The 112830-nt window shown below is 60.7% G+C and carries 105 protein-coding genes, 1 other RNA gene and 1 pseudogene (2 of these 107 running past the window's edge); 42 read left to right on the top strand and 65 right to left on the bottom strand.

Annotation, left to right across the window (positions count from 1 at the left end):
- Both N1078_RS01075 and N1078_RS01070 read right to left on the bottom strand, forming a co-directional pair.
- Positions 1–440, bottom strand: partial view of a response regulator gene (locus N1078_RS01075; RefSeq protein ID WP_274086357.1) — the beginning only. Its footprint begins 562 nt before the window's first position; only the first 440 of its 1002 coding nucleotides appear in the window; it begins with the start codon at positions 438–440; its stop codon lies beyond the left edge, outside the window.
- A gap of 87 nt (positions 441–527) precedes the next feature.
- Positions 528–1772 (bottom strand): TIGR03862 family flavoprotein, encoded by a 1245-nt coding sequence (locus N1078_RS01070; protein ID WP_274086356.1) that lies wholly within the window; start codon positions 1770–1772, stop codon positions 528–530.
- Positions 1773–1886: 114 nt separating this feature from the next.
- Here N1078_RS01070 and N1078_RS01065 point away from each other — a divergent pair, with 114 nt between their 5' ends.
- Positions 1887–3020, top strand: coding sequence for an aminotransferase class V-fold PLP-dependent enzyme (locus N1078_RS01065; RefSeq protein WP_274086355.1), 1134 nt, complete (start codon positions 1887–1889; stop codon positions 3018–3020).
- Between the two features lie 13 nt (positions 3021–3033).
- Here N1078_RS01065 and N1078_RS01060 read toward each other — a convergent pair whose 3' ends face one another.
- The 3 genes from N1078_RS01060 to N1078_RS01050 form a co-directional block, all read right to left on the bottom strand.
- Complete coding sequence (locus N1078_RS01060) at positions 3034–3876, bottom strand: DMT family transporter (RefSeq protein WP_274086354.1); 843 nt, start codon at positions 3874–3876, stop codon at positions 3034–3036.
- A gap of 112 nt (positions 3877–3988) precedes the next feature.
- Entirely contained in the window at positions 3989–4909 is a 921-nt protein-coding gene (locus tag N1078_RS01055) for a histone deacetylase family protein (protein ID WP_274086353.1), read from the bottom strand.
- Positions 4910–4959: 50 nt separating this feature from the next.
- Positions 4960–7503 (bottom strand): EAL domain-containing protein, encoded by a 2544-nt coding sequence (locus N1078_RS01050; protein ID WP_274086352.1) that lies wholly within the window; start codon positions 7501–7503, stop codon positions 4960–4962.
- 260 nt (positions 7504–7763) lie between these two features.
- On the opposite strand from N1078_RS01050, the gene tesB reads away from it, so the two are divergent.
- Together tesB and N1078_RS01040 are read left to right on the top strand one after the other, a co-directional pair.
- Positions 7764–8633, top strand: coding sequence for an acyl-CoA thioesterase II (tesB, locus tag N1078_RS01045; protein ID WP_274086351.1), 870 nt, complete (start codon positions 7764–7766; stop codon positions 8631–8633).
- Positions 8630–9217 carry an HAD family hydrolase gene (locus N1078_RS01040; RefSeq protein ID WP_274086350.1) on the top strand — a complete coding sequence of 196 codons (588 nt, stop codon included), beginning with the start codon at positions 8630–8632 and terminating at the stop codon, positions 9215–9217. Before tesB ends, N1078_RS01040 begins: the two co-directional genes overlap by 4 nt.
- Before the next feature lie 44 nt (positions 9218–9261).
- Here the strand turns inward: N1078_RS01040 and N1078_RS01035 are convergent, their stop codons facing one another.
- The 3 genes from N1078_RS01035 to N1078_RS01025 form a co-directional block, all read right to left on the bottom strand.
- On the bottom strand, positions 9262–11178 hold the full coding sequence (locus tag N1078_RS01035; RefSeq protein WP_274086349.1) for a methyl-accepting chemotaxis protein: 1917 nt from the start codon (positions 11176–11178) through the stop codon (positions 9262–9264).
- A 158-nt stretch (positions 11179–11336) separates the two neighbouring features.
- Complete coding sequence (cueR, locus tag N1078_RS01030) at positions 11337–11741, bottom strand: Cu(I)-responsive transcriptional regulator (RefSeq protein ID WP_274086348.1); 405 nt, start codon at positions 11739–11741, stop codon at positions 11337–11339.
- Between the two features lie 76 nt (positions 11742–11817).
- Positions 11818–14211: a heavy metal translocating P-type ATPase gene (locus N1078_RS01025; protein WP_274086347.1), complete on the bottom strand. Its 2394-nt coding sequence runs from the start codon at positions 14209–14211 to the stop codon at positions 11818–11820.
- 205 nt (positions 14212–14416) lie between these two features.
- Here N1078_RS01025 and N1078_RS01020 point away from each other — a divergent pair, with 205 nt between their 5' ends.
- A complete protein-coding gene (locus N1078_RS01020) occupies positions 14417–14629 on the top strand; it encodes a heavy-metal-associated domain-containing protein (RefSeq protein ID WP_274086346.1) in 213 nt (70 codons plus the stop codon).
- Positions 14630–14643: 14 nt separating this feature from the next.
- On the opposite strand, the gene N1078_RS01015 is transcribed toward N1078_RS01020, so the two are convergent.
- Positions 14644–15270 (bottom strand): TetR family transcriptional regulator, encoded by a 627-nt coding sequence (locus N1078_RS01015; protein WP_274086345.1) that lies wholly within the window; start codon positions 15268–15270, stop codon positions 14644–14646.
- A gap of 137 nt (positions 15271–15407) precedes the next feature.
- Here N1078_RS01015 and N1078_RS01010 point away from each other — a divergent pair, with 137 nt between their 5' ends.
- The 3 genes from N1078_RS01010 to N1078_RS01000 all read left to right on the top strand — a co-directional run bounded on the left by N1078_RS01010 (position 15408) and on the right by N1078_RS01000 (position 21009).
- Positions 15408–16547, top strand: a complete 1140-nt coding sequence (locus N1078_RS01010) for an efflux RND transporter periplasmic adaptor subunit (protein ID WP_274086344.1) — start codon at positions 15408–15410, stop codon at positions 16545–16547.
- 13 nt (positions 16548–16560) lie between these two features.
- Positions 16561–19689: an efflux RND transporter permease subunit gene (locus N1078_RS01005; RefSeq protein ID WP_274086343.1), complete on the top strand. Its 3129-nt coding sequence runs from the start codon at positions 16561–16563 to the stop codon at positions 19687–19689.
- Between the two features lie 129 nt (positions 19690–19818).
- Entirely contained in the window at positions 19819–21009 is a 1191-nt protein-coding gene (locus N1078_RS01000; RefSeq protein ID WP_274086342.1) for a multidrug effflux MFS transporter, read from the top strand.
- On the opposite strand, the gene N1078_RS00995 is transcribed toward N1078_RS01000, so the two are convergent.
- The 6 genes from N1078_RS00995 to N1078_RS00970 form a co-directional block, all read right to left on the bottom strand.
- A complete protein-coding gene (locus N1078_RS00995; protein WP_274086341.1) occupies positions 21006–21185 on the bottom strand; it encodes a hypothetical protein in 180 nt (59 codons plus the stop codon). The two genes, N1078_RS01000 and N1078_RS00995, sit on opposite strands and share 4 nt — an antisense overlap.
- A gap of 100 nt (positions 21186–21285) precedes the next feature.
- Positions 21286–23127 (bottom strand): PAS domain S-box protein, encoded by a 1842-nt coding sequence (locus tag N1078_RS00990; protein ID WP_274086340.1) that lies wholly within the window; start codon positions 23125–23127, stop codon positions 21286–21288.
- A 181-nt stretch (positions 23128–23308) separates the two neighbouring features.
- The gene (locus N1078_RS00985) at positions 23309–24796 is read right to left on the bottom strand and encodes a TAXI family TRAP transporter solute-binding subunit (protein ID WP_274086339.1); all 1488 of its coding nucleotides are present in this window, start codon (positions 24794–24796) and stop codon (positions 23309–23311) included.
- Between the two features lie 2 nt (positions 24797–24798).
- Positions 24799–25995, bottom strand: coding sequence for a sodium/glutamate symporter (gene gltS, locus N1078_RS00980; protein ID WP_274086338.1), 1197 nt, complete (start codon positions 25993–25995; stop codon positions 24799–24801).
- 188 nt (positions 25996–26183) lie between these two features.
- Positions 26184–27200 carry a zinc-binding alcohol dehydrogenase family protein gene (locus N1078_RS00975; protein WP_274086337.1) on the bottom strand — a complete coding sequence of 339 codons (1017 nt, stop codon included), beginning with the start codon at positions 27198–27200 and terminating at the stop codon, positions 26184–26186.
- Between the two features lie 10 nt (positions 27201–27210).
- Entirely contained in the window at positions 27211–27504 is a 294-nt protein-coding gene (locus tag N1078_RS00970) for a putative quinol monooxygenase (protein WP_274086336.1), read from the bottom strand.
- Positions 27505–27607: 103 nt separating this feature from the next.
- Between N1078_RS00970 and N1078_RS00965 the strand changes: the two genes are divergently transcribed.
- The 8 genes from N1078_RS00965 (at position 27608) to N1078_RS00930 (ending at position 34705) form a co-directional block, all read left to right on the top strand.
- The gene (locus N1078_RS00965) at positions 27608–28525 is read left to right on the top strand and encodes a LysR family transcriptional regulator (RefSeq protein ID WP_274086335.1); all 918 of its coding nucleotides are present in this window, start codon (positions 27608–27610) and stop codon (positions 28523–28525) included.
- Positions 28526–28607: 82 nt separating this feature from the next.
- Positions 28608–28994, top strand: coding sequence for a DUF2946 domain-containing protein (locus N1078_RS00960; RefSeq protein ID WP_274086334.1), 387 nt, complete (start codon positions 28608–28610; stop codon positions 28992–28994).
- Positions 28995–29081: 87 nt separating this feature from the next.
- Complete coding sequence (locus N1078_RS00955) at positions 29082–30455, top strand: PepSY-associated TM helix domain-containing protein (RefSeq protein ID WP_274086333.1); 1374 nt, start codon at positions 29082–29084, stop codon at positions 30453–30455.
- A 93-nt stretch (positions 30456–30548) separates the two neighbouring features.
- A complete protein-coding gene (locus N1078_RS00950; RefSeq protein WP_274086332.1) occupies positions 30549–31031 on the top strand; it encodes a copper chaperone PCu(A)C in 483 nt (160 codons plus the stop codon).
- A gap of 107 nt (positions 31032–31138) precedes the next feature.
- A complete protein-coding gene (locus tag N1078_RS00945) occupies positions 31139–31510 on the top strand; it encodes a DUF2946 domain-containing protein (RefSeq protein WP_274086331.1) in 372 nt (123 codons plus the stop codon).
- A gap of 82 nt (positions 31511–31592) precedes the next feature.
- A complete protein-coding gene (locus tag N1078_RS00940) occupies positions 31593–33704 on the top strand; it encodes a TonB-dependent copper receptor (RefSeq protein WP_274086330.1) in 2112 nt (703 codons plus the stop codon).
- A gap of 198 nt (positions 33705–33902) precedes the next feature.
- The gene (locus N1078_RS00935) at positions 33903–34169 is read left to right on the top strand and encodes a PepSY domain-containing protein (RefSeq protein ID WP_274086329.1); all 267 of its coding nucleotides are present in this window, start codon (positions 33903–33905) and stop codon (positions 34167–34169) included.
- A complete protein-coding gene (locus tag N1078_RS00930; protein ID WP_274086328.1) occupies positions 34169–34705 on the top strand; it encodes a cytochrome b/b6 domain-containing protein in 537 nt (178 codons plus the stop codon). The genes N1078_RS00935 and N1078_RS00930 overlap by 1 nt, the downstream gene beginning before the upstream one ends.
- Positions 34706–34782: 77 nt before the next feature.
- Here N1078_RS00930 and N1078_RS00925 read toward each other — a convergent pair whose 3' ends face one another.
- From N1078_RS00925 to N1078_RS00915, 3 genes are all read right to left on the bottom strand, one after another.
- Positions 34783–35730: an adenosine deaminase gene (locus N1078_RS00925; RefSeq protein ID WP_274086327.1), complete on the bottom strand. Its 948-nt coding sequence runs from the start codon at positions 35728–35730 to the stop codon at positions 34783–34785.
- A gap of 210 nt (positions 35731–35940) precedes the next feature.
- Complete coding sequence (locus N1078_RS00920; RefSeq protein ID WP_274086326.1) at positions 35941–36906, bottom strand: 2-oxoglutarate and iron-dependent oxygenase domain-containing protein; 966 nt, start codon at positions 36904–36906, stop codon at positions 35941–35943.
- A 206-nt stretch (positions 36907–37112) separates the two neighbouring features.
- Positions 37113–38195 carry a BMP family ABC transporter substrate-binding protein gene (locus tag N1078_RS00915; RefSeq protein WP_274086325.1) on the bottom strand — a complete coding sequence of 361 codons (1083 nt, stop codon included), beginning with the start codon at positions 38193–38195 and terminating at the stop codon, positions 37113–37115.
- 258 nt (positions 38196–38453) lie between these two features.
- Here N1078_RS00915 and N1078_RS00910 point away from each other — a divergent pair, with 258 nt between their 5' ends.
- On the top strand, positions 38454–38903 hold the full coding sequence (locus N1078_RS00910) for an REP-associated tyrosine transposase (RefSeq protein ID WP_274086324.1): 450 nt from the start codon (positions 38454–38456) through the stop codon (positions 38901–38903).
- 108 nt (positions 38904–39011) lie between these two features.
- Here the strand turns inward: N1078_RS00910 and N1078_RS00905 are convergent, their stop codons facing one another.
- The 7 genes from N1078_RS00905 to N1078_RS00875 form a co-directional block, all read right to left on the bottom strand.
- Positions 39012–39938, bottom strand: a complete 927-nt coding sequence (locus N1078_RS00905) for an ABC transporter permease (protein ID WP_274086323.1) — start codon at positions 39936–39938, stop codon at positions 39012–39014.
- 125 nt (positions 39939–40063) lie between these two features.
- The gene (locus N1078_RS00900) at positions 40064–41161 is read right to left on the bottom strand and encodes an ABC transporter permease (RefSeq protein ID WP_274086322.1); all 1098 of its coding nucleotides are present in this window, start codon (positions 41159–41161) and stop codon (positions 40064–40066) included.
- An 11-nt stretch (positions 41162–41172) separates the two neighbouring features.
- Positions 41173–42747, bottom strand: coding sequence for an ABC transporter ATP-binding protein (locus N1078_RS00895; protein ID WP_411912083.1), 1575 nt, complete (start codon positions 42745–42747; stop codon positions 41173–41175).
- A 288-nt stretch (positions 42748–43035) separates the two neighbouring features.
- Entirely contained in the window at positions 43036–43494 is a 459-nt protein-coding gene (locus N1078_RS00890; protein ID WP_274086321.1) for an REP-associated tyrosine transposase, read from the bottom strand.
- A gap of 178 nt (positions 43495–43672) precedes the next feature.
- Positions 43673–44257: an IMPACT family protein gene (locus N1078_RS00885; protein ID WP_274086320.1), complete on the bottom strand. Its 585-nt coding sequence runs from the start codon at positions 44255–44257 to the stop codon at positions 43673–43675.
- The gene (locus N1078_RS00880; RefSeq protein WP_274086319.1) at positions 44257–44928 is read right to left on the bottom strand and encodes a TetR/AcrR family transcriptional regulator; all 672 of its coding nucleotides are present in this window, start codon (positions 44926–44928) and stop codon (positions 44257–44259) included. The genes N1078_RS00885 and N1078_RS00880 overlap by 1 nt, the downstream gene beginning before the upstream one ends.
- 144 nt (positions 44929–45072) lie before the next feature.
- The gene (locus tag N1078_RS00875) at positions 45073–45990 is read right to left on the bottom strand and encodes a LysR family transcriptional regulator (protein WP_274086318.1); all 918 of its coding nucleotides are present in this window, start codon (positions 45988–45990) and stop codon (positions 45073–45075) included.
- Between the two features lie 146 nt (positions 45991–46136).
- Between N1078_RS00875 and N1078_RS00870 the strand changes: the two genes are divergently transcribed.
- From N1078_RS00870 to N1078_RS00860, 3 genes are all read left to right on the top strand, one after another.
- Positions 46137–47483 carry an aspartate aminotransferase family protein gene (locus N1078_RS00870; RefSeq protein ID WP_274086317.1) on the top strand — a complete coding sequence of 449 codons (1347 nt, stop codon included), beginning with the start codon at positions 46137–46139 and terminating at the stop codon, positions 47481–47483.
- A 144-nt stretch (positions 47484–47627) separates the two neighbouring features.
- Positions 47628–49124: a CoA-acylating methylmalonate-semialdehyde dehydrogenase gene (locus tag N1078_RS00865; protein WP_274086316.1), complete on the top strand. Its 1497-nt coding sequence runs from the start codon at positions 47628–47630 to the stop codon at positions 49122–49124.
- Positions 49125–49370: 246 nt separating this feature from the next.
- Entirely contained in the window at positions 49371–50153 is a 783-nt protein-coding gene (locus N1078_RS00860) for a gamma-glutamyl-gamma-aminobutyrate hydrolase family protein (RefSeq protein ID WP_274086315.1), read from the top strand.
- A gap of 235 nt (positions 50154–50388) precedes the next feature.
- On the opposite strand, the gene N1078_RS00855 is transcribed toward N1078_RS00860, so the two are convergent.
- From N1078_RS00855 to N1078_RS00830, 6 genes are all read right to left on the bottom strand, one after another.
- Entirely contained in the window at positions 50389–51222 is an 834-nt protein-coding gene (locus N1078_RS00855; protein WP_274086314.1) for a hypothetical protein, read from the bottom strand.
- Positions 51219–52064, bottom strand: a complete 846-nt coding sequence (locus tag N1078_RS00850; protein WP_274086313.1) for an NYN domain-containing protein — start codon at positions 52062–52064, stop codon at positions 51219–51221. Before N1078_RS00850 ends, N1078_RS00855 begins: the two co-directional genes overlap by 4 nt.
- A 942-nt stretch (positions 52065–53006) precedes the next feature.
- On the bottom strand, positions 53007–53582 hold the full coding sequence (locus N1078_RS00845) for an HD domain-containing protein (protein ID WP_274086312.1): 576 nt from the start codon (positions 53580–53582) through the stop codon (positions 53007–53009).
- Between the two features lie 180 nt (positions 53583–53762).
- Positions 53763–54119, bottom strand: a complete 357-nt coding sequence (locus N1078_RS00840; protein WP_274086311.1) for a hypothetical protein — start codon at positions 54117–54119, stop codon at positions 53763–53765.
- A gap of 149 nt (positions 54120–54268) precedes the next feature.
- Positions 54269–54850: a DUF1415 domain-containing protein gene (locus N1078_RS00835; RefSeq protein WP_274086310.1), complete on the bottom strand. Its 582-nt coding sequence runs from the start codon at positions 54848–54850 to the stop codon at positions 54269–54271.
- Between the two features lie 81 nt (positions 54851–54931).
- A complete protein-coding gene (locus N1078_RS00830; RefSeq protein WP_274086309.1) occupies positions 54932–55657 on the bottom strand; it encodes an endonuclease in 726 nt (241 codons plus the stop codon).
- A gap of 296 nt (positions 55658–55953) precedes the next feature.
- Here N1078_RS00830 and N1078_RS00825 point away from each other — a divergent pair, with 296 nt between their 5' ends.
- Positions 55954–56697, top strand: a complete 744-nt coding sequence (locus N1078_RS00825) for a hypothetical protein (RefSeq protein ID WP_274086308.1) — start codon at positions 55954–55956, stop codon at positions 56695–56697.
- A 32-nt stretch (positions 56698–56729) separates the two neighbouring features.
- Here N1078_RS00825 and N1078_RS00820 read toward each other — a convergent pair whose 3' ends face one another.
- A complete protein-coding gene (locus tag N1078_RS00820) occupies positions 56730–56921 on the bottom strand; it encodes a hypothetical protein (RefSeq protein WP_274086307.1) in 192 nt (63 codons plus the stop codon).
- Between the two features lie 30 nt (positions 56922–56951).
- Positions 56952–57668: a substrate-binding periplasmic protein gene (locus N1078_RS00815; RefSeq protein WP_274086306.1), complete on the bottom strand. Its 717-nt coding sequence runs from the start codon at positions 57666–57668 to the stop codon at positions 56952–56954.
- A gap of 55 nt (positions 57669–57723) precedes the next feature.
- Between N1078_RS00815 and N1078_RS00810 the strand changes: the two are divergent.
- Positions 57724–58864 (top strand): annotated as a pseudogene (locus N1078_RS00810) (IS3 family transposase).
- Positions 58865–59075: 211 nt separating this feature from the next.
- On the opposite strand, the gene N1078_RS00805 reads toward N1078_RS00810, so the two are convergent.
- The 4 genes from N1078_RS00805 to N1078_RS00790 all read right to left on the bottom strand — a co-directional run bounded on the left by N1078_RS00805 (position 59076) and on the right by N1078_RS00790 (position 61462).
- Positions 59076–59417: a zinc ribbon domain-containing protein YjdM gene (locus N1078_RS00805; RefSeq protein ID WP_274086305.1), complete on the bottom strand. Its 342-nt coding sequence runs from the start codon at positions 59415–59417 to the stop codon at positions 59076–59078.
- A 66-nt stretch (positions 59418–59483) separates the two neighbouring features.
- Positions 59484–59978: an LEA type 2 family protein gene (locus N1078_RS00800; protein WP_274086304.1), complete on the bottom strand. Its 495-nt coding sequence runs from the start codon at positions 59976–59978 to the stop codon at positions 59484–59486.
- Between the two features lie 149 nt (positions 59979–60127).
- Positions 60128–60904, bottom strand: coding sequence for an outer membrane protein OmpK (locus N1078_RS00795; RefSeq protein ID WP_274086303.1), 777 nt, complete (start codon positions 60902–60904; stop codon positions 60128–60130).
- Positions 60905–61180: 276 nt separating this feature from the next.
- Complete coding sequence (locus N1078_RS00790; protein ID WP_274086302.1) at positions 61181–61462, bottom strand: hypothetical protein; 282 nt, start codon at positions 61460–61462, stop codon at positions 61181–61183.
- A gap of 489 nt (positions 61463–61951) precedes the next feature.
- On the opposite strand from N1078_RS00790, the gene putA reads away from it, so the two are divergent.
- Positions 61952–65893 (top strand): trifunctional transcriptional regulator/proline dehydrogenase/L-glutamate gamma-semialdehyde dehydrogenase, encoded by a 3942-nt coding sequence (gene putA, locus N1078_RS00785; protein ID WP_274086301.1) that lies wholly within the window; start codon positions 61952–61954, stop codon positions 65891–65893.
- 503 nt (positions 65894–66396) lie between these two features.
- Here the strand turns inward: putA and N1078_RS00780 are convergent.
- From N1078_RS00780 to N1078_RS00760, 5 genes are all read right to left on the bottom strand, one after another.
- Positions 66397–66990 carry an eCIS core domain-containing protein gene (locus tag N1078_RS00780; protein ID WP_274086504.1) on the bottom strand — a complete coding sequence of 198 codons (594 nt, stop codon included), beginning with the start codon at positions 66988–66990 and terminating at the stop codon, positions 66397–66399.
- A gap of 159 nt (positions 66991–67149) precedes the next feature.
- Entirely contained in the window at positions 67150–67917 is a 768-nt protein-coding gene (gene phnE / locus N1078_RS00775) for a phosphonate ABC transporter, permease protein PhnE (RefSeq protein ID WP_274086300.1), read from the bottom strand.
- A complete protein-coding gene (locus tag N1078_RS00770) occupies positions 67914–68741 on the bottom strand; it encodes a PhnE/PtxC family ABC transporter permease (RefSeq protein WP_274086299.1) in 828 nt (275 codons plus the stop codon). Before N1078_RS00770 ends, phnE begins: the two co-directional genes overlap by 4 nt.
- Positions 68735–69532 carry a phosphonate ABC transporter ATP-binding protein gene (locus N1078_RS00765; protein WP_274086298.1) on the bottom strand — a complete coding sequence of 266 codons (798 nt, stop codon included), beginning with the start codon at positions 69530–69532 and terminating at the stop codon, positions 68735–68737. Before N1078_RS00765 ends, N1078_RS00770 begins: the two co-directional genes overlap by 7 nt.
- Complete coding sequence (locus tag N1078_RS00760) at positions 69529–70380, bottom strand: putative selenate ABC transporter substrate-binding protein (RefSeq protein ID WP_274086297.1); 852 nt, start codon at positions 70378–70380, stop codon at positions 69529–69531. The genes N1078_RS00765 and N1078_RS00760 overlap by 4 nt, the downstream gene beginning before the upstream one ends.
- 225 nt (positions 70381–70605) lie before the next feature.
- Between N1078_RS00760 and selD the strand changes: the two genes are divergently transcribed.
- From selD to N1078_RS00710, 10 genes are all read left to right on the top strand, one after another.
- A complete protein-coding gene (gene selD / locus N1078_RS00755; protein ID WP_274086296.1) occupies positions 70606–71640 on the top strand; it encodes a selenide, water dikinase SelD in 1035 nt (344 codons plus the stop codon).
- On the top strand, positions 71640–72740 hold the full coding sequence (mnmH, locus tag N1078_RS00750; RefSeq protein WP_274086295.1) for a tRNA 2-selenouridine(34) synthase MnmH: 1101 nt from the start codon (positions 71640–71642) through the stop codon (positions 72738–72740). The genes selD and mnmH overlap by 1 nt, the downstream gene beginning before the upstream one ends.
- A gap of 249 nt (positions 72741–72989) precedes the next feature.
- A complete protein-coding gene (locus N1078_RS00745; RefSeq protein ID WP_274086294.1) occupies positions 72990–73583 on the top strand; it encodes a TetR/AcrR family transcriptional regulator in 594 nt (197 codons plus the stop codon).
- Positions 73584–73694: 111 nt separating this feature from the next.
- Entirely contained in the window at positions 73695–74729 is a 1035-nt protein-coding gene (locus N1078_RS00740; protein ID WP_274086293.1) for an NADP-dependent oxidoreductase, read from the top strand.
- A gap of 389 nt (positions 74730–75118) precedes the next feature.
- Positions 75119–75580: a (2Fe-2S)-binding protein gene (locus N1078_RS00735; protein WP_274086292.1), complete on the top strand. Its 462-nt coding sequence runs from the start codon at positions 75119–75121 to the stop codon at positions 75578–75580.
- Between the two features lies 1 nt (position 75581).
- A complete protein-coding gene (locus N1078_RS00730) occupies positions 75582–77774 on the top strand; it encodes a xanthine dehydrogenase family protein molybdopterin-binding subunit (protein WP_274086291.1) in 2193 nt (730 codons plus the stop codon).
- A 10-nt stretch (positions 77775–77784) separates the two neighbouring features.
- Complete coding sequence (locus tag N1078_RS00725; RefSeq protein ID WP_274086290.1) at positions 77785–79005, top strand: cytochrome c; 1221 nt, start codon at positions 77785–77787, stop codon at positions 79003–79005.
- A 13-nt stretch (positions 79006–79018) separates the two neighbouring features.
- On the top strand, positions 79019–80218 hold the full coding sequence (locus tag N1078_RS00720) for an XdhC family protein (RefSeq protein WP_274086289.1): 1200 nt from the start codon (positions 79019–79021) through the stop codon (positions 80216–80218).
- Positions 80219–80245: 27 nt separating this feature from the next.
- A complete protein-coding gene (locus N1078_RS00715) occupies positions 80246–80584 on the top strand; it encodes a putative quinol monooxygenase (RefSeq protein WP_274086288.1) in 339 nt (112 codons plus the stop codon).
- Entirely contained in the window at positions 80581–81549 is a 969-nt protein-coding gene (locus N1078_RS00710) for a GTP 3',8-cyclase MoaA (protein WP_274086287.1), read from the top strand. Before N1078_RS00715 ends, N1078_RS00710 begins: the two co-directional genes overlap by 4 nt.
- Here N1078_RS00710 and N1078_RS00705 read toward each other — a convergent pair.
- The 5 genes from N1078_RS00705 to N1078_RS00685 all read right to left on the bottom strand — a co-directional run bounded on the left by N1078_RS00705 (position 81527) and on the right by N1078_RS00685 (position 84680).
- Positions 81527–82126, bottom strand: coding sequence for a nucleotidyltransferase family protein (locus tag N1078_RS00705; RefSeq protein WP_274086286.1), 600 nt, complete (start codon positions 82124–82126; stop codon positions 81527–81529). The genes N1078_RS00710 and N1078_RS00705 overlap by 23 nt on opposite strands.
- Before the next feature lie 241 nt (positions 82127–82367).
- The gene (locus N1078_RS00700) at positions 82368–83492 is read right to left on the bottom strand and encodes an alkene reductase (protein WP_274086285.1); all 1125 of its coding nucleotides are present in this window, start codon (positions 83490–83492) and stop codon (positions 82368–82370) included.
- 90 nt (positions 83493–83582) lie between these two features.
- Positions 83583–84260: a type 1 glutamine amidotransferase domain-containing protein gene (locus N1078_RS00695; protein ID WP_274086284.1), complete on the bottom strand. Its 678-nt coding sequence runs from the start codon at positions 84258–84260 to the stop codon at positions 83583–83585.
- 82 nt (positions 84261–84342) lie between these two features.
- Complete coding sequence (locus N1078_RS00690) at positions 84343–84519, bottom strand: hypothetical protein (RefSeq protein WP_274086283.1); 177 nt, start codon at positions 84517–84519, stop codon at positions 84343–84345.
- Positions 84513–84680, bottom strand: coding sequence for a hypothetical protein (locus N1078_RS00685; protein ID WP_274086282.1), 168 nt, complete (start codon positions 84678–84680; stop codon positions 84513–84515). The genes N1078_RS00690 and N1078_RS00685 overlap by 7 nt, the downstream gene beginning before the upstream one ends.
- 749 nt (positions 84681–85429) lie before the next feature.
- Between N1078_RS00685 and N1078_RS00680 the strand changes: the two genes are divergently transcribed.
- The 4 genes from N1078_RS00680 to N1078_RS00665 all read left to right on the top strand — a co-directional run bounded on the left by N1078_RS00680 (position 85430) and on the right by N1078_RS00665 (position 87659).
- On the top strand, positions 85430–86755 hold the full coding sequence (locus N1078_RS00680; protein ID WP_274086281.1) for a type II toxin-antitoxin system HipA family toxin: 1326 nt from the start codon (positions 85430–85432) through the stop codon (positions 86753–86755).
- Positions 86755–87021 (top strand): helix-turn-helix domain-containing protein, encoded by a 267-nt coding sequence (locus N1078_RS00675; RefSeq protein ID WP_274086280.1) that lies wholly within the window; start codon positions 86755–86757, stop codon positions 87019–87021. Before N1078_RS00680 ends, N1078_RS00675 begins: the two co-directional genes overlap by 1 nt.
- Before the next feature lie 152 nt (positions 87022–87173).
- Positions 87174–87389 carry an AlpA family transcriptional regulator gene (locus N1078_RS00670; protein ID WP_274086279.1) on the top strand — a complete coding sequence of 72 codons (216 nt, stop codon included), beginning with the start codon at positions 87174–87176 and terminating at the stop codon, positions 87387–87389.
- Positions 87390–87503: 114 nt separating this feature from the next.
- Positions 87504–87659: a hypothetical protein gene (locus tag N1078_RS00665; RefSeq protein ID WP_274086278.1), complete on the top strand. Its 156-nt coding sequence runs from the start codon at positions 87504–87506 to the stop codon at positions 87657–87659.
- Between the two features lie 228 nt (positions 87660–87887).
- Here the strand turns inward: N1078_RS00665 and ssrA are convergent.
- Positions 87888–88278: a transfer-messenger RNA gene (ssrA, locus tag N1078_RS00660) on the bottom strand.
- Between the two features lie 146 nt (positions 88279–88424).
- On the opposite strand from ssrA, the gene N1078_RS00655 reads away from it, so the two are divergent.
- Positions 88425–90971, top strand: coding sequence for a sensor histidine kinase (locus N1078_RS00655; RefSeq protein ID WP_274086277.1), 2547 nt, complete (start codon positions 88425–88427; stop codon positions 90969–90971).
- 47 nt (positions 90972–91018) lie between these two features.
- Here the strand turns inward: N1078_RS00655 and N1078_RS00650 are convergent, their stop codons facing one another.
- The 4 genes from N1078_RS00650 to N1078_RS00635 all read right to left on the bottom strand — a co-directional run bounded on the left by N1078_RS00650 (position 91019) and on the right by N1078_RS00635 (position 97246).
- A complete protein-coding gene (locus tag N1078_RS00650; protein WP_274086276.1) occupies positions 91019–91264 on the bottom strand; it encodes a hypothetical protein in 246 nt (81 codons plus the stop codon).
- 80 nt (positions 91265–91344) lie between these two features.
- Positions 91345–94152 carry an FAD-binding and (Fe-S)-binding domain-containing protein gene (locus N1078_RS00645; RefSeq protein WP_274086275.1) on the bottom strand — a complete coding sequence of 936 codons (2808 nt, stop codon included), beginning with the start codon at positions 94150–94152 and terminating at the stop codon, positions 91345–91347.
- A 183-nt stretch (positions 94153–94335) separates the two neighbouring features.
- Positions 94336–95481, bottom strand: a complete 1146-nt coding sequence (gene lldD, locus N1078_RS00640; RefSeq protein WP_274086274.1) for an FMN-dependent L-lactate dehydrogenase LldD — start codon at positions 95479–95481, stop codon at positions 94336–94338.
- A 70-nt stretch (positions 95482–95551) separates the two neighbouring features.
- Positions 95552–97246 (bottom strand): L-lactate permease, encoded by a 1695-nt coding sequence (locus N1078_RS00635; RefSeq protein WP_274086273.1) that lies wholly within the window; start codon positions 97244–97246, stop codon positions 95552–95554.
- A 307-nt stretch (positions 97247–97553) separates the two neighbouring features.
- On the opposite strand from N1078_RS00635, the gene N1078_RS00630 reads away from it, so the two are divergent.
- Positions 97554–98330 carry an FCD domain-containing protein gene (locus tag N1078_RS00630; RefSeq protein ID WP_274086272.1) on the top strand — a complete coding sequence of 259 codons (777 nt, stop codon included), beginning with the start codon at positions 97554–97556 and terminating at the stop codon, positions 98328–98330.
- Here the strand turns inward: N1078_RS00630 and N1078_RS00625 are convergent.
- From N1078_RS00625 to N1078_RS00595, 7 genes are all read right to left on the bottom strand, one after another.
- Entirely contained in the window at positions 98327–99790 is a 1464-nt protein-coding gene (locus N1078_RS00625) for an ATP-binding protein (RefSeq protein WP_274086271.1), read from the bottom strand. The genes N1078_RS00630 and N1078_RS00625 overlap by 4 nt on opposite strands.
- Positions 99790–100449: a response regulator gene (locus N1078_RS00620; RefSeq protein ID WP_274086270.1), complete on the bottom strand. Its 660-nt coding sequence runs from the start codon at positions 100447–100449 to the stop codon at positions 99790–99792. The genes N1078_RS00625 and N1078_RS00620 overlap by 1 nt, the downstream gene beginning before the upstream one ends.
- A 139-nt stretch (positions 100450–100588) precedes the next feature.
- Positions 100589–101239 carry a TRAP transporter TatT component family protein gene (locus N1078_RS00615; protein WP_274086269.1) on the bottom strand — a complete coding sequence of 217 codons (651 nt, stop codon included), beginning with the start codon at positions 101237–101239 and terminating at the stop codon, positions 100589–100591.
- A gap of 9 nt (positions 101240–101248) precedes the next feature.
- A complete protein-coding gene (locus N1078_RS00610) occupies positions 101249–102040 on the bottom strand; it encodes an SDR family oxidoreductase (RefSeq protein WP_274086268.1) in 792 nt (263 codons plus the stop codon).
- Between the two features lie 8 nt (positions 102041–102048).
- The gene (locus N1078_RS00605; protein WP_274086267.1) at positions 102049–102702 is read right to left on the bottom strand and encodes a TenA family transcriptional regulator; all 654 of its coding nucleotides are present in this window, start codon (positions 102700–102702) and stop codon (positions 102049–102051) included.
- Positions 102702–104186 (bottom strand): AMP-binding protein, encoded by a 1485-nt coding sequence (locus N1078_RS00600; protein WP_274086266.1) that lies wholly within the window; start codon positions 104184–104186, stop codon positions 102702–102704. Before N1078_RS00600 ends, N1078_RS00605 begins: the two co-directional genes overlap by 1 nt.
- Positions 104170–104859 (bottom strand): thermostable hemolysin, encoded by a 690-nt coding sequence (locus tag N1078_RS00595; protein WP_274086265.1) that lies wholly within the window; start codon positions 104857–104859, stop codon positions 104170–104172. The genes N1078_RS00600 and N1078_RS00595 overlap by 17 nt, the downstream gene beginning before the upstream one ends.
- 209 nt (positions 104860–105068) lie before the next feature.
- On the opposite strand from N1078_RS00595, the gene N1078_RS00590 reads away from it, so the two are divergent.
- The 3 genes from N1078_RS00590 (at position 105069) to N1078_RS00580 (ending at position 106574) form a co-directional block, all read left to right on the top strand.
- Positions 105069–105482 (top strand): hypothetical protein, encoded by a 414-nt coding sequence (locus tag N1078_RS00590; protein ID WP_274086264.1) that lies wholly within the window; start codon positions 105069–105071, stop codon positions 105480–105482.
- A 151-nt stretch (positions 105483–105633) separates the two neighbouring features.
- A complete protein-coding gene (locus tag N1078_RS00585; RefSeq protein ID WP_274086263.1) occupies positions 105634–106215 on the top strand; it encodes a DJ-1/PfpI family protein in 582 nt (193 codons plus the stop codon).
- Between the two features lie 56 nt (positions 106216–106271).
- The gene (locus N1078_RS00580) at positions 106272–106574 is read left to right on the top strand and encodes a ribbon-helix-helix domain-containing protein (protein ID WP_274086262.1); all 303 of its coding nucleotides are present in this window, start codon (positions 106272–106274) and stop codon (positions 106572–106574) included.
- A gap of 5 nt (positions 106575–106579) precedes the next feature.
- Here the strand turns inward: N1078_RS00580 and N1078_RS00575 are convergent, their stop codons facing one another.
- Positions 106580–107596, bottom strand: a complete 1017-nt coding sequence (locus N1078_RS00575; protein WP_274086261.1) for a DUF4917 family protein — start codon at positions 107594–107596, stop codon at positions 106580–106582.
- Positions 107597–107821: 225 nt separating this feature from the next.
- On the opposite strand from N1078_RS00575, the gene N1078_RS00570 reads away from it, so the two are divergent.
- Complete coding sequence (locus N1078_RS00570) at positions 107822–108163, top strand: FKBP-type peptidyl-prolyl cis-trans isomerase (RefSeq protein WP_274086260.1); 342 nt, start codon at positions 107822–107824, stop codon at positions 108161–108163.
- Between the two features lie 122 nt (positions 108164–108285).
- Here N1078_RS00570 and N1078_RS00565 read toward each other — a convergent pair whose 3' ends face one another.
- The 5 genes from N1078_RS00565 to N1078_RS00545 all read right to left on the bottom strand — a co-directional run.
- A complete protein-coding gene (locus N1078_RS00565; RefSeq protein ID WP_274086259.1) occupies positions 108286–109338 on the bottom strand; it encodes a GGDEF domain-containing protein in 1053 nt (350 codons plus the stop codon).
- A 270-nt stretch (positions 109339–109608) separates the two neighbouring features.
- Complete coding sequence (locus N1078_RS00560; RefSeq protein ID WP_274086258.1) at positions 109609–110262, bottom strand: TIGR04211 family SH3 domain-containing protein; 654 nt, start codon at positions 110260–110262, stop codon at positions 109609–109611.
- 356 nt (positions 110263–110618) lie between these two features.
- Positions 110619–111014 (bottom strand): diacylglycerol kinase, encoded by a 396-nt coding sequence (locus N1078_RS00555; RefSeq protein WP_274086257.1) that lies wholly within the window; start codon positions 111012–111014, stop codon positions 110619–110621.
- Positions 111015–111161: 147 nt separating this feature from the next.
- Positions 111162–112454, bottom strand: coding sequence for a sensor histidine kinase (locus tag N1078_RS00550; protein WP_274086256.1), 1293 nt, complete (start codon positions 112452–112454; stop codon positions 111162–111164).
- Positions 112444–112830, bottom strand: partial view of a response regulator transcription factor gene (locus N1078_RS00545; RefSeq protein ID WP_274086255.1) — the 3' portion only. The gene runs 297 nt beyond the window's last position; 387 of the gene's 684 nt are visible here — the last part of the coding sequence; the start codon falls outside the window, past its right edge; the stop codon is at positions 112444–112446. Before N1078_RS00545 ends, N1078_RS00550 begins: the two co-directional genes overlap by 11 nt.

Genomic DNA, 112830 nt, shown 5'->3' with positions numbered 1-112830 from the left:
CGCAGGGCGTCGCGGAAATTGACCTTCAGCTCATCAAGCGCTGCCGCCTGGGCGATGGCGCTAGGCGTCGCCTTGGGGTCGAACAGGCCGAGTTCGAGCAAGGTGGCACGCAGTATTTCGGGTTCGGCAGGCTTCTTGATAAAGGCCAGGGCGCCGAGCGCTTTAACGCGGCGCAGCGCTTCTTCCTGCACGTCGCCGGAAACCACCAGCACCTTGCAGGCCAGGCCCTCGGCGCGAATGGCCGCGAGGGTTTCGTAGCCGTCCATGACCGGCATGGTCAGGTCCAGCAGCATGACCTGAGCCAAGCCCTGGCGCACTGCGGCAAGGGCTTCCTGGCCGTTTGTCGCTTGGCTGATGGTCACCGGCCATTCGGGCGGTAGGGCGCGGATCAATTGCTTGCGCGCCATGTTCGAGTCGTCGCAGACCACTAGTGGAATCACGTCTGGAGAGTCCCTGTGCGCGTGGAAGAACACCGCTCTTGGGCGGCTGTGTGCAAGCATAGCCGCTGGCGATTGCCTGCGGCGTTGTTATTCGACAGCGGGTTGTAGCCAGTTGAGCATGCCTAGCGCGGCGCGGCGACCGCTGGCAAAGCAGGCGGTGAGTAGATAACCGCCGGTTGGCGCTTCCCAGTCGAGCATTTCGCCGGCGCAGAAGGTCCCCGGCAGTTGCTTGAGCATCAGGTTTGGGTCGAGCTGTTCGAAGGGTACACCGCCGGCGCTGCTGATCGCCTCATCCAGCGGGCGTGGACAGATCAGGGTGATGGGCAGGGCTTTGATCGCCTGGGCCAGTTGCAGTGGATCATTGAAGCATTCGGCGCTCGCCAGTTCGCGCAGTAAGGCCGCCTTAACGCCGTCGATGCCGGCCTGGCGATGCAGGTGTTTGGCCATCGAATGTGCGCCGCGCGGTTTGCTCAAGGCGCTTTGCAGCTTGTTCAGTGGCGTCTGTGGCAGCAAGTCGAGGTGGACGATGGCGCTGCCATGTTGGTTGATGGTTTCGCGAATATCAGCCGACAGGGCATACACCAGGCTACCTTCGATGCCGCCGGCGGTGAGCACGAACTCGCCCAGGCGCGGTGCTGCGCCGGCTAAGCACAGGCTGACATTCTTTAGTGGCGCGCCGGCGAATTTATTGCGCAGAAACGGGCTCCAGGCGCTGACATCGAAGCCGCAGTTACTCGCTTGCAAGGGCGCGATCTGCACGCTGCGCGCTTGCAGCAGTGGCACCCAGGCACCGTCTGAGCCCAAGCGCGCCCAGCTGCCGCCACCCAGGGCCAGCAGGGTGGCGTCGGCGCTCACCGTCAGCTCACCGGCCGGTGAGCTGATGCGTAAGGCGCCCTGTGCATCCCAGCCCAACCAGCGATGGCGAGTGTGGATCTGCACGCCCAACTCACGCAGGCGCTTGAGCCAGGCGCGCAGCAGCGGCGCGGCCTTCATATCAGTGGGGAACACCCGGCCCGAGGTGCCGACAAAGGTGTCGATGCCCAGGCCGTTAATCCAGGTGCGCAGGGTGTCGGCGTCGAAGTCCTGCAGCAGGTCAGCCACTTCAGCCTGACGTTGGCCGTAGCGGCTGATAAACGCCGGCTTGGCTTCGGCGTGGGTGATGTTCATGCCGCCGACCCCGGCCAGCAGGAACTTGCGACCCACCGAGGGCATGGCGTCATACAGCGTTACCTGCACACCGCCTTGCGCCAGCACTTCGGCCGCCATCAGCCCGGCAGGGCCGCCGCCAATAATGGTGACAGTGCAGGCGTTGTTGAGGGGCGTCTGGGTCATGGCGGTGCGGTCTGGCGAGGGTGGCCGGCATTCTAACCGAGGCGGCTGTGACCTTGTCATTTTGCCGCGCTTCGGGCACGGTCGTGGGTATGCCTTTTCTGACTGGAGCGCCTTATGTCTGACCTTTATCCCAGCATCGACCCCGACGGCCTGATCGAGTATTCGGTGGTCTACACCGACCGCTCCCTCAACCATATGTCGCAGTCGTTCCAAGGGGTGATGAAGGAGATCTCCAGCACCCTTAAGCAGGTCTATAACGCCCACGCTATGGCCATCGTACCGGGTAGCGGTACCTACGGCATGGAAGCAGTGGCGCGCCAGTTGGCCACTGGGCAGAAGTGCCTGGTGATCCGTAATGGCTGGTTCAGCTACCGCTGGACGCAGATTTTCGAGATGGGCCAGATACCCTCTGAGTCGATTGTGCTTAAGGCCCGTCCGGTTACTGAGGGCCAGCAGGCCGCATTCAGCCCGCCGCCGCTGACCGATGTGTTGGCGATCATCGCGGCGGAAAAGCCGCAGGTGGTGTTTGCCCCGCACGTGGAAACCTCTTCCGGAATGATTCTGCCAGACGGCTACTTGCGCGCCGTGGCGGATGCCGTGCATGCCGTGGGCGGCCTGTTTGTGCTCGACTGCATCGCCTCCGGCACCCTCTGGGTGGACATGCAGGCCTGCGGCATCGATGTGCTGATCAGCGCCCCGCAAAAAGGCTGGAGCGCTTCGCCGTGCTGCGCCCTAGTGATGCTCAGCGAGGCGGCTCAAGCCCGTGTTGAAGCGACGCAAAGCACCAGCTTTGCCTGCGACCTGAAGAAGTGGCTGCAGATCATGCAGGCCTACGAGCAGGGTGGTCACGCCTACCACGCGACCATGCCCAGCGATGCCCTGGCGCGCTTTCGTGATGCCATGCGCGAGGCCGAGGCCATTGGCTTTAGCACCGTGCGTAACCTGCAGCAGGAGCTGGGCGATCAGGTACGCGCTATGCTGACCCGCAAGGGCTTTAAGAGTGTTGCCGCGCCTGGCTTCGAAGCGCCAGGGGTGGTGGTGTGTTACACCGACGATGGGCAGATCAAGAACGGCAGCAAATTTGCGGCTCAGGGCCTACAGATTGCCGCTGGCGTACCGCTGCAGTGCGACGAGCCAGCGGATTTTCAGACCTTCCGTCTTGGCCTGTTCGGGCTGGACAAGCTGGGCAATATCGAACGCAGTGTGGCGACCCTGGAGCAGGCGCTGGATAAGGTGCTGGCCGGCTAGCGCCGCTGCGTGTTTAAACGCGCCGGTGCTTGGCGCTAAGCACCAAGGCAATGCCGCCGAGCACCGCCGTGGCACTGAGCAGCAGGCGCAGGCTCAGTGCTTCATCCAGTAGCAGGCTACCGGCTAGCGCAGCGATGATCGGTACGCTGAGTTGCACGCAGGCGGCCTGGAAGGCTTGTAGGCCACGCAGGGCGCTGTACCAGATGGCGTAGCCGACGCCTGAGGTCAACGCGCCGGACAGCAGTGCATAAAACACCCCGGCGCTATCCCAGCGGGCCTGGCCAATCAGTAGGGCGCTGAGCAGCAGCGTCAGGGGTACCGTTCGCATAAAGTTACCGGCGGTCGCCGCCAGCGGATCATTCACGCCGCGGCCTAATAGCGAGTAAATCCCCCAGGCCACGCCCGCTACGAGCATCAGCAGCGCGGCGGCTGTTGGCGGTTTGCTGGCACCCGGCAACAGCAGAATGAGCAACCCGGCGAACGCCACAAGCAGGCCAATGCTGCCCTTTAAATTCAACCGTTCGCCGCGATACAGGCCCCAGGCGAGCATGCTCAGTTGCACGGCGCCGAACAGAATTAGGGCGCCCGCACCGGCATCCAGGTTGATATAGGCAAAGGAGAACGCCGCGGCGTAAACAAACAATGCCGCCGCCGCAGGCCAGTTGCCGACGCTCGGCGTGTTGGCGCTACGCAGGCGCAGCAGTAGCCACAATGTCAGCGCGCCCGCGAGCAGGCGCAGGCTGGTGAAGCTGGCGGCGTCGATTTCAGTCTCGCGCAGCGCCAGCCGGCACAGCAGCGAGTTGCCGGCAAAAGCCAGCATGGCCAGGGCGGTCAGCAGTAAGGTTCGCATGCTCATGGTGTGTACACGGGCTCGGGGCTGATTATCTAACCACAGCTGCGCCGCTGCTGCTGATCGCGGATATGGTCGCTCGGTTGCTGTGTGCCGTTTCTGACGTGGGCGGGTGTGGCTAACCCAGCCCGCGTGCCTGCCAGACCTTGCTGGCGCTGTGATGCAGAAGGCCGTGGCGTTTGGCCAGGGCCATACGATCTTTGTCGTAGCCACCACCGATTACCCCTACCACCGGTATGTCACGGCCCAGGCAGTGATTGAGCACGGCTTCGTCGCGGGCAGCGATGCCGGCATCGGTGAGGTTGAGGTAGCCGAGGGCGTCGTGCTGGTGCACATCGACGCCGGCGTCGTAGAGCACGATGTCCGGCTGGTACAGCGGCAGCAGGTAGTTGAGGGTGTCATTGACCACCTTGAGGTAGTCGTCATCGCCCATGCCGTTGGGCAGGGGAATGTCCCAGTCGCTGGCGGCCTTGCGCGCGGGGTAATTCTTTTCGCAGTGCAGCGACACGGTGATCGCCTCCGGGGTGTTTTCCAGCAGGCGCGCGGTGCCGTCGCCCTGGTGCACGTCGCAGTCGAAAATCAGCACACGTTGGGCTTTGCCGCTTTGCAGCAGGTACTGACTGATTACCGCGAGGTCATTGAAGATGCAGAAGCCGGCCGGGTGATCGTAGTGCGCGTGGTGAGTGCCGCCGGCCAGGTGGCAGGCCAGGCCGTGCTGCAGGGCCTGCTCGGCGGCCAGCAGCGAACCGCCCACGGCGCGAATGGTGCGCTGCGCCAGGGCGGCGCTCCAGGGCAAGCCGAGGCGGCGCTGTTCTTCATACGCCATATCGCCGCCGGCAAAACGCTGGATATAAGCCGGGCAGTGAGCCAGGGCCAGAACCTCGGGAGCGCAGAGTTCCGGGCGCAGCAGTTCGGCATCCGTGCACAGGCCGCTGGCTACCAGGTGGTCGCGCAGCAGGCGAAATTTTTCCATGGGGAAACGGTGCCCGGCCGGGAAGGGCGGGCTGTAGTCATCGTGGTAGATCAATGGCAGTGGCATGCAACAACTCGCGCAGGCACCGCCTGGGTGCCGGCGGTTGTGGCGTGGGACTAGTTCTTTACGGCGACGCTCAGCCAGGCTTCCAGGTCGGCGGCGGACAGGGGGCGTGAGAACAGGTAACCCTGAGCCACGTGGTAACCCTGGTCCGAGAGAATACGTTGTTGGCCGGTGGATTCGATACCCTCGGCGACAACGGTCAGTTGCAGGCTTTCGCCCAGGCGGATCACCGCCTCACTGAGGGCGCGGTTGGTGGCGTCGTTTTCCAGGTCATGGACGAAGCTGCGATCCAGCTTAAACTCCTGGATGGGCAGGCGGCGCAGGTAGCTGAGGCTGGAGTAACCGGTGCCGAAGTCGTCCATGGACAGCCGAACCCCCTGAGCATGCACGTCGTCGAGGGTCTTCATGGTGAGGGGGTTGGTGTCCATCATCACGCTTTCGGTGATTTCCAGGGTCAGATCGGTGGGCTGCAGGTTGTGCTGCTGTAGGGTGTTGGCAATCATCCCGGGCAAGTCGAGGTTGTGAAAGTTGGTCGGCGAAAGATTCACCGAAATAGCCGGAATTTTCAGGCCCTGACGCCGCCAGGCCGCGAGCTGCCGACAGGCTTCGCGCACGGCCCAGAGCCCAAGTTGGTTGATCAGCCCGCACTCTTCGGCCAGCGGGATGAAACGCGCTGGAGATATATCGCCGAATTGCGGGTGGTGCCAGCGCGCCAGGGCTTCGACGCCGTAGAGCAGGCCATCTTTCATGCGCACTTGCGGTTGGTAGTGCAGGTGCAGTTGTTGTGTTTCCAGTGCTTCGCGCAGGGCCGTTTCGAGGGTCAGGCGCTCCTGAGCGAGCTGGTTGAGCTCATGGCTGAAGAAGTTGAAGCGCCCACGGCCCTGGCTCTTGGCCTGATACATGGCCATGTCGGCGCGGTGAATCAGGGTGCCCATGTCGTGGCCGTCGCTGGGGAACAGGCTGATGCCGATACTGGCGGATGGGCAGATGGTGCTGCCGGCCAGTTGGCAAGGCTCGCTGAGGGTCTGGCGTAATTGTTCGACCACGTCGGCGACATGCGCGCTGTCGCAGTTCGGCAGCACCAGGACGAACTCATCGCCGGACAGGCGTCCAACAATATCCGAGCTGCGACGGTTGGCACTGAGGCGTTGCGCCACCACGCGCAGCAGTTCGTCACCGGCGGGGTGGCCGAGGGAATCGTTGACCTGCTTGAAGCGGTCGAGGTCGATAAACAACACGCTCAGCTGCGCTTGGCTACGCTCGGCCTCGGCCAGTGCCTGGTCGGCCCTGGCGTGCAGCAGGCTGCGGTTGGGCAGGTTGGTCAGGCTGTCGTAAAACGCCAGCTGACGGATCTTGCTGCGGCTTTCCTCGCGCTGCAAGGCCAGCGAGCACAGGTGCACGATGACGTCGATCAGGCGCCGGTGGAAGGCGCTCGGGCCGCGTGGCTCGCGGTAATAAAAGGCGAAGGTGCCGAGCACTCGGCCGGCGTTGTCCTTGATCGGTGTCGACCAGCAACTGCGCAGGCCGATGGGCAGTGCTAAGACTTTGAAGTCGGCCCACAGCGGGTCGTTGGCAATGTCGGTGACCAGCACACTCTCGCCCAGGTACGCGGCGGTGCCACAGGAACCGACGCCAGGGCCGATGGCCACGCCTTCCAGCGCTTTGCTAAAGGCCTTGGGCAGGCTTGGGGCCGCCAGCGGGTGAAGCAGACCATTGGGGCTGACGGCGAGAATCGAGGTGGTGATTTCCGGGGCAATCCGCTCGACTTCGCGGCAGGCCTTTTCCATCAGGCTTTCCAGCGGGTCTTCGCGCACGATCGCCTCAAGCATGCGGTTGTGCAGCACCTCATGCATTTTGGTGTGCGTGATGTCGGTGAACATGGCGACGGTGTTGCTGAGTGTGCCCTGGGCATCAAAGATCGGGTTGATCGTTACGTGGCACCAGGTGCGCTGGCCATCGGCGCAGTAGAACAGGGTTTCGCTATTGTGCGGCTGCCCGCTCGCGAGCTGGGCACGGATGCTCGTGATGTCATCGGGCGGCATATAGGGCGCGAGCAGGGTCGCCGGCTTCTTGTTGATGGCCTGTTCGGCCGAGTAACCGAACAGGTAGGTGAAACCGCTGTTGGTGTAGATGATTTCGCCGCCAGCGTCGGTGATCAGGATGGCGTTGTCGGTGCGATCGACCACCAATGACAGCAGCTTTAGCTGCTCATTTTGCTGGTGTTGTGCGGTTATATCCTTGACGAAGGCGGTATAGAGCACCTCGTCATTGGTCTCGATCTTGGAGATGGACATCGACGCCCAGCGCTGCGTGCCATCGGCGCGTTCTATATGCAAGGTGCGTGAGCTGCCGACAATCTTATTGATGCCGGTGCGGCGGTTAGCCTCGACATAACCATCATGGTGCGCACGCATATCCTGCGGCACCAGCAGCTTGACGTTCTGGCCGATCACGTCGCGGCGATCCAGCCCCCAGAGTTGCTCAGCGGCGCGGTTGAACAGCAGCACATTATTGCTGCTGTCGATGACCACCACGCTGTCGGCCGCCTGTTCTAAGGTTTGGATGAAGATGTCCGAGAGGTTGCGCGCAGAAGGCATGCTGATTCGCCATTACAAAAGAGTGGGGTCGAGTCAGGGCGGTCTGGGACTGTCCTCTCGGTATGCGAAGTACGCAAAAAAATCGGCAAGGTATCGTGGCTGAACGCCACCATCAAGGGGTAGTCGGCCTAAATGCAGGTTGTCGTGATCTGGATCAACGGGGCGGGCGGCTGCCCCGGTGCGGCGCTGGCGTCCTGCAATCGGGTACCATGTTTCGCCGTCGCGCGTGGTGATGCCCTGGGTTTAGAGGAGAGCGTTAAATGAGTCTGGTGTTGAATGAGTTGGTCGCCCTGCTGAGCCTGGAAACCATTGAAGAGAATTTATTTCGCGGCGTGAGCCAAGACCTCGGTTTTCGTCAGCTATTCGGTGGCCAGGTACTCGGCCAGTGCATCTCGGCGGCCAGCCAGACGGTCGAAGCCGAGCGCCATGTGCACTCTATGCACGGCTACTTTCTGCGCCCTGGCGATGCCACGTTGCCGGTGGTCTATCAGGTCGAGCGCGTGCGTGATGGCGGCAGTTTCAGTACGCGACGGGTGACGGCGATCCAGAAGGGCAAGCCGATCTTTACCTGCAGCGCCTCCTTTCAGTTCGATGAAGAAGGCTTTCATCACCAGGATTTGATGCCCGATGTGCCGGGGCCCGAAGGGCTTAAGTCGGAAACCGAGCTGGCGCTTCTGATCGCTGATGCCTTGCCCGAGCGTATGCGTGAGCGGGCGGTGAGCGACAAACCAATCGAGATCCGCCCGGTGACGGTGGGCAACCCTTTTGCGCCGAACCCCTGTGAGCCGGTCAAGCACGTGTGGTTCCGCGCCGCCGGTGAGCTGCCCGATGACCCGCAACTGCACAAATACTTGTTGGGGTATGCCAGCGATTTCAATTTGCTGACCACCTCAATGCTGCCGCATGGCGTGTCGGTGTGGCAGAAGTTTATGCAGGTGGCCAGCCTCGACCATTCGCTGTGGTTCCACGGCAACCTGCGCATGGATGACTGGCTGCTCTACAGCATGGACAGCCCGTGGGCCGGCAATGCCCGTGGTTTTGCGCGCGGCAGCATTTTTAATCGCCAGGGCCAGCTGGTTGCCTCGGTGGCGCAGGAAGGCTTGATTCGTCTGCGGGAGGACTGGAAGTGAGCCTCGCGAGCGCCCGTCACTGGGTCTTCGACATGGACGGCACCCTGACGTTGGCCGTGCATGATTTCGAGGCGATCAAGCGCGCTCTGGATATTCCGCTGGCCGAGGACATTCTCGGCCACTTGGCCAGCCTGCCTGAGGCGCTGGCCGCCGCTAAGCATGCCTGGTTGCTGGAGCATGAGCGCGAACTGGCGTTGGCCTCCGAGCCGGCACCGGGGGCGATTGCGCTGGTGCGTGAGCTGCGCGAGCGCGGTTGCCGCCTGGGTATCCTCACCCGCAATGCCCACGAGCTGGCGCTGCTGACCCTGCGTGCGATTGGCCTGGACGACTGTTTTGCCGTGCCGGACGTGATTGGCCGCGATGAAGCGCCGCCCAAGCCTGATCCGGGCGGCCTGCTGCATTTTGCCAAAACCTGGCAGGTGGCACCCCGCGAGCTGGTGATGGTGGGCGATTACCGCTTTGACCTGGAGTGTGCCCGCGCGGCGGGTGCGCGCAGCGTGCTGGTCAACCTGGCGGAAAACCCCTGGCCAGAGCTGGTCGATCATTTCGCGGTGGATTGTGCTGCATTGCACCGGGTGATTTAGCGGGGATGTCAGTCGTTACATCCGCCGCCATATCGTCTCAGCTGTCAGTGGTACTTGAACTGGCCCACTAGGTTTTGCAGATCAATGGCCAGTCGTGCCAGTTGGCTGCTGGCCTGCGCGGTTTGCCCAGCAGACTCGGTGACCCGGTCGGCGACGTCGTTGATGTTGACCACGTTCTGGTTGATTTCATCCGACACCGCACTCTGCTCTTCGGCAGCGCTGGCAATTTGTGCATTCATGTCATTGATGCTGGTCACCGAAAGGGTGATCTGCTCTAGAGCGACGCTGGCTTGCTGGGCCTGCGCGACACTGTCGTGAGCCCTTGCCTGGCTTTGCTGCATGGCGGCCGCGGCTTCGCTGGCGGCGCTTTGCAACTGTTCAATCACTGTTTGGATCTCACCGGTGGATTGCTGAGTGCGCGAGGCGAGGGTGCGTACCTCGTCGGCCACCACCGCAAAACCACGGCCTTGCTCGCCAGCGCGTGCAGCTTCAATGGCGGCATTAAGGGCCAACAGGTTGGTTTGCTCAGCCACCCCGCGGATCACCTCCAGCACACTGCTGATGCTTTTGCTGTCATCTTGCAGGCGGGCGATCACCTGGGTGGCGCGTTCAACATCGCTGGCGACTGCACCAATCGCACTCACGGTAAGGCCCACGACCGTCTGCCCCTGCACCGCTTGTTGGTCGGTGCTCTCGGCTGAGCGCGCGGCCTGTGAGGCATGGCGGGCAACTTCCTGCACGGTGGCCGTCATTTCGTTCATGGCCGTAGCCACTTGCTCGATTTCGCCACGCTGGTTGGCCAGATCGCGGTTTAGCTCTTCGGTAATCGCTGACATTTCTTCGGCTGCCGAGGCCACTTGGGTGGTGGAACCCGCGACGTTGGCGACCAGCATGCGCACTTTTTCCGCAAAGTTGTTGAAGGCCAGCGCCAAGTCAGCCACTTCATCACTGCCATTAATCGGCAAACGTCGGGTTAGATCGCCTTCGCCAGCCGCAATATCGCGCATGGCGGCTGCTGCGGCACTTATGGGCTGAACAATGCTGCGTGCGATCAGCGTGGCCAAAATCAGGCCAACCGCCAGTGCGATAGCCGCCACGATCAGGGCGCTAGTGCGCGCACCAGAGAGCGCATTGGCGTAGTAGCTGCGGTCCATGGCAATTTCCAGCAGGCCGAGAGGCTTGCCGGAGAAGTCTTTTACTGGCGCGGCAAAGACGGCGACCGAGCGGCCGTCAAGTTCGGTCTGAATGGCCACGTTCTGGCCGCTGAAGGCTGCTTCGCGCTGGGTGTTGGACAGCAACTGCGAATTGCTGAATGTACTGGCGAATGAGCTGTATTGGCCGGATGACTCCCGCAGCATCATGGCCACATCAACGTTGTAGCGTTGCTTGAATGATTCGAAGAACGGTTGCCCGAATGACAAACCGAATTCGACTGAGCCGACATGGCGGCCATTTGCCTGGATCGGTGCTAGACCGCGAATACCCAAGCCGGCGACACCGGCTTCAATGCCGTTCAACGGGCGGTGCTGGGTATTGACCTGAACCACCGTCTGGCGAATGGACGATAAATCGTCGCCAAATTTTGCAGGTTCGTGCACGCGCAAAAATGAGGTGGCTGGCGGCTGATGAAATTGGAACTGACGCAAGTCGTAATGTTCTTTCATGTTCGCATAGCCGGGTACGAACAAGTCTGCGAGGCGTGCGCGATCACCATTGGCCATGGCCTGTTGGACATCGGGAAGGCCGGCCACTAACGCTGACAGGCGTTCGGACATCACCGCTTCCGACGCGATTGCTGTGCTGATGTTATTGAACAAACCGCGCAGTTCGCGTTGCTCGGCCTCGGCGATTACATTGTTGAAGCGGCTTAAAAAGACGCTCACTAGAACGGCGACCGTGAGGGCAAGCAGCAGCACGAGGCTGATGGCGATGCGTTGGCCAATTTTTATATTGCTGAACATGGTTGATGCCCTAGGTGATGACACCAACCGGCGTCATGGCTTGTCGAATTGAAAGTGCCAGGCACTTAGGCGCAATAGGCAAGAGATACTCGTCGACCATAGAGAGGAAAACCTTTAGCAGCGAATGCGGATATCCGACAGGCGGTCTATGAGCGGTTTCAGTCACGCTCGCAGGTGCGCCCGGCCAGATCCCTGAGGATCGGGCACTCCGGGCGGTCGTCGCCTTGGCAGTTATCCATCAACTCTTTGAGCGTGTCGCGCAGGTCGCTGAGTTCGCTGATCTTGCGTTCCAGTTCATCAATATGCGTGGCAGCCAGGGCTTTGACGTCGGCGCTGGCGCGTTGGCGGTCCTGCCATAGGGCCAGCAACTGGCTGACTTCGGCGAGGGAGAAGCCCAGATCGCGCGAGCGCTTGATAAAGGCCAGGCGGTGCAGGTCCTGTGCGCTGTACTGGCGGTAGCCGCTGTCCGTACGGGCGGCAGCGGGCAGCAGGTCGATGCTTTCGTAGTAGCGAATCATCTTGGCGCTGAGGCCGGTTTTCGTTGCCGCTTGGCCAATGTTCATGTGGACTCCTAAGGTTGTTTAGGTGGTCGAGGACGTGCTCGCGCCACACGCCACAGATGGTGCGGACACGTCTGGGCTATACAGGACCATCACTCTTCGGCTTCCAGGTTTTCAACAGCAGGGCATTGCTCACCACGCTGACGCTGGACAAGGCCATTGCGGCGCCGGCCAGCATTGGGTTGAGCAAGCCAGCGGCCGCGAGCGGTATGCCGATCAGGTTATAGGCGAAGGCCCAGAACAGGTTTTGGCGGATTTTGTTGTAGGTGCGTTTGCTGATGTCCAGAGCGTCGGCGACCAGGCGCGGGTCGCCACGCATCAAGGTGATACCGGCGGCATGCATGGCCACATCGGTGCCGCTGCCCATGGCGATACCGACATCGGCGGCGGCCAGCGCCGGCGCATCATTAATGCCGTCGCCGACCATGGCCACGACGGCGTCTTTTTTCAGCTCAGTGATGATTGCAGCCTTATTGGCTGGCAGCACTTGAGCATGTGCGGCGGTAATGCCGAGGGCTTTTGCCACGGCATCGACGCTGCCTTTGTTGTCGCCACTGATCAAGTGGCTGGCGATACCTTGTGCAGTCAGCGCGCTGATGGCGTCTGCCGCGCCCTCCTTGAGTATGTCACCGAAGGCAAACAGGCCCAGCACCTGCGGTTGTGGCGCCAGCTCCACGAGCCAGGACAGGGTGCGCCCTTCGGCCTCCCAGGCCAGCGCTTCGGCGACTAGCGTTTGATTCTGCAGCCAGTGTTCTTCCAGCAGGCGCTTGTTGCCCAGAGCCAACTCGCGCTCGCCAATCCGCCCGGCAATACCGCGCCCGGCCAAGGCTTTGCTGTCGCTAACCTCGGCCAGTGTCAGCTGTTCTGCCGCACATTGGTCGAGTACCGCCTTGGCCAGTGGGTGTTCGCTACCGCGTTGCAGCGCGCCCGCCAGTTGCAGCAGTTGCTGGGTGTCGCCGTCGACGGCCTGCAGGTGGGTGATGCGTGGTGAGCCTGAGGTCAGGGTGCCGGTCTTGTCGAATGCCACCAGGCTGACTGAGTGGGCGACGTCTAAGGCTTCGGCATCTTTGATCAAAATGCCGTGACGCGCGGCCACCCCGGTGCCCGCCATGATGGCGGTAGGCGTGGCCAGGCCGAGGGCGCAGGGGCAGGCAATCACCAGCACCGCCACGGCGTTGAGCAAGGCCGTTTCAATGCCTGCGCCGAGCGCCAGCCAGACCACCAGTGTGGCCAGGGCAATCAGTAGTACGCTGGGCACGAAGATGCGGCTGACCTTATCCACCAGCTTCTGGATGGGCGCCTTGGCGGCTTGGGCGTCTTCGACCAGACGAATGATCCGCGACAGTACGGTTTCCGCACCGAGGGCGGTGGTTTCGATCAGCAAGCGTCCTTCGCCGTTGATCGCCCCGGCGGTCACCGTGTCTCCGGGCTGTTTGGGTTGCGGCAGGCTCTCACCGCTGATGAGTGCCTCGTCGGCGTGGCTGCGGCCTTCTACGACCTGCCCATCGACAGGGAAGCGCTCGCCCGGCTTAACGACAATGCGGTCGCCCAGCTGCAGTTCGTTGAGGGCCACCCACTGTTCGCTGCCATCGCGCAGGCGCAGGGCGCGCTCCGGGCGTAACGCTTGCAGGGCACGGATGGCGCTGCTGGTTTGGCGTTTGGCGCGGCTTTCCAGGTATTTGCCCAGCAGGATCAGGGTAATGATCACGGCCGAGGCTTCGAAATACAGATGCGGCATGCCGCCGGTCGGCGTCACGGCCCATTGATAGAGGCTCAAGCCATAAGCGGCACTGGTACCAATGGCGACCAGTTGGTCCATGTTGCCGGCCTTGGCGCGCAGTGCGTTCCAGGCGGCGCGATAGAAGCGTGCGCCGAAGATGAACTGCACCGGGGTGGCGAGGGCGAACTGCGCCCAGGCGGGTAACATCCAGTGCAGCCCGAAGGGCGCGACGAGCATGGGGATGACCAGCGGTAGGGTCAGCGCGATGGCTAAAAGCAGCATCCAGCGCTCGCGCTGCAGCGGTTTGCTGGTGCTGGCGGGTGCGTTTTGTGTGGCGCTGAGCTGGCTGGCTTGGTAGCCCGCTCGGCTGACGGCCTGCAGGAGTGCATCCAGATCAGTGCCGTGGAGTACCTGCAATTGCGCGTGTTCAGTGGCCAGGTTGACGCTGACTGACATCACGCCAGGCTGCTGCGCCAGTGCGCGCTCGATGCGGCCGGCACAGCTAGCGCAGGTCATGCCGCTGATGGCCAGTTCGAGGCGTTCGCTGGGCACCTCATAGCCGGCCGCAGTGACGGCTGCAACCAGTTGCTCCAGGCTTTCGGCTGGTGCTTCGAGGCGTGCCCGTTCGCTGGCCAAGTTGACGCTGACCCCTGTGACCTCGGGCACCTTGGCTAGTGCGCGCTCAACGCGGCCGGCGCAACTGGCGCAGGTCATGCCGCGGATCGGCAGATCGAAGGTGGTGAGAGTAGACATGCGACGGTCTCCGTTAGGTTTCGTAACATAATCAACCTTGCCACCTTGGTAGGGTCAAGCGCTGTTTTGTGGGGTGCCATACCTGGCGCGCCTAAGACCCTGCTGTGCAGGGTTAAAAATGTCCGGGGCATTTTTATGGCTTGACCTGACCCCGTTGGGAGGGAGGACACTGTGCCCCTTAACAGGTGAATTCAGGTGATTAGTGATGCAAGCAACACGCGTTCATACATTTCGGGTCGAAGGCATGACCTGTGATCACTGCATTAAAGCGGTAACCGAGGCCGTGCTGGCCCGTGATGCGACCGCAGATGTGCGGGTGAAGCTGCAAGGTGGCGAGGTGACGGTGGGTAGTAGCCTGCCAAGCGATCAGCTGATTATTGCGATTGCCGAAGCTGGCTACAGCGCCGGTCTAGCCTGATCAGTATTGGGAAGTTATTGGGCTGGCCAGTCACGGACCAGCCCACGAAAGCAGGCATTGATCATGGGCGCGGTGTCCTGCAGTGGGTCGAAGAGCCCGGGGTCACGCAGCCAATCGTGAAACAGGCCGACAATTAATGCATGTACCGACCGCGCTGCCAGGCGCGGACTGAGCCCCGGGTACAGGCGCAAGCGGACCGACGGGCTGCTGAACTGCTGCTCACAGAGTTCGATAAACAGGTTGATAAAGCTTTCGTGGCGCTCTTCGGCCTCGCGTAGCTCTTCGGTAAATTCACACCTGCGCAGCAAAATGGTGAAGATCCGGCGCCTTTGTTGATCACGCGCCAGGTTCGCGATGGCCTCGATGCACAGCTCGCGCAGGGTTATTAGCGGGTCGTGAGCAGGGCAGCCGCGCATTCGCTCGGTCAACTGCTCAGGCGGTAGGCGTACTTGGCCGAGCATGGCGTTGAACAGGTCGGCCTTGTTGGCAAAGTGCCAATACACCGCACCGCGCGTCACCCCCGCATGCCGTGCTATGTGCTCCAGGCTGGTGTGCGCCACGCCTTTTTCTAGAAACAGCGTTTCGGCGGCTTCAAGCAGAGCCATTCGGGTCTTTTCGGCATCTTCTTTGGTTCTGCGCATGGCAGCAGGCGTATTTCTGGCTAGGCTGAGCACAAAGTGTAATGAAGTTAAGGGCAATGTTCTATTTACAAGCACTTGTGTATGTAACTAGCATTGCCGGCCCACATGCTGCGCCCTGCGTCCTTTCGGAGACATCCATGCTTTTTCCCCGTCATCTGCCGGCGCTTGCCGGTTCCTTGTTGCTGGCTGTTCTGGCATCCCCGCTGTATGCCGCTGACGCCCCGCCCGCGCCTGAAGTAGTGGTGGAAACCGTAAAGGTCGAAGCATTGCCGCTGGAGTTTGAATACTCCGCCCGCACGGCCGGCTTTCGTGAAGTTCAGGTGCGCGCTCAGGTCAGTGGGATTCTGCAGGAACGCACTTACCTAGAAGGTAGCGCGGTGAAGAAGGGCCAGGTGATGTTTCGCATCGACCCGCGTACTTACCAGGCCGCACTGAGTCGGGCCAAGGGTGCACTCGCGCAGGAGCAAGCGCGCTATCGGCAAACCGAGCGTGATCTCAAGCGTATCCGTGAGCTGCAGAAGAAGGGCTTTGCCAGCGAGAGCGAGCTGGACAATGCCATCTCCAATTTCGAGCAGAGCAAGGCGAATATCCAGGCCGCCGAGGCCGAGGTGCTGTCCAAGCAGATCGACCTCGACTACACCACGGTGAAGGCGCCCATTTCTGGTATTACCAGCAAAGAAACTGTTTCCGAAGGCAGTTTGATGGTCGCTGGCGATCCGAATGCCAGCCTGCTGAGCAATATCACCCAGCTGGATCCGATTTACGTCAACTTTGCGGCGCCCGACTCCGATGTGGCCAGTGTCCGCAATGGCCTGCAGAACGGCAGCCTGATGCTGCCTGAAGACGGCAAGATGAGTGTGAAAATTACCCTGGGCGACGGTAGTGTTTATCCGCTGGAGGGCAAGGTGGACTTTACCGATAGCCTGGTGGATCGCGGTACCGGTTCGGTCAGTGCGCGCGCCGTCGTACCTAACCCTGAGCAGAAGCTGCTACCCGGTCAGTTTGTCCGTGTACAGGTTAAAGGCCTAAGCCTGCCTAACGCTATGACCCTGCCTGAGCGCGCGGTTGCCCAAGGCCCTGCCGGCACCTTTGTTTATGTGGTCGACGACGCGGGTATTGCGCGCATGCGCCAGGTCACCACGGGCCATACGGCCAAGGGGCGTTGGGTGATTGTTTCCGGGATCAGTGAAGGTGATCGGGTGATCGTCGAAGGGTTGGCCAAAGTTCGCCCGGACAGCCCGGTCAGTATTGCTGCCCCCGCAGCCAGCCAGTCTTAAGGAGCGTCCCCAGGTGATCTCACGCTTCTTTATCGACCGCCCGGTATTTGCCGCGGTTATTTCCATCCTATTGGTGCTGGCCGGCCTCATGGCCATGCGTGCATTGCCTATCGCCCAGTACCCGCAAATTCTCCCGCCGCAAGTGTCGGTAAGCGCCAGCTATGCCGGTGCGAGCGCCCAAGTAATTGCCGAGACGGTCGCCGCACCGCTGGAGCAGTCGATCAACGGCGTTGAAGGGATGATTTACCAGCAGTCCAACTCCGGCGGCAACGCCATGAGTCTGTCGGTGTATTTCGAGGTTGGCACTGATCCAGACCAGGCCACCATCGACGTCAACAACCGGGTGCAGGCCGCCTTGGCAAAGTTGCCGGAAGAAGTGCGCCGTCAGGGCGTAAAAGTGCAGAAGAAGTCTTCGGACATCCTGCAGGTCGTGACCCTGTATTCGCCGGATGGCTCGCGTGATCCGGTGTATATCAGCAACTACGCATTGATTAACGTGATCGACGAACTCAAGCGCCTGCCGGGCGTGGGCGATGTCAGCCAGTTCGGCTCGAAAGACTACTCCATGCGCATCTGGCTGCGTCCGGACAAGTTAGCCCAGTTCAACCTGACACCGACCGATGTGGTTAATGCGATTCGTGAGCAAAACTCGCAGTTCGCCGCCGGCAGCTTCGGCCAGCAACCACTCAAGCAGGAGCAGGACTTCACCTACACGGTGACCACCCAGGGCCGCTTTACGGATCCGCAAGAATTTGAAAACGTCATCCTGCGTACCGATGAAACCGGTGCCAGCCTGTTGCTCAAGGATGTCGCGCGGATCGAACTGGGGGCGCAGGACTACTCGCTGATGACCTCGCTCAACGGTCAGCAAAACGCGGCGTTTGGTGTGTACCTGCAGCCGGGCGCAAATGCCCTGGATACGGCTGAGGCGGTCAGCACAACCTTGGCGCGCCTGTCGAAGACCTTCCCCAGTGGCATGACCTACAAGGTGCCGTACGACACCACCAAATTCGTCCGGGTGTCGATTGATGAGGTGATTTACACCTTCTTCGAAGCACTGGTCCTGGTGGTCTTGGTGGTGTTCCTCTTCCTGCAGAATTGGCGCGCTACGTTGATCCCGGTACTGGCGATTCCAGTCTCGTTGATCGGCACCTTTGCCGGTATGTACATGCTCGGCTTCTCGATCAACCTGCTGACCCTGTTCGGCATGGTACTGGCCATCGGTATCGTGGTGGACGACGCCATTGTGGTGATCGAGAACGTTGAGCGGGTAATGGCCACCGACAAGGTAGGGCCGCGTGAGGCCACCATCAAAGCCATGGAGGAGGTAACCGGCCCCATCATCGCCATTGTGCTGGTGCTCTGCGCGGTATTCGTGCCGGTGGGCTTCCTCGGCGGCCTGGCCGGGGAAATGTATAAACAGTTCGCCATCACCATTGCCGTGTCGGTGGTGATCTCCGGCATTGTTGCCCTGACGCTAAGCCCGGCACTCTGTGCCTTGCTGCTCAAGCCCGGGCATCACGAACCGGCGGCACCGTTCCGTGCCTTCAACCGCGTTTTTGACAAGCTGACCAATGGTTACACCGCGGGCGTACGTTTCTTCCTCAAGCGCACGGCGGTTGGTTTGCTGCTGTTTGGGGGGATGATTGCGCTGATGGTCGTGCTGTTTAACCGGGTGCCCAGCTCCCTGGTGCCCAGTGAAGACCAAGGTTATGTGATCAATGCCTACTTCCTGCCGCCTGCTGCTTCGTTGACCCGCACCGAGAAACTCACCAGCGAGGTGACCCAGCAGTTGATGGCGCATCCGGCGGTGGAGAACGTGGTGACCTTTGCCGGCTTCGACATTCTCTCCTCCGGTACCCGCAGCAGTTCGGGGGTGTCCTTTGTGCCGCTCAAAGACTGGAGCGAACGCACCACGCCGGAACTGGATGCGCGCAACTTAACGCGTGAGTTCATGGGCATGGCATCGTCGCAAAAAGACGGCGTGATGATGAGCTTCAACCCGCCGCCGATCACTGGTATGAGTACCACCGGCGGTTTTGAAGGCTATATCCAGGACCGCAGTGGTGGCACTACCGCTGATTTGGCGAGCAAGGTGCAGGCTTTCCTGGCCGCTGCCGCCAAACGCCCTGAGTTGGCAGGTGTACAAAGCACCTTTAGCGCCAACGTGCCGCAGTACTTTATTGATCTGGATCGCACTAAAGCGCGCGCGCTTGGGGTGACTGTGAGTGACGTGTTCACCGCCATGCAGGCCACATTCGGCAGCTACTACGTCAATGACTTCAGCCTGTATGGCCGCACGTTCCAGGTCAGTCTGCAGGCTGAGGCGGAATTCCGCAGCAAGCCCGAGGATCTGTCCCAGGTCTATGTGCGTGCGGCCAGTGGTGAGTTGGTATCGTTGGCCAGTTTGGTCAAGGTCGAACGTATTCTCGGCCCGGATACCTATGCACGCTTCAACGTCTACCCCGCCGCGAAGATCCTTGGCGGGCCGGCGCCTGGTTACAGCTCGGGCCAGGCGCTGAGCGTAATCCAGGAGGTTGCGAACGAAGTGCTGGGCAGCGATTACAGCATTGGTTGGACCGGTTCGGCTTACCAGGAAGTGGCGTCTCAGGGTTCTGGCAGCAGTGCCTTTATCTTCGGCCTGATCATGGTGTTCCTGATCCTCGCGGCGCAGTACGAGCGTTGGACCTTGCCACTGGCGGTGGTCACTGCAGTGCCGTTTGCGGTATTCGGTGCGATTCTCGCGGTATGGCTGCGCGGTATCGAGAACGATCTGTACTTCCAGGTCGGCCTTCTTACGCTGATCGGCCTGGCGGCGAAGAACGCCATCCTGATCGTCGAGTTCGCTGTGCTCAACCGACACAATGGCATGGGTATCTTCGAGTCGGCGCTGGAGGCCGCGCGTTTGCGTTTCCGTCCGATCATCATGACGTCGCTGGCCTTTATTCTCGGTGTTGTGCCGCTGGCAATTAGTACGGGGGCGGGCTCTGCCAGCCGTCACTCGATTGGCACTGGCGTCATCGGCGGTATGCTGGCGGCAACCTTCCTGGCAATCTTCCTGATCCCGATGTTCTACATGCTGGTGGAGTCATTAGCGGAAAAAATCGGCAAAGGCCGGAAGAAAGCCGACTCAGCAGTTTGATCTCTGCGCCCTGTCACGGGGCTAGCAGGGCGTAGCCCGGATGCACTCCGGGAGCGCTCTGTGAGGCCGTAACCCGGTGTTTTTTCCGGGTTACGGTAGCGGATAGCCCCCTATTTAATCTGGATGTACATGCCCTTACGTCTTTTGTTGATCCTCGGCTCGCTAAGCGCCTTTGGGCCGCTGGCTATCGATTTTTACCTGCCGAGCTTCCCGGCTCTGGCGCAGGCCTTCGCCACCGATGTGGAGCACGTGCAGCTGTCGTTGGCTGCGTACTTTGCAGGTCTGGCTATTGGCCAACTGGTATACGGCCCTTTGGCGGACCGCTTTGGCCGGCGCAAGCCGTTGTTGTTCGGGGTGCTGTTGTTCAGCCTGGCTTCACTGGCCTGCGCATTGGCGCCGAGTCTGGAATGGCTAATTGCTGCACGCTTTGTTCAGGCGCTGGGCGGTTGTGCCGGGATGGTGGTGTCGCGCGCGGTGGTGCGTGACCTGTGTGACCCGATCAATTCGGCCAAGGTGTTTTCCCAGTTGATGCTGGTGATGGGTGTGGCGCCGATTCTTGCGCCACTGGCCGGCGGCCTGCTGCTCAGCGCGTTTGGGTGGCCATCAATCTTTATCTGCCTGACGCTGTTCAGCCTTATGTGCCTCCTCGCGCTGGCTAAGTGGTTGCCGGAAACCCTGGCCAAGGATGTACCGCCAGCCCCTCTGCGCGGTGCGATTGGTGAGTACAAGCGGCTGTTCGCCAACCTGCCGTTTCTGGGGTATGCACTGACGGGCGGTTTTGCCGTGGCCGGGATGTTTGCCTACATCGCGGGTTCGCCGTTTGTGTTTATCGAGCTGTATGGCGTCCCCGCCGAGCACTATGGCGTGTTGTTTGGCAGTAATGCCCTGGGGTTTATTCTGGTGGCCCAATTGAACGCTTGGCTGGTCGCGCGGCATGGGCCGGCTTACTGGCTAGGCAAAACCGTTTGGTTCTACTTGGCGTGCGGCCTGGCGTTATTGTTGGTTGCGCTGGCCAAGCCGCAGGCCTTATGGCCGTTGTTGATTCCGCTGTTCGGCTGCATTGCTTGTTTAGGCATTCTGCTGCCCAACGCCTCGGCCTGTGCCATGGCCGGGCAAGGCCGGCATGCTGGCAGTGCTTCGGCGTTGCTGGGCAGCCTGCAATTTGTCATCGCCGCCAGTGCCGCCACCATGGTCGGTGTGCTGCATGACGGCAGTGCCTGGTCAGTTGCGGTGGTGATTTTTGCTTGCGGGTTATTGGCCGTGGGGTTTTCCCTGTTTACCCGCTGGGCCGAGCGCGGTACGAACCACGTGCTGGGTTAACTGGCAACGCGCTGCTGCTCTGCGGGTAAGACATGCGGGGCGTTCAGGCGGGCTTGCAGGGTGCTGACAAACTGGCGGGCTTCGGGCTCGCTGCGGAAGGTGACCGTTTGCTTACCAAGGCGCACTTGCCAGCCGCGACCTGCGGCGGTGTTTACAGGTTGGATCATGACGTTCATGGACGTATCTCCTCTGCAAGAGCACGCAGTCTAGTTGCTAGATATGAACATTGATTGACTTGAAACAAATTCGATCACGACGAACGCACCGTTGGTCTGATCAATTTATCGTGGTCACGCTTAATTGCACCGCCAGTCCCGCCAGGCGAGTGAACTCTGTCACCAGGGCGATATCCGCCGCGCTCGGCCGCGTGGGTTGCAAATAGTAGATACCGAAAGTGCCCAGCACCTGACCGCCATCATCCTTGAAGGGCAGTGACCAGCAGGCGTGTAAGCCTGCAGCCACTGCGACGGCCCGGTAATCGCGCCAGTAGGGGTGCTGGTTGAGGTCTTCGGCAATGACCAGTTCACCACTCACGGCGGCGTGTCCGCATGAGCCCACTTCCAGCCCCGCCTTAATCCCGTCGATGGCTTGGCAATACGCTTTCGGCAGGCTGGGGGCTGCGCCAACATGCAGGCGCTGTTGCTCATCGAGTAGCATGATCGATACACGCATTTGTGGTTGCAGGTTTTCCAGGCGCTGGGTGATGCCCGCGAGAATACTGTGCAATGGGTGCAACCCCAGCAGTTCATCGAGTACTGCATTGCGCGCCTGTTGCAGTTGCTGAGTCTGATGGCGCTCATGTACGTCACGCAGGCTGCCGTGCAGGCCTTGCTCCAACTCACTGAAATTGAACTGCAACTCAACCCGGCGAGCCGGGCCGCTGCGGGTCAGTAGCTGACATTCCAGGCGCAGATTATCCAGTTTGCCGCCGAGTAACTCATGCAGCCTATGGCTGAGCGGGGGCTGGCCCAACTCGGGCATAAAGTGCTGCAGCGGGCTGCCAAGGCTTTCGTGAATGGGGTAGCCGCTGATTTGCTCCCAAGCGGGGTTGAGAAAGGTCAGCTGAGCGGCGGCATCGGTGATGAAAATCGCATCGCCAAGGTGCTCGACCAGCGAGCGGTAGCGGTGGTCGCTGGCTTGCAGCTCGCTGTCGGTCTTCTTATGTTCTGTGAGGTCGATGTCGACGCAGTACAGCTCGAGTTGATCAAGGCTGTTGCGCAGCATTAAGTGGCTGGAATAGACCCATACCGGGCTGCCGTCTTTGCGTTGTAACTGCACCTCTGCCGCAGGAATCGGCGGGCCGCCGAGCTGCCATCGGTTAATCGCAGTGGCCACCTTGCTACGCGCTGGTGGCGGCACGATCAGCTCTTCCAGGCGACGGCCCATTACCTCATGCACGGCATAGCCGTAGAGCTGGCTACTGGCCTGGTTCCAGTAAATCACGCGGCGTTCACGGTCGTAGCCTTGCACCGCAATGCGAGGCGTTTGCTCGAACAATTGGCGAAAGCGTTGCTCGCTTTCTCGCAGGGCGCTTTCGTCGCGTTTCTGCAGGCTGATGTCCTGAAGGGTGCCCAAGATTCGGCTGTGTTCGTCGACCTCCCCGCGCAGCATCAGCCACGTGGTTTGCGACTGTTGTGGTTTTAACAGCCGGGCGCTGACGAGCATCGGGCTGTGGTCATCGATCAAGGCCTGCAAGGCGCGCTTTACGTGAGTACGTTCGGCTGGGTGCAGGCAGTTGAGTAGTTGTTCAAGGCTGCATGTGTGGCTGTCATGGTCACGACCGAGCAGGTTCCGCGCCTCTTCACTGAGCTGGAAGTCATGGTTGTATTCCCAGCTGCCGAGTGAGGCACTGCGTTGAGTCCGTTTTAGCAGGTTGCTGCTCTGGGTGAGGGCATCAAGCAGAAGACGCTGCGCGCGCCGATCACGGTAGCTGACAAAAAAGATCAGGCTCGTGCTGAGCATGACAAACAACACGCTTTTAACAATGTTCAGGCTGCCCAATAGCTCGCTGCTGCTAATAAATTTTGGCAGCAGATAATTGCTGCCGAAAATCCACAGAGAGCTGAACAATAAATAAAGGCCGGCGAGGCGTAGGGGGCCTTTCAGATCGGGTCGCATCCTTACCGCCCACTTAGTTGGATTGGTCGAACGTCCAGCCGCTGGCCATACAGGCTGCAATGCCAGCGCGGCTGCTGAAGAAAGTTTAGTTGGCAGCGCTGAGCCTGCACGCTACAGCAGCGCTATTCACATACTGTTTGGGTTCGCCCTGCTAATTAGCGGCAGGGCGAGCGCGCCGAATTCAATTCGCCGGTACTGGCTCTGGTTGCAAGGCTTTCTCAGCGCCGCTATGCAGCGGTACCCCGAGGTCGAGCAAGGCGTTCTTGGGGGACAGCTGTGCGCCCTGGATACTGCCGTACTGCAACCATTGGTTGTCCTGGGAGAACAACAGGCGCACCAAGTTCTCCACTTCACGCACGGTCAGTTGATCATCGGTAAGCAGCATGCTGCTTACCGCCAGTGTTGCTACTGGATCGTTCTGCTGTGGGTAGGTGCCCTGGGGAAGATTGAACGCGAAGCTGCCCGGATGCTGCTGTTGTAGTCTGCCGATTGCGGCTTCCGTCAGTGGTAGCAGGCGCAGATCAACGGTTTCGCTGGCCGCGCGGATGCTGTCGGCTGGTGCGCCAATGACCTGAATCAGCGCGTCCAGTTGGTTATCACGTAAGGCACTTAGGGCCTGCTGAAGGTCAAGCTCTGCGGCCGCCGCCAGATCCTTCGGTTGCAGCCCGTGGGCAGTTAGTACTGCCAACGCGGTGAGGCGCGAGGCCGAGCCAGGCTGGCCGATATTGACTCGTTTGCCGCGCAGATCGGCGATGCCTTGCAGCCCGCTCCTGGCATTGACCAGTACATGTACCGGCTCGGGGTAAAGGTTAGCAATGACGCGTAACCTAAGGTCTGGACCATCATTCTGGAACGGGCCGATGCCGTGGACGGCAGCATAGGCGGCATCGCTTTGCGACAAGGCCGCCACCACCTCACCACGGCGTAGCATGCGCAAGTTGTCCAGGCCGCCTTCGGTGTTCAGCGCGCGCACACTTACCCCCTGTTTTTTTAGCAGTTCAGTAACCGCTTGCGCAAAACGTGCGTATTGCCCGGCTGGCGGCCCACCTGCCAGCGGATAACCGCTCTCCAGGCGGGAAAGGCGGCTGCGGATATTACTCAGGGCGCGCTCCAGTTCGTCGTCAATGGCTTTGCGTTCCTGTGGGCTGGTGCCGCCAGGGCCAAGGTTCAACGCGGTGCTGATCGCGTTAACCAGCGTTTCCCGTTTGCTGTTACCGCCTTCCCCCGATTGTGCCGCGCGGGGTGCGGTGAAGCCTTGGGGTACGACTGCCTGCCAGCTGCCTTGCTGTTCGCGGTAGATCAGGCTGCCATGCACTTTGAGCAGATCACCCGCGCGATTGCCGCCGCTCTGGATCCCGGATAAGCCGCGCGGTCCAGCACCCAAGGCCGTGACCAGGCTGGCCACACCGGGTGAGTCCCAAGCACCGAAGTCTTGATCCTGTTCAACCTTGAGCGTGGCATCGAAGTAGACCACTAAGCGTTTTTCCCCGTCCGGCGCGTTGGCGTCATTGGCCGACCCGCGGCGCTGCAGTTGGTCAAGGCTTAGCAGGCTCGCTGGAAAGACCTGCTGCAGGCGTTGTTGCAGATCACTCTGCAAGGTTTCTGGCGTCGGCCCGCGTGAGCAGGCCGCGAGTAATGCGGCGCAGAGCAGCAAAATAAGCAGGCGCATGCTCAACCTCCAACCCAGGGCAGTGACAGGTAGCCGGTAAGAACCAGGGCATTGAGCAAGTCGATGAGAAACGCACCGACCAGAGGAACCACCAAAAATGCCTGGGGAGCGGGGCCGTATTTCTGGGTAATCGCTTGCATGTTGGCAATAGCGGTGGCGGTGGCGCCCATCGCGAAGCCGCAGAAGGCGGCGGACATCACCGCACTTTCATAGTCACGCCCCGCCGCGCGATAGACCAGCAGGCCGCCATAGATCAACACGACTAGTAACTGCCCCAGCAGGATCAGTAGCAGTGGCCCGGCCAGGCTGGCAACACTGGCCAAGTTCAGCGCCATCATGGTGATTGCCAGAAACAGCGCCAAGGTCAGGCTGGAGAGCATATCGATGGCCGCATCGTTAAAGCGTAAACCGATCAAGTGGCCGCCATTACGGATCGCTACGCCCAGCAGCAGGCACCAAAGAAAGCTCGGCAGGGTCACTGGCCCGCCGCTGACCAGATTGGCCAGCCAGCTGCCGGCGAGTACCGCGATCAATACCGCCGCCAGTACGGGAATCAGGTTGCCTGCTTTAATGGGCGCTGCCTCGGTGGCGTCGCTGCTTATGTAGGTGGCGGCCGCTTGGCCATCACTGCCCGCTAACTGGTGACGCTTGATTAGCCACTGCGCCAGCGGCCCGCCGCAGATGCCGCCCAATACCAGGCCGAGGGTGGCTCCGGTCATCGCCAGTTCCATGATTGACTGGATGTTGTTCACCTCGGCGAAGCGTTCGGCATACGCCGCGCCCGTGCCGTGGCCGCCGACCAAGGTGATGCTGCCGCCGATCAACCCCATCAGCGGATGCATGTCTAGCCCCCAGGCGATTAACAGCCCTGTGAGGTTTTGTAGAAGCAGGAAGGGGATCAGTACGAGTACGAACATCAGCAGGCGTTTGCCGCCTTGCTTGAGCAGGCTGAGATTGGCTGACAGGCCCACGGCAGCGAAAAACGCCAACAGCAACACCGGCTTGAGCGTGGAATCGAACTCAAGGCTGAAGCTGCTGAGTTCGCCGCTGATCAGCATGCCGACGGCAAACAGCAGGCCGCCGGTGATGGGGTCGGGAATGTTGTAGTGCGACAACAGTGGTATTTGGCGGTTAACCCAGCGTCCGAGCAGCAGCACCAGAGTGGCGACTAGCAGGGTTTCTAGGGGGAGTAAGGTCACTGCGGAACTCCTTGCGATGGACGTCCGCAGTTGAAGCCGCCGTATCGTCGCGGCAGCGGGATTATGCGTGCGGTCAGTAGAGTTCTAGCTAAGGAATGCTGCGCTGTCGAATCGCCTGGTGGCGCTGTGCAACCTATGGGCCAAGGGCCGCGCTAGAGGCGCGGCGTTGGCTCGATTTGGCGGGTGGCCTAGAAGCCTTCGAGAACGATTTTGCCGCGTGCCGTGCCGCTTTCCAGCAGCGCATGGGCGCGGCGCAGATTGGCCGCGTTGATGCTGCCGAAGTGCTCGCCGAGCGTAGTTTTCAGGGTGCCGGCATCCACCAATTCGGCAACCCGTTGCAGCAGGCGATGCTGCTCGATCATATCGGCGGTCTCGAATAGCGAGCGGGTAAACATCAACTCCCAGTGCAGCGACAGGCTTTTGCGCTTGAGCGGCATGATGTCCAGTGGCTGCTCTGGATCGTCGATCAGCGCCAGACGGCCTTGCGGGGCCAGGGCTTCGACCAGTTGCGCATAGTGCTGATCGGTCTGGGTCAGGCTCGCCACATGGGTGACCTGGTTGATACCGATGCGTTTCAGCTCTTCACTCAGCGGTTGGCGGTGGTCGATCACATGATGCGCACCCAGCTCGCGAACCCAGGCTTGGGTCTCGGGGCGGGATGCGGTGCCAATCACTGTCAGGCCAGTGAGTTGACGTGCCAGCTGCACCAAGATGGAACCCACGCCGCCGGCTGCACCGACGATCAGCAGGCTCTGGCCCAGGTCTGCGCTGCCTTGGCTGACTTGCAGTCGCTCAAACAACAACTCCCAGGCGGTGATTGCGGTCAGCGGCAGCGCGGCGGCTTCGGCAAACGCCAGCTTTTCTGGCATACGCCCTACGATGCGTTCATCCACCACATGTAGCTCGCTGTTGGCCCCGGCGCGGTTGATCGCCCCGGCGTAATACACCCGGTCACCAGGCTGGAACAGGCTGACATCGCTGCCCACGGCCTTGACGATACCGCTGGCGTCCCAGCCCAGTACCTTGGCAGCGCCGTCTTCAGGGGCGACGTTGCGACGGATCTTGGTGTCTACCGGGTTGACCGAAATGGCCTTGACCTCGACCAGCAGGTCGCGCGGGCCGGGCGTCGGCGCAGGCAGTTCGACATCCAGCAGGGCGTCGACGTGGTCGATGGGCAAAGACTGGTAATAGGCGACAGCTTTCATAGAGTGCTCCTTAGAGAATGCGTTGCATCAGTTGATGATCGACCTGTTCCAGCAGGCTGCCGCAGGTTTCGCCGAAGTGCAGAAAGTGTGCGGTCTGCTGGTGCGCGCGGAGGGCGGCGGCGTCCTGCCACTGCTCAACCATGATGAAGCGGTTGGGCAGCTCCTGATGGCGGTGCAGGTTGTATTGCAGGCAACCGGCTTCGGCTTGGCTGGGCGGCACCAATTGGCGCAAGCCTGCTTCAACAGCCTCGGCCTGGCCGGGGCGGGCAGTGATGGTGGCAATCAGGGTCAGTGGCGTGGTCATGGTGGACTCCGGTTAAGTGCTGGCAATGCTCGGTTATTTGATTGACGAGAAAAACAGTCTGCTACTAGAGTCTCTTTCAATATTTTTTTGATAATGAGCTGCCATGCTGCGTTTTGATGATCTGCAGTTGTTTGTCACCACCGCTGATCTGGGCAATCTCTCGGCGGCAGCGCGACGCCTGGATATTTCCCCGGCAGTGGCCAGCGCCGCGCTCAAGCGTTTGGAACAGCAACTGGAGGCGCGCCTGTTCAGCCGCTCTACCCGCAGCCTGCGGCTGACACCCGAGGGTGAGTTGTTTCTCGGCCATGCACGGTTGGCCCAGCAGAGCCTGGATGACGGCCGTCAGCAGTTGGCTGGCAGCAAGGTCGGCATCAGTGGGCCGTTGCAGCTGTCTGCGCCATCAGACTTCGGCCGCAATACGCTGTTGCCCTGGCTGGATGAGTTTCAGCTGGCGCATCCTCAGGTGCTACTTCGCCTGCTGCTGGGGGATCGTGTGGCGGATCTGTTTCGCGAGCCGGTGGACATTGCCCTGCGCTACGGCGCCCCAGAGGATTCCAGCCTGGTCGCCTTACCCGTTGCCGCTGCTAACCGCCGTGTGCTCTGCGCCGCACCGCAGTACCTGCAGCTGCATGGCGCGCCGCAAACGGTGGATGATTTAGCTGAGCACAACTGCCTGCTCTATATGCTCGGCGGGCGGCTGCATGACCGTTGGCGTTTCAGTGACGGCAAGCGCGAGCAGGGCATTAGCGTCAAAGGCGACCGGGTCAGTGATGATGCCGATGTGGTGCGGCGTTGGGCGGTCAGTGGTGCCGGGCTGGCCTACAAATCTTGGCTGGATGTGGCCGGCGACGTGCTTGCCGGCCGGCTCCAGGTACTGCTGCCCGAGCTGCGCGGCGAACCGACACCGCTCAACCTGATCTGCGCGCACCGTGCGCAACTGAGCAAGCCGGTGCTCTTGCTGCGTGAGTTCGTGCAAGCGCGCTGCGCCGAGTTGTTGGCGGATGCGCCGTGGCCGAACTAAGATTGCCGCCAATGCACTGCGGCAATCCATCGCAGTGCGGCTGTGTCACATGCGCCCCAGAGCAATGCTAGAGTCGCGCCCCATGAACATGACCCGTATTGACCGTCGCCTGCTGGCCTGGATGCTGTATTTCAGCGTTCTGTTCAGTGCGTTCGCCTGCAGTATTGGTCACGGGCAGATGGCCGGCCTGCAGCTCAGCGGATTGAGCAGCCAGTACTGCTCCTTTGAGGGCAACTTCGGTGCCGGGGCCGATCTGCAAGGCTCCGGTGTGGTGGCGCCCAATTCTGCCACCGGCTCCGGCTGCTCCCTGAGTTCCACCTTCAGCGCGATCATCCTGGCGGCGTTCTTCGGTTTGCTAGGTTTGCTGGCACTCAGCCGCGCACCCCTGCTGACGTTCTTCTTTACCCCGCGACCTGTTCGCTATCTCTGGCCTTCGGCCAATCCCCGCGCTTCTCCGTTAAGCCTATAGCGACCGGGCATCACGTCCCGGCTGTTGTCGTTGTGCTGCATGTTGCCTCGTGCAGCCACGCTACTGATGAGCTATCGGAGTTGATCCATGAGCAAAACTGCTCCCTCTTTTTATAACCTGGCCTGGCGCTGGCACTTTTACGCCGGGCTGTTTGTTATCCCGTTTCTGATCCTGCTGTCGGTTACTGGGATCATTTATCTGTTCAAACCGCAGCTGGATCAGCTGATGTATGCCGAGCTGCTGCAGGTAACGCCTGCCGAGCAGGCGATCTCGGCTGATCAGCAGCTGGCGCTGGTGCGCCAGGCGTATCCCGAGGCGAGCATCAGCCAATACCTGCCGCCGGTAAACGCCGAGCGCAGTGCGCAGTTTGTGATTGAGGCCGATGGCCAGGGCCTCAATGTATTTGTTGATCCCTACAGCGGCACATTGCTCGGCAGCCAGGATACGCAGCTCAACCTGCAGGCCATCGCCCGCCAGCTGCATGGTGATTTGATGGTCGGCACCCTAGGCGACCGCCTGATTGAGTTGGCCGCTGGTTGGGGCATCGTGTTGGTGGTCTCCGGTCTTTACTTGTGGTGGCCGCGCGGTCGCTCCGGTGCGGGTGTGCTGTGGCCACGGTTGAATGCTCGTGGTCGCTTGCTGTGGCGTGATCTGCACGCGGTAACCGGGTTCTGGGGCTCGCTGTTACTGCTCTTTATGCTGCTCACCGGGATGACCTGGACCGGATTCTGGGGCGCGCAGTTTGCCGGGGCCTGGAACCACTTCCCGGCCGCGATGTGGGATGACGTGCCGCAGTCCGGCAAGCTTACCGGCAGCCTCAACAACAGCAGCCAGCAGACCGTTGCCTGGGCGGTGGAGACTACGCCGCTGCCGGCTTCCGACCCGCATGCTGCGCATAACGGCCATGCTGCTCTCAAGATGCCAACCGCCCCGGCCAATCTGCTGCAATACGTGGTCGATACGGCTGCCGAGCGCGGCGTGCAACCGGGTTACAGCATCACCCTGCCGAAAGGTGAGACCGGGGTGTACAGCATCGCGCTATTTGCCGATGACCCACGTAACGACGCCACCCTGCACATCGATCAATACAGCGGTGCGGTGCTCGCCGATGTGCGCTGGAAGGATTACGGCGTGGTGGCGAAAACCGTGGAAACCGGAGTGATGTTGCATGAGGGCAAGCTGTTCGGTCTGGCTAACCAGCTGCTGATGCTTGCGGTCTGTCTGCTGGTGCTGCTCAGTGCGATCAGCGGCCTGATCATGTGGTGGCAGCGCCGCCCGAGCGGCAAGTTTGGCGTACCGCCGTTGCGCCACGACCTGCCGCGCTGGAAAACCGCGATTGGCATCATGGCCTTGCTCGGTGTCGCCTTCCCGCTGGTGGGCGCGTCCTTGCTGCTGATCTGCGCGCTGGATTGGTTGCTGTTGTCACGTTTAGCGGGCTTGCGCCCACTGACCCGCGATTGAGTGAATGGATTAACGCAGGCCCCATTTGCCTGCGTTATACACGTACCCATGTATTGCATGCTTGAACTGTTAGCCCACGAATGGAGAGACACCATGTTGTTGAAAAAGACCTTACTGATTGCTGCCTTGTTAAGCCCGAGCCTGTTTGCCAGTGCCCACGAATACACGGTCGGTGAGTTGCACATCGGCCACCCCTGGTCGCGGGAAATGCCGCCTGTAGCCCCTACGGCGGCGGCTTATTTTGTGGTGCACAACAAGGGCGCCGAGGCGGATCGTCTGCTCAGTGTCAGCACCCCGCACGCGGGTAAGGCTGAGTTACATGAGCACATGCATGCCGACGGTGTGATGAAAATGCAGCAGGTGCAAAACGTGGTGATTCCTGCCGGTGGCGAGGTGAAATTCGAACCTATGGGTTACCACGTGATGATGTTCAACCTGCAGCAGCAGGCCAAGGACGGCGAGCGTTTCCCGTTGACCCTGACCTTCGAGAAGGCCGGCCAGTTAGACGTAGACGTGGCGGTGCACAAGGATGCTCCAGAAAGTGAGCAGGCCCCCGCTGAAGGGCACGCGCATTAAGCGCCACCACCCGCTGAGCGGCACGGCTGTGTGCATGCCACGGCGTTCCCAGTGCAGCGTTGCAGCCGTGCAGCAGGGCGGTTGTGTGCCGGCCTTGAGTGGTCGTGATGCCCGGTAGTCGCGCCCACTCAGGCCAATACCGCGCCGCGTGCCTGGCCTTGTTCGCCATGCTGTTGCTCAGTGTCGGGCCGTTGTGGTCACAGCTCAGTCAGCCTGCCGAACCAGCTTGGCTGACTGAGCTGGCCTGTGGCGAGCACAGCGGCAGCGCTGAGCACTCGCTGAGTCATGAGGCCGCGTGGGCCAAGTGCGGCTATTGCACCTTGCTGCTGCACAGTCCAGCCACCGGTTGCGTCAGTCCATCGCTGGCGTTGGTCGGAATCACCCCAGAGGCCCCATCTATTGCGCCGGTACGCAGCGGGATTGCCGGCTCGGCCATCTTCCCGGGCTCGCGCAGCCGCGCCCCGCCTATTTATTCCTGATCGTCATTGCCCTTGTTATGTCTGTCATCGCTGTTGAGCGGCGGTGAGCAAACCCTGGTTTTGTCTCGATTTTGGAATAAACATGTCGACTCGTTCGCTGTTGATCACTGCTGCACCGTTTCGTTTGGCGCCGCTGTGTGCCGGTTTACTGCTGGCCGCCCAGGCGCATGCCGCGCAAACCAATGAGCCATCATTGCTGCACTTGCCGCCGTTGGTGGTCACCGGTGTGGCCCAGCAGTCGCCGGTCACCGTGGTTACCGACCCCAAGCAACCGCGTCAGCCGGTGCCCGCTGCCGATGGTGCGGATTACCTGAAAACCATCCCCGGCTTCAACGCCATCCGCAGTGGCGGCGCCAATGGTGACCCGTTGTTTCGCGGCATGTTCGGCTCGCGTTTGAACATCCTCAGTGATGGTGGCGTGCTGCTCGGTGCCTGCCCCAATCGGATGGATGCGCCAACCTCCTACCTGTCGCCGGAGAACTTCGACCGTCTGACGGTGATCAAGGGGCCACAATCGGTGCTCTGGGGGCCGGGTGCCTCGGCGGCGACGATTCTCTTTGAGCGTGACACGCCGCGCTTTGAAACCCTCGGCGGACGTGTGGATGGCAGCCTATTAGCCGGCTCCAACGGCCGTTTTGATCGTCGTCTGGATGCCACGGCGGGCGGCAGTCACGGCTATGTACGCGTGCTCGGCAACAGCGCCCAGGCCGATGATTATGAGGACGGCAATGGCGATACCGTGCCCTCGCGTTGGCAGAAATGGAACAGTGACGTGCTGCTCGGCTGGACGCCGAATGACGACACCTTGATCGAACTCAGTGCCGGCCGTGGCGATGGTGAGGCGCGCTACGCAGGGCGCGGCATGGATGGCAGCCAGTTCCTGCGTGAAAGTCTCGGCCTGCGCGTGCGTCTGGAGAATCTCGGCGAGGTGTTCCAAGGCCTGGAAGGGCAGGTGTATTACAACTACGCCGACCACGTGATGGACAACTTCAGCCTGCGCAGCCCCAACCCGCAGGACGTGATGGCGATGATGCGCAACCCCGTGGCCAGTAATGTTGACCGCCGCACCTTGGGCGGGCGTGTGGTGGGCACGTGGAACTGGCAAGCCGTCGAGCTCAAGGCCGGTGTCGACGCACAGCGCAACGAGCATCGCAAGCGCGCCTCCAGCTTCAACATGATGACCCAGACGTACACCGACTACGACCAGTTCAACTGGGACAAAGATGCCGAGTTCCACAACTACGGTTTGTTTGGCGAGTTGACCTGGCAGGTCAGCGAGCGCGAGCGCTGGGTCACCGGCGCACGACTGGACCGCGCCTCGGTCAAGGATTACAGGCAAACTCTCGGCAGCGGCATGACCTTGCGTGCCAACCCCACGGCCGATGAAACCCGCAGCGACACGCTGCCCAGTGGCTTTGTGCGTTACGAGCAGGACCTGCAACGCCTGCCGGCCACCTGGTATGCCGGCCTCGGCCACACCCAGCGCTTCCCCGACTACTGGGAGTTGTTCTCCGCCAGCGCCGGCCCCATTGGTTTTGTGCAACCGATGGAAAGCCTGGAGCCGGAGAAAACCACCCAGCTGGATATCGGCATCAACTACCGCGGTGCCAAACTCGAAGCCTGGGCGTCCGCCTACGCCGGTCAGGTGCGTGATTACATCCTGTTCAGCTACGGCCCTGGGATGATGCCGGGGCATGTGCGTTCGCAAGCCAGCAATATCGACGCGCGCATCATGGGCGGCGAGTTGGGCATGAGTTATCGCCTGGACAGCAACTGGAAAACTGATGCCAGTCTGGCCTATGCCTGGGGCAAAAACAGCTCCGATGATCGCCCTCTAGGGCAAACGCCGCCGCTGGAAGCACGTTTTGGTTTGGCTTATGAGCGCAGCGACTGGAGCGCAGGGGCGCTATGGCGTGTGGTCGCGGCGCAGAATCGAGTGGATGAGGGCAAGGGCAACGTGGTCGGCAAAGACTTCGATGCAAGCAGTGGTTTTGCCGTGTTCTCGCTCAATGCCGCTTACCGCCTGACGCCCGAGGTCAAGCTCAGCGCCGGCGTGGATAACCTGTTCGACAAAGCGTACAGCGAGCACCTGAACCTGGCCGGTAATGCCGGGTTCGGTTTTTCTGCGGATGACCCGCAAGCCTTCAACGAACCAGGCCGCACGCTGTGGACCAAGGTGGACTTCAGCTTCTGATCGTGATGTATGCGCCGTCTGGCAACGGGCGGCTCCGCTTAGTTGTGCGAACCGCACGGCCGTTCTGTCTTGTACAGCGTGGTCCGTGCGGTTTTTTCTGCGCCAGGGAAAAGATTTGCAGGGCTTAAGCAGGTTTTAAGCTTCGCCGAGCAGTGTATGCACGCAGACGTTAATCCACTCTCTCGAAAGGAACATCTCATGCGCAAATTACTCCTGCTGTCCCTGGTGCTTGCCAGCCCGCTGACCTTCGCTGCGACCCAGTGCACCACCGCTGACAAAGCGCAGTGGCAGGATCAGGACGCGTTCCAGGCAGACCTCAAAGGCCAGGGTTACGAGATCAAGAAATTCAAAGTGACCAGCGGCAATTGCTACGAAATCTACGGCTTTAACAAAGACGGCGAAAAGGTCGAAATCTACTTTGATCCGGTCACCGGCAAAGTCATCAAAGGTGGCGTTGAAGGCTGATGAGCGCCCCGACCCTACGCGTGTGGGACCCAGTCGTGAGGCTGTTTCACTGGTCCCTGGCGGGCGCTTTCCTGGCGAATTACTTCTTCACCGAAGAGGGCGAAAACTGGCACCGCTGGTTAGGTTATTACGCTGTAGCCTGGCTGGCGATTCGTTTGCTGTGGGGTTTTGTGGGCTCACCGGCGGCGCGCTGGGCGGATTTTTGGCCGACTCGGGCGCGTTTGACCGAACACCTAAAGGCGCTCGTTAGCGGGCGTGACTACCACCGCATGGGGCATTCGCCGCTGGGTGGTCTGGTGATGATCGGCATGATGCTGTTGATGCTCGGCCTGGGCGTGACCGGCTTTCTGATGGAGGAAGTCGACTACTTCTGGGGGGCCGATCTACCGCTGCAAATTCATGAGTTCTGTGCCAATGCGCTAATGGCTCTGGTGGGCCTGCATATTGCGGCGGCGCTGTTTGAAAGCTATCGCCTGCAGGAAAACCTGCCGCTGTCGATGGTCACGGGTAAGCGGCGCAAGCTGGAAGAGCACTGAGTTTTATCTGTCGCGGCTAAAGCCCCTCCCACAGTTCATATGCTCTGTGGGAGGGGCTTTAGCCTCGATGATGTTGCTTAAACCAATCTTGCATCCAGGCTGTTCTGCGCCAGGCGCTTGGCCTGCTCCTGGGTCATGCCCAGGCTGTCGTGCAGGGCGGCAAAGTTCTCGGTGACATAGCCGCCGAAGTAGGCCGGGTCGTCCGAGTTCACCGTAACCTTCACCCCGCGCTCAAGCATTTGCAGGATGTTGTGCTGGCGCATGTCGTCGAACACGCAGAGCTTGGTATTGGACAGCGGGCAGACGGTCAGCGGGATCTGCTCATCGATGATGCGTTGCATCAGTCGCTCGTCCTCAATGGCGCGCACGCCGTGGTCGATGCGCTGAATTTTCAGCAGGTCCAGGGCTTCCCAGATGTACTCGGGCGGGCCTTCCTCACCGGCGTGGGCCACGGTCAGATACCCTTCGCTGCGCGCCTTGTCGAACACCCGCTGGAACTTGCTGGGCGGATGGCCCATTTCCGAGCTGTCCAGGCCGACGGCGATAAAGGCATCGCGGAACGGCATGGCTTGCTCCAAGGTTTTAAACGCTTCTTCCTCGGGCAGGTGACGCAGAAAGCTCAGGATCAAACCGTGACTGATGCCCAGTTGTTTCTCGCCATCCACCAGCGCCTGCTTGATGCCGCGCAGCACCACTTCAAAGGGAATGCCCCGGTCGGTGTGGGTCTGCGGGTCGAAGAACGGCTCGGTGTGGATGACGTTTTGTTCCTTGCACTTGAGCAGGTAGGCCCAGGTCAGGTCGTAGAAGTCCTGCTCGTGACGCAATACGTTGGCGCCCGCGTAGTAAAGGTCGAGAAACTCCTGCAGGTTGTTGAACGCGTAGGCACTGCGCAGCGCTTCGACGTCATTCCACGGCAGGGCGATCTTGTTGCGTTCAGCCAGGGCAAACAGCAACTCGGGCTCTAGTGAGCCTTCCAAGTGCAGATGCAATTCGGCTTTGGGCAGGGCGTTGAGCCAGTCGTACATGGTCAGTTCTCGTTGTCAGGCGTAATCGTTGGCAAGTTTAACCGCTTGGTCAGATTTCGCCGAGTCGGCTGGCATCCGCAAGGTCGGAGAGTTCTGTGGGAGGGGCTTTAGCCGCGACATCGTTAAAGCCAAAGCAGTCGCGGCTAAGATTGCATGGATGCAGGAGGAGAGCGAAGCAGGATGCCAGAGCCGAAAGTCCCTCCCACACGATTAATTCGCCTGTTCTTCCCTTCGATACGCATAGGTGTCGGCAAAGCGCGACAGCAGGTACTCGGCACTGGTGACGGACGGGTATTTCGACGGGTTGGCGGCGTCCGAGCAGTTGGGCAGGCAGCTGATTTCGGTGTCCGGGTGCGGCTCGGCGAAGAACGGCATGGAGTAACGGTCGACGCCCAGCGGACTAATCACCCGATGCGGGGTGGAGGTGTAACGGTCGTTGCTCCAGCGGGCGAGCATGTCGCCGATGTTCACCACAAAGCTGCCGGCAATCGGTGGTGCATCAATCCACTGGCCATCGCGGGCGCGTACTTGCAGGCCACCGGCGTCATCCTGATAGAGCAGGGTGATGCAGCCGTAATCAGTGTGTTCACCGGCGCCTTGCTGCTCAGTGCTGCTGGCCGTGTGGCGCGGCGGGTAGTGAATCATGCGCAGCACGCTGATTGGCTCATGAAAGCGTGAGTCAAAGAAGTCGCGGTCGATATCCAGGGCCAAGGTCATGGCGCGCAGCAGGGTGTTGGCCAGCGCCTGCATATCGCTGTAGTGCTGCTCCATCAGCTCTTCCCAGCCGAGTAGCTGTGGGTGCCGATTGGAGCCGCGCAACGGTTTGCCGGCCAGAACCTCCGGGTGCTCGGCGGGCATATGGAAACCCATGTCGAAGGTTTCCTTCAGATCACTCGGTTTGCTCGGGTCCAACTGCTCGGTGGCAATCGCGCCATAACCACGGTGATGGGCGGTCTGGGTGATGTCGATCTTGAGCTTTTCTGCGGCCGGCAGGGCGAAGAAGGTCTTGGCGGCGCTCAGCAGGTCGGCGATGCGCGCCGGGCTGATCGGGTGGCCGGTGATATAGAAAAAGCCCCACTCGCGGCAAGCGCGGTCAATCTGCTGGGCCACGTCCGGCCAGGAGGTTTGGTCGTCACTGTAGAGCGGGGCGATATCGATAATCGGTAGGGTGTGCATAGAGGCTCCGGGTGGGGCGGTGCTGCGAGTCTTCTCGTACCCAGGGCAGCGAAAAAGGACGCCTCGGTTATGGGGCGCCCTTGTGATGCGGTTCTGCTGTCGGCCAGCAGGGACGGCATCGGTGATGTTCCGTAGGAGGGGCTACAGCCGCGATTCTTTCAAACATTAAGAACAGTCGCGGCTAAAGCCCCTCCCACAGCCGAGGTTTACTTCGGCAGTTCAGCCTTTACGTTTTCCACGTAGTAGTTCATCGACGCCAGTTCGGCGTTAGTCGCCGCGACACCCGCTGGGATCTTCTCTACACCGCTCTGGTCCTTGATCGGGCCGGTGAATGGGTGGAAGGCACCGCTCTTGATGTCGGCGATGATCTGTTCGGCTTCGGCCTTCACGTCAGCCGGCACCAGGTCGCTGATCGGCAGGCGGATGGTGTCTTCAGCTAAACCACCCCAGAAATCCTGCGGCTTCCAGGTGCCATCAATAACCGCCTGAGTGGATTTGACGTAGTGCGGGCCCCAGTCGTTGACGATTGAGGTGAGCACGGCTTTCGGTCCGAAGTGCGCCATGTCCGAGGCATAGCCCACGGAGTAAACGCCACGACGTTCGGCTGTCTGGATCGGCGCCGGGCTGTCGGTGTGCTGGAATACTACGTCGACGCCTTGGTCGATCAGCGCGTTAGCCGCATCGGATTCTTTACCCGGATCGAACCAGGAGTTGACCCACACCACTTTGATTTCGCTGCCAGGGTTGTACTTGTCCAGGGCCAGCTGAATGGCGTTGATGTCGCGGATCACTTCCGGGATTGGGAAGGAGGCCACGTAGCCGATCTTCTTAGTCTTGGTCATCTTCGCTGCGAGGAAACCACCCACGTAACGGCCTTCATACGAACGCGACAGGTAGGTGCCGACGTTCTTGTCCTGCTTGTAACCGGTGGCGTGCTCAAAGGTGACTTTGGGGAACTGCTTGGCCACTTTCAGCGTTGGGTTCATGTAGCCAAAGGAGGTGGTAAAGATCAGGTCATAACCGCCCTTGGCCATGTTGCGGATCACCCGCTCGGCATCCGCGCCTTCTGGCACGTTTTCCACGTAGCTGGTTTCGACCTTGTCGCCGAGCTGTTTGATCACCGCCTGACGGCCCTGCTCATGCTGGTAAGTCCAGCCGTGGTCGCCAATAGGGCCAATGTAGACAAAGCCGACCTTCAACGGATCGGCGGCAACAGCACTGAGGGTGGCGCTAAAGCCAAGGGCGGCAACAAGGGCGCGCAGCAGGGGTTTTTTACTCTTCTCGAACATGGCTGATGGAACTCCGATGTGTGTGGGTACGTTGTTGTTAAGCAGCTATGAGTTGAATTGCAAAAAGCTGACCAACTGGACAATTAGCGCGTAATGCCGCGCTATTACGCAGAACCCCGCCGGAGCGGGGTTCTGAGGTGGTGCTGTGCTGGTGCGTAAGGTGCAGGTCGTGCTGCCTGCTGGTGCGGTGTTGCTTTGAGGGCGTCGCGGTTCAAGCAGCTATAACCTCTGCAGAGAAAATTATCTGGAGGCAACGGAATGCCCCATTCAAAGCAGCTACGCCTCGGCCGTTTTTCCGAGGATCAGCGGGTCTACTTGCTGACCGCGACAGTCGAGAAGCGAGAGCCGATCTTCGCGGATTTCCAGCTTGGTCGCCTGCTGATTGCTGAGCTAAGAGCGGCCCATTGCGATGGTCTGGTTGAGTCTTTGGCGTGGGTGGTGATGCCTGACCATCTGCACTGGCTGCTGGTGCTGCAGCGTGGCTCGATCAGCGAATTGATGCGCCGGGTTAAAGGCCGCAGTGCTCGGCAGATTAATTCGCTTGCGCATCGAAGTGGCCGGTTGTGGCAAGACGGTTTCCATGACCATGCGCTCCGCCACGAAGAGGATGTGTTGCCAGTTGCGCGTTATATCGTGGCTAACCCTTTGCGGGCGGGTCTGGTGAAACGGGTCGGTGATTACCCGCTGTGGGATGCGGTGTGGCTGTAAAAGCTGTCGCGGCTAAAGCCCCTCCCATAAGTCAGCGATGACCTGTGGGATAGCTGGGCGGCACTTCGTTTTTGTGGGAGGGGCTTTAGCCGCGACAAGGTAAAAGCATCAGTGCCCCGGCTGCCAGGGCTTGCCCAGCGATACGGGGGCGAATAGCCGCGTTTTGATTGCGTCCCGCGAGAGCAGTACCAACACCAGAATGGTCGCCACATAGGGCAGCATCGCCAGCAGGTTGGAAGGGATCGACAGGCCGATGCCCTGTGCCACCAGATGGATGATGCTGGCCAAGCCGAACAGGTAAGCACCGAGCAGCACACGGAATACCCGCCAACTGGCGAATACCACTAGAGCGAGGGCGATCCAGCCGCGGCCGGCGGTCATGTTTTCCGCCCACATCGGCGTGTAGGCCAGCGACAGGTAACCGCCCGCCAATCCAGCCATCGCCCCACCGAACAGCACCGCCAGGGTTCGCACACGCAGCACAGGCAGGCCCATGGCGCTGGCGGCGTCTGGGTTTTCGCCGACCGCCTGGATGATCAGGCCGATGCGGCTTTTCAGCAGCACCCAGGCCACCAAGCCGAACAGGGCAAAGGACAGGTAAACCAGAATGTCCTGGGCAAACAGCATGCGCCCGATCAACGGGATTTCGCTGAGCAACGGAATGGCGATGGGCTCGAAACCGGCCAGCGGTTTGCCGACCCAGGCGGCGCCGACAAAGGTCGATAGGCCCACACCGAAGATGGTCAACGCCAGCCCGGTGGCCACCTGATTGGCGTTAAAGCCCAGCGCCACGGCGGCGAACAGCATCGACAACAGCATGCCAGCGGCCATCGCCAGCAGCACGCCAAGCCACAGGTTGCCGGTGCTCAGGGCGACGATAAAACCGATCACCGCGCCGAACAGCATCATGCCTTCCTGGCCTAGGTTGAGCACGCCGCTCTTCTCGCAGATCAGTTCACCCAGCGCCACCAGCAGCAGCGGCGTACCGGTGCGCACCATGGCGTAGAAAATATTGCTTAGTAGGTCGAGATCCATATTTGCAGCCTCAGGCGCGTGCTAAATGTGCAGGAGAAAAGGTGATGTCGATACGGGGTGTGGGAGGGGCTTTAGCCGCGACGATTTCAAGCGAAGCACTGTCGCGGCTAAAGCCCCTCCCACGGTTAGGTGGTCGCCTCAGTGAGCTTCTCGCGCTGCGCCCACTTCAATTTCAGCCGTGGCCGATAAAGGATCAGCACGTCACAGGCGAGCAGGAAGAACAGCATCATTCCCTGGAATAGCTGGGTGATCGCCTGGGGCAGGTTCATGGTCATCTGCGCGTTCTCGCCGCCCAGATACAGCAGCGCCATCAACAGGCTGGCGAAGACGATGCCGAGCGGATTGAGCCTGCCGAGAAAGGCCACGGTAATAGCCGCATAGCCATATCCGGGCGAAACCTGTGGCACCAGTTGGCCAATCGGCCCGGCCACTTCACCGACACCCGCCAGCCCCGCCAGGCCGCCGCTGACCAGCAGGGCAAACCACACCAGGCGCTTCTCGCGAAAGCCGACAAAACCAGCGGCGCGGCGGTCGAGGCCGAGCACCTTGATCTGGAAACCGAGAAAGCTCTTGTGCAGCAGCACCCATACCGCCACCAGCGCCAACAGGGCGAAGTACAAACCGGCATGCAGGCGACCGTCTTCACTGACTAGCGGCAGGCGGCTGGCATCGCCGAACATCGCTGACTCGGGGAAGTTGAAGCCGGCCGGGTCTTTCAGCGGGCCATGCACGAAGAACAGCAGCAGGTTCAGCGCGATGTAATTGAGCATGATGCTGGTGAGGATTTCGTTGGCATTGAACTGCGTGCGCAGCCAGGCGGTCAGGCCGCCCCAGGCCGCGCCGGCGGCTATGCCGGCGAGCACCACCCAAACCAGCGCCCAGCGGCTGTCCCAGTCGATAATCTGAATCGCCATGGCGCTGCCGGCCAGCGCGCCGAGCAGCAGCTGGCCTTCCGCGCCGATATTCCAGATGCGCGCCTGGTAGGCCACAGCTAGGCCTAGGGCGCAGAGCAGAATCGGCAGCGCTTTGACCAACAGTTCCGATACCCCGTACCAGTCGGCCAGTGGTGCAACCAGCAGGGTATGTAGCGTTTCCAGCGGGTCATGGCCGAGCAGGGCGAATAACAGCGCGCCGCTGCACAGAGTCAGCACCGCGGCGAGCAGCGGCGATAGCCAGAGCATGGCGCGCGATTGCTGGCCACGCGGTTCGAGGGATAACAGCATGGAAAACTCCGTCAGCTCAGGCTGGCAGCAGGCGCTGCGAGCGGGCTTGTGATAGGGGGCAGCACAGCGAATTCGCCGGCCATCCAGCGGCCGACTTCTACTGCTTCAGTTTCTGCGGTGGCGGCCAGGGGCGAGAGCTTGCCGCTGCACAGCGCGCCGATGCGGTCGCTGATCTGGAACAGCTCGTCGAGGTCTTCGGAGATCACCAGAATCGCCGCGCCGGCATCGCGCAGGGCAATCAGCGCGCGATGAATCGCCGCCGCCGCGCCAACGTCCACGCCCCAAGTCGGGTGCGCCGCCACCAGCAATTTGGGGTTCTGTAGGATTTCGCGGCCGAGGATAAATTTCTGCAGGTTGCCGCCGGACAGGCTGCGCGCGGGCGCATCGGCATCTGGGGTTTTCACCGCAAAGCGCTGAATGATCTGCTCAGCCAGCGCGCGCACCTTGCTGCGCTGAATCAGCCCCTTACTCAGCAGGCCTTGCTGAAAGGCGGTGAGCAGGGCGTTGTCGGCCAGGCTCATATCCGGCACCGCACCATGTCCCAACCGTTCAGCTGGGACAAAGGCCAGCCCCAGTTTGCGTCGCGCATCCGGGTACAGATCGGCAATCGGCTGCGTGTCCAGGCTGATGCGTTCTCGCTCGTTGCGCGGCAGTCGTGTTTCCCCACTGAGCAGGGCGAGTAGTTCGTCCTGGCCGTTACCCGCAACGCCAGCGATACCAACGATCTCGCCGCTGCGCACGTCCAGGCGAATGTGGCTGAGGGTGCAGCCGAACGGGTCCGCATTGCGCCAGCTGAGGTCATCCACCCGCAGGCGCGGCAGGCCGCCCTCGGCTTTCGGATAGCTGCTTTCCAGGCCTTCGGCGTCGCCAACCATCAACCGCGCCAGTTGCAGATCGCTGCACTCGGCCGGCACGCAATGCCCGGACACTTTGCCGCCGCGCAGCACCGTGGCGCTCTGGCACAGCGCGCGTACTTCGCCAAGCTTGTGGCTGATAAACAGAATGCTGCAGCCTTCACTGGCCAGACGGCGCAGGGTTACGAACAACTCGTCGGCCTCCTGTGGGGTCAGCACCGAAGTCGGTTCGTCGAGGATCAGCAGTTTGATGTCCTGCATCAGGCAACGGACGATTTCCACCCGCTGCCGTTCACCGATGGACAGACTGTGCACCAGCCGGCCCGGTTCCAGGGCCATGCCGTAACGCTGGGAAACCTCGCGGATTTTCGGCTCCAGCTGCTTCGGCGTGCCGGCCGCCGCACCCATGGCCAAGGCGATGTTCTCTGCCACTGTCAGGGTTTCAAACAGCGAGAAATGCTGGAACACCATGCCTACGCCAAGGCTTCGCGCCATGGCCGGGTCGCGCATCTTCAGCGGTTCACCCTGCCAGCGAATCTCGCCGCTGTCGGGCTGAGTGACGCCGTAGATGATCTTCATCAGGGTGCTTTTGCCGGCACCGTTCTCGCCGAGCAGCGCATGGATTTCCCCAGGTGCGATGCTCAGGTCGATACGGTCGTTGGCCAGGCAGCCGGGGTAGCGCTTGCTGATACCGCTCAGCTGCAAGCGTGGAACAGAAGGTGAACTGGACATGGGCAGTGGCTCAGGAATGACAACTGACCTGGCTAAAGCAAAAAGCTGGCCAGTGAGTCAGAAAAGCCGCTGCGCCGTGCTAGCCAATGCCTCGCCGTAACCCCATATCTACAGAAGGCTCCAGCTTGGTGCGCCGTCTTGAGGGTTGGTTCGTTTTGGCGCATCGCGGGCAATAACTGGGCGCCCCCCCGCTCCTACAAGTGAGCGTGTGTGATCAGAGATTTTCGTAACGCTGCTGTCTCTGTAGGAGCGGGCTTGCCCGCGATAAATCCTGAGACCGGCGCACATTCACAGCCACACCGCATCCCATAACGGGTAATCGCCAATGCGCTTCACCAGGCCGGCGCGTAGTGGATTGGCGACTATATAACGAGCCGCCGAATGCAGATCTTCATCCCGACGCAGCGCACGGTCGTGATAACCCGGCTGCCAAATTGGGCCGTGTGTGCCGAGGTGCTGATTGATCTGCCGTGCGCTGTTGCTTTTGATCCGGCGCATCAGTTCATCCAGAGAGCCTGTCTGCAGCTGGATAAGCCAGTGCAGGTGATCGGGCATCACCACCCAGGCCATAGACGTGACCTGGTGTTGCTCATGGGCTGCGCGTAGTTCAGTGATCAGCAAGCGGGCCAGTTTGAAATCGCTGAATAGCGAACGGCGCTGCAGTAGGGTGCTGGTTAGCAGGTAAATGCGGTCCGGCTCTGAATAGCGGCCTCGCCGCAGGTTGCAACCATGGGGTTTTGTAGGCATTCCATTGCCTCTCGTGGTGTATTGGATATTGATCGCGGGCAAGCCCGCTCCTACAAAATAGTGCAAAAACTTCCATCTCGGTCACACCGCAACCCCTGTAGGAGTGGGCTTGCCCGCGATAATTCGTGAAATAGGCAGCAAGCTCACAGCCACAATGAGGAAGCGTAGTGCAGTGAGTCTACTGCGCCTGTAATTCAACCCGGCCACGGCTGATATCCGCCAGCAGCCGTTGCAGTTCGGCAACCCTTGGTGCAGGTACAGCCAGGTGCAATTCGGCCCCCGTGGCGTCATAGGTTTCGCTTTCCAGCAGGCAGTCGAGGTCGCTGAGTCGCGCTTTGAGCAGCGGCAGTTCGGCGAACAGGCAGTGGCAGCGGTAGTGCTCACGGGCTACCAGCTCAACGCATGGTGCGGCTTGCAGGCATTTGTTGGCGCTGCCGCCGTAGGCGCGGGCCAGGCCGCCGGTGCCGAGCTGAATGCCACCGTACCAGCGGATGACCAGCACCGCGACCTGGTCCATTTCCTGCGCTTCAATGGCCGCGAGTATCGGCCGCCCAGCCGTACCGCCGGGCTCACCGTCGTCACTGAAACGGTACTGCTGGCCGACCTTCCAGGCCCAGCAGTTATGGCTGGCGCTGGGGTCGCTGTGCGTGGTGATAAACGCCTGCGCCTCGGCCGCGCTGGTGACGGGCGAGGCGAGGGCTAGAAAGCGGCTTTTGCGAATCTCCTCGCGGTACTCGCAAGGGCTAATCAGAGTGAACGGCATCAGGCGTCTTTGGCGGGAGGGGTCAGGCCGCAGCCCTTGAGGATGATAGTGATCAACTGCTCGGTCGCCTCTTCATAATCGGCTTTTACCAGGCGCGAGCGCCCGGTCACACGGCAAATCTGCGAGGCAAAGTCGGCGTAGTGTTGGGTGCCGCTCCAAATCAGAAAAATCAGGTGCGCGGGGTCAACCGGGTCCATCTTGCCGGCGGCGCTCCAGGCGGCGAAGACCGCCGCGCGGCCACGAAACCAGGCCTGGTAGTCTTGGTCGAGCATCTGCGACAGGTGCTCGCCACCGCTGATCACTTCCATGGCATAGATGCGCGAGGCTTTCGGGTGGCGGCGCGAGAATTCCATCTTGGCGCGGATATAACGCGCAATGGCGGCAGCGGGATCATCCTCGACGCTGACGGTGTTGAAGCTGTTGTCCCACAACTCGAGGATGTTCACCAACACCGCCTGATAAAGGCCCAGCTTGTTGCTGAAGTAGTAATGCAGGTTGGCCTTCGGCAGCCCGACGCTCTGCGCGATGGTGTTCATGCTGGTGCCTTTGAAGCCGTGCTTGGCGAACTCGTCTTCGGCAGCCTTGATGATTGCCTGTTCATTTTTCTGCCGAATACGCCCGGCCGGTTTGGCGTTCGGGTCGGCAATGTGCGCAAGTACTTCAACAGTCATGGGCGGTTCCGCAGTGGTCAGTTTGTCGGACGACAGCACTGATACCCCAGCGCCGCCGAGTAGACAAGCGCAAGGGCTGGAAAAAGCGCCTTCGCCTCTGTTTGGGCGGGGGCTGCACTGTTGTTGTGCGGGCTGTGGCCTGCCTTAGGCTTCGGCCAGCGCCTCCAGAAAACTCTCCAGCACCAAGTGCGGGCGGCGGCCTTTGCGGGTGACCGAGGCCAGGCTGACGTCGTAGAAGCGGCTGTCGGGCTTGAGTGCGCGCAGCCGGCCTTGCTGCACCCAGGCTTGGGCGTAGTGGTCGGGCAGGTAGCCGATGTAGCGCCCGGTGAGAATCAGAAACGCCATGCCTTCGCGGTCCGAGGCGCTGGCGGTGCAATTAAGCACTTGGTAGTGATTCTGCACTTCGGGCGGTAAGCGGAAGGTCGGCGCAATGGCTTCCTGATCGTTCAGCCGTGCGTCTTCAAGCTGCCGATCATCGACATAAAACAGCGGGTGGCCGACGGCGCAGTAGAGCAGCGAGCGCTCGTCGTACAGCGTCTGGTACTCCAGGCCAGACAGCGCGCCCACTTGCGGCACTACGCCAATGTGCAAGCGGCCGTCGAGTACGCCTTGTTCGACCTCGCTTGGCGGGGTCATGCGGATATGAATGCGCACATCCGGCCCCTGGGTTTTCAGCTGCGCCAGGGCATTGGTGATGCGCATGTGCGGCACCGTCACCAGGTTGTCGGTCAGGCCGATATTCAGCTCACCGCGCAGGTGCTGGTGCAGGCCGTTGACCTCGGTACGAAAACTTTCCAGCGCCGCCAGCAGTTGCTGGGTGCTCAGATACACCTCGCGGCCTTCCTCGGTCAGGGCAAAACCGGCGCGCCCGCGTTGGCACAGACGCAGGCCGAGGCGTTGTTCAAGGTCGCTCATCTGCTGGCTGATCGCCGAGCGGCCGATGCCCAGGGCGCTTTCTGCCGCGGAAAAACCGCCGCACTCCACCACGCTGCGAAACAGCTTGAGCAGACGAATATCAAAATCACTGACCTGGGCCAGCGGATCGGGGCGGCGGGTGCTCATGGGTAGCGGCTCATTGTTTAGTGGAAAGTTAACTAAAGATAAGAAGAGTCGTGTTTTCCTGACTCTAAGCCCGTGGCACCTTTGCTGGCAACAGATTCGCTTTACCCAGCCCCTAGAACGCTCAGCCGCCTATACGCGAGGCCACCATGACCATGTTGCAGACCGAAGTCCCGTCCCTGGCCAGTCAGCTCAAACTGGATGCGCATTGGATGCCGTTTTCGGCTAACCGCAACTTCAAGCGTGACCCGCGCCTGATCGTCGGTGCCGACGGTAACCACTTTATCGACGACAAGGGCCGGCGCATCTTCGACAGCCTGTCCGGGCTGTGGACATGTGGCGCTGGGCATAACCGCAAGGAAATTCAGGAAGCCGTGGCCAAGCAACTGGGCACCCTCGATTACGCGCCGGGCTTCCAGTACGGCCACCCGCTGTCCTATCAGCTGGCTGAGAAAATCACCGAGCTGACACCCGCCGGCCTCGATCACGTGTTCTACACCGACTCAGGCTCCGAGTGCGCCGACACCTCGGTGAAGATGGCGCGCGCCTACTGGCGTCTGAAAGGCCAACCGAGCAAAACCAAATTTATCGGCCGTGCCCGTGGCTACCACGGCGTAAACATCGCCGGCACCTCGCTGGGCGGCATCGGCGGTAACCGCAAAATGTTCGGCCAGATGATGGATGCCGATCACCTGCCGCACACCCTGCAGTCGCACCTGGCCTTCACCAAGGGCATGGCCGAGACCGGTGGCGTTGAGTTGGCCAACGAACTGCTGAAACTGATCGAACTGCACGACGCTTCCAACATTGCCGCGGTGATCGTTGAACCTATGTCCGGTTCCGCCGGTGTTATTGTGCCGCCAGTCGGCTACCTGCAGCGCCTGCGCGAAATCTGCACCCAGCACAACATCCTGCTGATTTTCGACGAAGTGATCACCGCTTACGGCCGCATGGGTAAATGGACTGGCGCCGAATTCTTCGGCGTGACCCCGGACATCATGAACACCGCCAAACAGGTCACCAACGGCGCGATTCCGCTGGGCGCGGTGATTGCTTCCAGCGAGATCTACAACACCTTTATGAACCAGGCGATCCCCGAGCACATGGTCGAGTTCGGCCACGGCTACACCTACTCGGGCCACCCGGTTGCCTGCGCCGCCGGCCTGGCTACCCTAGAGCTGCTCAAACGCGACAACCTGATCGAGCAATCCGCTGCCCTGGCACCGATTTTTGAAGAGAAGCTGCACAGCCTCAAAGGCAGCAAGAACGTCGTCGACATCCGCAACTGTGGCCTGGCTGGTGCGATTCAGATTACCCCGCGCGATGGCGACCCGGTGATCCGCCCATTCGAGGCCGGCATCAAACTGTGGAACGCCGGCTTCTACGTGCGCTTCGGCGGCGACACCTTGCAGTTCGGGCCAACCTTCAACACCACGCCTGAGCAGCTGGACTCCGTGTTCAACGCCGTCGGCGATGTGCTGAACACTCTCGACTAATTCCTGTGGGAGGGGCTTTAGCCGCGACTGCGCAATGTCGCGGCTAAAGCGGGGTGCCGCCCAGCGGATCGCCGCACGGCTCCTCCCAAGACAGAACACTCTGGCGACCAAGGCCGCCCCAAAGAATTTGCTAATGGAGTTTTTATGACCACCGTAACCCACCTGATCCACGGCGAAATGATCGCCGGTACTGGCCGTAGCGCTGACGTGTTCAACCCGTCCACCGGTGAAGTCAGCAAGCAGGTTGCCCTGGCCGACCGCGCCACCATGCAACTGGCCATCGACTCGGCCAAGAGCGCCTTCCCAGCCTGGCGCAACACCCCGCCGGCCAAGCGCGCCCAGGTGATGTTCCGCTTCAAGCAACTGCTCGAGCAGCACGAAGCGACTATCTCCAAGCTGATCAGCGAAGAGCACGGCAAGACCCTGGAAGACGCCGCCGGTGAACTCAAGCGCGGCATCGAAAACGTCGAGTTTGCCTGCGCCGCCCCGGAAATTCTCAAGGGCGAGTATAGCCGCAACGTCGGCCCGAACATCGACGCCTGGAGCGACATGCAGCCAATCGGCGTCGTGGCCGGCATCACCCCGTTCAACTTCCCGGCCATGGTGCCGCTGTGGATGTACCCGCTGGCCATCGTCTGCGGTAACTGCTTCATCTTGAAGCCGTCCGAGCGCGACCCAAGCTCCACCCTGTATATCGCTCAACTGCTGCAAGAAGCTGGCTTGCCGAAAGGCGTGCTCAACGTGGTGCACGGCGACAAGGAAGCAGTCGACGCGCTGATCGAAGCGCCGGAAGTCAAAGCCCTGAGCTTTGTCGGCTCCACGCCGATTGCCGAATACATCTACAGCGAAGGCACCAAGCGCGGTAAGCGCGTGCAGGCCCTGGGCGGCGCGAAGAACCACGCCGTACTGATGCCCGATGCCGACCTGGACAACGCCGTCAGCGCACTGATGGGCGCGGCCTACGGTTCTTGCGGCGAGCGCTGCATGGCCATCTCGGTAGCCGTATGCGTGGGCGACCAGATCGCCGATGCACTGGTCGAGAAGATCGTGCCGCAAATCAAAGCGCTGAAAATCGGTGCCGGCACCTCCTGCGGTCTGGACATGGGCCCGCTGGTTACTGGCGCAGCGCGTGACAAGGTCAAAGGTTATATCGACGCCGGCGTGGCCCAGGGCGCAAGCCTGGTGGTCGACGGTCGCGACCTGGTGGTTGCCGGCAACGAGAACGGCTTCTTCGTCGGCGGCACCCTGTTCGACAAGGTGACCCCGGAGATGACCATCTACACCGACGAAATCTTCGGCCCAGTGCTGTGCATCGTCCGCGTCGGCAGCCTGGAACAAGCCATGCAGCTGATCAACGATCACGAATACGGCAACGGCACTTGCATCTTCACCCGCGACGGTGAAGCCGCCCGCCTGTTCTGCGACGAAATCGAAGTCGGCATGGTCGGCGTCAACGTACCGCTGCCGGTCCCTGTGGCTTACCACAGCTTCGGCGGCTGGAAGCGCTCGCTGTTCGGCGACCTGCACGCCTACGGCCCAGACGGTGTGCGCTTCTACACCCGCAAAAAAGCCATCACCCAACGTTGGCCGCAACGCGCTTCGCACGAAGCGGCTCAGTTCGCTTTCCCGAGTAATGGCTAAGTAACACGCCAGGGGGCTGATCGCAGGATCAGCCCCCTTTTTTCAGTTTCCGTAGGATGGGTTGAGCGCAGCGATACCCATCAAGCAGCAACAGTTTTACGCAACAAACCAGCCGCGCGGGCGCGGCGTTGGTGCAGTGACCGCAGGTTACGGCACCCCTTGGGTGAGCGGGTTCAGGGTTTCCTGACCCGCAAGCCCGCTCTCCCAAGGGCAGCCCACTTCAATTACTTATGAAGAGGACTTGCTATGAACAAACCTTTTATTGGCCTTCCCCTGTGCCGTTGGCAGCTGACCAGCCGTGATATCGGCTGGTTTCACCTGGTCGGTGAGAAGTACATCCACGCCGTCACCGGCTTCGGTGCCTTCCCGCTGATGATCCCGGCGTTTGGCGACGATCTGGACATGGACACGGTGCTGGATAGCGTCAGCGGCATTATGTTCGGCGGCTCGCTGTCCAACGTGCACCCCAGCTTCTACGGCGATGACCATCCCGGCCTCGGCCTGGCCGACAAACCGCGTGATGAAACCGTGCTGCGCCTGATGCGCGCCTGCCTGGAGCGCGGCATTCCGTTCCTTGGCATCTGCCGTGGCGTGCAGGAACTCAACGTACTGTTCGGCGGCACCCTGCACCGTGAAGTGCATGAGGTTGAAGGGCGGCTTGATCACCGTGAAGTGAAAGACGTGCCGGACGACGTGGCTTACGGCCCGATTCACAGCGTAACCCTGACCGAGGGTGGCGTGCTGCATACGCTGTTCGGCGAACGGCAGGTCAAGGTCAACTCGTTGCATGGTCAGGGTATTGATCGACTGGGCGAGGGCTTGCAGGTTGAAGCCGTGGCCGAGGATGGGCAGATCGAGGCGGTCAGCGTGATCGGCGCCAAGGCGTTTGCCGTTGGCGTGCAGTGGCATCCAGAGTATCGCTATTGGGAGAAGGCCGATTACAACGCACTGCTGGAGGCGTTTCATCAGGCGGCGCGGGAGTATCAGGTGAAGAAGCTTGAGCGTCGCAGCGAGGCGGCGTTGGTCTGATCCGCGTGATGTGCTGAGCAGTGATCCAAACAAAAGGCCCGTCGATTGACGGGCCTTTTGTTTGGATAGTTGATGGGTATCAAACCATCCGCGTGCTGCGTTTCCATCTCTTGATGGCGCCCTGTTACAGCTTAGACGTTTGGTTTTTTCCGCAGGGCTTGCAGAGGCTATTGAGGCGTTGATGGTTTCAATCTGAAGTGTTGGCGATCATCAAGTCGATCAGGGCTTCACAGGTTTATGCCGATGTCTCGGGGGTTGATAGATAGTCTTTGAATTCAGGGTCGAGCCCGAAGTCGAGCAGTTTTGGATGCTGAGTTATGTATTCCCATACTTCCCTGCTGCTGTTCAGCGGTGCATGTCCGTAGACCTTGTCTAGCGCCTTGAGTGTGGCCGTGACTAGCTGGTTCTTACAGTACATGCGAATCTTCTCCGAATTCGCATGCCGCCTCTGCTGCAACTCAGCGATGATCCAAAGCGCCGGCCGCCACCAGTCGTAGGCGAAGTCACAGTGCTTGATCACGGTGGCCGACGATTCGCGCTGCGCTAACATGGCGAAGAAGTTGAGAATGTTGTCGAGCATCAGTCGATCGGCGCGATCAGCGTGGATGATCTGCTGGTCGTCTAGGCTCTGCTTTTCCGCATCCAGCGTGCGAAGGGTTTTCGCGCAGGCAGGCGGAAAGGTTAGCTGCTCAACCACGAACAGGCGGCTGGCCAGATACTCGGCGTATTCACGGTGCTGGATGCCCGTTAGCAGCGCCCGGAACGCACCGTCCTTCACCTGCTGAAACTCTAGGCTTGTGAATGTCTGGAACAGCTCGAAAATGGACCGCTCAATCTCTTCGCGCCGTGCGATGCGCGATTCTTCTGCTTGGAACGCCAGGGTGATGATCACGCCACCAAACGCCAGTGCGGTAAACAACACATTCAGGCCGTTGTACACAGGCTCGAAGGGCTCGTTGAAGGTGTCGCTTGGAATCAGGTAGCGCGCGATCGGATAGGCCATCACCCAGATCATGACGATCAGGAACATGGTTAGACCGGCAAGCTTGATCGGTCGGGAAATACTCATTGGTGTGTTGTTCCTTTTGCTGAGCACTTTCGATTCCGCACGGCAAGTGCTTGGCCCCCTGTGCCGGTGGTGCCGAGCATTTGCAGTTCAAAACGGCTGTTCTGCGCTTTGATCAGATCGCTCAGCTTTTTAAAGCCATACATCCGCGAGTCAAAGTCGGAGCGTAGCTTGCTGATATTGGAGCCGAGCAGTCCCAGGTAACACCAACCATCCTCGTCCGAGTTGTCGTCGATCACTTTGGCAATAAAGTCCACCGGCACTTTCTGCGGTTTGACCTTTGCTGGTGCTGGCGTCGCGGCAGGTTTGCTTTCTGCTGCGGCGGATGGTGTTTGTGTAGCGGCTGGCGCACCGTTACCGGCGATTTCCGGCTCGACGGGTTCGGCGTCGTTGCGCAGCAGTTCGGTGTAGATAAATTTGTCGCAGGCGGACACGAAGGGTTTCGGGGTTTTCTGTTCGCCAAAGCCGATTACTTCCAAGCCTTCTTCACGCAGGCGGGCGGCCAGGCGGGTAAAGTCGCTGTCGCTGGAGACCAGGCAGAAACCATCAAAACGCCGGGTGTAGAGCAGATCCATGGCGTCGATGATCAGTGAACAGTCAGTGGCATTCTTGCCGGTGGTGTAGGCGAACTGCTGCATGGGTTGAATCGAGTGTTCCAGCAGCACCTTCTTCCAGCCGCCCAGTTGTGGGCCGGTCCAGTCGCCGTAGATGCGTTTGACGCTGGCGACGCCGTATTTGGCGATTTCTTCGAACAGACCTTCAACGATTGCAGCAGAGGCGTTGTCGGCGTCGATCAGCACGGCAAGGTGCTTCTGCTGCCGAGGTGGGCTGGATTTGGCGGCCATGCTTCTTCCTTGAATAGGGTTGGCTCGACCTTACTGCGAATGGGTGGCAATGCGCCATAGTTTGCGCATTGGCTTTTGGTCTGGGGTCTGTTCTTGGGTTTGTGGGTATCCGCCGCTTGTGTGGAGTTTGGTCTAACGGTTCCGCCCTTACGGCGGCTCACTTTTGGCAAACGCCCGGGTGGCCGGCCCCGCCAAAAGTAAGCAAAAAGTCTTGCCCCTTGCATCCGGCCCGACTGCGTCGGGTTCCCTCGTTCCATCATTGCTCCAGGGGCACGCCGCGAAGGGCCATCCCTGGCCCATCGCGGCTCTCGCGGCATCCATGCCGCTCAACCCCTTACGCAACGATTCCACTCGGCCTCCTGATGGGGCGTTTGGCGTCGTCTGTGAGATTGCAGACGGGTAACTAAAAGCAGAGCAACAGCTTTGTCTATTGCCGTTCGTTCTGCTGTCCACAAATCGTCCAAACAACGCGGTCCCCGAATCCCGTCAGGAGGCCGAGTGGAGGTGCTGTGCAGAGGGGCGTTTGGCATGGATGCCAAACGAGGAGCGATGGGCCAGGGATGGCCCACCGTGACGACCCTCGGAACAGCACCGGAGCGAGGGAAGTTGAGCGCAGCGAAACCCGGATGCCGGGCGCGCTTTCTCTTTGGTTACTTTCTCTTTCGCGCGAGCATACGGAGCGAAGCGCAGTAACAGCCGCAGGCTGGCCGGAAGGGCGAGCGTAGCGAGTAAAGAGAAAGTAACTCGCCGTAAGGGCGAAAAGCGTAATCCCGATCAATAGAGCTGCTGAGTCTTGCATTCCTGTCTGCATTATCCGCGTGTGGTCAGCGCCGCAGTGTTGCGTATCCTCGCGCTGCTGCACGTAGGCAGGAGAACGTTTTCTGACCTGCCATTTCGCAACACCGCCACTTCGCAGTCAGATCTACTCAATTCAGCGCAGTCTTATTGGGCGACGGCCATATAAAGCGACTGCTTGGGCTGGGCGAATATCCTGCACAGCATCGGCGCAAAAAACTCCAACGGCAGCACCTCGCCATCGGGATCAAATGCCGCTGCATCGTACTTGGCGCAGAAGTCGATGGTGGCTTGGTATTGGGGGTGATCCTTGAATTGCTCGCGCAGGTGGCGATCCATGCCCAGGTGATGGAAGAAGTAGTAACCCTGGAACACGCCGTGTTTTTCCACCATCCAGTGGTTCTCCGCGCTGACGAAGGGCTTGAGCATGGCGGCGGCGATGTCTGGGTGGTTGTAGCTGCCGAGGGTGTCGCCGATGTCGTGGAGCAGGGCGCACACCACGTATTCCTCATCGCGGCCGTCGCGGTAGGCGAGGGTGGCGGTCTGCAGCGAGTGGCTTAGGCGGTCAATCGGGAAGCCGCCGAAGTCGCCATCAAGCAGTTTCAGGTGAGCCATGATGCGCTCGGGTAGTTTGGCGGCGTGCGCGAGAAAGTCCTGGGCGATGATTTGCCAGTCTTCGGCGGTGCCGTCTTGCATGTGGGTGAACTGGGCGTGGGCATTCATCAGGTTGTCTCCTCTGCGGGCTGCGCGATCACGCCCCAGTAGGGCTGTGATGAGTCCTTAGCACTCTATGCGCCTGGGTGCTGGCAAACAGTGGCGCGCAGTGCCAGGTTGCTGTCCTTGGTGGCCATGTGCGCAGGCTGATGCGTATAAAAAAGCCCCGCATTGGCGGGGCTTTTTCGTTTACCGGCGATAGCCGTGGAGATGCTCGTTTCTGTGACCCCGGCGTGGCTGGTGCCAGTGCTTATGGTGCGGCCGTTGCTGCACGTAATACACCGGCGCCGGGTGGTAGTAGACCGGGCGGCGCTCGTAGTAAACCTGTTGCGGCGGGTAGTAAGCCGGCGGAGGTGGGTAGTAGGCGGGTGGCGGCGGGCTATAAGCCTGCACCGGACGGCTTTGGCTGACGATAACGCCGCCAATCACGGCGCCGGCGATTACGCCCGCAATGGCGGCGTCGCGGTTGGACGCCTGTGCGGGCGCTTGGCCAATGAGCGCCAGGCAGGCCAGCAGGCCTGTGATCAAGGGGATGCGTGACAGCATGGTCGAAACTCCTCTGCAAACCGGATTTCCCGGCATGTTGTTTCGACACTGCTATGTGGCTGGCATTGCAGGCGGCAGTGTAAAGCCTGTGTAAACGTGGCTACGCGTCGCGTTTACGCATTGGTTTTAGCTGACTGGCGGTTGGTGATTTAGCTGTTTTGCGCATCCTCGCGGCACTGCGCCTGCAGGGCGGCCCAGCCGTCGCTGCCGAGTTGCTCCAGGGTGTCGATGTTGGCGTCGAAGATGGTTTCCGGGTCGGGGAAGGCTGCGACAGCGCGGTCGATGCTGGCTTCGCGGAGGATGTGCAGGGTCGGGTAGGGCGCGCGGTTGGTGGCGTTGCTGACATCGTTGACGTGGGTGTCGGCAAACTGAAACTGCGGGTGGAAGCTGGCCACTTGCAGGATGCCGCTGTAGCCGAGGTCTTCCACGGTGTCATCGACCACAGCGAGAAAGTCGTTGAAGTCGAGAAAGTCGGTGAGTGCGGCAGGGTGGATCAGCAGGGTGGTGTCGGTTTCGCTCGGCGCGACGTTAGCCAGTGCGTGCAGTTCGTCAATCAAGGCGCTGAGCAGCGCTTCAGGCTCGGCGCTGGCGCACACCACGTAGCGCACTTGCCCTTTGACTTGCACGGCTTTGGCGAAGGGGCAGAGGTTTAGGCCAATCACGGCGCGGTCGACCCAAGCGCGGGTTTCGGCGATGGCGTGGGCGGCGCTCGGGGTGACGGGGTTAGGCATAGAAGACGACTCGGGCTGGCAGGGTGGAATTAAGTTTAGCGGCAATAGCGCGCCGAGGGTTTGCGGCGCGCGCGTTGCGGCTTAGCCGCTGTTACGTTGCGGGTTGCCGGCGCGGCGTAGCGGGCTGCAACTGCGTGGGTCAACAGCGCCGACGTAGGGGTTGCCGTAGCCCATCACGCAGCCCACTTGCTGGTTGCGCCAGCGTTCCCATTCGCTGATTGGGTATTGGCGGTTCCAGGCTTCATAGGTGCGGCGGTCGAGTTTCGACAGGCGCAGTTTGTAGTGGTCAGCCATATACAAATAGATGCGCGCCGCTGCGCCACGGGCATGCACGGGTGGCATGGCGGTCTTGGCCTTGAAATTGACCACCATCGGGCAGGCGCCGTATTGCTGTGGTTTTTCACTGAGCATGCCGAGGGCGTAGTTGGAGCGGTCGCCATTCACTTCGCCAATGCTCGGTACCAGGTTGTGCAAGTCGGCTTCGGCAGCCTTGAAGGTGGCGTCGTTGCGCGCACAGTTTTTGCGCCCGCCGTTTTGCCAGCATTGGCGCTGATGACCAATCACCCAGGCCGGCACCACATGTTCCCATTCCAGGCGCTGGGCGCGGCGCAATTGTTTGCGCGGGCTGTAGCCGCAGCTGTCGAGGTCCACGCGGTTGCCGTTGTACGCGCAGTTGCAATAGAAAGTCTTGGGTTGTTCGGCATACAGGCGCCAGGCAATTTTCTTGGCGGCGCTGAAGGTTTTGGGTGCATCGGCGAAGGTGGGCAGAGCAATTAATAGACAGAGCAGGGCAAGCAGGCGTGGCATGGGGGACTCGGCAGCAAAAAAGCTGCGGATCATACCGGTTAAAACGCTCTGCGACGGGGCTTTTAGCGCGCCAATGATCAGCGGTCCGCAACCTTTGATGCTGAGCCGGGTCTGTTAGCACGCAACCTGAACTTGCGCAGCTAGGTGTTTGATTGTGCTGTAAGTCATGCCTTTGGGCAGAAAAGCGGATCAATCTGGATTTTGTTGCTAGCGTTACCCCATCACACCCCAGTGGATGACCTCCTCTGATGAGTCCCGTGCAGCGTTTACCAAGACAGGAAAAACGCGCCCATGCTATGCCCGTTCTGGGTCTATCGCGGCGGGGGAGTTGGGTGTCTGGGCTGCTGCTTTTCAGCGTGCTGGCGCTCAGTGGTTGCTCTACACGGCAGGACCATCAGAGCATTATCAGCAACCAAAGCCCGATCAAACCTTCCGAGTTTTTCCAGAGTCATGCCGACCGCATGGCAACTCTGGGCATGCGCAATAACCTCAACAGCCTTTACCGCTTGATGGACAAGCTGTACCTGCGCAACCCGCGCGAGTGGCGCAAAACCGGCTTGGCTGATGTGCAAACCGCGAAGCGTGCCGTGCACCGTGCGATTGAGCAGGACCAGCCGCTGCCGCAGCTGGGCGGGCGGACTGATATTGCCGCGCTGAGCTATGCCTTGAGTGCCGAGTATCAGGGGGATCGCGTTGGGGCTTTTATCTACGCCCTGGCGAGTATGCTGATTACCGCCCATGGCGGGCGCACCGAGTACTACATGAGCGATACGCTCGATCCGCAGTTCATCCACAACGCGGCGCGTAACATTGAGAAGGCCAGCTGGATGCTTGCGCAACGCACGGATGCCGGCGGCACGCCGTGGCTGCTGTCCAACGAGATTTCCGCCGAGGGGCGCAACCTGAGCTATGCGGTGGAGTTCGGCAAGATCGTGGCACGCTTGGATCTGCTCACCGATGTGCTGGATGAGCGCTACCGGCGCATGGGCGTGAGTTATGCCCAGGGGTTGCTGTTTATGAACTTCCTGCCGGTGCAGTAAGCCGCCCCTTCCCGTTGTTAATAACCGCTCTCTTAATAGCTTTCTTCGAGGCGCTTCTGGCCCTGTGCGTTGGCGGCCTCAATCTGCTGCTTGAGTTGCTCTGTTTGCTGTTGCAGCTGCTTCGCTTGCTCGGCTTGCAGGCTGGCGGTGGCGGCGGTTTCGCCGAGGCCGCAGGCGCTCAACAGCAGCGTGGTCGATAGCAGGGTGAGGGTCAGGCCGCGCATAAAAACTCCGAGGTTTGATTGGCGGGCAGTTTATTGCCAGCGTTGGTAGAGAGTATCCAGTACGCCAGCATCGCGTAAACGCGCCAGCGCTGCTGCGAACGTGTCGGCACGGTCGCGATCGCCTTTGCTGAAGGCCACATAGCGCGGCATTTCCACCAGGGACTTGGCGAGGATGCGCACGCTTTGTTCGGCGCGCTGTTCGCGGACGAAGTACATCAGTTGGACACGGTCGCCGACAATGATGTCGATGCGTCCGGCCAGCAGCATAGACACCAGCTGGCGGGGGTTCTGCGCGCTGCTGTCACGCCGCAGGTCGGCCTTGTCGAAATCCGCTTGGTAGGCATAACCGCGCACCTGGCCAATGACGTAGGGCGACAGGTCATCCAAGCTGCGCCAGTCCGCAATGGCGGTTTTTTCTGTGGTCATAAACACGGTGGAGCCGGTGCGGATTGGCCCGACCAGCTTATACTGCTGCATCCGCTCGGGGGTGCCGACAAACTGGAAGGCCATGGTCACGTCGTGACGTTCGAGCATGCGTTTGACCCGCTGCCACGGGTACAGGCGCAGGCTGTAGGGGATTTTGGCTTCGTGCATCACCGCTTCCACCAGCTCGACATCCAGCCCGCGTGGCTGGTCATCGTCGAGGGTGACAAAGCTGTAGGGGGCAAACTGTTCGTCGCCGGCCACCTTCCACTCTTCGGCCTGTAACCCCCAGGGTATTAACAGCAGCAGACTGTTGTGGCTCAATGATTCTGGACACCCCGATAGGGCGTTAAGCTTCGCCCAGCAATGAGGTGTTTACGTGACCAGAAGATCATTCAGTACAGATTTCAAACTCGAAGCAGCAGGCCTGGTTCTGGATCAAGGCTATTCCATCCCCGAGGCAGGTAAGTCGATGGGCGTAGGCCCGACGGCATTGCGCCGATGGGTAGAGCAACTGCGCAGTGAGCGTGGTGGCACAACCCCGCCGCGCAGTAAGGCCATGACTCCCGAGCAGAAACGCATACAAGACCTTGAGGCCCAAGTTCGGCGTTTAGAGCGGGAGAAAGAGATCCTAAAAAAGGCTACCGCTCTCTTAATGTCGGACTCCCTCGATCAATAAGCCTGATCGAGGCATTGGGCGAGCGATATCCACGAGCGAGCTGTGCCGCGTATTTGGCGTACATCGCAGCAGTGTCTACGACGCCTGCAAGAGACGCCGCCGGGTAGATCATCGGCGGATTGCATTACGCCAGTTGGCCACTGAATTTCATCTACAGAGTCGCGGCTCAGCTGGAGCCAGAACATTGTCAGCGGCGCTGCGGATACAGGGTGTCGCGGTGGGGCGTTTTCTGGCCGGACGCCTGATGAAAGAGGCCCGGCTGTTCAGTTCGCAATGCCGCAAGCATCGTTATCGTCGAGCTGATGGTGAAAATGCTATCGCAGCGAATGAGCTGGATCGGCAGTTCACTGTGAGCCGCCCCAACCAAGTGTGGTGCGGCGACGTGACCTACATCTGGGCGGGTAATCGCTGGATTTACCTGGCGGCGGTTATGGATTTGTATGCGCGCCGCATCGTGGGCTGGGCACTCTCCAATCGACCAGACTCGCAACTTACGACGCGCGCTTTGCGCGTGGCTTTTGAGTCCCGTGGTTGTCCGCAGCAGCTGATGTTTCACTCTGACCAAGGCAGCCATTACACCAGCATCGAGTTCCGCCAAATGCTGTGGCGCTACCGGATCAAGCAGAGCATGAGCCGGCGTGGCAACTGTTGGGACAACGCACCGATGGAGCGCTTTTTCAGAAGCCTGAAAACGGAGTGGATGCCAGAGCAAGGCTATACCAAGCAGGGTCAGGCTGAGGCGGATGTACTGCGTTACCTGACGGACTACTACAACCATCAACGGCCACACAGCTACAACGGGTACAAAACGCCAGTGGAAGCCGAGTCACTGGCCGGATAAACCTTAACCAGTGTCCAGAATTCGTTGACCACAACAGACACAGCGCCGCATTACGCATGACGTCCTCCGGGCGTGGGCCTTATCGAGCGGTGTGCTCGTAAGTCATGCTAGCTAATCGCATGCAGGGCTGCACGCTAGGGGGGGACGTAATTGTGTGCATAAAAAACCCCAGCACGTAGGCCGGGGCTTGGCGAGACCGTCAGTGCGCTGATCAGACTTTGCGCACGAACTCGGACTTCAGCTTCATGGCGCCAATGCCATCGATTTTGCAGTCGATGTCGTGGTCGCCGTCGCACAGGCGGATGCCTTTGACCTTGGTGCCCACTTTGACCACCAGGGAGGAGCCTTTGACTTTCAGGTCCTTGATCACGGTGATGGTGTCGCCATCCTGCAGCACGTTGCCGACCGAATCCTTGATCACCTTGGCGTCATCTGCCGCTTCGCTGGCGGCGTTGGCCGACCATTCGTGGGCGCACTCGGGGCAGATCAGCTGGGTGCCGTCTTCATAGGTGTATTCGGAGTTGCATTTGGGGCAGGGCGGCAACGTGCTCACGGCGGGGTCCTTACTGGGGGAATAAGAAAAGGCCGCATAGTGTATAGGGTTTTGTCGCCCTTGGTTTTACAGGGGGCGGCTGGCGGCTGGAAGCTGCGGCCAATTAAGTATGCCGCGGTCCTCGAAACGCCGGGTGCCAAACAGGCCGCCGGCGAGCTTGCCGCTCAGCTCGTAGGGCAGACCCTTGCCGTCCTGATAGCCGGCCACACCCCAGGCTTGGCGCAGCGCGGCGTAGGCGGAGAGGCTGACCGGAATGTGCAGGATGCTCTCGCCATAACGTGGCACCTGACCGCTTTGGTTGCTTACGCCATTGAGCAGCGGTTGCTGGTTGACCTTCAGTTGCAGGGCGACGCCATTGAAATCAATCGGGCTGTCGTTGGGGTTTTGCACACGTAGCTTGATAGCAAAACGCATTTCCAGGCCTTCGCCCGCCAAGGGTTCGATGCCGACCAGCTGAATCTGTAATGGGTCGCGAGGGGCCAGGGTGCTGCAAGCGCTCAGCGTGACGAGCAGGCTGACGAGTAGGGCGTAGGCGAGGGAGCGGGACAGGGCGATGGGCATATTGGGGTTCCACTGCTGAGTAATCACAGAGTAGAAGACCCTGAGATCTGTGCGATTACGCCGCAGTGCGAAAAATAAGCGCGGTGCCGTGTGCTGCGAGGGATGCCCGCCAGCCTGCAGTGGCAGTGCTGGCGGGGTTCAGCGGGGTATCAGAAGTGCGCTTTGACCAGCAGGCTGGCGGTGTTCTGATCGGTGGTGAAATTGTTGGTGTCTTCGATGCCGTATTTGTCTTTCCAGTAGTCGTACTCGATGCCGACGTACAGCTGCTTCTCACCCCAGCTCATGGCTTTGCCCAGGTCGTATTTGATCTGCGGGTTGAAGTGCAGGTTGGCATGGTAGTTCTTGTCGTTATCCACGACCCAGTCCATAAAGCCGTCGATGACGATGTCGGATTTGCCGACTGGGATGGTGTAGCTCCACACCGGGGTGATCTGCCAGACGTTATCGCCGTCGCGCTTGCCGTCCGTGGTGCGGTTGTAGAAGTTCAGCGAGAAGTAGTCGAAACCGGGGATCGCCAAATCAAAACCGGGACCAATCAGGTAGGAATCGACATCGTCTTCGCCGAATTCATAAGTGGTGGCCAGCAGCACATCCTTGATCGGACCAAACTCCAGTTTGGTGTTGAACAGCTTGCCGAACGACAGGCGTGGAGAGAACTCACCGTAGAAGGTATGACCATCGCCGGCACCATTGGTGGCGTCGGTGTTGTACTTGATGGTGTCGACGAAGAAGAACAGGTCACCGACGCTCCAGCCGCTGGCGTGCTCGAAGGTGATGGTCTGCTGGATTTCCGGGTCTACTTTGTAATTCTGGCCATATAGATAGCTCAGACTGTTGTTCTGCCACTGCAGCAGATCACCCGCTACTGCCTGGCCGCCTGCCAGCAGCCCGCCGGCCAAGGCCAGAGAAGAAAGAGTACGGTTCATCAAGTGGTGCTCCCCAAAGTGCTGAATTGTCGTTATTAAACCTGTCTGAATGGTCAGGCTAGCTGGTCCTAGAGCAAGAACAAGGCCACATTCCATATTTGCTCGTAGGTCCACCACGCTGAGCCTTCGGCAGCAGCTTGGGCGCGCACTTTAGTGAGTTTGCGAAGGATGTAAAGGTTGTGCATGCACTATTAACTGACCGGGCGGACAGTTTCAGCCTTATGTTGGTGCATCCGCGGGTGGCGCCCGTTGGGCGCGGGCTTAACCGCCCGCCAGTTAGCGTTCCGAGGCTTCCAGGCTTTGTAGCTCGACTTGCTCCAGGCTGTTGCCGGATTCGACTGGAGTGCCCGCCAGCTGGCCAATCAGTTGCCATTGCTGGTCCAGTTCGCTGCTGATCGCCAGCATGCGCTCAATCATCTTGCGGGCGCTGTCGTGTACGGCGCTGTCCTGTGCCTTCAGCAGCTCAAATGACATCGCCGTGGTGGCGGCCGTCAGGTGGGTGAGCGTCCGTGTGGACAGGCTGAGCAGTTCGGTCAATTGCGCTTCCTTGGCCGTCATAAGCATCTCCTTGTTAATGCCGTCCCGAGCTTAGCCTGAGATACGTGTCGCCGGCTATTTATGCTGTCGTTGCGGCGGTTCTGCCAGGCCCCGCGAATGGCCCAATATCCTGGTTGTCTGTGCTTTATGGACGGTTGCACTGATCGGCGTAAGCATTCTGTCGGTTGAGCAGCGTGAGTGTTGCGACTGTGCTTTGCTCAATTCAGTGCGTATAAGTGTTGGGTGCAACCTTTTTGCGGTTTTAGGTTGTACCTGTCGTCGGAAGATTAATGCTTTTTTTAAACAGCTGTTTAACCCCGCCGCTGCGGATTTTCCCTGTAGGCAGCCTCAGGTTTCAGGCTTGCCCTCTATGTGGTTGGGTTTCAGGTGACTGGTGAGCTTTCAGGTGTGCGCTTTAGTTGGGTTGCGCCTAGTTGCACCTTTAGCCTCGAGAGGTTTAATCTCGCGCCAGTTTTTTTGCCGTGCTCCAGCCCATAACAGGATAAACCAATGGCCACCACTACCCTTGGCGTAAAGCTCGATGATGCAACCCGTGATCGCCTCAAGCAGGCTGCGCAGTCAATTGACCGCACGCCGCACTGGTTGATCAAACAGGCAATCTTTAATTACCTGGAGCAGATTGAGGGTGGTCTGACCCCCGCTGAGCATTCGGGCCTGGCGGCCGTCGCCGGTGAGGAGTCGGTTGAGACCCTGACTGAGCAGGGTTTGCAGGTGTTCCTCGACTTTGCCGAAAGCATCCTCCCGCAATCGGTGCTGCGTGCCGCGATTACCGGGGCTTATCGCCGTCCGGAAACCGAAGCCGTGCCGATGCTGCTGGAGCAGGCGCGTCTGCCCAAGGACATGGCCGAGGCCAGCAACAAGCTGGCCATGAGCATTGCCGAGAAGCTGCGCAGCCAGAAGAATGCCGGTGGCCGTCAGGGCCTGGTGCAGGGTTTGCTGCAGGAATTTTCGCTGTCGTCGCAGGAAGGTGTGGCACTGATGTGCCTGGCCGAAGCGCTGCTGCGCATTCCGGACAAGGCCACGCGTGACGCGCTGATCCGCGACAAGATCAGCAACGGCAATTGGAGTCAGCACCTGGGCAACAGCCCGTCGATGTTCGTCAACGCCGCTTCCTGGGGCCTGTTGATCACTGGCAAGTTGGTGTCCACGCACAACGAAGCCGGCATGGTCTCCTCGCTCAATCGCATTATCGGCAAAGGCGGCGAGCCGCTGATCCGCAAGGGCGTGGACATGTCCATGCGCCTGATGGGCGAGCAATTCGTCACCGGTGAAACCATCGCCGAAGCCCTGGCAAACGCCACCAACATGGAAACTAAAGGCTTCCGTTATTCCTACGACATGCTCGGCGAAGCTGCGCTGACCGACGAAGATGCCAAGCGTTACCTGGCGTCTTACGAGCAGGCGATTCATGCCATCGGCAAGGCTTCCCACGGCCGTGGCATTTATGAAGGTCCGGGCATCTCGATCAAGCTCTCTGCGCTGCACCCGCGCTACAGCCGCGCGCAGTACGACCGCGTAATGGACGAGCTGTACCCGATCTTGCTCGGCTTGACCAAGCTGGCCAAACAGTACGACATCGGCCTGAACATCGACGCCGAAGAAGCTGATCGCCTGGAAATCTCCCTCGATCTGCTCGAGCGTCTGTGCTTCGACCCGGCCCTGACTGGCTGGAACGGCATCGGCTTTGTGATTCAGGCCTACCAGAAGCGCTGCCCGTATGTGATCGACTACGTCATCGATCTGGCCAAGCGCAGCCGTCACCGCCTGATGATCCGCCTGGTAAAAGGTGCGTACTGGGACAGCGAGATCAAGCGCGCCCAGGTCGAAGGTCTGGAAGGCTACCCGGTGTATACCCGCAAGACTTACACCGACGTTTCTTATATAGCCTGTGCGCGCAAGCTGCTGGCCGTACCGGAAGCCATCTATCCGCAGTTCGCCACCCACAACGCCCACTCGTTGTCGGCGATCTATCAATTGGCCGGGCAGAATTACTACCCGGGTCAGTACGAATTCCAGTGCCTGCACGGCATGGGTGAACCTTTGTATGAGCAAGTGGTGGGCAAGGTTGCCGATGGCAAGCTGAACCGTCCGTGCCGTATTTACGCGCCGGTTGGCAGCCATGAAACCCTGCTGGCTTATCTGGTGCGTCGTCTGTTGGAAAACGGCGCGAACACCTCTTTCGTTAACCGCATCGCCGACCACAGCATCTCGATCAAGGAGCTGGTGCTCGACCCGGTGCAGCAGATTGAGCAGATGGCCGCGCAGGAAGGTGGCCTCGGCCTGCCGCACCCGCGCATTGCCTTGCCGCGTGCCTTGTACGGTGATGCGCGGCTGAACTCCGAAGGCATCGACCTGGCTAACGAGCATCGTCTGGGCTCGCTGTCCTCGGCGCTGCTGAGCAGCACCAATAACGCTTACAAGGCCATGCCGCAGCTGGGTTGCGACACGCCTGAGCTGGGCGAGGCGCAGCCGGTGCGCAATCCGGCGGATCATCGTGACATCGTCGGCCACGTGCATGAGGCCAGCGAGCAGGATGTGCACAATGCCGTGCTCTGCGCGGTGTCCAGCGGGCAGATCTGGCAGTCGACTCTGCCGGCCGAGCGCGCCGCCGTACTCGATCGCGCCGCCGACCAGATGGAAGCGGAAATCCAGCAACTGATGGGCCTGCTGGTGCGTGAGTCGGGCAAGACCTTTGCCAATGCCATAGCCGAAGTTCGCGAGGCGGTGGACTTCCTGCGTTATTACGCGGCGCAGGCACGCAATCACTTCAGCAATGACAGCCATCGCCCGCTGGGTCCGGTGGTGTGCATCAGCCCGTGGAACTTCCCGCTAGCGATCTTCAGTGGTCAAGTGGCTGCCGCGTTGGCCGCCGGTAACACCGTGCTGGCCAAACCGGCTGAGCAAACGCCGCTGATTGCTGCGCAAGCGGTGCGCATTCTGCTGGAAGCCGGCGTGCCTGCTGGTGCCGTGCAGCTGCTGCCGGGCCGTGGTGAAACTGTCGGTGCCGGTTTGATCGGCAACGAGCGCGTGCGTGGGGTGATGTTCACCGGTTCCACCGAAGTGGCCGGGATTATCCAGCGCAACCTCGCTGGTCGTCTGGATGCCCAGGGCCGCACCATCCCGCTGATCGCCGAAACCGGCGGCCTTAACAGCATGATCGTTGACTCCTCGGCGCTCACCGAGCAGGTGGTGGTCGACGTAGTGGCCTCGGCCTTCGACAGCGCCGGCCAGCGTTGCTCGGCCCTGCGCGTACTCTGCGTGCAGGACGATGTGGCGGACCGGGTGATCAACATGCTCAAGGGCGCGATGGCTGAATACAGCCTGGGCAACCCGGAGCGCCTGAGCACCGACATCGGCCCGGTGATTGATGCCGAAGCCAAGGACAATATCGACCAGCACATCGCAAAAATGCGCGAGAAGGGCCGCAAGATTTTCCAGGCGGCGCGCAGCAATGGTGATGACATCAAGCGCGGCACCTTTGTCACGCCGACGCTGATCGAGCTGGACAGTTTCGATGAAATGACTCGTGAGATCTTCGGCCCAGTGCTGCACGTGGTGCGTTATGCCCGTGCGGACCTCGGCAAGCTGCTGCAGCAGATCAACGACAGCGGCTATGGCCTGACTCTGGGCGTGCACACACGTATCGATGAAACCATCGCCCAGGTGGTTAACAGTGCCAAAGTCGGCAACCTCTACGTCAACCGCAACATGGTCGGCGCTGTCGTCGGCGTGCAGCCGTTTGGTGGTGAAGGCCTCTCTGGTACCGGCCCGAAAGCCGGTGGCCCGCTGTACATGTACCGCCTGCTGGCAACCCGTCCGCAGGACGCCGTGGCCAAGCAGCTGCAGCAGGAAAACGGCGACATCACCCGTCCGGCTGCGCAGGCCAAGGTTATCCAGGCGCTGCAGGAATGGGCCGCCAAGCACGAGCCGAGCCTGTCGGCGCTGAGTGCGCAGTATGTTGAGTTAGCGCAGAGCGGCACCGTGCAGATGCTTACCGGCCCAACCGGTGAGCGCAACAGCTACAGCCTGCTGCCGCGTGAGCACGTGTTGTGTCTGGCGGATGAGCGTAGCGATCTATTGGCGCAACTGGCTGCCGTACTGGCTGTGGGTTGCCAGGTACTGTGGCAGGAAAGCACCCTGACTCAGGAGCTGTTCGCCACGCTGCCCAAGGCGGTGCAACAGCGCATCACTTTACTCAACCAGTGGAGCAGCAGCGAAACCGTGTTCGACGCGATCCTGCACCATGGTGACTCCGACCAGCTGCGCGAAGTCTGTCAGTTGGCCGCTCAGCGTCCTGGCGCGATCATCGGTGTGCATGGCTTGCATAAAGGCGAGACTGACATCCCGCTGGAGCGCCTGCTGATCGAGCACGCCCTGAGCATCAACACTGCAGCGGCGGGCGGTAACGCCAGCCTGATGACCATCGGTTAAGCCGCTGCCACTGTGAGTAGCGGCGCGGTTGGCCGCTGCTCACAGCACCGAGCATTAAACCCGGCAGGTTCGCCTGCCGGGGGTAGTACGCAGTACCGGCTTACCGCCACCCCCAGGGACTTTGCCCAAGTACCTGATGCTGCACGCGGCACCTGCCGTCACGCGGCGCCCTTCGTACACCCGGTAACGGGGGCTACCCGCCCGTACGAGGCGTTTCTTCCTCTCTGGCATTTCGATGCGATGCACCGGCCTACCCGGCTGGTGCGGGAGCGGCGCTAACCGCGCCGTTCCAATCGATCGCCTGCCGCCTAGCGAAATTAAATCCGGGCTTGATGATTTGCCCCGGGCCAACGCACGCCTGTCATGCATCGGTTGAACCGCTGTCTGCCGATTTCCACGCCCGAGCGGTTGTGATGGCTTGCAGCTGTACGCGGCTCAATGCGCTTATGCAGTCAGTTCGATGTGCCGTCTCGACAGTCTCGGCTAGAGCATCAATGGCGCTGCTAGCGCAGCGTCTCGGTCTGGCTTAGCTGATCGCGCAGTGCCCGGTCGACCTTAATTTGCAGCTGGTAAGCCGGCGCTTCGATGGCGTCGTGGTCGCGGGTGTAACGGCGGGTGAATTCGCCCACGCCCCACTGCTGGTATTGCTGCACATGCAACAGCTCGTGGGCCCAGAGCGCGACATTCTGCTGCGCGTCCTCAGCGTTGCGGAAGACGATGATGTCGATCAGCGTCACCGCCTGCACGTCGGGGTTTTGCAGCAGGGCATTGCCGGCGTTGAGTGCCTCGTCGCCGCCGACCTTAAAACGCGCCGAGTCGAGCACCGCGAGATCGAAATAGGCCTCCAGTTGTGCGCGGATATGCAGCGGCACAGGCTCGGTGCCGTCGGCTGCCGCGCGTTCACGCGCTTGCCGCAACCCCTGTTCAAGACCGGAGGCCGCGAGCTGGGTGGCGTCTTCGTAGAGGCCGTCGATGTCGGCTTGGCTGAGCGGGGCACAGAAGCACACCACGGCACACACTTGCTGCTGCCCGCTGGGGCAGGCCAGCACCGAGGCCGTGAGCCCGAGCCCGCCGACTAATAAGGCGATCCAGCGCAGGGGGTGACGCAAAAATACAGCAGGCAAGTAGGTCTCCCTGGAACAATAAGATCGCAGCCGGATAGGGGCGTCTGCGTCGGTGTTGGACAGTGGCCGTTGCGCTTGGTTGCAGCGGCGCTCAGGCCGCTCAGCGCCAGGTTATCTGTGCGCTGGCTGTGGCTACGCCCGCACCCAGCGTTGGCGGGTCCAGCTACTTAGGGCGTCGACGCCAAATACCAGCATTAACATCGCCAGGATCACCGTACTGGCTTGCGCTTCCTGGAACAGGCTGAGGCTGACGTAGAGCATTTGCCCCAGGCCGCCGGCCCCGACGAAGCCGAGCACGCTGGCCATACGGATATTGTTTTCCCAGCGGTACAGGCAGTAGGCCAACAGTTGCGGCCACAGGTTGGGCAGGGTGCCGTAGCAGAACGCTGCGACCTGGCCGCCGCCTTGCAGGCGAATCGCCTCGGCTGGTGCGGTCGGGGTGTTTTCCAGGGCTTCGGCAAATAAGCGGCCGAGTACGCCGGCGGTGTGCAGGGCCAGGGCCAGGGTGCCGGCATTCGGGCCGAGGCCAGCGGCCAGCACCATCAGCGCCGCCCAAACCAGCTCTGGAATGGCGCGCAGGGCATTGAGCAGTAAGCGGGCCGCGCTCTGCAGTGGCCAGCCGAAGCGTCCGGCCGCCGGCAAGGCCAGCAGCAGGCCGAACACCGCCGCCAGTAAGGTGCCGACGGCTGACATCGCTAGAGTTTCCAGGGCGCCGCGGCTGATGGCTGACAGGTGCTCTGCACTAAGGTCTGGGCTGAGAAAGCGCTGCACGTAGCCAACCATCAGCTTCAGGCTGTCGCCACTGATCAGCGTGCCGAGGTCGATACCCAGGTAGGCGAATGAGGCGTACACCGCTACGCCAATGACCGCTAACAGCAGCAGATTGATCAGCCGGGTCATGCCAACCTCCGGCGCAGTAAGCGGCTGAGTTGGTCGGCCAGCAGCACCAGCAATAGGAAGGTCAACAGCATGCTGGCCACCTCGCCGCCGGCGAACATACGCATCGACAGGTCGATTTGCTGGCCGAGGCCGCCCGCGCCGACAAAGCCCATCACCACCGAGGCGCGGATCGCACACTCCCAGCGGTACACCGTGTAGGAGGTCAGTTCCGCCGCGGCATTTGGCAGGATGCCATAGACAAATGCCGCCAAGCGGCCACTGCCGGACTGCAGCAGGGCGTGCATCGGGCGCTGGTCGACTGATTCGAAGATTTCCGCGTAGACCTTGCCGAGCATGCCGCTGTAGGTGATGGCGATGGCCAGCACGCCAGCGGTGGGGCCGAGACCGACGGCGCGCACAAACAAGAGTGCCCAGACGATTTCCGGCACGCTACGCAAGAAGATCAGCAGCCCGCGTACCGGCCAGCGCAGCAATTGCGCCAACGCGTTAGGTCGGCCGCCGCGGGCGGCTGCCGAGAGCGACAGGGCGCGACTGGCCAGCAGGCTCGCCGGAATCGCCAACAGCAGCGCCAGGGCCATGCCGGCGGTGGCAATGGCCAGGGTCTGCAAGGTGGCTTGCAGCAGCAGATCGAGAAATTCCGCGTCATGCGCCGGTGGCCAGAACGCGGCGACGAATCGGCCCATCTCGCTTTGGCTGTCGGCGCGCAGCAGCACGCCCAGGTCCAGCTCGCTGAGCTGGATACCTGGCCACAGCAAGGCCAGTGCCAGCAGGCTTAGCAGCAGGCGGGGCAGGGCGGCCGGGTCATGGTTTGCGCGTGTCAGCATCGGGGGATCTGCACGCTCAGGCTGACAGCGGGAACGGGAGGCGACAGCAGTTGTTCGTTGGCATACAGCGCATCGAGCTGCACCTGGTCGACTTCAGCGGCTGGGCGGTCGAACAAAATCTGCCCGTCGCGTAGGCCGATCACCCGCGGAAAATGCGCCAGGGCCAGCTCCACCGCATGCAGGCTGGCGATCAGGGTGACGCCACTGGCTTCGGCATGCCGGCACAGCACACTCAGCGTATGCGCGGCGAGCACTGGATCCATCGCGGACACCGGTTCATCGGCCAGCAGCAGCTCGGGCGCCTGGTACAACGCGCGGGCGATACCCACGCGCTGCAACTGGCCGCCAGACAGCTGCTGGCATTGGGCGAACAGTTTGTCGGCCAAATCCAGCTTGGCCAGCTCACGCTGTGCCCCGGCTATATCCAGCGGGTGCAGTAGATTGAGCAAGCTTTTGGCCAAGCTCCACTGGCCGAGTTTGCCGGCCAGCACCGCTGTTACTACGCGTTGCCGCGCCGGCAGCGGCGGGGCCTGATGCACCAGGCCGATGCGTGCACGCAGGCGCTGGCGTTGGCGACCAGAGAGTTGCCAGGGCTGGGTGCCGAGCACGTGCAGCTCGCCGCTGCTGGGTTGCAGGGCAGTGGCGAGCACATTGAGCAGGCTGGACTTGCCGGCCCCCGAGGGGCCGATGATGGCCACGCGTTCGCCTTGGGCAATGTGCAAATCGACATTGCGCAGGGCGTTGACGCCGTTAACGTGGCTGAGACTGGCGCCGCACAGGCGCAGGGTCATTTCAGCAGGTCAGCGGCGCGGGCAGCGTCCTCGATGCCTTGATAGTTCTCAGGCTTGGTTTCGATAAAGCGGCTGGCGGCCTGCAGGTCGAGGATCGCCTTGTGCGCCGGGTTAGCCGGGTTGAGGGCAAGGAACGCCGCCTTGATCTTCTCAACCAGTACGGGGTCGAGATTGCCGCGCACGGTCCAGTTGTAGTCGAAGTAGCTTGGGGTGGTGGCGAAGACCTTGACCTTGCTGGTGTCGACTTTGCCGCTGGCGACCAGTTTTTCCCACACGCTGGCATTCAGCACGCCGCCATCAACCTTGCCGGCCTGAACCCAGGCAGCGGTGGCGTCATGCGCGCCGGAGTAGCCGATACGGCTGAAATAGCTTTCCGGCTTGATGCCGTCTTGCAGCATGAAATAACGCGGCATCAGGCTACCGGAAGTCGAGGACACCGAACCAAAGGCGAATGTTTTGCCCTTGAGGTCGGCCAACGAGTTCACATTGGCATCAGCGGTGATGAACTTGCTGGTGAACTGGGCATCTTGTTCGCGCTGCACCAGCGGGATCGCATTGCCGGTTTTCAGGTGAACTTGGACGAAGGTGAAACCGCCCAGCCAGGCCATATCGAGGCGGTCGGTGGCCAGCGCTTCAACCACGGCGGGGTAGTCGGCCACCGGAGTGAACTCGACTTTCATGCCCAGCTGCTGTTCCAGGTAGGCGCCCAGCGGTTTGAATTTGCGCAGCAGCTCGGTCGGTGCTTCGTCCGGGATGGCGCTGACGCGTAGGGTTTCGGCGGCGTGGGTGAGGCTAGTGGACAGACACAGGGCAGCACAGGCGGCGAATGCCAGGGTACGTTTGAACATGAAGATTCTCCGGTTCAATAGCGGAAAAGGTTCTAAGTAACAGGTCAGCTATTCGGCTGGCTGCGTGTCGTCAGGTAATCGACGTGGCGCGATTATAGGGAGCGCTGCGCTAAAGACCAGCATTGCCGGCTGGGCGTTAGAAAACTAGCGGCGTTGGCAATCCTGTGTTTCCGCCGGCCTGCTAGAATCCGCGGCTTGTTTTCTGATTTGCCGAGAGCCTGACCGATGAGCGAGCCGATCCGCCTGACCCAGTACAGCCATGGAGCCGGTTGCGGCTGCAAGATTTCCCCCAAGGTGCTGGACGTGATCCTGGCCGGGAGCGGCGCGCAAAACCTTGATCCTAAGCTGTGGGTGGGCAACGCCTCGCGCGACGATGCGGCGGTGTATGCCCTGGATGATGAGCGCGGCGTGGTTTCGACCACCGACTTCTTTATGCCGATTGTCGATGACCCCTACGACTTCGGCCGTATTGCCGCCACCAACGCGATCAGCGACATCTACGCCATGGGCGGTGACCCGTTGATGGCCATCGCCATTCTCGGCTGGCCGGTCAACCTGTTGCCGCCAGAAGTGGCCCGCGAAGTGATTCGCGGCGGTCGCGCGGTGTGTGATGAGGCCGGTATTCCCCTGGCCGGTGGTCACTCCATCGACGCCCCAGAGCCGATCTTCGGCCTGGCGGTCACTGGCGTGGTGAGCAAGCGCCACATGAAGCGCAATGACACCGCCACGCTCGGTTGCCGGCTGTACCTGAGCAAGCCGCTGGGTATCGGCATCCTCACCACCGCCGAGAAGAAGGCCAAGCTGCGCGCCGAAGACGTCGGCCTGGCGCGTGACTGGATGTGCACCCTGAACAAGCCCGGTAGCCGTTTCGGCAAACTCGCCGGCGTCACTGCGATGACCGATGTCACCGGCTTCGGCCTGCTCGGTCACCTGGTGGAAATGGCCGATGGTGCGGGCCTCACCGCGCAGCTTGATTACGCTGCCGTGCCGCGTCTGCCGGGCGTTGACTATTACCTGGGCGAGGGCTGCGTGCCCGGCGGCACCCTGCGTAACTATGAGAGTTACGGCGAGAAAATCGCGCCGATCTCCGAGGCGCAGCGCAACCTGTTGTGCGACCCACAAACCAGCGGCGGTCTGTTGGTGGCGGTCAATGCCGAGGGCGAAGCTGAGTTCCTGGCCGTGGCGGCCGAGCTGGGCTTGAGCCTGGCGCCAATCGGTCAGCTGGTGGCGCGACAGACTTACGCGGTAGAGGTGCTCTGATGCGTGACAACAGCAGCGACTACCGCGACATCTTTCTCAATGACCGGCCGCTGATGGATGCGCGGGCGCCGGTGGAGTTCCTTAAGGGGGCTTTCCCTGGCGTACTCAACCTGCCGCTGATGAATGACATCGAGCGGCAAAAGGTGGGTACCTGCTACAAGCAGCACGGCCAAGACGCGGCCATCGAGCTGGGTCATCAACTGGTTGGCGGCCAGGTCAAAGCTGAGCGGGTCGAGGCCTGGGCGGCCTTCGCTAGAGCTCACCCGAACGGCTATCTGTATTGCTTCCGGGGCGGCCTGCGCTCGCAGATCACCCAGCAGTGGCTCAAGGAAGCCGGCATCGACTACCCGCGGGTTATCGGCGGCTACAAAGCCATGCGCACGTTCTTGCTGGAGACCACCCTGCAGGCGGTAGCTGAGTGCAATTTTGTGGTGGTGGGCGGCATGACCGGCACCGGCAAGACCGAAGTCATCAGCGCGCTGACCAACAGCATCGACCTGGAAGGCCACGCCAACCATCGCGGCTCCAGTTTCGGTAAACGGGCCACTGTCCAGCCGGGGCAGATCGACTTCGAGAACCGTCTGGCCATCGACATCCTTAAGCAGCGCGCCGCCGGTACCGAGCAATTTGTACTGGAAGATGAGAGCCGCTTGGTCGGCACCTGCTCGCTGCCGCTGGAGCTGTACCAGGGCATGCAGGAATACCCGCTGGTGTGGCTGGAGGACAGCTTCGAGGGCCGTGTCGAGCGCATCCTTGGTGATTATGTGATCGACCTGTGCGCCGAGTTTATCCGTGTGCATGGCATCGAGGATGGCTTCCGCTTGTTCGCCGAGCGCCTGCTGCAAAGCTTGAGCAATATCCAGAAACGCCTGGGCGGCGAGCGCTATCAGCGACTGTTGGCGATCATGCAGGCGGCGCTGGACGAGCAGCAGCGCAGCGGCAACGTTGACCTGCACCGTGGCTGGATCGAAGGGCTGCTGCGTGAGTATTACGACCCCATGTATGCCTTCCAGCGCGAGAGCAAAGCGGCGCGTATCGAATTTGCCGGCGAGCAAGCGGCGGTCATCGCCTACCTGAAGGCGCGCCAGGCAAACGCCTAAACCCAAGGTGCCTGAGCTTGGGCGCTGGCTCAGGCACTGGAACGCTGACGTGAGCGGCTAATAGCGTCTTTTCCGGGGGAGCGCTGCAGTTCTGCTCTTTTGCCAGGGCGCATTTGGCCTGGCCTGAATAGTGCTCTTCAGGCGTTTATCGGTGCCGGCTGGGCTGGGTAGCGCGGGAGGACTATTGGTATAGTAGGGCCTTAATGTTGTAACTAGACGACTGGTCTAATTTATTGGTAGCCTACCCCGATGAAGCAAAACTACGATGATACGCGCCAGCATTTACTCGATACCGGCCACCGCATGATGGTGGTTAAGGGCTTTACGGGGGTGGGCCTTAACGAGATTTTGCAGGCCGCCAGCGTGCCGAAGGGCTCGTTCTACCATTACTTCAAATCCAAAGAGCAGTTCGGCCAGTCCTTGCTCGAGGATTACTTTCGCAATTATTTGGCGAATATGGATGAGCGTTTTGCCGTCACGGGCAACACGGCCCGCGAACGGCTCATGGGTTACTGGCAGAAGTGGCTGGACAGCTACTGTGAGCCTTGTGAAGAGCAGAAGTGTCTGGTGGTGAAGTTGAGCGCTGAGGTGGCGGATCTTTCTGAATCCATGCGCCTGACGCTGCGCGATGGGGCCGATGAAATCATTGCGCGGATTACAGCGTGTATTGAGCAGGGTCAGCGAGACGGTTCCCTGCCGCAGGGCGATGCTTACCGCACGGCGACCGCGCTTTACCAGCTGTGGCTCGGCGCCAGCCTGCTGAGCAAGCTGCACCGTAATAGCCGGTCGCTGGAAAACGCCATGGCCACGACCCATACCATGCTGGCCTCTGATAAGGCCTGATGAGCAGATTGCCCACCCTAGAGGTGGGCATTTTTTATCGGCTTGATAGCCGACTGGTCTAATTTTTTCCATCGAGACAACCCCTCTTCACCACCCGCCAGGAGTTTGCACATGCCCCAGTCAAAGCTAATCAATCGGCGCGTTGTTCTGGCCTCGCGCCCGCACGGTGCGCCTGTCGAGGCGAACTTCCGCATTGAGCAAGGCCTCATTCCTGAGCCTGCAGAGGGGCAGGTGCTGCTGCGTACTGTCTATCTGTCGCTCGACCCGTATATGCGCGGCCGCATGAGTGATGCGCCGTCCTATGCCGCGCCGGTGGAGGTTGGCGGGGTGATGGTGGGTGGCACAGTAGGCCGTGTGCTGGCCTCGAAAAATCCTGCGTTTAAAGAGGGTGACTGGGTGCTGTCCTATGCAGGTTGGCAGGACTATGCGTTGTCCGATGGCAGTGACCTGACCGCGCTGGGCGAGTCGCCGGCACACCCTTCTTATGCCTTGGGCATCTTTGGCATGCCGGGCTTCACCGCGTATATGGGCTTGCTCGATATTGGCCGGCCGCAGGCGGGCGAAACCTTGGTGGTGGCAGCGGCTACCGGGCCAGTCGGCGCGACTGTCGGGCAGATCGGCAAGATCAAGGGCTGCCATGTGGTTGGTGTCGCTGGCGGTGCGGAAAAGTGCCGCTATGCCGTCGAGGTGCTGGGCTTTGATGCCTGCCTCGATCACCGTGCGCCGGACTTCGCCGAGCAACTGGCCAAGGCCTGCCCGGCGGGTATCGATATTTACTTCGAGAATGTCGGCGGCAAGGTCTTTGAAGCTGTGCTGCCGCTGCTCAATACCAAGGCGCGGGTGCCGGTCTGCGGAATCGTCGCACACTACAACGACACTGCCCCACCCAGCGGCCCAGACCGCTTGCCTGGCTTGATGGGGGCAATTCTGCGCAAGCGCCTCACCGTTCAAGGCTTCATCATTTTTGATGATTACGCCCACCGCTACGCTGAATTTTTTAACGAGATGTCGAGCTGGTTTGCCCAGGGGCGGATTAAATACCGCGAAGAACAGGTGAGTGGCTTGGAAGAAGCGCCCAAGGCGTTTATCGGGCTGCTCGAGGGGCGTAATTTTGGCAAGTTAGTGGTTCGCGTCGGTGACGACTGATTGCCTGGCGTAGCAATGCCTCTAGTTAGTGCTCTGCCAGCTCAAGCGCCTTGCTGGCAGAGCTTTTGGTTTAGAAAACCCAGGCCATTAGGCGCGGTGATGGCGGCAGAGACTCTTATGAACACCCGCAATAAGTGATCGCAGCCAGTCAATGCCGGCCTATGGCGGATTTTGCTGGGCTGGCTGGGGTTATGCCCTACGCTTTTGCTGGCGCTGAGCTTTTGGTGCCTTTGACTCAGCTCATCTCCTTTCCGCTGGCCGGGTGGCCGTTTAAGGCAGATTAATCAATGAGTGCGTGAAGCGGTTTCAGTCAGCGTCACGCGCCGAAAACATGACCCAAGCGATAACCCAGGTTGTCGGCATCAACACTATTAAGCAGAGGGAAAAACATGCAAACGTTAATCATCAACGGACAGTCGCAGCAGGTTGACGTTGCCGCGGACATGCCTCTGCTATGGGTCTTGCGCGATGTGCTGGGCCTGACCGGAACCAAGTATGGCTGCGGCATTGCCCAGTGCGGCGTGTGCACCGTGCACCTCGACGGCCAGCCAATCCGCTCGTGCGTGACGCCGATTTCCGCTGTGGCGGGGCGCTCGATCACCACCATTGAGGCCATCGGCGAGACGGCCGTGGGCCAAGCCGTGCAGCAGGCCTGGCTGGCGCACGAGGTGGTGCAATGCGGTTACTGCCAATCCGGACAGATCATGGCCGCCACGGCGCTGCTGCAGAGCCAGCCGAAGCCCGATGATCAGGCCATTGATGCCGCCATGGCGGGCAATCTGTGCCGCTGCGCCACCTACACCCGGATTCGCTCGGCCATTCACAGTGTTGGCCAGGTTGAGGAGGCGTGAGATGAAAAAGCCTAACGAAACCAATGTTGATATGTCCCGTCGCCGCCTTTTGCAGGGCAGCGGCATCGCCCTCGGTGGCTTGGTGTTGAGCACCTGGCTGCCGCCGCTGGTGGCCAAGAGTGCCGCCGCCGATGCGGCGGCGGCAGGCCGCCTGGGCGATCGCTCTGCTGAGGGCTTTGGGGCCTTTGTGCGGGTGGGCCCCGATGGTGTGGTCACGGTGATCTCGCCGAAGATTGAAATGGGCCAGGGCGCGCAAACCGGTATTGCCATGATGGTCGCCGAGGAGCTGGAAGTGGCCTTGGATCAGGTGGTGATCCAGGAGGCGCCACCGAATTCGGCGCTGTATACCGACACCCTGCTGCAGTTTCAGGCCACCGGTGGCTCGACCTCTACCCGTTACACCTGGGAGCCGCTGCGTCGCGCGGGTGCTACGGCGCGCATCCTGTTGATCCAGGCGGCGGCGCTGCAGTGGCGCGTCGCGCCGAGCCTGTGCCATGCGCAAAACGGCCAGGTGTTTGGCCCCAATGGCTTGCAGGCGGCCTATGGCGACTTGGTCGAAGCGGCTGCGACGCTGCCATTGCCCGACACTGTACCGCTGAAAATCCCCGAGCAGTTCAAGCTGCTGGGCACCCCCGCGCAGCGTCTGGACACCCCCGAGAAGGTCAACGGTAAGGCGCGCTTTACCATCGATCTGCAAATCCCCGGCATGCTGGTGGCCTCCAGCATCACCTGCCCGGTGCACGGCGGCCGGCTGCTCACGGTGGATGATAGTCAGGCGCGCCGGGTGCCCGGGGTGCGCGACATTGTACGCCTGGACAATGCAGTGGCCGTCACCGCGAGCAACTTCTGGGCCTGTCAGCAGGCCATCAAGGCGCTGAAGATTGAGTGGGACTTGGGGCCGCATGCCGCTATCGGTTCTGCGCAGTTGGACCAGGAGCTGCTCGCGGCCAGTAGCAGTGATGGTGTGGTTGCCAAGCGCAGCGGCGACATTGAACAAGCCAAGCAGCAATCGGCCAGCCAGTTTGAGGCGGTTTACGAGCAGGCGCTGTTGTCGCATTCGCCGCTTGAACCCATGAGTTGTGTGGCCCATGTGCGCAAAGATGCCTGCGAACTGTGGGTCGGCACCCAGGTGCCGGTCTTCGCCCAACAGACGGCTGCGCAAATCACCGGGTTGCCCGTGGAAAAAATCCAGGTGCACAACCAGCTGATCGGCGGTGCATTTGGCCGGCGTCTGGAGTTCGACTTCATCACCCAGGCGGTGGCCATTGCGCGCCAGGTCGCTTACCCGATCAAGCTGATCTGGAGCCGTGAAGAGGACATGACCCACGACCTCTACCGGCCGCTGTACGCCGACCGTATGCAGGCCGCGCTCGACGCGCAGGGACGGCCGCTGGGCTGGGAACACCGCATCGCCGGCGCCTCGATTCTCGCCCGCTATGCCGGCAGCTTACCGGCCAACGGCGTGGACGCCGATGCCGTGGAAGTGGCGGTGGACCCCATCTACAGCCTGCCTAATTTACAGGTGCGCTATATCCGCCAGGAGCCGAACGTCGTGCCCGTGTCCTGGTGGCGCGGCGTGGGCCCGATGCGCGGCACTTATGCCCTGGAATGTTTTATTGATGAGTTGGCGCACAACGCCAAGGCCGACCCGGTGGCCTACCGCCTGGAACTGATGGCAGACCAGCCACGTGCCCAAGCGGTGCTGCGCCTGCTGGCCGAGAAGTGTGACTGGAACCAGCCGTTGCCCGCAGGGCAGGGGCGCGGTGTGGCGGTCAGCGCGGTGTTCGGCAGCTATGTGGCGACCCTGGTTGAACTGGAGATGCAGGGCGATTTGGGCCTGCGCATCAAGCGTCTGGTCAGTGTGGTGGATTGCGGTTTTGCGACTAACCCAACCTCGGTTAAGGCGCAGATCGAGGGCGGAACCTTGTTTGGCCTGTCCGCCTCGCTGTTCAACGAAATCCTGATCGACAACGGCCAGGTGCAGCAAACCAACTTCCACACCTATCGGCAGCTGCGCATCAGCGAAGCGCCGGCGGTGGAGGTGCACCTGCTGCCGAGTCTGGAAGCACCGGGTGGCGTGGGGGAGGCCGGTACGGCCTTGATCGGCCCGGCCCTGGTGAATGCCTTGTATGCGGCCTCGGGCCAGCGCATTCGTCGCCTGCCGCTGAGCCGCTTCGGCTACTACCCGGTTTAAGGAGCACCTGATGAAATTAATAAGCAACTTACTGACGCTCGCTAGCGCGGCTCTGCTGGCGCAAGCGGCCTATGCGCAAGACGACTCGCTGGCTAAGGGCGAATACCTCACGCGCGCCGCCAACTGTGTGGCGTGTCATACCGTGCCTGGCGGTCAACCCTTCGCCGGTGGCGTTGAGTTCAAGCTGCCGTTCGGCTCGCTGTTCTCGCCCAACATCACCCCGGACGTGCAAACCGGCATCGGCGCGTGGACGGATGAGGAGTTCGTCAGCGCCCTGCAAACTGGCGTGGGCCGTGATGGCAAACACTACTACCCGGCGTTTCCCTATACCTCCTACAGCAAGATGTCGCGCGATGACATTCTCGCCATCAAGGGCTATCTGGCCAGCCTGGAACCTGTTGAGCAGGCGCCGCAGGAAAACCACATCAGCTTCCCATTCAACCAGCGCTGGGGCATGGCTGTGTGGAATCTGCTGTTCCTCGACGACGCGCCGTTTCAGGCGGACAGCCAGCACTCGGACGAGTGGAATCGCGGTAAATACCTAGTAGAAGGGGCGGGCCACTGCGGCGAATGCCATTCACCGCGCAACGTATTCCAGGCGGTCAGCAGTGACCGCTCGTTGGCCGGCAACCTGCTGCAAGGTTGGAACGCCTACAACATCAGCGCTGACCCCGTGCACGGCATCGGTGCCTGGCCCACTGACGTGCTTGCTGGTTATTTGAAGGATGGCGCCGCACCAGGCTTGGGCTTGTCCTCAGGGCCGATGGCGGAAGTGGTGGAGAACAGCCTGCGCCATTTGACCGATGCAGACCGCCAGGCGATTGCCGTGTTTCTCAAAGACTCAGCGCCGCGCAGTGAAGGCGTACCTCGCCCGCAGCAGGTCACACTGGCGGAGCAGGGCAGCGGCAATGCGCTTGGCAATAAGCTGTTCGCCGACGCCTGCGCCAGCTGCCACCGTTGGGACGGCACCGGCACGCAGAGCCAAACGGCCATGCTGCTGGGCCTGAAAACGGTCAACGACCCGGCTGCCAGCAACTTGCTGGGCATTCTGTTGAGTGGCCATGGTGCCGCCGACACCCCAGTGGATCGGCGTATGCCGTCGTTTGGCACTATTTACACCGATCAAGAGTTGGCCGCGCTGAGCAGCTTTATCCTGCAGCGCTTTGGCGACAGTGGCGCGCAGGTCGCGGTGTCGGCTGTTGCCAAGCGCCGGACCGAGTCCTTGCATTGAGCGGAGGTGGCGCATGTCGGGCCTGAACACATTGCTGGATGCGCTCCTGAGCGAGCGTGAGTCTGGCCGTGAAGCGGTGCTGGCGACGGTGGTTAAGGTCGAAGGCTCGGCTTATCGGCGGCCCGGTGCGCGCATGCTGGTGTCGCGCTTCGGCCGGCCCGAGGGCACCATCAGCGGTGGCTGCCTGGAGGCAGAAGTGGCGAAAAAGGCCTGGTGGCTGACCGAAGCCGGGCCAGCGCTGCGCAGCTACAGCACTGCCGAGGCGGATGAGGCCAGCGAGGAAGCGCTGAGCTTCGGCCTGGGCTGCAACGGCAAGGTTTATGTGCTGTTCGAACGCGTGCCGGCCAGCGGCCCCTGCGCCTTGGTCGATGCCTTGCGCGGCGTGCGTGACAGCCAGCAACCGGCGGCCATCGCCACGGTGATCGCCAGCTCGGGCGCGGCTGCGCCACGGTTGGGCGCGCGCTTGTTCTTGCGGCCTGGGCAGGGTGCCGAGGGCGAGCTGCTGGGCTTGGCGCTGGCTGAGCACATCTGTGCAGACCTGCAACAAACTTTGCTGGGCGGCAAGTCATCCCGCTGTCTCTATCCCCATGGCGCCGACGAGGTGGAGGTGCTGCTGGAATACCTGCCGCCCGTGCGCCGGCTGGTGATATTTGGTGCGGGCCATGATGCCCAGCCGCTGGTGCGCATGGCCAAGCTGTTGGGCTGGCACGTGACGGTGATCGACGGTAGGGCGCACTTTGCCCGCGCCGAGCGGTTTGCCGAGGCTGACCAGGTGCTGGTCGGCGATGTAGAGCAGCCTTTCGCCTATCACGAACAGGTGCGCGGGGCCGCGGTGGCGGTGATGACCCACAGCCTGGTGCAAGACGCGCATTGGCTCCAGGGTGTTTTGCACAGCGCACCCTGCTATGTCGGCCAGTTAGGCCCGCGCGAGCGCACCGAGCGCTTGTTGGCCGGTATTCACGCGCAGCAGGGCGACCTGCCGGGGCTGGCGAGTTTGCATTATCCGATTGGCCTGGACCTGGGCGGCGACACCCCGGAAAGCGTGGCCATGGCGGTGCTGGCGGAAATTCAGGCGGTGCTCAATGGCCGCACTGGCGGCAGCCTGCGTTTGCGCGCCGCGAGCATTCATGACAGCGACCCGCTGCGCATCGCTGGCCTGGAGCAAACCGCTGTTGCTGCCGAGGCTTGCCCGCAATTTGCCGTGCAGCGCTGATAACGATCAACCAAGGAATCCATCTGCATGAATCAATCCCTACGTGTTGTCGCGGTGCTCACCGCCAAGGCCGGCAAAGAGCAGCAGGTCGAGCAGGTTCTGCGTGCCTGCGTGCAACCCTCGCGCGCCGAAGACGGTTGCCTGTCTTACGATCTGAATCGCTGCATTGAACAGGCTGGGCGGTTTGTCTTCGTCGAGCGCTGGGCCAGCCACGAGGCGATAGCGCTGCATCGGCAGATGCCGCATTACACGGCCATGGCCAAAGCCCTTGGCGAGTTGCTGAGTGACCGTCAGGTTTATGTGCTGGAAGCGCTGGCTGAAGATGGCGAATCAGCCGTTGGCTCCGATGTGGGCATGGCTGGGTGATCGTTGATCGACAGGGTCGGCGTTTCCGTAAACTTCGCCTTAGCCTCACCGCCGCCTGCAATTACGCCTGCACTTACTGTGTGGCCGATGGCCGTCGCTTGGTGGCCGCGCGTGATGAGCTGACGGCCGCGTCGATGCTGCGCGCCGTCGAGCTGCTCAAAGATGTCGCGGGTATCGATGCGCTGCGCATTACCGGCGGTGAGCCGCTGCTGAGTGACCGGCTGGAGCCTTTTCTGCAGGGCATCGGCGCATTGGCGTTGGCGGATATCAGCCTGACCACCAATGGCCAGTTGCTGGCCGGCAAACTGCCGTTGCTGCGCAGCGCGGGCATCCAGCGGCTCAATGTGTCCCTCGACACGCTTGACCCTAGCGCCTTTCGCACGATCGCCAAGGGTGGCGACCTGCAGACGGTGCTCAACGGCATCGAGCAGGCGCGCCGAGCGGGCATGAGCATCAAGATCAACATGGTGCCGATGCGTGGCAGCAACCTCGATCAAGTCATGCCGATGTTGGCGTTCTGCCTGGAGCAGGGCTACGAATTGCGCTTTATCGAACTGATGCGCATGGGCCATCTGGCGCAGCATGCAGAGGCTTTCCGCGCCCAGTTCGTTGGTCAGCGCGAGCTGCTGGCGTTGATCAGCGAGCGTTATGCCTTCACCCAGGCCGAGGCCGAGCTAGACGCTACCGCGCTGCGTTACAGCGTTGGCGAGCGTGGGGCGTTCGGCATTATCGCCAACGAAAGCGCGCCCTTTTGCCGCAGTTGCAGCCGCCTGCGGTTGTCGTCTACGGGCTGGTTATACGGGTGCCTGTCATCCAATCGCGGGCACTTTATGGGCGGGCTATTGGATCTGCCGAGTGAACAGGCACAGCCGCAGTTGGCAGGTTTGCTCAGTCGCGCGTTGGCGGATAAGCAAGACGCTACGTTTACCGGCAGTGCGCTGATTATGAAATCGGTGGGTGGCTAAGGTCAGCGGGCGTGTCGACGTCGCGCAGAATGCCGCTGTCAGTAAGCGTCACGGTAATCACCTGCTGCGCATGGCTGGCGATCAAGCCCTTGGCCCCATTCTCACCGTGCAGTTGCATCAGCTGCGGCCAAAAGCGCCGGCCGAATAACACCGGGTGGCCGCGCTGGCCCTCGCAGTAAGCCACGACGATATGTTCAGCGTCGGCCTGCGCTCGCAGTTGCTGCAGGGTCGCGACAGAAATCCACGGCATATCCCCGAGCAGCACCGCCACCGCAGTGGCCTGCGTGTTTGCCAGGCTCTGGATACCGGCGGCCAGGCTTGAGCCCATGCCCTGTTTGGCGTGGGCCGCGCGCACCAGCTGAACGTCAGAGGGAATAGCCAAGGCCTGTGCATCATCCTCAGTCTTTATCACGACCCGAACATCGCTGAAGGCTTCTTGCGCGCGCAACACCGTCGCGCGCAGCAAGCTGTTGCCGTCTGCCAGCTGGGCGCGGCGTTTGTCGCTGCCGAAGCGTTGACCGGCGCCGGCGGCAAGTACCAGGCCGATACAGTCCGGGGTGCTGTGCAGTTCGCTCATCTTGATAAGTCCTTAATGGTCTGCCGGGTTGTTTCTCCGCGCAGCGCTTGAGTATGGACGTGCAGGCAGGGGCTTGGGCAGCGCTCAGGTATATGGCTGCGAATGATGGATTATCCAGGCGCGGCATGGCCGCGTCTGTCATCTCGCGTGACGCCGAATGCGCCAGCCCGTTAGCTGCCGCATTTTCGGTCCGCGAGCATACGGCCGCCAGCGTTAAGCCGCGACGGCCGCTGGTGCAGGTTTACTCGGCGTAGGTGGGGTAGTCGCTATAACCCTTTTCCGTGCCGCCGTACATGCTGGCAGGGTCGACCGGGTTGAGCGGCCAGCCATTGGCAATGCGCTGCGGCAAATCCGGGTTGGCAATGAACGGTCGGCCAAAGGCGATCATGTCACCCAAGCCTGCCTCCAGGGTCTGCGCCCCGCGCTCTGTGGTGTAACGGCCGGCGTAGATGATGCGGCCGCTGAACGCCTCGCGCACCTCACGGCGAAAATCCTCGGGGAGCGCGGGGGCATTGTCCCAGTCGGCTTCGGCGATCGACAGGTAGGCGATGCCGGCCTCTTCGAGCACTTTGATGGCCTCGATGTAGGTGTTGTGCGGGTCTTCTTCAACCAGGCCCAGGTAAACCCGGTCCTCTGCTGTGCTTTCAAACAACGGCGCGAAGCGCACGCCCAAGCGGTCGGCACCAACAACCTCGGCTACGGCTTGGACAATCTCGCGCAGGAAGCGCAAACGGTTGTGCAGCGAACCGCCATATTCATCGTCGCGCTGGTTGCTATGCGCGGAGATAAACTGATTGACCAAATAGCCGTTGGCACAATGGATTTCCACACCATCAAAGCCGGCACTCAGGGCATTGCGCGCGGCCTGCGCGTACAGCTGCACCAGTTCTTTGACCTCAGCATTGCTCAGGGCGCGGGGCACTGAAGGCTCGGCCAGCGCGCCGGCACCTGGGCCGGTTTCAATAAATACTTTGACGTTGGTCGCTGCTATCGCCGACGGCGCTACCGGCGCGGCGCCATCGGGCTGCAGTGAGGTGTGCGAGACCCGACCGACATGCCAGAGCTGGGCGAAAATGATGCTGCCGGCGGCGTGCACGGCGTCGGTGACGTGGCGCCAACCGTCGATTTGCGCCTGGCTGTGAATGCCGGGCGTCCAGGCATAACCCTGACCGCGGGGTTCGATCTGTGTGCCTTCGGTGACCATAAAGCCTGCGCCGGCACGTTGCTGGTAATAGGTGGCCATCAGCGGGTTGGCGATGTTCCCCGGCTGGGTGCTGCGCGAGCGCGTCAGTGGCGGCAGGACGATGCGGTTGTTGAGCATATACGGGCCGAGTTGCACCGACTGAAAGAAGCGACTTGTATCCATTTTTACATTCCTGTTGAGACCCGGGGCCACCTAGCGGCCACAGGCGAAAAGTGCGCCGCTGCCAGCGTTGGCAACAGCGTGACGCCGGCCTTAGGCCAGCAGTTTGAGCAACGCGTGGGCAGTGGCTTCGGAGGAGGCCGGGTTCTGGCCGGTGATCAGCAGCCCGTCGGTGACGACATGCACCTGCCAGTCGGCGGTCTTGCTGTAATGGCCGCCCTGGGCTTTGAGCATGTCCTCGACCAGGAACGGCACCACCTGAGTCAGGCCCACAGCCTCCTCCTCGCTGTTGCTGAAGCCGGTGACCGACTTGCCGGCGACCAATGGCTGTCCGTCGTTGCCTTTGACGTGGCGCAGCACCGCAGGTGCATGGCAAACCGCCGCAACCGGCTTGCCGGCGGCGATGGCGCGCTCGATCAGGGCGATGGACGCGGCATCTTCGGTCAGGTCCCACAGCGGGCCATGGCCGCCGGGGTAGAACACGGCATCAAACTCGGCGCTGCTCATGTCGCTGAGTTTTAGCGTGTTGGCCAGCGCATGCGTGGCAACTGAATCGGCCTCGAAACGGCGGGTGGCGTCGGTCTGGAAGTCAGGCTCATTGCTCTTTGGGTCAAGCGGTGGCTGGCCGCCGTTGGGCGATGCCAGAGTCAGTTGCGCGCCAGCGTCGCTAAAGGCGTAGTAAGGCGCGGCCAGCTCTTCGAGCCAGAAACCGGTCTTCTCACCCGTGTCGCCAAGTTGTGCGTGGGAAGTCAAAACGAGGAGGATTTTCATGTGGTTTACCTTGCGATTAAACGTGCGTGTGGCTGTTTGCTTATGTGCCGCCAGCGTGGGTGTATAGCGCTAGCGGCGCGGCTTAGAGGCTCGTTTCAAGCACCCGGCGGCTGACGTCGCTGTGTTCGCCGAGGTCGGTTAGGTGGTGTGTGGCGAGCTTGTCTTCGTCGCCCTGGCGGATCTGCCAAACCCGCTCGGCGTATTGCAGCAACTTGGCGCGCTTGGCTTCAAAGCGAACTTCAAGGTTTGCGGTTAGCACAATGGCCAGCGTGCATGTGTCAGCGTGCCGACTTTCGCGGCACGCTGACCGCCGTAAAGCAGCAGCACACCAGCTTCAGTCGGCACTAAATCATCCAGGCGACTGATGGTGTCGCGGCCAAAGACAATGCGGGTAGGGTTGTAAAAGTCGAAGCTGAACATGTCCTTATCCTGAATAGACCAGTCGTCTATTTTTGCTGCAAAGTCTTGCGCGGGGTTGCCGTGAGCGCGCGGCGCAATGTGCGTAGTGTTCGATGTTCAGTGCGCCGTGGCGTGCTAAGAGTTTTGCCCTATGAGGCTTTGTGCGCTGTTTTACTGGGCCAGATGCTGGTCTGAGTTCACCTTTGGCCTGCAATATATTTTAAAATAGACCAGTCGTCTATATTGCTGCCAGGTTTTCTCATTACCCTCGCTCCCAGGATTCGTCAGGCGGTTGAGCCAGGTGGGGAGTGTAAAGACGTGCCCGTCCATTGATGTATGTCGGAGTCAATGGCACTGAGTGTCGGGTATAGACTGGATTTCAGGCACAAAAAAAGACGTCCGAGGACGTCTTTTTTTTGTATTTGGTGGACCGGGGGGATTTGAATCCTAAACCTCTTACCCCTGCTCAAATCAACGGTTTCAGGCCAGTTGCCTGTCGCCAGTGATTTGTTGGAATTCTTACAGTCACGGCCCTGAGTATAGAAACCTTGAGCTCTTCGTCAAGTGGCATGTAGCGAATCCAAATTGTGGTTTCAAATCCTAGCGGGGGAGTTGAACCCGCGCAGTGCCTAGGTAAGTGTCTGCTGAGCACCGGATTTCTATGGGTATTAAAGTGCCCTTTTTGATTGTTTTAAAGCCTTTATAGGCATTTAATTGCCTTTTTGTTGCGGCTTAGCTAAGGTTTAGGCATTAAATTGCCGGTGATTACTATGCACAAGCTCACTCTACAAATCTATGCGGGTGGCGAATGGCAGGACGCCATGGGGATTGGTTTCGAGCAGCCTGACCTAGGGTTGGATGGTCCTTGTACGTATGGGTACGAGCAGGGCTATCTAGTGGGCTCCCTCGACTCGATTAGCACTCGTCTGAATGGCGCTGTCAGTGCCACTTTACCTCTGGGTTGGGACTCTTGGCGGAGTAAGAAGGCTCCGGCTTTTCTCTTCGATATCTTGCCTGCTGGCGCGGCTAGACGCTTTTTGCTGAAACGTTTGAGTGGTGAGCGACCGGAGGGCATGAACCTGGATTTGTTTCTGTTGGGGCGCTGTACGCCTGCGCCTATTGGAAATTTGCGAATCAAGGAGTCGGCAGGCGCAATCGAAGGTAGTCCTGTGTTGGGTTTTACGCGAGACGAAGTGGTCAGCCGCGATTCACGCTTTTTGGAGTATGCCTATGAGCAGGGAGCTGCCATTGGTGGAGCTACCGGAGCAGGCGGTGAAGCCCCTAAGCTACTGTTAACCGAAGACCGCCATGGCGCATTGCATCCTGACGCCGTATTGCCCGATGCAGATGCTGTGCAGCACTGGTTTGTGAAGTTCGCCCGCAACAAAGCCAGTCAGACCGACCAGGACATCCTACGCAGCGAGTACTGCTTCTATCGAGCGATTCAGCAGTTGGGGCTCGATACCATCGCAGCCGAAGGATTGGCTTTGGAGGAAGGAAAGAAGCCCAGCCTGTGGATGCACCGCTTTGATCGTGGGGTTGGTCCTGCAGGCGTTAATCGTGTCGCTGTTGAGTCGATGTATTCACTGTCGGGCGTAGTCGAAGCTGGCAGCTATATGTCGCATTCGGATGTACTACGAAACTTGGTCGCGTTATGGCAGAACGTTGGACAGGCCGAACAGGTTGGTGATTTGGTATTCGAGTACATGCGGCGTGATTTACTGAATCAGATTCTTGGCAACTCAGACAATCATGGTCGAAACACCTCAATCCTTCGAACTGAGCAAGGCGTGAGCCTGGCTCCACTCTATGATCTGGCTCCCATGGTCATGGATGATGAAGGCGTAACGCGTACAACAAAATGGCCAAAGCAGATTGAGATGGCAGGTCAGGTCGACTGGAAAGCTGCCTGCGATGAAGCTGCTGAGTGGATCGCGCCTGATGAGCTATTTCAGCGGCTAAGGATCGCAGCACAAAATTTCCTGGCTTTGCCTGACTTGCTGAGTGCCGACGGACTGCCCGCGGCTGCAATGAATCATCCGCGCATAGCGTTGCGAGATCTGCCTCAGCGGCTCAAAAACTGGGGGCTTATCTAATGGACATTCTTGAGCGAAATCGGATTCTTACCGAGCTACAGGAGCAGCTGGCTTCTGGCGAAATCACTATCGGCGAGGCAGTTAGGCGTTTACGCAAGGACGTGACGGGGTTGCAACAGGCTCGGTTCGCGCAGATGTGTAAGCTGTCCCTGCGGGCCTTGCGCCAACTAGAGCATGATGAAAGCAACCCGACTGTTCAGACCTTGAATAGCGTGTTTAATCCGTTCGGTATGCAGGTTGGCATCGTGCCCAGAAACTCACGCTGAACGTTGGGTAGCTGCTTAAATTAAGTCTCACCATAAAAAACCAGATAGCCAATAGGCTCACAATTTCCATTTAAGATCACAGGCAGGCTGGGCCCACTAGCTGGCAGGTTCAAATCCCTTTCTTCCCCCTAAGCTGATCGGGAAAATTGCTTGTGCGAATTATCCGCCTGAAAGAAGTCATCTACTCGACCGGCCTAGCCAGATCGACCCTCTACAAGTACATCGGTGAGGGCACTTTCCCGAAGTCAGTCTCGTTAGGCGACCGTTCCGTCGGCTGGATCGATACCGAGGTACAGGAGTGGATCCTGGCAAGGATAGAAGATCGCGATAAGTGCGACGTTACTGATGGGGATGTCACGTTTAGTTAGAGCTGCTCGCCAACACTCTTTCATCATGCGCTCATAGCCGCGCGTCTGATCAGTCGAAGCCAGCTTTGAAGGCGAGGGGCGAATGGCCCAGACCCGATTAGTACTCGACAGGGTGTGCTTGATCTCGTCGTGAAACCTGCTGAGCTCACGGAGAATGAAATCCCCGCCGCGCTCCACGCGGTCTTCGTCGCATTTTTGCAGAAACTCTTGGAAATGCAGATTCAAGTGTTTCGTCAGGTCGCGCGCAAGCGCTTCGTCATTCCCGAGTGACCAGCGAATTTGTGCCGGAAGCTTAGGGTTGAGTGCAAAGTGCTTTGGGAAAGTGAGGTAATACTGAAAGCCAGTTTTGGCTTGGAAGACCAGGTGTGGGACACCTGTTTTGCTTTGGCGCTTGGACATAATGGCATACCTATTTGGATTCACAGAAGGACTGTGAGAAATCCAAAGCCATCAAATCAGTCCTGAAGCCCCCGTTCTAGAGAGCTCCAGGTAGGTATTTGGTGGAACCGGGGGGATTTGAACCCCCGTCCGCCAGTGTTCCGCTTTCGGTACTACATGCTTAGCCGTGTCTACTGAGTTAATCCGCAGCCGCCCGACGGGCAGGGTGCTTTGGACGAGTTGTGTAAGTTTTAGCCGCTTTGTCCACAACGTACTACGCGGCGATCCTGTTCTGCATGACAATCACTTCAGGTTTACAGGCATCCCCTAGTGATCGCTGGAGCCGAAGCTACCAGAAGGACTAGTCGCGCCGCTTACGCAGCGAGAGCGTAGCCCTCGTAGTTTTCGTCATTGGCAACTATAAAAGTTGCAACAGTGGATTTACGACTTCTGTTACCAAGTCGGCATGCACCTAGAGTTTCACTACCGGCGTCGAATCCTAATCGGTCCCGAAACTTGTGTTGCTGGTACTAGGACGAGAGTCTACGCCAAAGGTTCCGCAGCGTCGACCCGGTAATTGCCGGGCGGACGTCGGCGTATTTGCCGGCTATGATTGCCGCCTATAGATCCGCTTTGTCTTTTGGATGAGACTCCCGTATGCCGCGCGCTTCACGTTACCCCTTGCGTCAGTGGATTTGGCGCGCTTTTGTGCAGAGTGCGCTGATCCCATTGATTTTGGTTGAGTCGGTGCTGATCGGGGTGTACCTGTTCAGCAATGCGGCGATTCGTGATGCGCAGATCGAGCATTTGCAGCAGAACGCCCTCGATGATTTGTCAGCGGCAGTGGTGCGCGAGGTGCAGGTGATCGATGGTCGTCTGCGTTCGGTTGAGGCGCAGGTGCAGATATTTCGTGATGCCGCCGCTAATGCCTTGGGGAACTTGGCGTTTCAGCCTGATGCGCTTGAGCGCCAGCGCCATGCATTGACGGATAGCGGGGTGTTTTACAGCCGCAGTGATGATGGCCGTGCGGCCTCCTTCTATGCCAACAGTATGCCACTGGCCCAGCAGGATCACGCCAAGGCATTACGTCTTGCGCAGCTCGACCCGTTGATGCGCTCGATTCGGGCGGCCAACCCGCGAGTGGCTTCGGCCTATTTCAATACCTGGGACAGCTATAACCGCATCTATCCGTTCTTTATGACGCCCGAGCAGTATCCCCATGACATGGTGATACCCGATTACAACTTCTATTATCTGGCCGACGCCACGCACAACCCTGAGCGCAAGGTGGCGTGGACCGAGGTGTACCTCGACCCCGCGGGTATGGGCTGGATGATGTCGGCAGTAGCACCGGTGTATCGCGGTGATTTCCTCGAAGGCGTGGTGGGCCTAGATATCACGGTTGGGCAGATGCTCGGCGAGATCGATGACCTGGATGTGCCCTGGCAAGGTTATGCCATGTTGGTCAGCCGTGATCACAACATCATGGCCTTGCCGAGTGCCGGCGAAACGGATTTTGGCCTGCGTGAGTTGACGGAATATTCCTATGCCGAAGCGGTGCGCCGTGAGGTGCTTAAACCCGAGGATTTCAACCTCGCCAAACGTACGGAGATGCAGTCACTGTTGCAGGCCATGGCAGCCGGGCAGGGAAATGTGCAGGAAGTGCTGCTGGGCGGTCGTAAGCAACTGATCGCCTGGAGTGAGATCCCCCAGACCGGTTGGCAACTGCTGTTAGTGGTTGATGAAGAACAAATCTTTAGCGAGACCAATCGACTGGCCGAGCGTTACTTGCAGATTGGTTATCTGCTGATTGCAGGTTTGGCGCTGTTCTACCTGCTGTTTTTTGCCCTGATGTGGCTGCGCTCGCGGCGTTTGAGTGAGCAGTTGGTGCAGCCGATTGATGGCATTGTCGGAATGATGCGTGAGTTGGGCCGAGGCAACTACCAGCCAGCGGCGCCCAGCAGCCAGATCGACGAGCTGGCGAGCATGGCGGCGGCGGTGCAGCACACGGGCGAGCAATTGCAGGCCAGTGAGGTGCAGCGTGTGGAGGCGCAGCGGATTCTCCAGTTGGTGCTGGAAAGCACCACAGAGAGCCTCTGGGAAGTTGAAACGGAAAGCATGAGCATCAGCCTCAGCGACCGTTTTCTTAAACGCTTTGGTCTGGCTCATCGGAAAATGAGCTTCAGCGAGTTTAATCAACGTGTACACCCCGATGACCTGGAGCGTATTCGTCACTTGCGCCAGCTATTTGTCAGCAGTGCAGAGGACGATGTCGAAGCAGAGTACCGCTATGCCGATGCTCGCGGCGATTACGTCTGGTTGCTCAGTCGCGGTAAGGTGCTGGAACGTGACAGTGAGGGGCGGGCGCTGCGCTTAGCCGGTACCTATGTCGATATCAGCCGGCTCAAGCAGGTGCAGGAAGACTTGCGCAGCGCGAGCATCGATGCGCAGGCGGCGAGTCAGGCCAAGAGTCGGTTTTTGTCGAGCATGAGCCATGAGCTGCGTACGCCGCTCAATGCGATTTACGGCTTTGGTCAGTTGATCGAGCTTGAGGTGCAAGACAAGCCTGAGGCCACGCTAGAAGCCGATTACGCCCGTGAGATCGTCAATGCCAGCCGTCACCTGGCTTCATTGGTCGACGATATTCTCGACCTTTCAAGCATCGAGAGCCGCCAGCAGCAACTCAAGCTACAGCCGGTAGAAGTCGGCGCGCTGCTGCATGGCTGCGCCGAGCTGGTGCAGCCACAAGTGCAGCAGCGCCAACTGCAGTTACAGGTGCTGGCAGAAATCGATGCGGGCCTGTACGTGCAGGCGGATATGCGTCGGCTGCGTCAGGTGATGCTTAACCTGCTCTCCAATGCGATCAAATACACCCCCCCGCAAGGGCTGATTCACATGGGCTATGAGTTACGCTCGGGCTGTGTACGGCTTTGGGTTGAGGATAACGGTACCGGGCTTACCGCTGAGCAGCAGGCCAATCTGTTTCAGCCTTTTCAGCGTTTGGGCCGAGAGAACTCGAACATTCCTGGCGCCGGAATCGGTTTGGTGTTGTGCCTCGAGCTGGCCACGTTAATGGCCGGCGAGATGGGCTTTAGCAGCAGTGCGGGCATAGGCAGCCGTTTCTGGATTGACCTGCCGGGCGCAGCGGTTCCGCCGGAGCAGGATGCCGTGAGTATCGAAACGCTGTTTACGCCACCTAAGTAGCTGGCGTGCTGTGCAAGGTGTAAAGCCCGTTGGTTTAATGACTCGGGCTATTCGCTGGCATCAAGCAATTGCAGGGCTTCACCCAATACCTTGACGGACTGGCTGTGATTACCGGCTTTGTGCAGGGCTTCGCCTTCGCTGCGCAGTTGCTGCACCTGTGCAAGTACTGTGGCATCGCTGGGCGGGTTGGTTTTCAGCAGCTCATCAATCTTGGCCATGTCTGCTGGGCAGTGCATGGCCCAGAGTGAGGTGCTGAGTAATGCGGTGGCAAAAAAAGCGACTAAACGGCGCATGGTGATACTCCAGCAGCGGGGTTGGGCTTTCAGTATAGAAAGCCCATGCCGGCTGACTGCGCCGTTGGTCTGCTTGGTGTTTAGGCCCTGGCGCTGCTGACCCGGTCGAGCAGATAGACCAGCCCGTGATAATCGATGCCGCCATGCTGGCTCAGGCCGATTTCGCAGGTGCGACTGGTGCTGATGCCTTCTTCGCAGTACTGCACGGCGGATTTCAGGCTGCGCAGGGCGTGATCGTTCAGCTCCGGGGTGGTAAAGCCTTTGTCGCCGGCAAAGCCGCAGCAGTGGATACCTTCGGGAATGACGACCTCTGTGGTGCAGCGCCGCACGATATCGATCAAGCCCTGCGCTTCACCCAAGTGCTGAGTACTGCAGGTGACATGCACGGCCACCGGTTTTTCCTGCGCGGTGATGTCTAAGCGGTCGAGCAACTGCTCGCGGATAAACTTCACTGGGTCATGCAGCTTGAGTCGGCTGTCCAGGCCATCTTCAAGCAGGCGCAGGGTGCACGGGCTGGTGTCACAGTAAATCGGATCAAGGCCGCCACGGCTGGCTTTGAGCAGGGCGTCGATCAGTTCCTGTTTTTTGCGCTCGGCCTGCTCGCTGTAGCCTTTGGAGGCAAACGGCTGGCCGCAGCACAGGCTGTCCAGGTCCGCCGGGAACACCACCTGGAAACCACCTTTTTCCAGCAGCGCGCGGGTTTTGTCGAGCAGTGGCATTTGCTCGGCATCGGTGGCTGCCGGGCCCATGGCGCGGGATACGCAGGCGGCCAGGTAAACCACTCGCGGGCGCGCGTCTTCGATGGCCGCCGGCAGTTGCAAGCGCTGCAGCGGTTGCGGCATGGCTGGGGTCCATTGCGGCACGCGACCCTGGCTGGCTCTGCTGATAGCGGCCGAGGTGCGGCTGAGCAGCGGTGCGCCCATCAACAGGCGTGCGCCGTTGGCGATATGCAGCATGACGCGTGCGCCCTGCATGGTGCGGTGGAAGTTGTTCGCCAGCCAGTCGGCGCTGCGTTGCTTGTTGGCGTCACGGCCGCGCAACTGGCGCACCAGATCGCCGGTGTTGATCCCCACCGGGCAGCGCTGGGCGCATAGCCCGGTGGCCGCACAGGTGTCGATGCCCTGGTACTGATAGGCCGCTTCCAGTTCGCGGGTATCGACCCCAGCGCGCTGTTTCGCCTGGATGTCGCGCCAGATCACGATGCGCTGGCGCGGGCTCAGGGTCAGCCCCTTGGAGGGGCAGACCGGCTCGCAGAAGCCGCATTCGATGCACTTATCGACGATTTCATCGGCGGCCGGCAGTGGTTTGAGGTGTTTCAGGTGAATCTGAGGGTCATCCGACAGCACCACATCCGGGTTAAGGATGCCTTGCGGGTCGAGCAGGCGCTTGATTTGCCACATCAGCTGATAGGCCTCACTGCCCCATTCCAGCTCGACGAAGGGCGCCATATTACGCCCGGTGCCGTGTTCGGCTTTCAACGAACCGCCGAACTCCACAGCCACCAGCTGCGCGACATCTTGCATAAAGGCTTCGTAGCGGGCCTTCTCCACCTCGCTGTCAAAACCCTGGGTAAACACGAAGTGCAGGTTGCCTTCCAGGGCATGACCGAAAATGATCGCCTCGTCGTAGCCGTGTTTATCGAACAGCACGAGCAGGCGATTGACGCCTTCGGCGAGCTGTTCGATGGGGAAGGTCACATCTTCGATGATCACCGTGGTGCCGGTCTGGCGCACCGCGCCGACGGCGGGGAAGGTGTCCTTGCGGATCTTCCACAGCAGGTTGTAAACGGCCGGGTCTTCGCTGAAATCCACCTGCTTTTCCAGGGGGAAGTCGGCGATGGACGCCATGATCAGTTGCAGCTGTTCGTGCAGCAGGCTCTGGCTGGCCGCGCGCGATTCGATCAACAGGGCGCAGGCGCTGTTGGACAGGCCCTTGACCCATTCCGGCATGCCGGGTTTGTCCTGCACTGAGCGCAGGCTGCGGCGGTCGAGCAGCTCCACGGCAGATACCGGCTGTTGCTTGAGCACGGTCACCGCGCGGCAGCAGCTTTCTACATCGGGGAACACCAACAGGGCACTGGCCTTGTGCGGATGATCGGGCACGGTGTTGTAGGTCACCGCACTGATAAAGCCCAGGGTGCCTTCGGAACCGACCATCAAGTGGCTGAGGATATCCAGTGGCTGATCGAAATCGACCAGGGCGTTGAGCGACAGCCCGGTGGTATTTTTCAGCCGGTACTTGTGGCGAATTTTCGCGGCCAGGGCGCTGTTGGCGCGGGTCTGTTTGCCCAGTTCGGCCAGTTGCGCGAGCAGGTCGGCGTGGCTGGCGAAAAAGCGCGCGACGCTGAGTGGGTCTTCGCTGTCCAGCACCGTGCCATCGGCCAGTACCAGGCGGATGCCCGCCAGGGTGTGGTAAGTATTCTGCGCGGTGCCGCAGCACATGCCACTGGCGTTGTTGGCGACGATGCCGCCGATTTTGCAGGCGTTGATCGACGCTGGATCGGGGCCGATTTTACGCTGGAAAGGCGCGAGAACGGCATTCGCCTGGGCACCGATAACGCCGGGTTGCAGGCGAATCTGCGTGCCTTCGCCACGGATCTCCCGACCGTTCCAGTTATCCCCCAAAACGATCAGCAGTGAGTCACTGATCGCTTGGCCGGACAAGCTAGTGCCGGCGGCGCGGAAGGTCACGGGCACTTTGTGCATGCCGGCCAGCTTGAGCAGCTCGACCACCTCCCGCTCCGCCTCGACGCGCACCACCAGCTTGGGGATCAGCCGGTAGAAGCTGGCATCGGTGCCGAAGGCCAGGGTCGACAGCGGATCATCGAAGCGCCGTTCGGCGGGAATCAGCTGTTGAACCTCGGTCAGGAAAGTCGCGGGCAGGCTCATGGGCACTCCGGAAATGGTCGGTTGGTGAGGCGCTACGTATGTGCCGGGTCGGTTGGGCGTAGCACATCGGGGCTGATGACGATGCGGGGGCGCCGTCACCCACCGCGCGGCAGGTAGTCCACCGTCGGTGGGTGACCGGGCACACAAGCCGCTGCGAGCGTTTAAGTACGCTCGCGCACCTGGTTAGTGGCCCAGTTCGCGCACCAGGGAGTCGGCGCTGATCTCGCTGATCGATTTGGCCCCGGTCAACACCATGGCCACGCGCATTTCTTTTTCAATCAAGTCCAGCAGGTTGCTTACGCCTGCCTGGCCGGCAACAGCCAGGGCGTAAATAAAGGCGCGACCGAGCAGCACCGTGTCGGCGCCCAGGGCAATCATGCGCACTACATCTAGGCCGGTGCGGATGCCGGAGTCGGCGAGAATCGCCAAGTCGCCTTTGACGGCATCGGCAATCGCCGGCATCGCGCGGGCGCTCGACAACACGCCATCCAGCTGACGACCACCGTGGTTGGAAACGACAATGCCGTCTGCCCCGAAGCTCACAGCGTCCTTGGCATCCTGCGGGTCGAGAATGCCTTTGATGACCATTGGGCCGTCCCAGAACTCACGAATCCACTCCAGGTCTTTCCAAGAGATCGACGGGTCGAAGTTGTTACCCAGCCAGCCGATGTAGTCCGCCAAACCAGTGGGGTTGCCGCGGTAGGTGGAGATATTGCCCAGATCATGCGGCTTGCCCATCAGGCCAACATCCCAGGCCCATTGCGGATGGGTCACGGCTTGCAGCATGCGCCGTAGCGGTGCATTCGGGCCGCTCATGCCGGAATGGGCATCGCGGTAGCGCGCGCCGGGCACGGGCATGTCCACAGTGAACACCAGGGTGGTCACGCCGGCAGCCTTGGCGCGTTCCAGGGCGTTTTTCATAAAGCCGCGGTCTTTCAGCACATACAGCTGGAACCACATCGGCCGGCTAATGGCCGGTGCGACTTCTTCAATTGGGCACACCGAAACGGTGGACAGGGTAAAGGGAATACCCTTGGCCGCTGCGGCCTTGGCGGCCTGAACTTCACCGCGACGGGCGTACATGCCGGTCAGGCCAACCGGGGCCAGGGCCACGGGCATGCTCAGGGTTTCGTTGAACAGGCGGGTTTCCAGGCTCAGTTCCGACATGTTGCGCAGTACGCGCTGACGCAGGGCAATGTCCGCCAGGTCGGACACGTTGCGCTTGAGCGTGTGCTCGGCATACGCGCCGCCATCAAGGTAGTGAAACAGAAACGGCGGCAGCCGGCGTTGGGCGGCGGCGCGGTAGTCGGTGGAGGCAGAAATGATCATGGATTCACCCAGGTGGGAAAGGGTTTTTACAACGCCTAGGGCGCGCCGTATCGCGCGCCCTAGGCGGTTATCAGCCAGCTATCAGCGGGTCGCTGATGCCCAGTACATACACCGCGAACAGAGCAATCAGGCCGGTAAACAGTACGTAATACAGGGTAGGCCAGATCGTCTTGCGCAGGATGCTGCCTTCACGGCCCAGTAGGCCGACAGTTGCCGAGGCGGCGACCACGTTGTGGATGGCGACCATGTTGCCGGCGGCGGCACCGATGGCCTGTGCCGCAACAATTAGCGCGCTGGAGATGCCCAGGCTGCTGGCCACGCCGAACTGGAACTGGCTGAACATCATGTTGCTAACAGTGTTGGAACCGGCAATAAACGCACCCAGCGCGCCGACACTCGGTGCCAGCAATGGGTAGACGCCGCCTACGCTGTCGGCGACCCAGCGCGCCATCAGGATCGGCATGCTCGACAGCTCAGCCGCATTAACCCCAGAGTTAATCAGGATGCGCACCATCGGCACGGTAAACAGCAACACAAAGCCGGCGCTGAGCAGTACCCCAGACGATTCTTTGACCGCCGAGCCGAGGGCGCGCAGCTTCATGCCATGCAGGAAGAACGTGGCGAGCACCACGGCCACCAGAATGCCGCCCGGCAGGTACAGCGGCTGGAAGTTGGCGCTGACACCAGTTTCACCCAGCAGGTCGGGGAAGTTCAGCATCACGCCTTTCAGAGCGGCGCTGACCTCGGGGAAGATTCGGCTGATTACCAGCAGTACGCCAACTAGCACGTAGGGCAGCCAGGCGCGCAGGGCACTCATCGGCTTGGCCGTCAGCTGGTCAAGTTTCATTTCTACGGTGCCCAGCCATTCAGCCGGCCATTTGTCCGCTGGGGCAAAATCCCAGGTGGTTTTTGGCAGTAGAAACCCCATGCGCGCGGCGCTGGTGACAATCGCCAGGCCAATCAAGCCGCCCGCGAGAGACGGGAATTCCGGGCCGAGGAATATGCCAGTCAGTGCATAAGGAATGGTGAACGAGAGGCCGGCAAAGAGGGCGAACGGCAAGACCGCAAAACCGGCCTTCCAGCTTTTCTCGGTGCCGAAGAAGCGCGTCAGCATCAGCACCATCACCAGCGGCATTACGGTGCCGACAATGGCGTGGACAATCGCCACTTCACTGGTGATCAGCTGCATGAACTGCGCCCAGGACGAACCCTGTTCAAGCAGTTGTGCGCCGATGGTGGCTGAGTCCAGGCCCGTATTGACCCCGACGATGATCGGCGTGCCCACCGCACCGAACGACACCGGTGTGCTTTGCACCAGCATGCCCATCAGCACCGCAGCCATGGCCGGGAAGCCGATGGCCACCAACAGCGGTGCAGCGATGGCAGCGGGCGTACCGAAGCCGGACGCGCCCTCAATAAAGCAGCCAAACAGCCAGGCAATGATGATCGCCTGAATACGTCGGTCCGGGCTGATGGTGGCGAAGCCCGCACGAATCGCGGTGATGCCGCCGGAGTGTTTAAGGGTGTTGAGCAGCAGGATCGCGCCGAAGATGATCCACAGCAAACCGAGGGTAATCAGCAGGCCCTGTACGGTAGAGGCGAGGACGCGGTTGAAGCTCATGTCCCAGGCAAATAAGCCGACGCAAGCCGTCAGCAGGTAAACCAGCGGCATGGCGTGCTTGGCTGGCCAGCGTAAGCCAATCAGCAAAATGGCGGCCAGCAGAATAGGGGAGAAGGCAAGTAGAGCAAGAAGACCCGTCGACATGATGATCCCTCCTTAGCGCTGCGCGCTGCGCAAAAGTGAGTGCGGATGCAGCGTGACGGCAAGTGATAAGCGTGTAGCCAACATAGGAGGACCTCGATGGGTTCTTTGAATTGTTTTGGCCATATTGGTAAGACCAATTTACAAGCAAGCGCGGTCAGGGTAAAAGTGCAGGCTCAGACCTGTCAATCAGCCCGCTTACGACTTTAGTCATAAGCGGCTGTCTTGCGAGCCCGGTGAGCCAGTTATAGGCTTGCTTGCGGCGGGCCAAAAGCCCATGGCGAGTGGTCAAACCAGTGGAGTGCGGAATATGGACGTAGGGTCGGTGAGGCAGCGCCGTTTGTCGGACGATATCGTCAGCCAACTGGAAACGATGATCCTCGAAGGCACGCTCAAGGCGGGCGAGCGCCTGCCGGCGGAACGGGTGCTGGCTGAGCAGTTCGGCGTGTCGAGGCCGTCGCTGCGTGAGGCGATTCAAAAGCTCGCGGCCAAGGGTTTGTTGATCAGTCGACATGGCGGCGGCAATTTTGTTGCACAAACCCTGGGCTCGACGTTCAGTGACCCGCTGCTCCACCTGCTGGAGAGCAACCCCGAAGCGCAGCGCGACCTGCTTGAGTTTCGCCACACCCTGGAAGGTTCCTGCGCCTTTTATGCCGCCCAGCGTGCCACTGAACTGGATCGCCAACGCCTCAGTGAGGCCTTCGCGGCGCTGCAGGATTGCTACAAACGCAGCGGCAAGGTGACTCGCGCCGAAGAGGGTATCGCCGATGCCAGCTTCCATTTAGCGATTGCCGAAGCCAGCCATAACGCCGTGCTGCTGCACACCATTCGTGGGCTGTTCGACCTGCTCAAGCGTAACGTGGTGACCAACATCGGCGGCATGTACGCCCAGCGTGATGAAACCCGCGACATGCTGATCGAGCAGCACCGCGCGTTGTATCAGGCGATTATCGACGGGCGCGCCGAAGACGCGCGTGCACTGTCTAACCGGCATATCGACTATGTGCAGGAAGTGCTGTCTGACGTGCAGCAACAGGTGCGTCGCGAAGCGCGCGCCCTGCGCCGCGGTACAGGGGTAAAACGTTAGCGGTTTCTCGGCAGCCGTACGGCAACCTCTAGGCCGCCCAAGGGTGATTCGCCCAGGCTGATACTGCCGCGGTGCAGCTCTACCACGCGGCGTACGATAGACAACCCGAGGCCCGCACCCTGGCCGGCGCCGAGCCGGTAGAAGCGTTCGAAGAGTTTTTCCCGCTGCGCCTCTGCAACTCCAGGGCCGCTGTCCTGCACGCGCAGGATTATGGCGTCTGCCTGCGCGTCTAATTGCACCTGGATATGCCCGCCGTCAGGGGTGTATTGCACGGCATTGCTGACCAGGTTCTGCAGCAGCGTACCCAGGCTCGGGCCATCGGCGAGCAGGACATAATCGGCAGGCTCAATGGCGTCGAGGTTGAGCTCCTGGTGTCGCTCCAGGGCCAGCGGAATCAGCTCGGCCAGTTCGTTGCGCACATAGCCGAGCAGGTCCAGCTCACGCATGGCCAGTTGCACCACGTTGGGGTCCAGACGCGCCAGGGTCAGTAGTTGCGCCACCACGCGTGTGGCGCGTTCAACGCCGGCCCCTAGCTGGTGCAGGGCGTCGTTGCGGTCTTGTGGGTCGGGGGCATCCATGGCGTTTTGTGCATGAATGCGCAGCACCGCCAACGGGGTGCGCAGTTCATGGGCGGCATCGGCAATAAAGCGTTTTTCTTGATCCAGCAGCTGGTTGACCTGCATCAGCAAGCGGTTGAGCGCGGCGCCCATCGGCTCCAGCTCGATGGGCAAGGGCTCCAGAATTAGCGGTGCGAGGTTATCGGGGGCGCGCGATTTAATCAGTTCGGCCATGCGCTGCAATGGCCGCAAGCCCCAGCCAATCGCCAGCCACACCAGTAAGGCCAGCAGCGGCAGGCCGACCAGATCGGGCAGCAGGCTGCGCAGGGCAATTTTCGTCGCCAGTTCGCCGCGTACATCCTCGCGCTCGGCCACCAGAATCATGTGGTTGTCTTGGCTGTCGCGCAGCATAAACAAGCGCCAGTGATACCCATCCAAGGGCACGGTGTGATAACCGACCAGCTGTTCCGCCAGGCTCGACAGCGGTTCCGTATCGAGATGTTGGTGCGCATTGGCATCGTTTTCGTGGAAGTCTTCGACCATCTTGGCCAGTACCCCGGTGGGCGCGCTCGCCGACTGCAGAAGCATAACGCCCTGTTCGTCGAGGACTTGAAACGCCAGCTTGCCTTCGTAGTCATGGCCGGCGCGTATTTCTCCAGTGGCGCTGTTCTGGCGGCTCTGTAGGGCTTGATTTAGGGAGCTCTGCAGGCTTTCACGATCACTTTGCGACATATTCTGGCCAACCAAACCGGCCAGCAGGCGCGCGGTTTGCGCAAGCTGCGCGTCGAACAGCTCCTCGATTTCATGCTGGGCATCACGGTAGCTTTTATAGGAAATCAGGGTCATCGACAGGCTGAGTACGCCGAGTACCAACAGCAGCGTGCGCGCACGGATTGAACGCATCAGGCTTTATCCACTAAATAGCCAACCCCGCGCACGGTGCGGATCAGCTCGGGAAAGAATTTCTTGCGCAGGTGATGCACATGCACTTCCAGGGCATTGCTCTCCAGCTCTTCATCCCAGCCATAGAGCGCTTGCTGCAGCTTGTCGCGGGTCATCACCCGGCCCGGCTGGGCGAGCAGTTCATGCAGCAGGAGGAATTCCTTACGCGGCAGGTTGACCGCCTGGCCCTGATAGCTGACGGCCTGGCTGACCGGATCGAGGCTGATGCCACGATATTCCAGTGCCGGTTGCGGGCGGTTGAAGCTGCGCCGCAGCAAGGCGCGCAGACGGGCCTTGAGTTCGGCGACATCGAAGGGCTTGACCAGGTAATCATCGGCCCCGGCATCCAGCCCGGCGATACGGTCGCTGGTGGAATCGCGGGCGGTCAGTACCAGCACCGGCACCGGGTTGGCCGCCGCGCGCAGGTGTTTGAGCACTTGCAGGCCGTCCATGCGTGGCAGGCCGAGGTCGAGGATGGCCAACTCAAAACTCTCGCTGGTCAGCGCATGCAGTGCACTGCTGCCATCCTGTACCCAGTCGACGGTGTAGCCTTCGGGCTTGAGCGCGGTGCGAATCCCTTCGCCAAGGGCTTTGTCATCTTCGACCAGCAGAATACGCATGCAGCCACTTCCTGTTTTTTATTCAAATGTGCGTGCTGAGACTAACAGACCCTTGAAAAGCCTAGGCGAGGAAGTCGAGGCTGTTCTTAGCACCTGATCTGCTCCACAAGGGGCCGATCAGGTGGAGTTTAGCGACGTGTTACTTGAGCTCGGCGTTGACCTTGCTCAGTAGCGCCTGAATATCCTGTTTGCGGCCGGCATCGGCGGACAGGCGATTAGGGCGTGCAGGCGCTTGCAGGGCTTTTTCCAATGCTGCTTTGGCTTCGGCATAGCGCTTGGCGCGGGCCAGGTAATCGGCATAGAAGTAGTTGGGGTCGATGCCGTCCGGGTTGATGGCCAGGGCCTGCTTGAGCATGGCTTCGGCTTTTTCATCATCGCCAAAGCCGATTGGCCAGCCGGGCACTTGGTAATACAGGCTGCCGAGGCTGGTGTAGGCCGAGCCGGAAAGCGCTTTGGGGTCCAGGGCCAGGCCTTGTTCCAGGCTGGCTTTGGCTTCCTTGACCAAGCCGAGTGCGCCCAGGCCGCCCTTGGCACCCGCGTAGGTGCTGAGGATGATGCCGTTCCATATATGTAATTCAGCGGCGTCTGGCTCGGCGGCGACGGCTTTTTGCGCCTGCTCGCTGAGGCTGGCAAAGGCTTTTTCGCGCTGCTCTTTAGGCACCTGATAATTGATCTCGGCCCAGCGGTCTTGCAGGCTTTGCAGTTGCGTCTGACCTTGTTCGCTTAACGCGAAGGCGGGCAGGCTGGCGAAGCAGAGCAGGGCGCAGGCGGCGTTACGGATAGGGTTCATACAGGCTCCTTAGGGTTTGCTGCGGGCAAAACGCTGAATAATCGGTAGTTGCTTGCGCAGGGCCTGGTCGACCACTCGCGGCAGCAAGCTGTTGAGGCGTACGAAGAGTTTTTCCGGCCAGCCGAGGTAGCGTTCCTCTTCCTCGCGGCGGATGGCGGCCAGCAGTTGCAGGGCTACGCTGTGCGGGTCGTCCATGGCCACGTTCAACTCGTCATTCATGGCCACCACGTTAGCGGCGTTCATGCTGGTTTGCGTCGCACGTGGGGCGAAGTAGAGAACCTTCACCTGAGTGTCCGCCAGTTCACGGCGCAGGGCTTCGGAGAAGCCGCGCAGGGCGAACTTGCTGGCGCAATACGCGCTAAAGCCGGGGTAACCGATGGAGCCAAATGTCGAACCGAGATTGACCACCAGCGCGCGGCCTTGCTGGCGCAGCATGGGCAGCAGGCGGTGGGTCAGTTGCAGCGTAGCGGTGACATTGAGGCCGATCAGATCAGCGATGGCCGTTTCATCATGCTGCTCGAGCAAGCCGAAGTGATTGACCCCGGCAGCGTTGATCAGCGTGTTGATGCCGCCGAAGCGCTGCGCGGCAGCGACTACGGCTTCACGGCCGCTGCGTTCACGGATGTCGGCCTGCACCACTTGGACCTTGCTTGTGTGCGCATTTGCCAGCATTTGTAAGGCGTCGGTTTGGCGGCAGACTAGTAGCAGTTGCGCGCCTTCTTCCAGCAAGGCTGCGACCAACGCCTGGCCGATCCCGCCGCTGGCACCGGTAATCACGGCGCGGCATTCGGAAAGTTTCATCAAACCTCCTATGCGCTCAGTGGCAGGCTGCGGAACATGTCGCCATACAGGCGATAGACCACTTTGGCGGTGTGCACCGCCGCCGCCTTGTCATCATCGTTGTCCAACTGGTTCATCAGCGTTTTGAAGAATTCGATGTGATCCAGGTCGAGGCTGCCGTGGGAACTCAGGTAGCTGAAGGCCTTGTTCGGCAGTTGCAGTTTGTCCTGAATCACGCCGGCCACTTGTGTGGCCAGGGCGATGCTGGTGCCTTCTAGCACATTGACCATGCCGAAGAAGCTCACCGGGTTATGCCGGGCGATGCGGTCGTAGACGTAGCTGACCATCAGTTCGGTTGACATATGCGGCAGGCCGTTGCGCACGGCTTCTTTGTCTGCACCACAGGCGGCGATGTCATTCAGAACCCATTCCTGGTGGCCTTTTTCTTCGTCGATGTACTCGGCAATGGCCTCGCGCAGCCACTCCAGGCGCTCCGGCAGGCGCGAGCCGCAGGCCATCAGTAAGGGCACGGTGTGTTTGACGTGGTGATAGGCCTCGGTGAGAAAGGCGATGTAGCTGTTCAGGCTGACGGTGCCGGCCATGGCCTGGGCAATGATCGGTGCGCTGAGCAGGTAGTTGCGTTCAGCACTGGTTTGTTCGAGTAGGGACTCATAGAAGCTCATCAAGCATCTCCATAGCAGGTTTGGTCGGCCATCAACTCTTCGATGGCGCTCTGGTAGTGGGAAAACAGGGCATTACGGCGCAGCCGGCCATTACTGGTCGCCAGCTCGTTGCTGCTGCTGAAAGGGTGCTCGGCGCGCAGCCAGTGGTGCACGCGGGCGTAGTCAGGCAGTGATTGGTTGGCGGTAGCCACGGCTTCGGCCAGTTGGCTGTCGCTGGTCGTCTCGAAGCGCGGCACCAGTACGGCGACGTTGCCGGGTAGGGCTTCGCCGTGCAGCCAGGCTTGGGCAATGGGCAGTTGTTGCACCAACTCGGCCTCGACCCACTCTGGGTTGACGTTGCGGCCAAAGGCGGTGATGAACTGGTGTTTCTTACGCCCGTGCAGCACCAGAAAAGGCCCCTCGAAATGGCCGAGGTCACCGGTGCCCAGCCATTCTTCAGCGGTTACCGGTTCACCCAGATAACCCAGCAGACGCGGGCCTTTGACCTGCACTTCCTGGTCGGCGCCGAGGCGTACCTGTACATGTGGCAAGGGTTGGCCAACGGTGCCGATACGGCGCTGCTCAGGGGTGTTCAGGCAGACCACCGACGCACACTCCGAGAGGCCATAGCCCTCGAAGATCGGCAAGCCAAGGGCGTCGGCACGTTGCAGCAGTTGGCTGGACACGCGACCGCCGCCGACTGCAATAAAACGCAGTGAGTCCGGTACGGGCAGACCGCGTTCGGCGGCGCTGACCAGCGCCAATAGCAGCTGCGGTAGCAGGATCAGGCTGTTGGGTTGCGCCTGACCCAGGGCCGTCAGAAAGCGCGGCAGGTCAAATTGGCTGGCGCCCAGCAGGCCGACTTGCGCCATAGGCATCAACTCGATTTGCGCGCCGGCCAGCAGGGGGGCGTAAATGCCGGCGATATTCTCCAGCAGGGTGGCCAGCGGCAGTACGCAGAGGTGGCGTTCAACCTGACAACTGGCGCTGGCCTTCACCAGGCTCTGGGCCACGGCCAGTTGTGTCGCCACATCCAGGCACACACCTTTGGGCTGACCGGTGGTGCCAGAGGTGTAAGTGATCTTGCAGGTGCCGACGGGTAATTCGCTGACCACCGCGCGCGGCCGTTGCAGCACACCGACTGCGCTCGCTGTTGCACTCGCACTGAAACCCAGCGCGCTGTATAGCGTATTGTCCGGGCCGATCAGGCAGTCGATGCTGGCACTGTCGAGTACATGCACCTGCTGATTGGTGGAGAAGAAGCCCGGTACGGGCACGCAGACCAGCCCGGCATGCAGGGTGGCCAAGTCCCAGAGTACCCAGTCAATGCCGTTATCCAGCGTCAGGGCAATGCGTCGGGCGCCGAGCTGTTGCAGGTGTTGGCTGCGGACTTCGATCTCGGCCAATAGCTGGGCATAACTCAGGCTTCGGCTGCCTTCACGCAAGGCGATGGCGTCACCGAGGGCGGCCATGTGCTCGAAAAGTGGTTTAGCGGCAGGCCACATCGGGCATGTCCTCCAGGGCATAAAAGGCTTGGTGGGCCAGGCGTGGGTAGGCGCCCAGCTGCAACAGGCGCTGGTGCCCGGCATAGATGTCACCGGCCATCACTTGCGGCTGGTTGTCGTAATAGGTGCCCCAGTCGGCCTGTTCGTCGCCCAGACAGTCAGGGTTGGCCGGGCCCAGCGCTACGGGGGTCAGGCCCAAGCGTTGGAAACTGTTGAGCAGGGCTAGGGTGCCGGTGAAGGTCACCCAGCGGTAACCCAGCGCCACCAGCAGGTCGGTCAGCGCCACAATCAGCAGGCGGGCGGCGCCGGGGCTGCCCGCAGCCAGGTTGCCAACTTCCACCAGTTGCGTGCGCTGCGGTGCATTGGCCACTTTCTTGGTGGCAATCACCTGCTCTGCCGGTTGCTGCAGATAACGCTCAAGGAACAACGGGCCAGCGCCGGCACTGCGCAAACCCACGGCGCCGAGCAGTTGTCCGCTGCTGTCTTCCAGGCTCAGCAGGCAGGGCATGAAATGACGGATGCGCGCCTGATGCTGAGCCGCGAAACGCTCGCCGATAAAGGCTTCAATGCCCGCCCGGCGCGGGCTTTGGCTGTTGGCCAGGTAGAGACTGAGCGGTTGCTCACGGCCGATCTGTGCAAGTGCAGTATCTTGATACACCCAAGGCAGCTCCATAAACGGAACCTCATCTGAGAACCTGGGTGTGAGTCTCTGCCCGCAGTCTTAACGCTAAATTAAGGCGATAAATATTCTGCGCAGGCGGCTAAGGGCATTTCATTGCTTGCACTGCAGCCACTCCAGCCCATAGCCTGCGAAGGCTGCCTGTGGCGTGACCACCGGCTCGATTTGCTCTGACATTTAACGCCAAACGCTCGGAGATAGTTATGCCCCCTATGGATACTGAGCAACAACTGGCGGCCCGTCTGGCCATCCTGGAAAACCCTGAAGCGCAGGACTGCACGGTATACCGCGCGGATGATCAGGACCCGGAAGCCGAGGAAGTGGATTTGGGTGATGCCAAGGTGCTGTTCTGCGGCCCGTTTGAGGCGCCCGCTGATTGGGATGCGGCAGAGCGTGAAGAGTATTTCGGCGACAGCGCGCCTGAGCTGTTCGTCAATGCGCGCATCGAGTGCGAAGCCAAGCCCGGTTCCAAGAGCCATTTTACTGTGGATATCGGTGACTACGTGGCCGCTCAGCCCGGCCTTGGCGAAGTGGTAATGTTTTACGTGCACGACTACTTGGAAGACGACAGCGGCTGCACCTATGTGCTGCTGCGTGATGAGGAAGTGCTGGAGTAACACCCGCCCAGACGCTGAGCTGCTTTAGGTGGCTCAGCGTTTTTTAGCCGCCGTCGGTCCAAGATGTGCCCTGTAGTACCGGGTTATTACCCACGCCGGGCAGATCGGGACAACACTCTGTGCTTCTCAACCGATATAAGGAAGCAAGCACATGGCCGCGAAAAAGATTCTCATGCTGGTCGGCGACTACGTTGAAGACTACGAAGTGATGGTGCCGTTTCAGGCGCTGCTGATGGTCGGTCATCAGGTGCATGCCGTGTGCCCAGACAAGACCGCCGGGCAGAGCGTACGCACCGCCATCCACGATTTTGAAGGCGAGCAGACCTACAGCGAAAAGCCGGGGCATAACTTCGCCCTGAATTTCGACTTCGCCCAAGTTAAAGCTGAAGACTACGATGCCTTGGTAATCCCAGGCGGCCGTGCGCCGGAGTACCTGCGTTTGAATCCTCAGGTTATCGCGCTGGTGCAAGCCTTCGATAAGGCCGGTAAGCCGATTGCAGCGGTTTGCCACGGTGCGCAGTTACTGGCAGCGGCCGGTGTGTTGAAAGGCCGCGAATGCAGTGCTTATCCAGCCTGTGGCCCGGACGTGACAATGGCCGGTGGGCAGTACATCGACATTGCAGTGGATCAGGCCCATGTACAGGGCAATCTGGTCACCGCGCCAGCCTGGCCTGCGCACCCGAACTGGTTAGCCGCGTTCCTGAACGTGCTGGGCACCCAGATCACGCTATAAACTCAATGCCGCACCTGGGGCCTGGATGGCCCCAGCATCCAATGAGGGGAGCTGCCATGTGCGAGCTTTACGTTAAAGCCGACCCAATTCTCTATGAGTCCCGCGCCCGTTCATTGCGCATACGAGGCGTGGTGACCACCCTGCGCCTGGAGAACCAGTTCTGGGACATTCTGCGTGAGATCGCCGAAGTCGATGGCATGACCACCAATCAACTGATTGCCAAGCTGTATGACGAAGTTATGGACTACCGCGGCGAAGTGGTGAATTTCGCCTCGTTCCTGCGCGTTAGCTGCACCCGTTACCTCAGCCAGCGGCGTGCGCCGGCCGAGCTGAGTGTGGTGCGCTCGATCAGTCAGTAGCGGATTTATTGCGCCGGTGTGATTGCCACGCGCAGCTCTGGATGGCCCAGTGGGTGGCTCTGCGCATCGAAGAAACGCAACGCCACGTCTTGCCCCGCGAACAGGTTGGCGTAGTGCTGTTTCTGTTGCTGGATAAACAGTGGGTTGTGCGGGTAGATCGATATAGCCAGGGTTTTCAGCCCTGCTTGCAGCAGGGCCTGAACCAGGTGCTGATCCTGCGCTGCGAGGTTATGGCCGAAGATGCACAGCGTTTCTTTGGGCTGCGATAGCTGGCTGTAGCAGAACGACAGGTAGTCGGAACTGCGAATGGCTTTGAGCTTGTCGGCGCTGCTGCCTTCGTTGACGAACAGTGGGATATCACCCAGCTGGTTGATGGCGAAACTGGCCAGCAAGGTGCTTTCCGATGAATTGAGAATGCGCGTGCTGCCGTCGATGTTCTTCACCAGGTGCATGCCGCCGTGCAGGTAGAGCATGCGTGTGGCGCTGCTCTGGCGGGCGTTATTGCCGAGGTCAAAGGTCGAGTCGGGGCCACGGAACATTTCTTCAAACGCGTCCTGGTTCTGCATCACTGCCCAGTAGTTGAGCAGGTCGTAATTGCCGGAATACACCGTCTGGTATTGGCTGAGGGCGCTGTTGATCCGCGTCAGGCTGGATGCCTGCATCTGGCTCCAAGGGATGTGCACCGAACGCACGGCGTGGATCAGCGCTTCCTTGATGGCGAAGTAGCGGTGGCGCGGCGACGACGAGTTGATGGTCAGCGCGGCGTTGACCCGAATGCTGTTCTTCAGGGCACTGAGCACCTGCTCGAAGTTGCTGGTATCAAGCGCGCGGAACACGCTCAGCTCGGTTGGGCTGAGCGGGCGGTTACGCGTGGTCTGGGCTTCGTCAAACAGCGAGAAGTAGGCGAACTTGCGCCATACCGCGAGGCTCGCGCCGTTGCCAATCAACAGCTCGGGGCAGCCGATGCTGCTGTTCAGGGTGCTCCAGTCTTCCAGTTCGCCAGTAAATGCCGGGATTTGCATAATCGCTACTTGTCGCCTTGGGCCGTGGTTGTGCAGGGCGCGACTTTAGCACGAGCGGCGCGTGTGCTTGAGCAGCTGTCGTTTAGCCTGGTGGTTTAGTCAGGCGCGGGCTTTGGCTATGCTGGAGTTGAGGTATGCGTGACCGATCAGGCCCGGCGGTGGTCTGGTAAGGGTGAGTCTGCTGTTATGTTTTAGACCTGCCATGTGTGGACAAGAGAGAGCGCGATGAACAACGAATTAGTGATCGAAGATATTCAGCTGGGTGACGGTAAGGAAGTGGTCAAAGGTGCACTGATCACCACTCAATACGATGGCTATTTGGAAGATGGCCGCAAGTTCGACTCATCCTATGATCGCGGCAAGGCTTTCCAGTGCGTGATTGGCAGCGGTCGTGTGATCAAGGGCTGGGACATCGGCATGATGGGCATGAAGGTCGGCGGCAAACGCAAACTGTTCGTGCCCGCGCATCTGGCTTATGGCGAGCGTGAGTTCGGCGCGCATATCAAACCGAATTCCAATCTGATCTTCGAAATTGAGCTGCTGGAAGTGCTGACGCGCGATGAGTGAGAGCCGCTACTTGTGGCTCTGTGCCAGCAATAGCGCTTGCAGGTAGGCGGGGGCTTGCAACTGAGTCGATCAGCCTTGGGCTGCGGTTGTCTTCATTCAGGGCGACAACCGTATGCAGCCGATCAACACGTCGCTACTTCTACTCTGTTGCGTCCAGCTGACTTGCCGGCGTATAGCGCGTAATCCGCTCGTGCAATGGCGCTGCTGAGTGGCTCTTCAGCCCGATACTGGCTGATGCCAATGGACAGCGTTACCTGGACTGTAGTGCCGTCACAGTCTATGACCAGTCCTTCGATTGCCTTGCGTATGCGCTCTGCGCTGACAGCCGCCTGTTCAAAGTCGGTTTCGGGCAATACCGCAAGAAATTCTTCGCCGCCCCAACGGCCAATAAAGTCCTGTTCACGCATAGAGCCTTTGAGTGAGTCGCTTACCGCCGCGAGCACCCGGTCACCCATATCGTGGCCGTATTGATCATTGATCTGTTTGAAGTGATCAATATCCATCAGCAATAAGGTGAGGTTGCTGGGACGGCGATGGTGTCGCGCCAGTTCCTTTTCGGTCAGCGCAATCATGTGTCGGCGGTTGAACAGGCCGGTCAACGAGTCCGTTGTGGCCATCCGCGCCAGGCTCTTGTGGGCGCGGGTTACGGTGCTCACATAGAACAGCGCCAGATAGCTGAACATCAAGAACACCACAGTCAAATTGAAAACATGCACACCCAGCAAGGCGCTAGAGGAGATGGGTTGCAGCGGTTCGATGTACCACATCAGTACATCCAGCCCAACGTAGTAGGCCCACAGGCCCGCCGCGAGGAGCCAGGCGCTGCGCGCACGCATGGTCACGAATAAGGCTGGGATGAACATGAGTAAGAAGTAGTGAAAGCCACTTTCCCAGCCAATCAGTACGGTCCCAAGCCCTGCGTGTACCAGGACCTCGGTGCGGATCAGTAGAATCGCCAGGCGGTTACGGCGTTGCTGGAACGCGCGGTAGGCGTAGGCATACATAGCCACGCTGAGCACGTTTACCCAGGCCAGAATGGGGGAGCCCAGCAGGATGAAAATAAACAAAAAAGCGACATCGACGCAGGCCGCTATCTGACAGCAACGCATGGAAAGCTGCCAAAACTCGGGGCGAGCGTTGCGCTTGTGCGGGTTATTTGAGCGCATCCCTAGCATTTAGGTGTTCCTTCGGGTTCCGGTTATGAATGCCGGTTTTTATTAGATTCCTGGCTGATTACAGGCCGCAGAGACTGCTGTTTGAAGTGTAGTGTGGATCGTCCCGGTTGATCTTGTCAGTAGCCAATTGGCATTAAGGTGCCGTAAACCACGGCTGTGGTGGCTTGATTTGGCCACTAGGACCTTAGATTTGCTGAGCGATCATACCCTGCGGGCGCAAAGCGGCCGGTGGGTGAAGGCGCTCACCCACCGCCAGTGGATTTCAGCCCATTAGACCCACTGATCATTACGTTTGCGCTTTACCCGCAGCAGGGTCGGCAGGATCAGGCCGGCGATTAAACCCGCCCCCGCGATACCGCCACCGTAGGCCATGTAGCGCATTAACACCTGCTGGTTCTCTTCGCCGAGTTGCGCCTGCAGTTCGCGCAGCTCCGAGTTGGCCTGGCTCAGTTCACTATCAAGCGCAGAGCGGGCGGTTTGCAGCTCATCGATCAGGGTTTTGCGTGAGTCCAGGGTTTCCTGCATGCCCTGTACGCGGGTTTCCCAGGTGTTGTTGATGCCGTCTAGCTCGGCGCTCAGCTCACTGACCTGTTGTTGCAGTTGCGGCAGGCGTTCTGCCTGGCCTGGCACGTCCTGTAGGTCGCGGCTGGGAATCCATACCGCGCTGCCGTTCTCGCCACGTACCTGGCTGTAATTACCGTCGCTGCGCAGCAATGTGACCTTCTGCCCGGAGGTCAGCGTGCCGACGATGCGATAGCCGTCAGTTGGGCCGCTGCGTACATAGGTATTCAGGCTGTCACTGACCCAGCGCGTGGTGCTGGCATCGTCTTGCGCGTGCGCGCTAACGCTGACCAGTAGGCAGGCACCGAGGGCTAGGTGGTGCAGAGGGGAAAGGCTGGAGGGGGCATGGCGGGATAGGGACATGGGGGCAATCTTCACATGGCGATTAAACGAAACCCTGCAGCGGGTGTGATAAAGCCGGCCAGGCGCGTGGGCGCAAATAGGTGCATGAGCAAGGTGGCGTGCTGCAACGCCTCTGCTGGTGGGCAAATGGCCATACAGGCCACCCGCTGGGCCGACAGCAGACAGACACTCGACGGGGGCGCAGAGTTCACTCGGCGCTGGGCGCAGGGTTGCCCAGCCCCGGTCGTTCAGGCCGTTGGATTGGTCGGCCTGGGGCTGTTTGACGGCCCCAGGCACGCCGGGTTCGAACGCCTGAGATGCTGATGTGCAACGCGGCGGCGATCATACGCCGCTGCTGGGAAACGCGAGTTTTTAACTCAGAGCAGGATCATGCCCCAGGTCAGGCCAATCATCAGCAGGGCGATAAACTGCGCCGCGCTGCCCATGTCCTTGGCTTGTTTGGACAGTGGGTGGAGGCTCAGGGAGATACGGTCCACGGTGGCTTCGATAGCAGAGTTGAGCAGCTCGACGATCAGCGACAGCAGCGGCACAAGCATCAGTAACAGGCGCTCACTGCGTGTGACGTCGACCAGGCATGCCAGCGGAAGCAGCACGACATTGAGCAGCAGCAACTGGCGGAACGCCGCCTCGCCGCGGTAGGCCGCTTGCAAGCCCATCAGCGAATAGCCGCCGGCGTCGAGAATGCGCCGCAGCCCGGTGCGGCCTTTGAGCGAGAGGGCGTCGTGCGTCTCTGCAGTGGGTTTGCCGTTCATGTTGGCAGCTCCAGTTTCTGCAGTTGTGTACGGCGCAGCAGCGCGCCCATGGGGTACAGGCGATTGGGGGTAGGCAGGGCAAGCATGGCTGAGCGTCCAGTAAGGGGGAACGCTCGCCACATTAGGTGTCAGGGCATCAACAGGCTGTTAAGGGGATGTGAAAATTTCGTTAGCGGGTGGGTTGAATTTGACGGTGAAGCAGGTGCCACCCTCTGCACGGCTCTGCACAGTGATACTCCAGCCTTGCTTGGCGCAGATGCGTTTTACCAGCGAGAGCCCCAGCCCGAGCCCTTCACCGCGTGCCTGCGGGCCGCGTACGAAGGGTTGGAAGATCTGCTCGTGCTGCTCGTGGGGAATGCCCGCACCACTGTCCTCCACACGAAAGCCGCCTTCTTCCAGCACCAGGCGAACCACGCCGTGTTCGGTGTAATGCAGGGCGTTGCGCAACAAGTTAGCCATGACCGTACTGAGGAAGGTGGCGTTGTAGAGGCCGTTATCGTTGCCTTCTTGCGCATGCTGGAAGGCTAACCCCTTGTCATTGAACATCGGCTCCCAGCGCTCTATTTGTGCCGCCGCGATACTGGCGAGGCTGCTGTCTGCAACAAAAGCGCTTTCATTGGCTTTGCTGCGGGCCAGTTGCAAGAAGGTCTGCACCAGCTCGCGCATTTCCTCACAGGCTCTGGTGATGCGCTCAAGCTGTTGGCGTTCACGGGGTGACAGGGCGGCTTCTGCAAGCAGTTCGCAGGAGGTGGCAATGACCATCAAGGGTGTGCGCAATTCATGGCTGACATCGCTGGTGAACAGGCGCTCACGCTCCAGCGATTGGCGTACCTGCCCCAGGGTGCTGTCGAAGGCGGCGGCCAGTTGGCCCACTTCGTCATCGGGGTAGTCCGGTGCCAGCGGCGGGGCCAGGGTGTGCAACTGGTCGCGGTGGCGAACCTGTTGCGCCAGGCGGCTGACCGGGGCCATGACCCTGCGCGCCATGACCAGGCCCAGGGCCCAGGCGCCGACGACGGTCAGCAGAAAACCGGCGAGTACGACATTGAACAGCGCTTGCTCGCGGGCTTCGAACTCGTGTTGCTCTTGCACCAGTTGGTAGGTGTTGCCGTTGATTTCCTGCACATAGACGTAAAAAGCTTTGTCCCCATCAACCACCTCATTGAAGCCCTCCGGCAGCCCGGCGTACTGCTCGGGAATAGCGTAATCAGGGAGGTTAGAGGCAAAAAAGCGTGTGGTGGCATCCAGCCGAGGGTGGTTGCCCTGTTTGAGGTCCTCATGCAGCACCGTATCCAGCTCGCGGCTGAGTTCCTCGGACACCAGGTGTTCTTCAAGGACATGCACCACCGCCACGATACTCAGCGAAAACAGGCCGCTGACCAGCGTTGTCATCAGTACAAAGGCGATCAGGATGCGCCTGGCGAACGGCTGCTTAGACGCCATTGGCATGCTCCGCCAGGCGATAGCCGACGCCGTGCAAGGTATGCAGCAGCGGGGTCGCGAAGGGTTTGTCCAGCACCTGGCGCAGTTGATGGATGTGGCTGCGCAAGCTGTCGCTGTCTGGGCTGTCGTCCCCCCAGAGCGCTTCTTCCAGCGCTTCGCGGCGGATTACTGCCGGGCTCTTCTGCATCAATACGGCCAATAATTTGAGGCCGATGGGGTTGAGCTTGAGTGGTTGCCCAGCACGGCTGACATGCAGCGTATCGAGGTCATAAACCAGGTCGGCGACCTTCAGCTGGCGTTTGCGGCTGCCCTGGCTGCGCCGCAGGATCGCCTCAATGCGCGCCACCAGTTCGGACAACGCGAAGGGTTTGATCAG

The sequence above is a fragment of the Pseudomonas sp. MIL19 genome (genome assembly GCF_028680365.1).
GTDB lineage: Bacteria > Pseudomonadota > Gammaproteobacteria > Pseudomonadales > Pseudomonadaceae > Aquipseudomonas > Aquipseudomonas spirodelae.
The sequence above is the reverse complement of the archived record's forward strand: the minus strand, read 5'-3'. Positions and strand labels throughout refer to the sequence as shown.

Excerpts from the sequence above, each read along its gene's own strand:
- N1078_RS00585 (WP_274086263.1), top strand. The coding sequence starts at position 105,634 with ATGGCCGCGAAAAAGATTCTCATGCTGGTCGGCGACTACGTTGAAGAC.
- N1078_RS00600 (WP_274086266.1), bottom strand. The coding sequence starts at position 104,186 with ATGTGGCCTGCCGCTAAACCACTTTTCGAGCACATGGCCGCCCTCGGT.
- N1078_RS00695 (WP_274086284.1), bottom strand. The coding sequence starts at position 84,260 with ATGAAAATCCTCCTCGTTTTGACTTCCCACGCACAACTTGGCGACACG.
- N1078_RS00825 (WP_274086308.1), top strand. The coding sequence starts at position 55,954 with ATGCCCGTTCTGGGTCTATCGCGGCGGGGGAGTTGGGTGTCTGGGCTG.
- N1078_RS01015 (WP_274086345.1), bottom strand. The coding sequence starts at position 15,270 with ATGCGCAGAACCAAAGAAGATGCCGAAAAGACCCGAATGGCTCTGCTT.
- N1078_RS00960 (WP_274086334.1), top strand. The coding sequence starts at position 28,608 with ATGAACATGACCCGTATTGACCGTCGCCTGCTGGCCTGGATGCTGTAT.
- N1078_RS00875 (WP_274086318.1), bottom strand. The coding sequence starts at position 45,990 with ATGAGCACCCGCCGCCCCGATCCGCTGGCCCAGGTCAGTGATTTTGAT.
- N1078_RS00615 (WP_274086269.1), bottom strand. The coding sequence starts at position 101,239 with ATGAACCCTATCCGTAACGCCGCCTGCGCCCTGCTCTGCTTCGCCAGC.
- N1078_RS00595 (WP_274086265.1), bottom strand. The coding sequence starts at position 104,859 with ATGGAGCTGCCTTGGGTGTATCAAGATACTGCACTTGCACAGATCGGC.
- N1078_RS00715 (WP_274086288.1), top strand. The coding sequence starts at position 80,246 with ATGAATCAATCCCTACGTGTTGTCGCGGTGCTCACCGCCAAGGCCGGC.
- N1078_RS00790 (WP_274086302.1), bottom strand. The coding sequence starts at position 61,462 with ATGACGGCCAAGGAAGCGCAATTGACCGAACTGCTCAGCCTGTCCACA.
- N1078_RS00590 (WP_274086264.1), top strand. The coding sequence starts at position 105,069 with ATGCCCCCTATGGATACTGAGCAACAACTGGCGGCCCGTCTGGCCATC.
- N1078_RS00900 (WP_274086322.1), bottom strand. The coding sequence starts at position 41,161 with ATGCTGTTATCCCTCGAACCGCGTGGCCAGCAATCGCGCGCCATGCTC.
- N1078_RS00795 (WP_274086303.1), bottom strand. The coding sequence starts at position 60,904 with ATGAACCGTACTCTTTCTTCTCTGGCCTTGGCCGGCGGGCTGCTGGCA.
- tesB (WP_274086351.1), top strand. The coding sequence starts at position 7,764 with ATGAGTCTGGTGTTGAATGAGTTGGTCGCCCTGCTGAGCCTGGAAACC.
- N1078_RS00845 (WP_274086312.1), bottom strand. The coding sequence starts at position 53,582 with ATGAATGCCCACGCCCAGTTCACCCACATGCAAGACGGCACCGCCGAA.
- N1078_RS00560 (WP_274086258.1), bottom strand. The coding sequence starts at position 110,262 with ATGTCCCTATCCCGCCATGCCCCCTCCAGCCTTTCCCCTCTGCACCAC.
- N1078_RS01060 (WP_274086354.1), bottom strand. The coding sequence starts at position 3,876 with ATGAGCATGCGAACCTTACTGCTGACCGCCCTGGCCATGCTGGCTTTT.
- N1078_RS00800 (WP_274086304.1), bottom strand. The coding sequence starts at position 59,978 with ATGCCCATCGCCCTGTCCCGCTCCCTCGCCTACGCCCTACTCGTCAGC.
- N1078_RS00655 (WP_274086277.1), top strand. The coding sequence starts at position 88,425 with ATGCCGCGCGCTTCACGTTACCCCTTGCGTCAGTGGATTTGGCGCGCT.
- N1078_RS00675 (WP_274086280.1), top strand. The coding sequence starts at position 86,755 with ATGGACATTCTTGAGCGAAATCGGATTCTTACCGAGCTACAGGAGCAG.
- N1078_RS00630 (WP_274086272.1), top strand. The coding sequence starts at position 97,554 with ATGGACGTAGGGTCGGTGAGGCAGCGCCGTTTGTCGGACGATATCGTC.
- N1078_RS00725 (WP_274086290.1), top strand. The coding sequence starts at position 77,785 with ATGAAATTAATAAGCAACTTACTGACGCTCGCTAGCGCGGCTCTGCTG.
- N1078_RS00915 (WP_274086325.1), bottom strand. The coding sequence starts at position 38,195 with ATGTTCGAGAAGAGTAAAAAACCCCTGCTGCGCGCCCTTGTTGCCGCC.
- N1078_RS00580 (WP_274086262.1), top strand. The coding sequence starts at position 106,272 with ATGTGCGAGCTTTACGTTAAAGCCGACCCAATTCTCTATGAGTCCCGC.
- N1078_RS00650 (WP_274086276.1), bottom strand. The coding sequence starts at position 91,264 with ATGCGCCGTTTAGTCGCTTTTTTTGCCACCGCATTACTCAGCACCTCA.
- N1078_RS00605 (WP_274086267.1), bottom strand. The coding sequence starts at position 102,702 with ATGAGCTTCTATGAGTCCCTACTCGAACAAACCAGTGCTGAACGCAAC.
- N1078_RS00760 (WP_274086297.1), bottom strand. The coding sequence starts at position 70,380 with ATGTTCAAACGTACCCTGGCATTCGCCGCCTGTGCTGCCCTGTGTCTG.
- N1078_RS00855 (WP_274086314.1), bottom strand. The coding sequence starts at position 51,222 with ATGAGTATTTCCCGACCGATCAAGCTTGCCGGTCTAACCATGTTCCTG.
- N1078_RS00890 (WP_274086321.1), bottom strand. The coding sequence starts at position 43,494 with ATGCCTACAAAACCCCATGGTTGCAACCTGCGGCGAGGCCGCTATTCA.
- N1078_RS00990 (WP_274086340.1), bottom strand. The coding sequence starts at position 23,127 with ATGCGACCCGATCTGAAAGGCCCCCTACGCCTCGCCGGCCTTTATTTA.
- N1078_RS00730 (WP_274086291.1), top strand. The coding sequence starts at position 75,582 with ATGAAAAAGCCTAACGAAACCAATGTTGATATGTCCCGTCGCCGCCTT.
- cueR (WP_274086348.1), bottom strand. The coding sequence starts at position 11,741 with ATGAACATTGGCCAAGCGGCAACGAAAACCGGCCTCAGCGCCAAGATG.
- N1078_RS00950 (WP_274086332.1), top strand. The coding sequence starts at position 30,549 with ATGTTGTTGAAAAAGACCTTACTGATTGCTGCCTTGTTAAGCCCGAGC.
- N1078_RS00935 (WP_274086329.1), top strand. The coding sequence starts at position 33,903 with ATGCGCAAATTACTCCTGCTGTCCCTGGTGCTTGCCAGCCCGCTGACC.
- N1078_RS00555 (WP_274086257.1), bottom strand. The coding sequence starts at position 111,014 with ATGAACGGCAAACCCACTGCAGAGACGCACGACGCCCTCTCGCTCAAA.
- N1078_RS00985 (WP_274086339.1), bottom strand. The coding sequence starts at position 24,796 with ATGCGCCTGCTTATTTTGCTGCTCTGCGCCGCATTACTCGCGGCCTGC.
- N1078_RS00765 (WP_274086298.1), bottom strand. The coding sequence starts at position 69,532 with ATGACCCTGCGCCTGTGCGGCGCCAGTCTCAGCCACGTTAACGGCGTC.
- N1078_RS00610 (WP_274086268.1), bottom strand. The coding sequence starts at position 102,040 with ATGAAACTTTCCGAATGCCGCGCCGTGATTACCGGTGCCAGCGGCGGG.
- N1078_RS00740 (WP_274086293.1), top strand. The coding sequence starts at position 73,695 with ATGCCCCAGTCAAAGCTAATCAATCGGCGCGTTGTTCTGGCCTCGCGC.
- N1078_RS01020 (WP_274086346.1), top strand. The coding sequence starts at position 14,417 with ATGCAAGCAACACGCGTTCATACATTTCGGGTCGAAGGCATGACCTGT.
- N1078_RS00955 (WP_274086333.1), top strand. The coding sequence starts at position 29,082 with ATGAGCAAAACTGCTCCCTCTTTTTATAACCTGGCCTGGCGCTGGCAC.
- N1078_RS00770 (WP_274086299.1), bottom strand. The coding sequence starts at position 68,741 with ATGCTGACACGCGCAAACCATGACCCGGCCGCCCTGCCCCGCCTGCTG.
- N1078_RS00880 (WP_274086319.1), bottom strand. The coding sequence starts at position 44,928 with ATGACTGTTGAAGTACTTGCGCACATTGCCGACCCGAACGCCAAACCG.
- N1078_RS01070 (WP_274086356.1), bottom strand. The coding sequence starts at position 1,772 with ATGACCCAGACGCCCCTCAACAACGCCTGCACTGTCACCATTATTGGC.
- N1078_RS00835 (WP_274086310.1), bottom strand. The coding sequence starts at position 54,850 with ATGCCTAACCCCGTCACCCCGAGCGCCGCCCACGCCATCGCCGAAACC.
- N1078_RS00895 (WP_411912083.1), bottom strand. The coding sequence starts at position 42,747 with ATGTCCAGTTCACCTTCTGTTCCACGCTTGCAGCTGAGCGGTATCAGC.
- N1078_RS00620 (WP_274086270.1), bottom strand. The coding sequence starts at position 100,449 with ATGCGTATTCTGCTGGTCGAAGATGACAAAGCCCTTGGCGAAGGGATT.
- N1078_RS01010 (WP_274086344.1), top strand. The coding sequence starts at position 15,408 with ATGCTTTTTCCCCGTCATCTGCCGGCGCTTGCCGGTTCCTTGTTGCTG.
- N1078_RS00945 (WP_274086331.1), top strand. The coding sequence starts at position 31,139 with ATGCCCGGTAGTCGCGCCCACTCAGGCCAATACCGCGCCGCGTGCCTG.
- mnmH (WP_274086295.1), top strand. The coding sequence starts at position 71,640 with ATGCGTGACAACAGCAGCGACTACCGCGACATCTTTCTCAATGACCGG.
- N1078_RS00885 (WP_274086320.1), bottom strand. The coding sequence starts at position 44,257 with ATGCCGTTCACTCTGATTAGCCCTTGCGAGTACCGCGAGGAGATTCGC.
- N1078_RS00720 (WP_274086289.1), top strand. The coding sequence starts at position 79,019 with ATGTCGGGCCTGAACACATTGCTGGATGCGCTCCTGAGCGAGCGTGAG.
- N1078_RS00860 (WP_274086315.1), top strand. The coding sequence starts at position 49,371 with ATGAACAAACCTTTTATTGGCCTTCCCCTGTGCCGTTGGCAGCTGACC.
- N1078_RS00745 (WP_274086294.1), top strand. The coding sequence starts at position 72,990 with ATGAAGCAAAACTACGATGATACGCGCCAGCATTTACTCGATACCGGC.
- N1078_RS00910 (WP_274086324.1), top strand. The coding sequence starts at position 38,454 with ATGCCCCATTCAAAGCAGCTACGCCTCGGCCGTTTTTCCGAGGATCAG.
- N1078_RS00850 (WP_274086313.1), bottom strand. The coding sequence starts at position 52,064 with ATGGCCGCCAAATCCAGCCCACCTCGGCAGCAGAAGCACCTTGCCGTG.
- N1078_RS01055 (WP_274086353.1), bottom strand. The coding sequence starts at position 4,909 with ATGCCACTGCCATTGATCTACCACGATGACTACAGCCCGCCCTTCCCG.
- N1078_RS00700 (WP_274086285.1), bottom strand. The coding sequence starts at position 83,492 with ATGGATACAAGTCGCTTCTTTCAGTCGGTGCAACTCGGCCCGTATATG.
- N1078_RS00995 (WP_274086341.1), bottom strand. The coding sequence starts at position 21,185 with ATGAACGTCATGATCCAACCTGTAAACACCGCCGCAGGTCGCGGCTGG.
- N1078_RS00830 (WP_274086309.1), bottom strand. The coding sequence starts at position 55,657 with ATGCCACGCCTGCTTGCCCTGCTCTGTCTATTAATTGCTCTGCCCACC.
- N1078_RS00705 (WP_274086286.1), bottom strand. The coding sequence starts at position 82,126 with ATGAGCGAACTGCACAGCACCCCGGACTGTATCGGCCTGGTACTTGCC.
- N1078_RS00645 (WP_274086275.1), bottom strand. The coding sequence starts at position 94,152 with ATGAGCCTGCCCGCGACTTTCCTGACCGAGGTTCAACAGCTGATTCCC.
- N1078_RS00575 (WP_274086261.1), bottom strand. The coding sequence starts at position 107,596 with ATGCAAATCCCGGCATTTACTGGCGAACTGGAAGACTGGAGCACCCTG.
- N1078_RS00550 (WP_274086256.1), bottom strand. The coding sequence starts at position 112,454 with ATGGCGTCTAAGCAGCCGTTCGCCAGGCGCATCCTGATCGCCTTTGTA.
- N1078_RS00570 (WP_274086260.1), top strand. The coding sequence starts at position 107,822 with ATGAACAACGAATTAGTGATCGAAGATATTCAGCTGGGTGACGGTAAG.
- N1078_RS01025 (WP_274086347.1), bottom strand. The coding sequence starts at position 14,211 with ATGTCTACTCTCACCACCTTCGATCTGCCGATCCGCGGCATGACCTGC.
- N1078_RS00930 (WP_274086328.1), top strand. The coding sequence starts at position 34,169 with ATGAGCGCCCCGACCCTACGCGTGTGGGACCCAGTCGTGAGGCTGTTT.
- N1078_RS00940 (WP_274086330.1), top strand. The coding sequence starts at position 31,593 with ATGTCGACTCGTTCGCTGTTGATCACTGCTGCACCGTTTCGTTTGGCG.
- N1078_RS00840 (WP_274086311.1), bottom strand. The coding sequence starts at position 54,119 with ATGCTGTCACGCATCCCCTTGATCACAGGCCTGCTGGCCTGCCTGGCG.
- N1078_RS01050 (WP_274086352.1), bottom strand. The coding sequence starts at position 7,503 with ATGCCTTCTGCGCGCAACCTCTCGGACATCTTCATCCAAACCTTAGAA.
- N1078_RS00820 (WP_274086307.1), bottom strand. The coding sequence starts at position 56,921 with ATGCGCGGCCTGACCCTCACCCTGCTATCGACCACGCTGCTGTTGAGC.
- N1078_RS00565 (WP_274086259.1), bottom strand. The coding sequence starts at position 109,338 with ATGCTAGGGATGCGCTCAAATAACCCGCACAAGCGCAACGCTCGCCCC.
- N1078_RS00965 (WP_274086335.1), top strand. The coding sequence starts at position 27,608 with ATGCTGCGTTTTGATGATCTGCAGTTGTTTGTCACCACCGCTGATCTG.
- N1078_RS00970 (WP_274086336.1), bottom strand. The coding sequence starts at position 27,504 with ATGACCACGCCACTGACCCTGATTGCCACCATCACTGCCCGCCCCGGC.
- N1078_RS01065 (WP_274086355.1), top strand. The coding sequence starts at position 1,887 with ATGTCTGACCTTTATCCCAGCATCGACCCCGACGGCCTGATCGAGTAT.
- N1078_RS00925 (WP_274086327.1), bottom strand. The coding sequence starts at position 35,730 with ATGTACGACTGGCTCAACGCCCTGCCCAAAGCCGAATTGCATCTGCAC.
- N1078_RS00905 (WP_274086323.1), bottom strand. The coding sequence starts at position 39,938 with ATGGATCTCGACCTACTAAGCAATATTTTCTACGCCATGGTGCGCACC.
- N1078_RS00870 (WP_274086317.1), top strand. The coding sequence starts at position 46,137 with ATGACCATGTTGCAGACCGAAGTCCCGTCCCTGGCCAGTCAGCTCAAA.
- lldD (WP_274086274.1), bottom strand. The coding sequence starts at position 95,481 with ATGATCATTTCTGCCTCCACCGACTACCGCGCCGCCGCCCAACGCCGG.
- N1078_RS00865 (WP_274086316.1), top strand. The coding sequence starts at position 47,628 with ATGACCACCGTAACCCACCTGATCCACGGCGAAATGATCGCCGGTACT.
- N1078_RS00635 (WP_274086273.1), bottom strand. The coding sequence starts at position 97,246 with ATGTCGACGGGTCTTCTTGCTCTACTTGCCTTCTCCCCTATTCTGCTG.
- N1078_RS00680 (WP_274086281.1), top strand. The coding sequence starts at position 85,430 with ATGCACAAGCTCACTCTACAAATCTATGCGGGTGGCGAATGGCAGGAC.
- N1078_RS00625 (WP_274086271.1), bottom strand. The coding sequence starts at position 99,790 with ATGCGTTCAATCCGTGCGCGCACGCTGCTGTTGGTACTCGGCGTACTC.
- N1078_RS01000 (WP_274086342.1), top strand. The coding sequence starts at position 19,819 with ATGCCCTTACGTCTTTTGTTGATCCTCGGCTCGCTAAGCGCCTTTGGG.
- N1078_RS00920 (WP_274086326.1), bottom strand. The coding sequence starts at position 36,906 with ATGCACACCCTACCGATTATCGATATCGCCCCGCTCTACAGTGACGAC.
- N1078_RS00975 (WP_274086337.1), bottom strand. The coding sequence starts at position 27,200 with ATGAAAGCTGTCGCCTATTACCAGTCTTTGCCCATCGACCACGTCGAC.
- selD (WP_274086296.1), top strand. The coding sequence starts at position 70,606 with ATGAGCGAGCCGATCCGCCTGACCCAGTACAGCCATGGAGCCGGTTGC.
- putA (WP_274086301.1), top strand. The coding sequence starts at position 61,952 with ATGGCCACCACTACCCTTGGCGTAAAGCTCGATGATGCAACCCGTGAT.
- N1078_RS00735 (WP_274086292.1), top strand. The coding sequence starts at position 75,119 with ATGCAAACGTTAATCATCAACGGACAGTCGCAGCAGGTTGACGTTGCC.
- N1078_RS00685 (WP_274086282.1), bottom strand. The coding sequence starts at position 84,680 with ATGTTCAGCTTCGACTTTTACAACCCTACCCGCATTGTCTTTGGCCGC.
- phnE (WP_274086300.1), bottom strand. The coding sequence starts at position 67,917 with ATGACCCGGCTGATCAATCTGCTGCTGTTAGCGGTCATTGGCGTAGCG.
- N1078_RS01035 (WP_274086349.1), bottom strand. The coding sequence starts at position 11,178 with ATGTTCAGCAATATAAAAATTGGCCAACGCATCGCCATCAGCCTCGTG.